This is a genomic window from Chryseobacterium sp. S0630 (genome assembly GCF_024158915.1).
Lineage (GTDB): Bacteria > Bacteroidota > Bacteroidia > Flavobacteriales > Weeksellaceae > Chryseobacterium.
This window is the reverse complement of sequence record NZ_JAMZGF010000007.1, coordinates 57,672-140,627: the sequence shown is the minus strand read 5'-3', so window position 1 is coordinate 140,627 and position 82,956 is coordinate 57,672. Positions and strand designations below refer to the sequence as shown.

The window sequence follows — 82,956 nt, the reverse complement described above, 5'->3', positions numbered from 1 at the left end:
GAAAGCAACGCTAAATTTTTCTTTTTTATACATAAAAAATGCCCCTAAAAAGTGTCTAACTTTTTGGGGGCAGTCCATTTCGGGGGATTTTTTATTATATAAGATTTCTTCGCTACAGAAAGTCTCCACACTTTGAACTAGTTAAAAACACGCTTCAAAGTCGGAAGACTTCGGAGAGCTAAGGTCTTTATGATAAAAATAAAATTCATATCATTGAAAATAAAAATTACTCAATATCAAAAAGGGCACATATGAAAAACAATCACTTTTTTATCACCTTTTATTTGCTGATTATCATTAGCCTGATATCATGTGATAAGCAAAATACAATAAACCAGAATTCATCATTCATTTATAAAGATTTGACTGATACCTATAACCATATCCAGACACAACTGGTAAAACCATAATCTATGAAAACACTTACTTATTTATTTTGGAGCTTGAAAAAATATTATGAAAAAGTTTGGTTAACAAAGGGACAGTATAATTGGACGATATTAGTTTTTAGTCTCCCCTATAATATTCCTATAATGCTTTTTTCGGGAGCCTTTGTTCAGGTATTTATTAACCCCTATTTAGAAATGGAGATATTGCGAATAATAATATTTTCATTATTTACTTTATTAATTTTCTTTTTATTAGCGCAGCCTCTGAAGTTAATTTTCCCAAGGAAAAAGATAGAAAGCTTATCTTATACAAAAGAGGAGGTAAAAAGATATCGATTAAATATTTTATACTTTTTCCTGGGTCTCATACTCTTAATTGCTTTATTAGTAATCTATAAAAAGTATGTTAGCTAATCGAGAACAAAGGTAGTGTGAACTATTGTATTCGGAGCTATTTATGGAAGTGTAAGCTTCCCCAAAAATAGGAAACTACATGGGATTTATATCTTTAATTATAGGGTTATTAAAGATATAAACATTATTCCCTTAATAACAGATAGATAAATTTGGCTTTTAAGTATAAATTCTCCAATATTAAAAAAACATAAACCACTCTTTAATAAGGATGGTTTTTTATTATTTATACTTAAACTACCTTTATTATTAATATTAAAAACCACCGCAAAAGCAGTGGCTCAAAAAATCAATCTAATTATGGACTATATCTTATAAATTCGGGTTATTCTCAAACTCTCTCTGAGGAATACTGAATAAGTAATAGTTACTATTGGGTGTAAAAGCAGATTTATCCGGAAAATCAAGAACAGAATGCCCTTTACCGTCTACGGTTTTCACAGTTCCGTCCGGTGTAGTTACCTGAACTTTTACGGGTTTACCGTCAGCATCTACAAACGGTTTTCTTACTACTATACCCTGCGTTCTGATGATATCTGAAAGAGAGAATCCTTCTCCGAATAATTCTTTTCTTCTTTCAATCAAAACCGCATCTACTACTGCATTTTGTGCTAATGAACCATTATAAATATTAGCATTTCTGGCAGATTTCAACTGGTTCAATACTGCTACCGCTTGAGAAACATTTCCACTTCTTGCTTCGGCTTCAGCTTCAATCAGATACATTTCTGCAGCTCTCATGTACACAATATCTGCAATAAGGGTTGGTTTAAACTTAAACTTAGCATACCTCAGCAATCCTTCTCTTCCTTTCTGTCCGTCCCATGAAAACAATTGAGATCTGACATCATTAGTATCAAAAAGGTCTTTGAAATAAGGATCCGCCATAAAGCTGTAATAATAACTTCCTGATGAAGATACATCCAGATAGTGGAAGGCATAGCTCGCATCTGATTGTTCTTGCGTCTGCCCGTGTCCCCAGATCCATTCTGCATTGTTGATATCATTGAATCCATCCTTATATTTTTCCGGAGCCATCAAAGGGAAACCTTCTCTTGCAATTTTCGCAGATGCTGAAGCTTTGCTCCATTCACCGGTATTCAGATAGGTTCTTGCTAAAAGCCCGTTCACTACAGCACGGTTGATCTTATCCTTATTATTTCTTGTATAACTTTTCAACAGGTTATCAGCATCCGTAAGATCACTTTTAATCAATGTATAGATTTCTTCAAGACTTGCTCTTTTCTTCCCTACCGTGCTTGTTGTGGAAGGTTCAGTGTAAATGGGAGCTGTCAAAACTGATTTGTCTTTCAGGTAACTGAACTGATAAAAACTTGCCAGATTCAGATAACAGAAAGCACGTAATGCTTTTGCCTGCCCTTTCACCTGATTCTTTTTCTCCTGGCTTCCTTCTGTCCCATCAATTCTTGTAATCACATTATTCATATTATTGATGGTAGAATACAACATAGACCAGATAAACAATGGACGGCTTGCTGTATTGTTAACCATTTCAGTGAAAGCGTAAGTAGAGGCAAAACCATATTTATTAGTCAGCACTGCCACATCACTTCCCATGGCATCACTGGCTCTTAGAACAGTGGAATAACCGATATTGGCGTACGTTGTCCCGTCATTATTAAATTTTGCCCAGGTACCGTTTACCACAGTTTCAGCACTTTCAGCAGTTTTAAAAACCTCTACGCTGTTGGCCTGATCAGTAGGTGCGGTATCCAAATCATTTTCACAGCTTGTCAACGACAAAAACCCAATAAGTGCTAATGATATGTATTTTAATTTTTTCATTGTTTCAATTTTAAAAGGTTAAAGAGTTGCCTGAAGACCAAAAGTAATGGTTCTCATTGCCGGATATCTGTAATATGTTGTTCCATCCAAAGCCTGTTCAGGATCCATTCCCTTATGTTTATAGAAGGTCAGAAGGTTTTCTGCCTGAATATAAATTCTAAACTTTTTCAATCCTATTTTCTCAAAATAATCCTCAGGAAGCGTGTATCCTAAACTTACGTTTTTAAGTCTTGCATACGTTCCGGAGTAAAGGAATCTTGATGAGGTTGATGTCCAGTTATTTGTTGTTGTACTTAATCCGGGAACATCCGTGTTAGGATTATCCGGAGTCCATCTGTTGAGCATTTCTGCGCTCCATGCACGTCCTCCCGCACTTCCGTTATGCATGATGGAAGTATAGTCATTGTCAAGAATTTTACCTCCAATTTTAAATGTCAACAACCCTGAGAAATCAAAATTCTTATAATTGATACTTGTACTGATTCCTCCTGTCAGTTTCGGCAATGCAGAACCTTGTAACAGTTTTGTCGCTTTTGAATATTCTGAAGTCGTTCCTTCCACTGAGTTTCCGCCGGCATCTGTAGAAACTGTTTTCCACAAAGGTTTTCCATTGCTTGGATCTACCCCAGCCCATTCAGGAATAAAGAAATCATATACAGAACCTCCTACAGTTAATAGCTTTGTTCCTACCACAAGTGAACCTCCAGGCAATTTGGTTACCTTGTTGTTTAAAGTACTTAAGTTCACATCTACATTCCATTGGAAATCATCATTCTTAATAGGTGTTGTGAATAATGAAAATTCAAACCCTGTATTCTGAATGGTTCCGATATTGGCAGGATAGTCACTGATTCCTAATGATGGCGCAACCGGCATGTTAAACAGAAGATCCTGGCTTTGTCTTTTGAAATATTCAATATTACCTTTAATCCTGTTATTGAGAATAGCGAATTCCAATCCTACGTTTAAATTAAGGTTGGTTTCCCATTTCACATTATTGGTAGATGTTTTTTCCAGCGTTGTTCCAGGTTCACCACCAAGGCTGATAAATCTGTATAGTTCCTGATACGCGTAATAAAGTGGTTGTCCGTTGGGTCTAAGCAATTTATCATTCCCCTGACCTCCATAACTGGCACGCAATGTCAATTGGTTGAATACATTCAGGCTTTTAATAAATTCCTCATTAGATATCTTCCATGAACCTCCTACTGACCAGAATCTTCCCCATCTGTTATCTTTTTCAAATCTCGAAGAGCTGTCTGCCCTTCCAGATGCAGATAAGAAGTAAGTATTGTTATAATCATACTCTACTTTTCCCAGAAAACTTAATAAGCTTAATTTATTACTGTTTCCACTGAAACTTCCCAGTAGAGAAGCAGCATCCGGCTCATAGTAGTAAGGCAGGGAGAACTGACTTCTTGTTCCGGAAATCGTCTGATAATCATATTTATAGAATTCATGTCCTGCTAATGCATTAACGTGATGCTTTCCAAACTTTTTATCATATGTCAGAATATTGCTGGTTGTATAGGAAAGTGTTCTGCTATTGGTTTTCGTCACTGAACCTCCAATTTCAGCACCTTGTCCCAACAATGGGTTTGAATAATAATGACCATTATAGTTCACCAAATCAACAGAGAAGCTTGTCTTGAATTTCAGTTCCGGTAAGAAAGTGAATTCCATGAATCCTTTTCCTGAAAAGTTATCTTCTTTATTCTCGTTTTTATCTAATGGCAAAGTTGCAGCAGCATTCTGATTCTGAAGCGCATTCGTTGGTCTGTATTTTCCAAAATCATAAACCGGGTTTCCGTCGGCATCCAAAACATAAGTTCCATCAGCATTTCTTTCGTAATAAGGATAGAACGAAGGAATAAACCGTGCGGCATTGATGATGTTGCTCGCCTTGGAATCTGAAGAAGTTGGTGCCTGCTGAACACTGTTTGTATAATTTAAGTTAACTCCAACATTAAGCCATTTCTTTACCTCTGAATTGATTTTCAGTCGGGTATTGTATCTTTTATATCCTGATTCAATCGCCATACCTTTATCATCCAGATACCCTAGTGAAAAAAAGTAATTGCTTTTATCACTTCCTCCACTGATATCAAGATCCACCTGGTTTCTTGAGGCCACTCTCTGTAAAATATCTCTCCAGTCATCATTCCAAAGTGGTGACGCACCTGGTAATAGTTTTCCATCTGTTCCTACCGGCTTAGGGTAAGCAGTTCCATAGGGATTAATACCAAGTGTGGAAACAAGATTATCCGTCGCCATTTGTGCAGCCTGCTGAGAAGAAACTTTTCCGGACTGATATCCGTTTCTCAAAGCTTCCCAGTATAATTGAAAGTACTGATCTGTGCTTACCTGTTCATAGTCTTTTACAGCTCTTCCGGAGAATCCCTGACTGATATTAAAATTAACCCTGGCTTCTCCTTTCTTACCTGATTTTGTAGTAATGATAATAATTCCGTTTGCTCCTCTTGAACCATACAAAGCACTTGCTGTAGCATCTTTCAAAACACTGATGGATTCAATATCGCTTGGACTGATGGAGTTCAGATTTCCATCGAAAGGAATTCCGTCTACAACGTATAAAGGATCACTGGAAGCACTGATTGAGCCAATTCCCCTGATTCTGATAGTAGAAACAGCACCTGGCTGCCCTGATGCACTGGTTGTCTGGATCCCTGCTACCTGCCCTTCTAATGCTTTGGTAATATTCGTTACGGGTCTGTTATTAATCTTATCACTGGAAATGGTAGCTACAGAACCGGTATAGCTATTTCTTTTAGCTTTTCCATAGGCTACCACTACTACTTCATCAATCTCCTTTTCATGAAGGCTATCTTTTTTCGGCTTGGAATTCTGCGCATTAACGCTGGTTATTCCCAGGAAAAATGCAGCCACCGGAGGTATCCAAGCTTTAGAATTGAATAAATTTTTGCTAATCATAATCAATTTTATTTATCATATATTAAAATTTAGCCCTTTGCAGAAAAGTCAGCAAAGGGCATCGATAAATGCGATAAACCAAATGCTTATTTTTCCTTAAAAGGCTGAACGTAACACCTTGCCCCACGGGTAGGTTGTTAAGATTTCACAGGGTCAGTTCCCTCCATCTTTCTTTATAAGCCGATCGAAATATGACTGCAAAGCTAGAAACTTTTAGTCTACAAAACAAGTAGACTTATTTATTTTTCATGATAAATTTTCAAAAATTAACTTAATTTTTTAATAAAATCCATTACAGTAAAGAGTTACAAGCTTTACCACTTTCTTAAACATGATAAATATCATTATCAATAATTCAATGGCACGAAAGTTAATCTCAACTGAAATTTTTGACGGTTAATTAAAAAAAGTTTTTAATTTTATGGTATGAAAGTTTTGATCATCAATGGCCCTAACCTCAATCTGTTAGGCACAAGAGAACCGGAAATCTATGGAAATGTTTCTATGGAAAACTATTTGGAAAATTTAAGATCCGAGTTTCAGACTCATGAATTAAAATATTACCAGTCTAATATTGAAGGAGAGCTTATCAACAGGCTTCAGGAGGATGATTTTGATGCCGTAGTAATTAACCCGGGAGCTTTTACCCATTATTCTTATGCTATTGCTGATTGCCTGAAGAATATTCGTAAGCAAAAAGTAGAAGTTCATATCAGCAATATTTATAAAAGAGAAGAATTCCGACAAAAATCTGTAACGGCAGCTAATACGGATGCGGTTTTATCTGGCTTTGGAATGGATGGATATAGATTGGCTTTATTGAGCTTGAAGTAATTTTGTTGCTTATACTTTTCCCACGAATTGCACAGATTTTCACAGATAATTATGGATAGTAAGAGCGTAATTTATGAAGATAAATGATAAGGTTTACTGTAAAGACATTGGAATATATTCCGGGCAATTGACGAAAAGAAAATCCTATATCATTGAAGAAATAAATATTGAAAATATAAGAATCTGGAATGACGAAGGAAGACTGAGGTGGTATTCTGATTTTTATTTTAGTGTAAACAATGAACCGGAAATAACTTCTATTCATATTGATGATGAAATCGGAAATATTGAATCTGATGCTATAGAAGTAACCATTGAATTTTCCGACAAAACAAAATATTGGATGACCTTCACTACCCCACAGTATTTAGATAAAATATTGGATGGAGAGCCTTACTTTTCTTCAAAACACTTTATGATTATAAAATATCTCACAGAAGAATCGATCAAATCAACTATCCTAAAATTGGATGAACAAAACAAGCTGATTGAGAACTGTAAAAAATATGAATAAAAAAAAGCCTCATCGATGATGAGGCTTTTTGTATGTTAATTGGTAACTATTAGATAGTTTGTTCCTGTAATTGAGGTCCTGAAGCTACTAATTTCTTACCTTCTTCAGTATCACAGTACTGTTCAAAGTTCTTGATGTATCTTGAAGCAAGATCTTTTGCTTTTTCTTCCCATTCTGAAGCATTCTCATAAGTATCTCTAGGATCTAAAATACCTGTAGAAACGTTTGGCAATTCAGTAGGAATCTCAAGGTTCATAATTGGAACCTGAGTTTTAGGAGCATTGTCAATAGAACCGTCAATGATGGCATCAATGATTGCTCTTGTATCTTTCAGAGAAATTCTCTTTCCAGTACCGTTCCATCCTGTATTTACCAAATATGCTTTAGCTCCGTGCTCCTGCATTTTACCGATCAATGTTTTAGAATACATTGTTGGGTGTAATGTAAGGAACGCTTCACCAAATGCAGGTGAGAAAGATGGTTGTGGTTCTGTAATTCCTCTTTCAGTTCCGGCTAATTTTGAAGTATAACCGCAAAGGAAGTGGTATTGAGCCTGATCTTCATTCAGGATAGAAACCGGAGGAAGTACTCCGAATGCATCCGCAGAAAGATAAACAATCTTCTTAGCATGACCTGCTTTAGAAGGCAATACAATTTTGTTGATATGATAGATTGGATAAGAAACTCTTGTATTTTCTGTGATAGATCCGTCAGTATAATCTGCTACTCCATTGTTCACGACAACGTTTTCAAGAAGTGCATCTCTTTTGATAGCTCTGAAAATATCCGGTTCTTTTTCTTCTGATAAGTCAATTACTTTAGCGTAGCATCCTCCTTCATAGTTAAATACTCCGTTATTATCCCATCCGTGCTCATCGTCTCCGATAAGGTATCTTTTAGGATCTGCTGATAAAGTAGTTTTACCTGTTCCTGAAAGACCAAAGAACAAAGCAACATCACCTTTTTCACCTACGTTTGCAGAACAGTGCATAGAAGCCATACCTTTTAATGGAAGGTAATAGTTCATCATAGCAAACATCCCTTTCTTCATCTCACCTCCGTACCAGGTACCTCCGATGATCTGTAGTTTTTCAGTAAGGTTGAACATGATAAAGTTTTCAGAGTGTAATCCCTGAGCTTCCCAGTTCGGGTTGGTTGTTTTTGATCCGTTGATTACAGTGAAATCCGGCTCACCGAAGTTTTCAAGTTCGTAGTGAGAAGGACGGATAAACATATTGGTCACGAAATGTGCCTGCCATGCTACTTCAACGATAAATCTTACTTTAAGTCTTGTATCTGCATTTGTACCACAAAATGCATCTACTACATAGATTTTCTTAGCTTCAGAAAGCTGATTCATCACTAGTTCTTTACAAGAACCGAAAATTTCTGCAGTTGTAGGTAAGTTTACTTTACCATCCCAGAAAATTGTATCTCTTGTAACATCATCCTGAACAATATATCTGTCTTTAGGTGAACGACCTGTGAAAATTCCTGTTTTTACTGATACTGCGCCAGATTCCGTAAGCTCAGCTTGCTCAAACCCCTGATTTTCAGGAGAAACTTCAGCCTGATATAATTCTTCGTAAGAAGGATTATACACTACTTCATAGTTTCCTTTAATCCCTAATTTCTCTAAATCCTGGATGATTTTAGTGTTTTTCATTTTACTTATATTTTCTATTTCTTTATTGACTTCAACAAAAATAATATTAATTATTTGTTAAAGGTGGTTTAAATATACTGATATAAGTCAGAATGGCAAATAAAAAAACAGGATCACAACTATTTGATTACGAATCAATTATATTTTCCCATTCTAAAACAGTGGGAAAACCTTTCTCCCAAAAATAGTTCTTATAGTCCCCAAATTTGGCACTCATTACAAAATCTCCGCCCCATGCGCCCAAACTTTTGACAAATGAAGGGCAATCTGAGAATAACTTTTCCTTAACTGTGAGAATTTCAAGAAAATCGGCAATTTTATGTTCATGAATCATCATTAATTCGGAAAAATTTTCCAATTCATTACATAACAATATTTTTTTTGTAAGATCGGAAAATTCATTCACCAATTCCGGAGACTTCTTTTTAGACTTGTAAAAATTGATTCCTTCTCTGCTATCCTGCTTCTGATTTAAATGAATAAAAATCAGTTCATTTTTAAAAGATGGATTAAAATTTACCCTTTCATATTTTATTTCAGGTTTACTCTGAAAAAGCACTGCAGATTTTTCTTTCGCCACTGCAATGTCATATCCACTTCCTCCCAAGCTGATGGAGTTAAGATGAAAAGGATCAATCTCTGCCCATTCTGCAAGATTGTTCATCAGAGTAGAGCTGCTTCCAAGTCCGTAATCTGCCGGAAACTGAAGATTGGTTTTTAAATGATAAGTAAGATCAGTTTTGAATTTACTATTAGAAAGCTGCTGAACATTTTGCAATGTTTTGGTAATGAATTCAGCGCTTGATGGAATATTAGTTTCCAGGATCTGCCAGGTTTTATAATCAATGACAGCCTGCAACCATAGTGTATTCTGATGATAGGCTTCCCAAAGAATAAGGGATTTTCCATCTTCTTTTTCTTCAAAGAAAAACTCTTGTCCCAGCTTGGTAGGTACCGCTAAGACAAGAGCTCCATCTATTGCGAAATATTCTGAAGTAAGCATAAGCTTGCCCGGTGAAAATATCGCGCTCATATTTTTTGTTTAGATTGCAGAAGTAGCTTCTACTGATCCGTCAATTTTTTTGATCAATCCCTGAAGGGTTTTTCCTGGTCCTACTTCTACGAAGTTAGATGCACCATCTTTAATCATATTCTGAACGGATTGTGTCCATTTTACCGGACCGGTAAGCTGAGCGATCAGGTTTTGTTTGATCTCATCAGGATTGGTTACCGCTGTTGTCGTGATATTCTGGTATACAGGAATGGTCGCTTTTCTGAATTTTGTTTTTTCGATAGCTGCAGCCAGTCTTTCCTGTGCAGGCTGCATCAATGGTGAGTGGAAAGCTCCGTTTACTGGCAATAGCAATGCTCTTTTAGCACCTGCTTCTTTCAGTTTTGCGCAAGCTTCTTCTACTGCAGAAGTTTCTCCTGAGATAACCAATTGCCCTGGACAGTTATAGTTAGCAGGAACAACAATACCGCTGATCTGCGCACAAATTTCTTCAACCTTAGCATCGTCTAATCCTAAGATAGCTGCCATAGAACTTGGATTGGCATCACAAGCTTCCTGCATAGCCTTTGCTCTTTCAGAAACTAATTTCAAACCGTCATCAAAGGATAATACTCCGTTGGCAACTAAAGCTGAAAACTCTCCTAAAGAGTGTCCTGCTACCATTTCAGCACCAAGACCATTTACGGCTTTTAATGCTGCTACTGAATGTATAAATATTGAAGGCTGGGTAACCTCTGTTTTCTTAAGATCCGCATCCGTACCGTTAAACATAATGGAAAGAATGTCGAAACCTAAAATTTCATTGGCAGATTCCATCAGATCTTTAATATCTTTTCTAGAATCATACAATTCTTTTCCCATTCCTACGAACTGAGAACCCTGCCCTGGAAATACAAGTGCTTTCATGTATTGAATTAAATATTATGCAAATATAACTATAATGTTAACAATATTCTTTTAAACAGCTATAAATCATTTAAGGTACTAACCTGATTACTCTATAACCGGTATTTACATAAGCACCATTAGCTTTAGATTTTACAAACTCAAATTTGGTAGCAAGCTGAGTCTGAACTTTATTCATCTGTTTAAAGATCTCTCCTTTTTTGTTTTCTCTGGTTAGCATGTCATTGACAACATCAAAACCTACGATCGCATATTTTGGTGGAGTTTTGCAGTATTTGTTTTTATAAGCAGCCAGAATTTCTTTTTCAAAATTACCGTCTGTATTAATCTTTCTATCCATCAGATAGACCAGGCTTGCCTGGCTCAGTTCGTCTACTCTCTTCTCAAAAACCGGAGAATAGAACATACTGAAGGCTTTTATTCCCTGAACTTCTTTAGACATCGCAATCATTCTGTTAGCAAAAGCATCTCCTGCAGCATTATCATCATTCGCTAAAATAGCAATAACCGGTGCAGACTGCCCTGTCATCATATTCTGATCCGGCTGAATATCTGCCGGGGAATTAACAATAATAATATTAGGATTTTTCACCGCTTTTTCAAGGCCGGCTTTGATATAATTGGCATCTTCTTTTTTAGCATCTGCCACTATATATATTTTCTGATCAGAATAAATTCCTTTTACTTCTTCTACAATCTTATCAGCATAGGTTTGATTGTTGGTTTCAACAATAATAAGATTGCTGTAGTTATAGAGTTCAGGAGAGTTGGCGAATGGTGCTACAACCGGAATTTTCTGATTTTTAGTAAAATCAAGAACATCAATTACATTGGATTTAAAGAAAGGTCCGATAATAAGATCTGTATTATCAGGATTAATCTGCGTCAATGAATTTTTGAACGAAGCTTCATTTCCTGAATCTACAACTTTGATATCCAGTTTCTGTCCTCCTCTTGCATTTCTTTCAATAGCCAATTTAGCTCCTGTCAAAAAGTCAAGTGCCATTGCTCTGTACTGAGTTTCGTTAGTACTGTACCCGAAAGGAAGCATTAAGATAACACTTAAAGCATCACCGTTTTTCTTCACGTATGCTGCATCCTGCTTTTTGATTTTTAGAACCATTCCGGTCTTCAAACCATGTGAAAGATCCGGGTTAAGAGCAATAAGCTCATCAATAGAAACACCGAATTTATTAACGATAGAGAATACTGTATCTCCCTGCTGAACTGTATAGGTTACATAATCATCACCTAATGCAACATTGGAAGCAGCGGTTGATTTTTCGTTCCCGGAATCCATTTTTGCTTTTGGATTTGCAGTTTCTGCAACGGTATCAGTATTGGCAGTCGTATTTGTTCTTTTTATTTTAATGGTATCCCCAGGTTTCAGTCCTTTTTCTTCCAATCCTGGATTTAAAGCATAAAGATCCTGCTGGCTGATGCCAAACTGTTTTGTAATTCTGTAATAATTATCTTTAGCCTGGATTACATAAGATTCTCCTTCTGCTGCTGTAGTAACTGCTGTAGGTGTAGTAGTTGTTATTGTTTTTTCAACTGGAGTTTCAGTATGTTTTTCTGTGGTAACTGCCTGTTGAGCACCACCGTATTTTTTTATGCTGGCAAGAGGTAAGGTAATCTCGTCTCCTATCTTCAAGTGAGAATCCAATTCAGGATTCAGTTTTCTCAGATCTGTTTCAGAAATTCGGTATTGCTTTGTAATGCCATAGATTGTTTGTTTTGGCAGTAAAACAATTTTACCCAGAGAAGAAGCGCTTGTTGTTGAAGTTGCTTTTTCTGTTAGAACTGCTTTTGTCACCACCGGAGTGGCTGCTTTATCTGATTTTATAGTTAAAACATCACCGATCGCCAATTTGCCATCTTTATGTTTTGGGTTTAGCTTCAGCAATTCATCTACAGTCATTCCATACTTTTTGGCAATGTTGTAAGGATTATCACCTTGCACAACCGTATGTGATTTCTGGGCTGAAACTCCCAAAACCATACATAAACTGGATAGAATAAAAAACCTCTTTATCATATTCGATAATTATAATTTACAAAAATACTTCTTTAAAATTAAATGGCAACAATTATTAATTTTGAATCTTGAACCACCATTTCTTCCAAACAATTTTCAAGCCACGAATAGCCATAATCTGAAAAGAATACACTAAAGTTATATACTCTCTCCTGCCATGTTTTTGCAGGATGAACATCTAAAAACAGATTTTCAAGTCGTTCCAGCAATTCATTCTGTTTTATTTTTTCAGCATGAAGCAGACGTTTTTTCATTCTTTTAAATGATTTTAATTGTCGTACTTCTTCTGCCTTCACCATATTACCGAAAGATTTCTCAGTGGTTTCTGCTGAAGCTCTCAAATCAGAAAAATTACTGATCAGCAATTCTTCTTTCTCATCAAGCAATTTCAAAATCGGATTATCTTTTAAAATTTTCTGATTGGTAAGTACAGTAAAGTTCTGGAAAAAATCTTCAATTTTAAGATCAAGTTTCTCAATTTTACCCAATGTCTTTTCTTTCAGAAAAAGCATAGAGTTTCTCGGAATGAGAATAGGGAAAGGGATATTAGTTTTTGAGAAATAATCTTTCAATTCCAGCCAGTACATGATTTCGGCATTTCCTCCGATATAAGCCAGATTCGGCAATACATTTTCCTGATACACCGGACGCATTAGCGCGTTCGGGCTGAATTTTTCAGGATGGTTTTCCAGTTCATCCAGTATTTCCTCTTCAGTAAACTGGATAGGTTTATCAACAATGATATATTTTTGTCCGTTAAATTCTATTCTGTCTCTGGTTTCAGACAGGTAAAAAAGATTAATTTCCCGAGGGTTTACCTGAACCTTCCCATACTTTTCTGTCAGAAATTTCACTTTATTTTCAGAATTTCTCTGTAAGCTGAAATGAAGAAGCTCATCTTTAAAAATCTCTTTCATTTGATTTTTAAGTTTCTTAGAATCTCCATCCAGAATCAAAAGTCCAAACTCTGAAAAAAGACGGTTGACAAGGATCTTAATAGCATCCGTCAAAGTATTTCCTGCTTTATAAGCCTCCTTCATCATCAAGATGAGTTCTGTCCCAAAAATAGAATCTTTGAATTCTTTTTCAAATTCCGAAATGAAATAGGTATCACTTATTTCAATTCTCCCTACAGGACCTCCGGATTTCTCATTGGTCTCGTAATAATTATTTTCGGTTTTAAAATGATTGATCTCCGCAAAGTCATGATCTTCCGAAGCCATCCAATACACCGGAACAAAATTAAAATCCGGAAAATTTTCTTTCAGATAAGTACATGTCTTTATGGTCTGAAGAATTTTATATACAAAGAAAACAGGTCCTGAAAACAGGTTCAACTGATGTCCTGTTGTTATCGTAAACGTATTGGGCTGTTTAAGATTCTCAAGATTTTCTTTCTGTTTTGAAGATAGAGAAAGAGTTTCTAACTGTCCTTCAAATACATCAGCTAAAATGTTTCTTTTTTCAGAGGTGAAAGAATCTTTTTTCAGATGAATCTGCTGCCTGAAATGATCTAAGGAAAATGTATTATTTTCAAACCCCTCAATCTTCTGATTTAAAAAATCCTTTACCAGCTGAGGAATGCTTTCTATATCGTTAAATGATATTTTATTAATTGTTTTCAACCTGTATAGTTTTTAGTTGAACAAATACCACACGATTCCGATATTCAATCTGAAATCATACACCGGATAATGTGGAAATGCATATGCTTTGTTATTGGAAATAACAGTTCCTATCTGCTGCCCTTCTATGAAAAAGAACATTTTTTTAACCTTCATATTAATATAAATATCGGCGATAGGCTGTCCTCCAATTGAAAATGAATCTGCTCTTGGAAGAATATATTCATTAAGAACAGGAAAATAGTCTCTTGATGCAAACTTAGAAAAATAATATACTTTAACACCTGCCTGAATTTCTGCTGCTTTTTTGAAAGCCTGGGTCTGGTAGAAGAAATTGGCTCTACCGATGAAACCTGGCATTGGAAGCAGATCTTTGTTCGTTAAGGTATTCTGGAAATGCACTCTTGTATTAAGGTGGAATTTGTTGAAGCTGAAAGTAGCATCTCCTCCAATCTGAGAGATATTCACTGAATTGTCACTTTGTTTCGGACTTCCATTACTATCAAAGTAAGTATAGTTTTCGATTCTGAAATAATTGGCGAAAATTTCAGTTTTAAACCATTTCAGATTGATGCTTCCTCCCACTTCCATTACAGACTGGTTTTTCGCATTTTCAAGATAATAATTGAAGTTACTATAAACTGAAGTATTCAATAAGTAATTGAATGATGGATATGCACTCTGGAAGTTTACCTTAGCATTAACGAAATAGTCTTTGATAGGCTCAAACTTTAGATTATTGGTTGTCTTCAGGTAACTTTTAAACTGGCTTCCGTTTGAAAACTCCAGAAATGAATTTAGCTGAATTTTATCCCAAAGTTTTACCTGCAGGTTTCCTACAGCCCCGATTCTGTTTTCTTTCAGCTCGCCAGGAAAAGGCACGTTGTTGAGTGCAACAACATCTCTTATCCCGAATTTAATGATCTGATAACGTACTCCAGCATCCAATTTGAATTTTTCATTATTAAAAATCAAGCTCACGGTATTACTGAAATTCTCAGAATATTTTTTGGTTGTCAATGGAAAGCCATTTACTAAATCTGTAGGAGCGTCATACCAATAAGGCTCCAAAGCAGTTTGGTTATAGTAATATTTGTTTCCCTGATGAGAAAGAATATGTCTTATACTGAAAGGAAATTTCTCAGAATTAAATGGAGTAAACTGATGGCTCAGATAATATCTTCTGTAAGAAAACTGTGAACTTGAAGAGGCCAGATTTACCTGTGCGTTTTGTCTGTTACTATAATTGCTGTCTCCACTCTGAAACAGGTTATCTTCAGTAATCCCACCACTTTCCTGATTATTTACATTCTGGTGAAGATAATGGGCAAAAAGCTCATAGTTTCCATTTTTTGAAACATAGTGCCCTGAAAATAACGTATTGTTATTAGCTGACAAGGAGTTTCTGTAAAGCCCTTGTGAACGAAGCCCCATATATTCAAGCGCAAAATTGAATCTTTTTCCGATATTCTGAGTATAGGTAGATTTTAGAGCCGCTCCGTTTCTCATCGCATTATGATATAAAAATGTAGCTGTAGGTGTTTTGACATCATAATATTTCACATCATTTGCTCCAATGATCATGTAAGATTTGTTGGATGGCAATAAAGAAAGATTTTGTTCATCATTAACTTCAAATACAAGAGGATTAAATCCTGAACCAATGTTGGCAGGTTGTACTCTTCCGAAGTTATCTTTATTATTTTGTTGTGAAAAGATATAGGTTTTATCAAAAGTCATTACCGTATCAAAAACTTTCTTTTCAGAAAACTGGGTCTGATATTGGTAATCATTAATAGTAGGTTTGAAAATTTTCAGGGAATCTTTTTTCCCGGAATCTATTACAAGGGTGTCTTCTTTTTTAAGTTGAGGCTTAGTCTCTGCTTTATTAACGACCTGAGCCTTGGCTACAAAACCTAAAGAGAAGAGTATGAAAAGGATGTACTTCATTATTCATTATTGTACAGCAAAAATAAGAAATAAAAGGACATAAAAAACCCCACAAATGTGGGGTTAATTTTATATCAATATAGTAATTAAATTAATTACCTGTAAATACTTCGTCATAATCTCCATAACTTCCTAGTGAAGCACCAGTAGTAGGGTTTTTAACAAAATAATTAACACGAAGTTTTAATACTCTTGTACAAGCATTGAACGTAGACTTACTTCCGTCAGCAGCATCCTTCATATAATTTATACCACCATTAGCAGCAGATCCTAAACTCTGTTCAGGAGTTGTAACAATATAAGTATCTGGATTGTACTTTAATGTCAAATCCGTACCATCATCCATAAATCCGATAACTTTGAATGTACCAACACCATTTACAACACCTAAATCTTGGATACTAAATACAGTACCTGGATTTCCCCAAGACGCTACATTATTAGTAAACAATCCATTTCCAACAAATGAAGAAGCTGGACAAGCTTTAGTATATGTCAAAGTATAAGTCTGATCAAACGTAGCATTAGCAACTGATGAAGACTGTAGTTTAAACACTATTACTTTTGGATTTACAGTAGCACCAGCTTCAAGAAGCTTTACCTGGAATTGTCCTTCGATTTTACCAGCATCAACAGTTTGATTTTGATTTACAATTTGAAAATCAGTCCCTTCCACTGCTGTTGACACACTAGTATCAACTACAAGTTTCACTTGCGCTGCTCCAGGAAGTGCATGAGCTGTACCAAAATTAATTCCTACAGTAGTAGGTCCAGACCCTATCTTCACAACAGCTTCACTCCTTGTACCTTTATTAAAGTGTAAATATGATTCGCCGTCATAAACCTGAGCTTCATCTTTACAACTATTGAAAAAGAAAACAACGAATGCCAATATTAAAAATGCAATTTTTTTCATAAATTCTAAATTATTAAATTAATACCCAGAGTTTTGTTGAATATTAGGGTTTGCATTAATTTCATCCAATGGAATCGGTAATGTAAATCTATAATCACTAGCAGGTAATGTAAGTGGTAACGTTTTATTATCGTCATCATAAACATCTCTGTCAACACCTACTCCAGCAGCTACACCCATTCTTTTTAAATCTAAGTAACGGTGTCCTTCAAAACACAATTCTCTTCTTCTTTCCAAAAGGATATCAGCATATGCTTGTTGAGCACCCGTATACACAGGTAAAGCAGCAGCACCATTTTTGGATCTAGCTTTTCTTACTTTGTTAATATTATCTGCAGCAACAACCCAGTTACCCTGGTTAGCAGCTACTTCAGCTAAGATAAAATACATTTCTGATAATCTAAACATTTTGATATCATTTCTCAATTGCATAGTAGCACTTGCAAGAGGAGCTGTTTTACCAGGATATTTATTGATTACAATCACATCATCTTCTCTGGCATTTGCTCCATTAGGATAAAATCCATCAAATATACTTGAAGCATCAACAAAAACATCACGACGAACATCTCCAGCTGAAGATATTTGATTATTAATTACAGAAAATAATCTTCTACCCATATCATAGTTTACAGATCCATTAAGATCAGTAGAATTGGTAGTCCAAAGACCTGCAATATTAGACCAAGATCCTGTTGCGCTATTAGGTCTGTATAAAGACCAAAGGATTTCACCTCTTGCAGTATCTGCCCATATTGTAGAATATGATGTACCTGTACCAGGAGTTAATGCTAAACCACTTGTATTAATAACTGCATCAGCATTAAGTTTTGCATTAGTATCATCTCCTCTGTAGTTATAATATCTAGCTGCAATTGCGTTAATTGAAGCTTTCTTATCAAAATAATGCTGAGCAGACACTCCTGTTGAAACTACACTTGCATTAAAGTTTGTAAGTGCGTACTGTAAATCTGCATCAATTAAAGCAAAAACTTCAGAGTTTTTAACTCTTGGTAATTTTGTAGTAAAAATATCCGCTGGCTCAGTACTAAGCATTACCCCTAAAGCATTCGGATCCTTCATATTTGGAGAGAAATAGGCTTCAAGTGTAATATAAGCATATGCTCTTACTGCTCTAGCATTAACCAATATACCAGTATATAATGCTTTGTTCGCAGTAGACAATGAGTTATAATCAATTAAAGAACTTCCTTTTAAAAGGATATTTACTTTATTAATAATGTTATAATTACTTGCCCAAATACCTGAAACCTGGCTTGTTGTAGAATTAAGTACAAATCTGTGTGTTAAGATATCTGATGTACTTACGCTACTTGGACCAAATCCCACCTCATCCGTAAACAGTGAAGTAAAAAAGATCTCATTAGTTGGGTTCACAGCTGGATAAACACTTCCATTAAGAAACTTCTGCATATCATCCACCGACTGAAAAGCAACATTTGCATCATTAATCTCTCCATCCTGGACAATTTCTAGTGCATCATTACATGACGTCAGCACTAAAAAAAACGATAATATATAAAATACTTTTTTCATTTTAATAATTTTTTAGAAATCAATTTTCACCCCTACTGTATACATTCTCGGGTTAGGATATACACTTAAATTTGATCCTGTAAGTGGCTCAGGGTCGAAACCTCTCCATTTTGTCCATGTATAAAGGTTCTCTCCTTGTACATAAATTCTAAGTCCGGTAATTGGAAGATTCTGTAACTGTTCTTTTCTAAGCTGATATCCTATTGTAACAGATCTCAATTTTAAGAAAGAAGCATCTTTGATGAAATAATCAGAATCAGCAGTGTATCCCCAGTTTGTAGCTCTTAAGCTTGGAGTATCAGAATTTGAATTCTGAGGAGTCCATGCATTTAATAGATCTGTTGACATGTTTGAAGACCCTACAGCAGTTGATCCTAACCCTTCAGGATTTGCTAACCAATAAAGAGCGTTATCAAATTTCTTAACACCCTTTTGGAATGTGAATAATCCATCCATGAAGAATCCTTTATAATTGGTTTCGAAACCAAAACTTCCTGCATATTTAGGAATTGGACTCACATCAAGGAATTGAGCATCTTCCACTTTTGGAGCTTCTGTAACCCCACCATCTTTAGTATAGAATAATAAATTACCATTACTCTTATTAACCCCTGCATATTTGTAAACATACCATTCACTTAGTGTATGTCCAGCCATATTAACCGTTGTCCCTGGTTCCGGATCACCAAAAATGGTATAGTCATTAACTTTATTATTGTTATAAGAACCATTAGCAAAAAGACTAAAAGTAAGATCATTAGTCTTGATAACATTATAACGTAATCCAAGTTCAATACCTTTATTAGTCATTGATCCATTATTACCGCTTACGCTGTAAGAACCTGAAACTCCTGAAATAGGTATTGTACTGAATAGGTTAGTTGTTTTCTTCTGATACACATCAAGAGTACCTTCTAACTTATTGTTAAGTAATGTAAAGTCTAATCCAATGTTTGCCTGAGCAACATCTTCCCATTGTACTAGTGGGTTTCCATAAGCAAAACCTAGCCCAAGAGCATTACCATATCCTGTTGGAGAAGTATATAAATCTCTTACAACCTGGCTAGCTGTTAATAATGGGTTTGAACCTGGAGTAGCTGCAATGATATTTTGGTTACCATTTGTTCCATAAGAAGCTCTTAGCTTAAGAGTATTAAACGTAGACCCTTCCATGAAGCTCTCTTTATCAATATTCCATCTACCAGCTACTGACCAATATGTTGCCCATCTGTTTTCTCCAACGAATCGGTATGATGCATCTCTTCTCAATGTTCCCTGGAACCCAAATCTTCCTGCGTAGTCATAACTTACCGTTCCAAAAATACCTAAAGTACCTGCTGTAACTCTTGAAGCACTTACAGAAGGGATATAAGGAGATGTTGCTGAGTTATCAAATGGCACATATCCTGTACCTGAACCTGGCACATAAGTTCTTGGGTCTAATCCGTTTTGTCTTCTTGTTGTAGATCTATAATATACTTTATTATATTCCATATTTACGGAAGCGTCCACAGAATGCTCATCTAATTTACCGCTATATAATGCTGAAACAACATTGTTAATAGTCAAATCCCTAGTTGTGATCTGATCTTCAAAACCTGTATATTTAGCAGTTCCCTGAGTTGCTAAAGCTAAGTAAGCCCAAGGAGCTCTACCTGTGATTCTATCACTTTGTCTGTAATCAATACCAAGTTTATTACTAACAGTAAAGTTTTTGTTAATAGAATAAGCAGCACCTAAGTTTGCACCGATAGATACCTGATCTACCATATTTGGAAGATTCCCTCTTGTTAGAAGGTTTTGCAATACATAGATATTATTACCATTATTAAAGTTAGTTCCGATGGAGTTAAATAACTGCTGTCCATTCGCATATTTGGTCGGAGATAAGTATGGTAAACCAAGAAGAACCCCAAGAAGTGGGTTTTGTACAGAGTTATTTCTGATACCTGTATTAGTTTCTTCGTTTAATTCGTTTCTTCTTGAGAATGCAAGAGCAATCTGTGAATTAACGTTTAATTTATTATCTTTAGATTTAGCTTGAATGTTTGATCTAACAGTAAATCTTTTAAAGTCTGTAGTTGGTACGGCTCCTCCTTGCTCCATATAACCGAAAGAGTTATAAGAAGATATATTGGCTCCACCTGTAGAAAGTGCCACATCATGAGACTGGAACATCTCTGGCTTGAAGAAAAGTTTTTTCCAATCTGTATTAATACCTTGAGCTAATGCATCTTTAGCCGTAAGATAATTTGGATTAGTATCGGATAAACCATATAATTTCATAATCCCCATATACTGCTCAGTATTGGCAAGATTATATTTATCAAGTGGTCTTAGTGACATCCCTGTCATCCCTGTATAGGAAAGCTTAAATCCACTGTTATATTTCCCTCTTTTTGTTCTGATAACAACTACACCATTTGCTCCACGGTTACCGTAGATAGCTGTTGCAGCTGCATCTTTCAGAATAGTTGTAGACTCGATATCATTAGGGTTCAAGTTTCTATATTCTGAAGCATTTGATGGAATATCATCAATAACGATTAAGGCATCTGTGTTACCATTAATAGAGCTCGTACCACGGATCAATAAGCTAAACTTTGCAGAACCCGGGCTACCAGAACCACCATTCATAATTACCCCTGGTGCTGACCCTTGTAAAGAAGTTAACATATTGACATTTGGTCTGTTCTCGAAGAATACCTCCCCAACAGTATTAGAAGCAACAGTTGACTTAGGTTTTGTAATACTCTTTGAGTACCCTAACAAAACTACTTCATCAATTGATGTTTCTTTTTTTACCGTGTCCTTTTTCTTAGTTGTTGTCTGCTGCTGCGCAATTACCATTCCTCCAAAGAAAAATAGCGCCCCAGCACTCAATACACGTAATTTAACATTCATATTAACAAATTTTAATATATTTAATGGGCAAATATGTTAATAAATATTAACATCCACAAATTAAACCAGTGTTTAAACATCCGTTTTTTTTACTATTTCATTTAAAATTTACACAAAACAAATAAGATTCAATAATAATAGACAGTTTTTATTCAATAAAAGATAATTTTTTTACAGGTCAAATTAGTTTTAACAAATTATTAATAATTCAAAAAATATTATTTAGAATCATTATAAATTGAGAGAGTATAAAAAATAAAAAAACCACTTTATAAAAAAGTGGTTTTCACATATTTAGGATATATTTATTTTAGTTTTTTCTTGACAGCTACTTCTTCGTAAACTTCAAGGATATCTCCGATTTCGATGTCATTGTAACCTTTCAGATTCAGACCACATTCGTAACCTTTCGTTACTTCTTTAACATCATCTTTGAAACGTTTCAAACTTTCAAGCTCTCCGTCGAATTTAACAATTCCGTCTCTTAATAAACGTACTTTAGACTGTCTTGTTACTTTTCCGGTAAGAACCATACAACCTGCAATTGTTCCTACTTTAGAAATCTTGAATACCTCACGGATTTCAACATTACCAATCACCTGCTCTTGAATTTCCGGAGAAAGCATTCCCTCCATCGCTTCTTTTACCTCATCAATTGCTTTATAGATTACAGAATATGTTCTGATCTCAATTTCCTCACGATCTGCAAGTTCTTTAGCATTAGCACCTGCTCTCACATTAAATCCAATGATAATAGCATCGGATGCTGCTGCTAAGTTGATATCAGATTCAGTGATTTGTCCAACACCTGAGTGAAGAATTTTAACACTGATTTCTTCTGTTGATAATCTTTGTAACTGATCAGAAAGAGCTTCTACAGAACCATCCACGTCACCTTTAAGGATAATATTCAATTCTTTGAATTCTCCTAGAGCAATACGTCTACCCAATTCTTCAAGCGTCGTATGCTTCTTCGTTCTGATTGATAATTCTCTCTGTAATTGTTCTCTCTTATTGGCAATAGCTTTACCTTCACTTTCGTCAGCATAAACACGGAATTTATCACCAGCTGTAGGCGCTCCGTCCAAACCTAAGATTGTTGCAGGAATTGATGGTCCCGCTTCGTTAAGGTTTTTCCCTCTTTCATCAAGCAAAGCTTTTACTTTACCGTGATTTTTACCAGCAACTACATAATCTCCTACTCTTAAAGTTCCGGTCTGTACCAGCATTGTTGCTACATACCCTCTACCTTTATCTAAAGACGCTTCAATAACTACTCCGTTTGCTGCACGTTCAGGGTTTGCTTTTAATTCAAGCATTTCAGCCTGTAGTAAAACTTTCTCCAACAATACATCTACGTTGTTACCGAATTTAGCCGAGATTTCTTGTGCCTGAACATTTCCACCCCATTCTTCCACTAAAACCGGAGGGTTTAAGCCAGAAAGTTGTTGACGGATATTATCAGGGTTTGCATTAGGTTTATCAACTTTATTGATTGCAATAATCATTGGAACCTGTGCAGCCTGTGCGTGAGCAATAGCTTCTTTTGTTTGTGGCATCACATCATCATCGGCAGCAATTACGATAATTGCAATATCCGTAATCTGTGCACCTCTTGCTCTCATCGCAGTAAAGGCTTCGTGACCTGGTGTATCTAAGAAGGTAATTCTCTGACCACTCTCCAGTTTCACGTTATAAGCACCAATGTGCTGAGTAATTCCTCCCGATTCACCGGCAATTACGTTAGTTTTTCTAATGTAGTCCAATAATGAAGTCTTACCGTGGTCAACGTGTCCCATTACAGTAACTACAGGAGCTCTTTGTAATAGACTTTCTTCAGTGTCTACTTCATCTTCTGAATCTGTATCTTCAAGATCAGCATCTGAGAATTCAATTTTATAACCGAATTCATCTGCTACTAATAATAAGGTATCAGCTTCAAGTCTTTGGTTCATGGTAACCATTACACCTAATGAGAAACAAGCAGAAATTACTTCAGTTGGAGAAACATTCATTAAACTTGCCAATTCACCTACTGTGATGAATTCTGTTACTTTAAGAGTTCTGTCTTGTGCTTCAAGCTCCTGCTGACGCTCATCCTGCTCTCTACGGAAAGTTCTCTTGTCTTTTCTGTGTTTTGCAGATTTAGATTTACCTCCTTTATTAGTAAGTTTTTCTAATGTTTCTTTGATCTGGTTTTTAACTTGCTCATCAGTTAGCTCAACTGGCATAACTCTTTGTCCAGGTCTGTTGTTCTGACCTCCTTTTTTGAAGCCACCACCTTGACCTTGACGATTTCCACCGCCCTGGTTATTTCCAAAACGATTTCCACCTTGGCCACCTTGACCTTGAGGACGGTTTCCTTGTCCTCCCTGACCACCTTGGCGGTTTCCACCTTGACCTTGGCCACCGTTGTTATTATGTGGACGGTTACCTTGGCCTTGGCCACCTTGGTTATTGTTGTTATTTCCTGAGTTTTGATTATTCCCCTGACCTTGTTGGTTATTCTGGCCACCAGGTTTTTCAATTCTCTTTCTTTTCTTTTTTGCTCCAGCACCTGGCTTCGGCGCAAACTGAGTTAAGTCAATCTTCTCCCCAACGATCTTAGGACCGTCAAGCTTCTGATATACCGTCTCAATTTTTTGTGGTTCCTGAGATTCAGGTTCAGCTTCTACTTTTGGAGTTTCTACTTTTTTCTCCTCTGCAACCACTGGTTTTGGAGTTTCTTTTACTGTTTCCACAGGTTTAACTTCTTCTTTTTTCTCCTCCATTTTTGGCTTGTCTTTTTTCACAGGTCTGTTTCTAGATTCTATTTGAGACAAATCAATTTTATCCAAAACTTTAAATTCCTGCTTCTCAGGCGCTGCTTTAACTTCCGGCTGTTGTTCTTCTTTCACGATTTCTTCTTTCTTTTCTTCAACCGGTGTCGCAACAGGAGCCACAGGAGCTTCAGGAGCTTCCTCAACTTCAGGCTTCTTAGGTTCTAAGTCTATTTTACCTAAAATTCTAGTTTCTGGTTTATTTGCTTTAGCTCTTATCACTTCAGGGGTTTTCTTTTCTTCAATTTCCAGTTTTTCTTCCGGAACTTTAGTGATCACCACCTCATGGGAAGCCTTTCTTTGTTCGCCGTCTTTAGCAAACTCAGCCTCCAATGCAGAATATGCCGCTTCTTCCAATTGAGCGTTAGGATTGCTTTCAACTTCGAAACCCCTTGATTGTAAAAACTCTACTAATCTGGACATCGAAATGTTGAATTCCTTAACCGCTTTATTTAATCTAATTTTTGGCATTTATATTATTTACTGTTTTTAATTTTTAAAATTAAAGTATTTCCTTTTTACTGTTTATTAAAATTTATTTAAAATCTTAATCTTCAAATTCTTCTCTCAGAATACGTTTAACCTCTTCGATGGTTTCTTCTTCAAGGTCTACCATATTTAAAAGACTCTCAGTTTCTTTATCCAATACTGATTTTGCAGTTGTAAGTCCTACTTTCTTAAACTCATCCAAAATCCACTGCTCGATATCATCGTTAAATTCTCTCAATTCAACATCGTCATCCTCGCTGGACTCTCTGTATACATCAATTTCATATCCTGACAACCAAGAAGCCAGTCTAATATTCTGTCCTTGTTTTCCAATTACTTTAGAAATCTCTTCAACAGGAGTATATACTAATGCATAGTTTTGATCCTCATTGATGTCAATTTTATTGACAGTAACGTTTCCTAAAGCTCTCTTCACCAAAATCTCAGGGTTTTTAGACCACTGAATAACATCGATGTTCTCATTTCTCAACTCTCTTACAACCCCATGAATTCTGGATCCTTTAACACCTACACAAGCTCCTACCGGATCAATTCTGTCATCATAAGCATCTACTGCAATCTTCGCCTTTTCACCAGGAATTCTCACTACCTTTTTAAGGATAATTGTTCCGTCCTGGATTTCAGGAATTTCCAGCTCTAATAACTTCTCAAGGAACTTAGGTGCAGTTCTGGAAATAATAATCTGTGGTTTAGAACCTTTAAAATCTACTGTCTCAACAATAGCTCTGATATTCTCACCCTTTTTAAAGAAATCGGATGGGATCTGGTTTTCTTTTGGTAAAATAAATTCATTTCCTTCATCATCCAGCAAAATCACATGCTTGTGACGGATATGGTGGATTTCTCCAACAACGATTTCACCAATTTTATCTCTAAACTGTTCGTACAGCATTGCATTATTGTGTTCCTGAAGTTTTGTAGCAAGGATTTGCTTAAGGGTAAGAATATTTCTTCTTCCCAATTGTGCAACAGGAATTTCCATTGTAAAGTCCTCACCTACTTCGAAGGTAGGGTCAATCTTCTTTGCTTCAGAGATTTCAATCTCCAAATCATCATCTTCAGACATTTCGTCCTCTACAATTGTTTTATTCAAAAATATCTGAAAATCTCCTTTATCCGGGTTTACAATCACATCAAAATGATCATCTGAATCAAATCTCTTTCTTAAAAGAGTCTTCAGTGAATCTTCAATAATTGCCATAAGATCAATCTTACTGATCCCCTTTTCGTCTTTAAAATCACCAAAGGATTCAATCAACGCTATATTATCCATCTATTCTTTTTTCTTTTTAAAATTTAATTACTACTAATGCTTTTTTGATCTCAGGATAAGAAATCTCTTTCTCCTCCTCCACATCTACTTTTCCTTTCCCGATATCTTTCGGCTTTCGGTAACGTAAAACAAGTGTGATCTTCTCATCGTCTACTTTTGACAATTCTCCTTCAATTTTAGAAGAATCCTCCAGCATCACCTCAATCTCTCTTCCAATGTTTTTACTGAACTGTCTTGGTGTGGATAATGGCTCGCTCAGTCCTGCAGACATCACCTGAAGGCTGAAGTCATGCTCTTCACGATCCATATTAAATTCAATTGCGCGGCTTGCATCAAGACAGTCCTGCAAAGAAACTCCGTTATCACCATCCAAAATCACTGTAATATCATCCCCTGCAGAAATTTTAAGATCAATAAGAAACAGATCTTTTCTGGTCTCAAGGAATTCATTTAATAATTCTTCAATTCTTTTTCTAAACTCCATATATTTTTATCTTGATTTACAGTACGAAAAAAGGCTTTCTTCCGAAGCCTTCCCATTTTTTCCGTAAATCCATTGCAAATATAAGCTTTTTTTCTAAAAATGCAAAATTATCTTAAGTATCAAGCAAATAGCGCAAGATTCATTTACAATAAATTAAAAGAGTATGTCACAGGATTTTTATTACTTTTGTCTTTAGAATTTTAAAACAAACATTTTGAATATAACGATTGTAGGAACAGGTTATGTAGGATTAGTTACAGGAACTACTCTGGCAGAACTTGGCAATTCAGTATACTGTGTTGATATTGATGAAAAAAAAGTAGAAGGTATGAAAAACGGCATTGTTCCCATCTATGAGCCGAACCTTGAAGAAATGTTTTTAAGAAACATCCAGTCTGAAAGATTATTTTTCACTACCAACCTTAAAGAAGCTTTAGACAAAAGCGAAGTTATATATCTGGCATTGCCTACTCCTCCGGGAGAAGACGGATCTGCAGATCTGTCTTATGTACTTCAGGTGGCTAATAATATTGGCGAAATGATGACTGAATACAAAGTCATTGTTAATAAAAGTACCGTTCCTGTAGGCACAGCAGATAGGGTAAGAGAAACAATCTCTTCCAAAACAGACATTCCTTTTGATGTAGTTTCAAATCCTGAATTCTTAAGAGAAGGGTTTGCTGTTGAAGACTCTATGAATCCTTCAAGAGTCGTTGTAGGGGCAAGTTCGGAAAAAGCTAAAGACATTATGTCTAAAATATACCAGCCTTTTACCAATACCGGAATTCCAATCATTTTTATGGATGAGAAGTCTTCAGAACTTACCAAATATGCAGCGAATTCATTTTTAGCGGTAAAAATCACCTTCATGAATGAAATTGCCAACTATTGTGAAAAGGTAGGTGCAGATGTGGATAAGGTAAGACTGGGAATGGGAAGTGATGACAGAATCGGGCACAGATTTTTATTCCCGGGAATCGGATATGGAGGAAGCTGTTTCCCTAAAGACGTAAAAGCGCTTATAAAATCTGGGAAACAGGAAGATTTTAATTTCCAGATCCTGGAAGCTACTGAGAATGTAAATACCACCCAGAAAGTTATTTTAGTCTCTGAGATTGAAAAATATTTCGGAGGAAATATCGAAGGAAAGAAAATTGCCATGTGGGGGCTTGCCTTTAAAGCCAACACAGATGACATCAGAGAAGCTTCCTCATTAGACAATATTGCCCTTTTATTGGAAAAAGGCGCAGAAATTGTAGCATATGATGCTGTTGCTGAAAGTAATGTTCAGAAACTTTTAGGTGATAAAATACAATACGCTAAAGGAATGTATGATGCACTTGAAGATGCAGATGCGCTATTTATTGCTACAGAATGGCCGGAATTCAAAAATCCAAACTTTGAACTGATGGCTAAAAAAATGAAAAACAAAGTCATTTTTGACGGCAGAAATATGTATCCCTTGGAAGTCCCTGAACAAAACGGATTTCATTATAAAAGTATAGGAAGAAAGACCATCTCAAAATAAACAAATGAAAAACATTATCATTACAGGAGGTGCCGGCTTCATCGGTTCCCATGTTGTAAGGGAATTTGTAAAAAACAATCCGGATACAACGATCATCAATCTTGATGCCCTTACTTACGCCGGAAATCTGGAAAACTTAAAGGACATTGAAAATGAACCCAATTATGTTTTCGAAAAAGCAGACATCACTAATCCTGAAGAACTTAGAAAAGTTTTCGAAAAATACAATCCGGATGCGGTTGTACATCTAGCAGCAGAAAGTCATGTAGACAGAAGTATTACAGATCCAATGGCATTTATCAACACGAATGTAAACGGGACCGCTAATCTTCTGAATCTTTGCAAAGAGTTCTGGACGTTAAACCCTGATCATACTCACGGCAGATTCCCGGATGAAAAAAGAAATAATCTTTTTTATCACATTTCTACTGATGAAGTGTATGGAAGTTTAGGGGAAACAGGATTCTTTTTAGAAACCACATCATACGACCCTCAATCTCCGTATTCAGCTTCGAAAGCAGCTTCGGACCATTTGGTAAGAGCTTACGGAAATACCTATGGAATGCCTTTCATCGTTTCCAACTGTTCTAATAACTACGGACCGAATCATTTTCCTGAAAAACTGATTCCGCTTTGTATTTCAAATATCATCAATGAGAGACCTCTTCCCATTTATGGTGACGGAAAATACACCAGAGACTGGTTATTTGTTATTGATCATGCCAAGGCTATTCATCAGATTTTTAAGGAAGCAAAAACCGGGGAGACTTATAATATCGGAGGATTCAATGAATGGCAGAATATTGATCTTGTAAAAGAACTGATCAAGCAAATGGATGCCAAGCTGGAAAGACCGGAAGGTTATTCTGAAAAACTGATCACTTTTGTTAAAGACAGACCGGGTCACGATAAACGTTACGCCATTGATGCCACAAAACTGAATAAAGATTTAGGCTGGAAACCTTCAGTTACCTTTGAAGAAGGATTAGCAAAAACCATTGACTGGTATCTGGAAAACAAGGAATGGCTGGAGAATGTAACCAGCGGAGATTACCAAAAGTATTATAACCAACAGTATCAACCTTAGGAAATATGTATGAAAAAAATTTTTTTCACGTTTATATTTTCACTGTTTTCTATTAGTTCTTTATATTCTCAAGAAGTTTTCTTTGGTATGCATCCTCCTCCCAAAATTGAGGAAAGTAGAAAAAAATTACTCAATGATTTTTTTGCCGCCAGCAATTATGAAAATAGTATCAAAAATCTAATTGCTGAGAAAATTTCATGGAATATAGATAATCAAAATTATGACATTACATTATTACAAAAAATAGTTGATAATTTTAATTTAGAAAAGTACAATCAACGTTGGAATTCTTTCTATGTACTTTTTTATGAAATTCCAGATGATCAAATTATAGAAATCACAAAAAAATATAAAAACAACGAGTATAAACCCAACTCACAAACATTTTTCATCTCACCAAATATCATACACACCATTGATATTTATATAAATGATGAGATCAGAAAAATTACACAAAACCACACCAAATGAAAGGAATAATATTAGCCGGAGGATCCGGAACAAGACTGTACCCTCTTACCATTGCAGTAAGCAAGCAACTGATGCCTGTTTACGACAAACCCATGATCTATTATCCGCTTTCCACACTACTTTTAGCAGGAATCAAGGATATTCTGATCATCACAACTCCACATGACCAGGCAGGTTTCATCAAACTTTTGGGCGACGGCTCGCAAATTGGCTGTAATATAGAATATGTTGTTCAGCCAAGCCCGGACGGCTTAGCACAAGCTTTTATCCTGGGTGAAGATTTTATAGGTAATGATCCCGCAGCACTGGTATTGGGAGACAATATTTTCTATGGTTCCGAAATGGGAACTTTATTGAAAAACAAAACCAATCCGGAAGGAGGAGTTGTTTTCGCTTATCACGTTGCAGACCCTGAAAGATATGGTGTAGTGGAATTTGATGAAAATCTGAAAGCCGTTTCTATTGAAGAAAAACCTTTAAATCCCAAATCAAACTATGCAGTTCCCGGACTTTATTTCTATGATAATAATGTAGTGGAAATTGCAAAAAATATCAAACCTTCTGCAAGAGGTGAACTGGAAATCACAGATATCAACAATGTTTACCTAAACACTGGAAAGCTTGAAGTAGCAGTACTGAACAGAGGAACTGCATGGCTGGATACAGGAACATTTGACTCTCTTCATGACGCTTCAGAATTTGTAAGCGTTATTGAAAAAAGACAAGGATTTAAAATTGGCTGTATCGAAGAAATTGCCTTCAGAAATAAATTTATTGATGAAGAAAAACTTCTTGAAACCGCTACTAAATACGGTAAAAGCGGATACGGCCAATACCTGAAACAACTTATCGGAAAATAACAAATATAATTTATAAAATCCACAGACTATTGGCTTTATGGCCAATAGTTTTTGTTCATACCGTCAAATATCAATATATTAGTTGTTGATTTTTAGTTTTATTGACTATGAAAATTCATAAACTAAGAGATACGGTAAGAATTAATTATTATAAATTTGCAAAAACTTACACAGATGAATGAACCACAACAGAAGTGGACGGAGACGATTGATGCAGATCATTCGTTATTTGACTTGAAGCTAAAAGAAGTCTGGAGATACAAAGATCTTGTTTATATGTTTGTAAAAAGAGATTTTGTGTCCAGCTTTAAGCAGACTATTTTAGGGCCAATCTGGTTTTTTATTAATCCCATTCTAACTACTATCGTCTATCTGGTGATTTTTGGAAGAATTGCCAAATTACCTACAGATGGAGCTCCACCCCTTCTTTTCTATCTGGCAGGGGTTACTCTCTGGAATTACTTTTCGGCATCATTACTTGCTACCTCATCTACTTTTACAGGGAATGCGGGAATCTTCGGAAAAGTTTATTTCCCAAGACTGGTTACTCCATTGTCTATTGTTATCTCTAACCTGATGCGATTTGGAGTACAGCTTATTTTATTTATTCTTGCATGGGCATATTATTATAGTAAAGGAGAGGCTCATCCTAATATCTGGATTCTTGCAACGCCATTCCTTATATTCCTAATGGCCCTTTTTGCATTAGGAGTTGGAATGATCTTTTCTTCACTTACTACAAAATATAAAGACCTGAGTATGCTTCTGGGTTTTGGAGTAAGTTTATATATGTATGCAACTCCAGTGATATATCCTGTTTCATCACTACCAGGATTCTTTAAAAAGTTGGCTTATTATAATCCTTTAACCGGTATTTTTGAATGTTTTAAATATGCTTGGATAGGCGTTGGAGACTTTTCTCCTGCCATGTTGGGAATTAGTACTGCTATTATTCTTATCCTTTTAATGATAGGAATTGTTGTTTTCAATAAGGTTGAAAAAACCTTTATGGATACTGTATAACCTTTGTTGGTAAACTTTTTTATTAATTTAAAATCTTTTAAGAATATGCTGTCTTTAAAAGCAGAAAATATATCCAAACAATATCGCCTGGGACAAGTCGGAACAGGCACTCTCTCTCATGACCTTAACAGGTTCTGGCATAAAGTGAGAGGAAAGGAAGATCCTTATCTTAAAATTGGTGAGGCCAATGACAGAACCACAAAAGGATTATCAGACTATGTATGGTCTCTTCGTGATATTGATTTTGAAATCGGACAAGGCGATGCGGTTGGAATTATCGGAAGAAATGGTGCTGGGAAATCAACACTACTTAAGGTTTTAAGTAAAGTCACAAAACCTACAACAGGAAAGATCTATACAAACGGAAGAATAGCATCTCTCCTCGAGGTAGGAACAGGATTCCATCCTGAAATGACAGGAAGAGAAAACGTTTTCCTTAATGGTGCTATTTTAGGAATGACAAGAAAGGAAATCAAAAGGAAGTTTGATGAGATTGTAGATTTTTCCGGTGTTGAGAGATATATAGATACTCCTGTGAAAAGATATTCTTCAGGAATGTATGTCCGTCTGGCATTTGCCGTAGCAGCTCATTTAGAATCTGAAATCCTTATCGTAGATGAAGTTTTAGCAGTAGGAGATGCAGAATTTCAAAAAAAATGTCTTGGTAAAATGAATGATGTAACGAGAGAAGAGGGACGAACCATTCTTTTTGTCAGTCACAACATGACAGCTATTAAAGAGCTATGCACAAAAGGTATTCTTTTAAATCAAGGACAAATTAGCTATCAAGGAGACATTCTCAATACAATCATAGAATATCAAAAAAGCAGCGCAAGAGAAAGCTCTTACCAGTATAATGGTAATCTGAACGAAGCTATAGGTAACGAAAATATCAGAATAAAAGAATTTTCAGTCTCTCCTATTAATGGGGATTTACTAGATATTGATTCTGGAGTACATGTAAAACTTATTTTTCATAATTTCTGTCCGGATATTACTCTTGACACAACTTTTGAACTCAAAAATTATGAAGAATTGGTCATCTTTCATGTTGGGAAAGCTGTTGCAGAGAACAACAACTCAAAAATAGGCGAATATACTGTAGAATTTGATATTCCTGCTGGGCTTTTGAATGCCGGAAACTATTATTTCAAGCTTTACTTTGGGAAAGATCAAAAAATACTTTTATACGGAATTGATGAATTTATTGGATTTGAAGTAGAAAATGTAAAAGTTGGAACAATGATGCATATTTACCCAGGCGTTACAAGACCATTTTTTGAATACAAAGTACAAACACCATGATCCCGAAAATAATAGAACTCCCAAAAATATATGATAAAAGAGGAAATTTATCATTTTTCGAATATCCCAATCAACTTCCTTTTGAGATACAAAGGACATATTGGGTATATGATGTCCCTGGAGGAGAAGTCAGAGGAAGCCACGCTTTCAAAGAGCAGCAAGAATTTATTATTGCCCTTTCAGGAAGTTTTGATGTGGTCCTTCATAATGGAAAAGAAGAACAAAGGTTTTCTTTAAACAGATCATATTACGGATTATATATTCCTAAAATGTTCTGGCGAAGATTGGAAAATTTTTCAACCAATTCATTAGCACTTATTGTCTCTGACAGGAAGTATGATGAAAATGATTATATAAGAGATTTCGAAGAATTTAAAATACTGACTGATGAAAAATAATATTTCTGTATTTGATTGTAGTGTTATTGATTTAGGTAAGATCAGTTTTGACGAAGGCAACCTTACAGTGGTTGAAAATAATTCATCATTTCCGTTTAATGTAAAAAGAGTTTTCTATTTATATGATATTGCGGGAGGAGAAAGCAGAGGCTCACACTCCCACAAAGAATGTCATCAGTTCCTGATTGCAACAAGCGGTAGCTTTGAAGTTTCTCTGGATGATGGGAAGTTCAAAAGGCAAGTCTTTTTGAACCGTCCTGATTTAGGATTACATATTCCTCCCGGCATCTGGGCTTCAGAAATTAATTTCTCTTCAGGAGCTATTTGCCTTGTACTAGCTTCACATACTTATAATGAAAAAGATTATATCAGAAATTATGAGGACTTCTTAAGTTTTCATCAGCTTACCCTTGTAGAATATACTCCGGAAATACTTAGTAAATCCTGGGATTGGCTCAATGAGCCGGAAATTAAACATTTAACAAGCACTCCTGATTTTTCAAAAGATGACCAGCAAAAATGGTTTTCTTCACTCAATCAAAATCCTACATATTGGGTTAAAGGTATCCGGTACAACAATAATATTATCGGAGTTGCCGGTCTTAAAAATATAAATATTGATGAAGGATCTGCCGAATATTTCGGATATATTGGAGAAAAGGAATATTGGGGAAAAGGATTAAGCGCTGAAATTTTCAAACACATTTTTAAATTTGCTAAAGAAAAGCTCAATTTAAAAAGCCTTTATCTAAAGGTTATAACGGAAAACACAAGAGCTATAAAAGCTTATGAGAATGCAGGTTTTGTAAAACAGAATTCTACAGATTCTAATATAATCATGTCCATAAACTTATAAGATGGCTATTGAAATAAAAAAGTACAGAAAAGAGTATTATGATGAATGGAATCAATTCATCATAGAAAGTAAAAACGGACTTTTCTTTTTTGCCAGAGATTTTATGGAATACCATTCGGATCGTTTCAAAGATCATTCACTTCTTATTTTTAAAAATAATAAGATCACAGCTGTACTTCCTGCCAACGAATCTGAAAAACAGATTATTTCTCATGGCGGATTAACTTTTGGATCTTTAATTATATCCCATACGGTAAAAACCAGTGAAGTTCTGGAAATTTTTAATGAAATAAAGAAATACTATTCTGAGCTTTCTTTCAATGAAATACTATACAAAGCGATTCCCCATATTTTTCATAAATATCCTGCAGAAGAAGATTTGTATGCACTTTTCCGTAGTGATGCCACTCTCTACAGAAGAGATATTTCATCGGTTATCGATCTTTCACATCCTATCCGATTTTCAGAGACCAAAAGACAATTGGTAAGAAAATGTAAAGAAAATAATGTAATTATTACAGAAAATACAAATTTTGAAGAATACTGGAGCTTACTTTCCTCTGTTCTTCAGAAATTTGATACAAAACCAGTACATACAATAGAGGAAATCACTATTTTAAAAGAAAAATTCCCAGAAAACATAAGACTTTTCGAGGCCAAGCAGGATGGCAGGATTTTGGCTGGCATTGTTATTTTTGATTTTGGAAATACCATTCATACTCAGTATATGGCAGCCTCATCAGAAGGAAGAAAAGCAGGAGCATTGGATTTTATCAATCATTTTCTTTTGGAAAAATTCAAAGACAGAAAATATTACAGTTTTGGAATTTCTACAGAAAACCAGGGCAAATATTTAAATGAAGGGCTAATTCAGCAGAAAGAAAACATGGGAGCAAGAGGAATTGCTTTAGATTTTTATTCAATTAAACTTTAAACTATGATTAAATTTCTTGATTTACAAATGGTAAACTTACAATATAAAAACGAAATAGAAGCTAAACTTTTAGAAGTCTTCCGCTCCGGATGGTATCTTATGGGCAGTCAGCTTGCTAACTTCGAAAAAAATCTTTCAGATTATATCGGAGCCAAACATGCTATTGGGGTTGCCAATGGCCTGGATGCTTTAAGACTTATTTTAAGAGCTTATATAGAACTAGGAGTAATGGATATCGGAGATGAAATTATTGTTCCCTCCAATACGTATATTGCATCTATTTTAGCTATTTCAGATAATGGTTTAATTCCTGTTTTGGTAGAACCGGAAATTAACACGTATAATATTGACATATCGAAAATTGAAGAAAAAATAACTTCAAAAACAAAAGGAATGCTGATTGTACACTTATATGGACAAATTGTTTTTTCTAATCAGCTTAAAGATTTAGCTGAAAAACATCAATTGAAAATTATAGAGGACAATGCTCAGGCAATAGGTGCAGAATGGAAAGGAATAAAATCAGGAAATCTTGGTGATGCAGCTGGTTTCAGTTTTTATCCAGGCAAAAATCTTGGTGCTTTGGGAGATGCAGGAGCCGTAACTACCAATGATGATGAATTAATGAAAGCCATCAGAGCTTTAGCCAATTATGGTTCCAATCAAAAATATGTAAATATATATAAAGGATTAAATTCCAGACTTGATGAAATTCAGGCAGCAGTTTTGGATATTAAATTAAAGTATATTGACAACGAAAACAAAATAAGAAGAGAGGTTTCAAAGCGTTTTATTGACGAAATAAAAAATCCGGCAGTCATTCTGCCAGAATATCCAGCTGATGAAAATGAACATGTCTGGCATGTATTTGTTATTCGCTCCGAAAGAAGGGATGAGCTACAGTCTTATCTTACAGAAAATGGTGTGCAGACTTTAATTCACTATCCTATTCCACCCCATAAGCAAGAAGCCTACAAAGATTGGAATGACCTGTCCTTCCCAATAAGTGAAAAGATACATCAGGAGGTTTTAAGCCTACCGATAAGCCCTGTAATGACCAACGAAGATATAGAAAAAATAATCTCAGAATTAAATGATTTCAAATAAAAAGCTTATTAATATTGATAAGATTCTGAAAAAGAATTTAAAGCAAGCTATAATCAAAAAAAATTATGACTTTGCTTTACGATTAATAGAGTTATCCACACATCTAAAATATAATTATGCATTTAATGATACTCTATATGATCAAGAATTAGAAGACTCTTTGAAACAAATTTCCAATTCTCTTTTTAAATCAGAAAAAATAATTCCCAACGAAAATGTTGTTTTATTCTATGATTACTTTGGCTATGATAACAGAGGATTAACTCAGCAATATCTAAGGGCATTACTAAGACTTAATAAACGAATTATTCTTGTCTTTGAAAATAAAAACAGACATTATAAAAACGAAGCAATTCTAGCCGAGATTGAGAACTATGATAATAAAGAAATTTATTATTTAGAAGGTAATAACAGAATAGAGCTGTGTGCAAACCTCATCAAAATTATCTTAGCAGAAAAGCCTGAACATATTTTAATGCATTTAATTCCCTGGGATACCATTGCTTATATGGCTTTCTATAAGGTACAAGGGATTAAGAGATACCAAATAAATTTAACGGATCATGCATTCTGGCTTGGAGTAGGCATTACCGACATCAATATTGAATTCCGTTCATTTGGACAAAATTTATCTGAACAATTAAGAAATATTCCTAGTCATAAAAACAGAATACTACCGTATTATCCTATTTTGTCAGAAACTCCATTTCAAGGTTTTGATTTTGATACTAAAAACAAAAAAATAATATTTTCTGGAAGTACATTTTATAAAATTCTGGGAAATAACTTAGAATTTCTTGAAACAATACATAAGATTTTACAATTAGATGAAAATCTAATTTTCGTTTTTGCCGGAAGTGGAAATGGTACAGCCATTCATAAATTTATTGATGACAATAAATTAAACAACAGAATATTCTTAGTTGGCGACCGCTATGATTTATATGAAATTATGAAAAATGTAGATTATTATATTTCTACTTTTCCCTATATAGGCGCCTTAATGACACAAATTGCTGTTGCTTCAGGATTACCTGTTTTTGCTTATGTACATCCAAAAAATCTGGTAAGTGATATAAAAGATTTATTTTACAAATCTGATAGATTTAAAAACTTTGATAATTTAGATACATTAGTAAAGGAATTTTCTATTGAATACAAAAAAAACACTCCAAAATCATTTCATAACAATCTGATGATCACTGAAGAAGAGTTTTCTGAGAATTTACAAAAAATATTTAATGGAGAAAATCCGATGTCATTTTTAGAAAAGAAGTATGATGCATTTGAATCCTATCAAACATTTAATACCCTAATGATTGAAGCCGAAAATCTATATAATCCTGTTTTTGAAAATACCATTACTAAATTTTTAACGGGTAGCGAAAGATTTAAAATGTTTCAGGATTATAAATTAAGTTATTATAAAAAAGTTTTTAAAGAAAACAAAATAACATTTTTAAAAACAATATACTATCAAATAACAGGAAAAATATGAATTTTTTAAAGAAATATATTGTCAATTTTTTATTCGATGTACTGAATTCACAGGCTTATAAAGCTCACACTCAAAATAAAATTAGTGAGTGGGCTAAGAAAAGTTTCAAAAGCTTTGGATCTAATTCTATATTACCTGAAGAACACTGGATAAAAAATCCTAAATATATTTCAATAGGGAAAAACTTCAGTTCTTTATTTCATTTACGATTAGAGGCCTGGGATCGTTTCCAAGGACAAGAATTTCATCCTGAAATTGTAATAGGAGATAATGTGGTATGCAATTCCGATGTTCACATTGGAGCAGTCAATAAAATTGTCATAGGAAATAATGTCCTTATGGCCAGCAGAATATATATTTCTGACCATTCCCATGGTAATATAACAATTGATGATCTGGAAAATACTCCTGCTACAAGACCTTTATATTCAAAAGGTCCTGTTATTATTGAAGATAACGTTTGGATTGGTGAAGGAGTATGTATACTTCCTGGGGTTACCATTGGTGAGAATTCCATTATAGGCGCCAACTCTGTAGTAAATAAGAGTTTCCCAAAAAACTCAGTCATTGCAGGAATTCCCGCCAGATTAATAAAAACATTAGAAAACTGATTATGAAAAAAATAAAACCCCTTGCATTTTATCTCCCTCAATATCATCCCGTTCCGGAAAATGACGAATGGTGGGGAAAAGGTTTTACAGAATGGACCAATGTAAGCAAAGCCAAGCCTTTATTCGAAGGACATGAACAGCCTATATTCCCTGCAGATCTCGGATATTATGATCTGCGTGTTCCTGAAGTAAGAGAACAGCAGGCCCAAATGGCAAAAGATTATGGAGTACATGGGTTTATCTTTTATCATTATTGGTTTGGCAGCGGCAAACAATTGCTGGAACGTGTTGCAAATGATGTACTGAAATCAGGAAAACCGGATTTCCCTTTCTGTTTCTGTTGGGCCAATGAAACATGGTCAGGAATATGGCACGGATTGTCAGAGAAAATACTGGCAGAACAGACCTATCCTGATGAGCAGGATTTAATTGCTCATTTCGAATATCTGCTTCCTTTCTTCAAGGACGAAAGGTATATCAAAGTGGATAATAAGCCTCTTTTCATCATCTATGATCCTAATCATTTAAATGAAGGAGATCCACACTATATCTCAAAATTCAGAGAGCTTGCCAGAGAAAACGGATTTGACGGATTGTACGTGATGGCTTCCAATAAACTTTCTGATGCCATTGATTTTCAATCTATGGGGTATGACAGTAAAATTTCCAATGCCTTTCAGAAAGCCTGGGTACCGCATATTAATAAAAAGGAGTACATCTCGCATTCTCAATATTATAAAAATAGAATAAAAGGATTAATCGGATTTAAGAAAAAAGAACAGCCGAAAGTCAGAATTCAGGATGCCCAAGAGGTCGTAAATGACTTGAAGTTTGAAGAAAGCAATGTTCCTACCTATCCATGTATACTGCCTAATTGGGACAACACCCCAAGAAGCGGCTACAGGGGAATTATACTGGCCAACAATTCACCGGAACTGTTTGAACAGCAGGTAGAAAAAGCGGCAAAATATCTTGAAGATAAAAAAGAGTATCCGGAACAGTTCCTCATTGTTAAATCCTGGAATGAGTGGGCAGAAGGAAACATCCTGGAACCTGATAGAAAAAATGGTTTCGGATATTTGAATGCATTAAAAAAAATCTTGAATAAACACAGTAGAAATGAGTAAATTCAGTGTACTTATTGCCAATTATAATAATGGTCACTTTTTTGAAAAATGTTACCAGAGTTTAGTTGCCCAGACTGAAACAGACTGGGAAGCAGTAATTTTGGATGATGGCTCTACTGATGATTCTCTTGATGTCATCAAAAAAATGACTGGCAATGACCAGCGGGTTAAAATTAATCAGAATGATCAGAACCGGGGAATCGGATATACAAAAAGGAAGTTAATACAGCTTGCTGAATCGGAAATATGTGGTTTTTTAGATCCTGATGATGCGTTGACACAACACGCCCTTGAATCTGTTGTAAAAACCCATGCTGAATATCCTGAAGCAGGCATGGTCTATTCTAATCTCGTATTTTGTGATGAACATCTCAACCCGAAGTCAGTACATAAAGCAAAGCAGATTACGGAGCTGGATCACTCTTACTATAATTTTAATGGAGAAATTTCACATTTTGCTACTTTTAAAAAAAAGATATACGAAAAGACTTCCGGAATTGATCCGTTTTTAAAAATTGCTGAAGATAAAGACTGGTACATGAAAATGTGCGAAGTAGCTCCCGTAAAATATATTGATGAAGATTTGTACCTGTACAGAATTCATCAAAATGGAATATCTACCACAAAAAATACAGAAAAAGCCCTTTTCTGGCATTGGGTAGCTCTTATTAAAATGGCGGAAAGAAGAAACATCAATATTGAAGATCTTTTTCTGGAAAATTATATCCCGAAAAACAAATACAAATATACCCTTGATAAGCTGGATCGTGTGAAGAATTCACGATGGGCAAAACTGGGAAATAAACTTGGACTATTTAAAATCTTCAGATACCTGTAAGATTTTTTAAACCGTTTAGATAAAAACATATGATTATTGGCAATGGAATTTTGGCAGCAGCCGTAAGACCTTATGACAGAGAAGATATACTTTTTTTTGCATCCGGGGTTTCTAATTCTCTGGAAAAGAATCCGGCAGAATTCGAAAGAGAAATCGCTCTGTTAACAAAAGTGGCAGAAGAATTTCCGGATAAAAAACTGGTTTATTTTTCAACCTGCAGTATTTATGATCCTACAAAAAAAGACAGTCCATACGTTAATCATAAACTTAATGCTGAAAAACTCATTACGGAACACTGCAAAAACTTTATCATTTTCAGAATTGGAAATGCGGTAGGCCGTGGAGGAAATCCAAACACATTGATTAACTTTCTTAAGAACTCAATTGTATCCGGAACTCAATTTACGATACACAACAATGCAAAGAGAATTCTCATTGGCACTGATGATATTGCTTTATTTACAAAACAGTATATTGATGTACTGAACAATGAAATCATTAATCTCACCTACCCATATCAGTACTCTCTACCTGAAATCCTGTTTCAGCTGGAAGAGCATTTGGGAAAAAAAGCAGTGTTTGAAAATATTGATGAAGGTTCTTATTATAATATAGAATTCAACCCCCGTACAGAATCTTTTTTCACAGGAATTTCTTCTGAGGATTATTTAAAAAAATTATTTTCAGCATATTTATAAAGTAAAACATATTGAATGACAAATAAAGTTTCCATTATTGTTCCCTGTTTTAATCACGCAAAATATCTGGAAGAATGCATACAGTCTGTGATGAACCAGTCTTATCCCCATTGGGAATGCATTATTGTAGATGACGGTTCTACTGATAATACAGCAGCCGTATCCAGAAAGCTTGAAAATGATAAAATACGCTATGTTTATCAGGAAAACAAAGGCCTTTCCGGTGCCAGAAATACGGGGATAAGAAATGCTTCAGGAGACTATATTCTGCCCCTGGATGCAGATGATACCCTTAATCCGCAGGCTTTAGAAAAGATGATGGCTGTTATTGATCAAAACCCTGATACATTGATCGTTTTTTCAGATACCGTTACTTTTGGTCATACCAGCAAAAAATCCAATTTACAGGAAAAATTCACCCTTAAGGAATTGCTTTTGGGAAATAAATTATACTGTACTTCCCTATTTGCGAAAAAATATTTTGATGAAGGAATTATTTATGACGAAAAATTAAGGCACGGATTTGAAGACTGGGAATTTTGGATACAGCTTATATCTTCGCACAGAAACCAGCCCATCACAAAGATTGATTATGTTGTTTTCAATTACAGGTCTCATCCGGAGACTTCCATGATAAAAGATATTACCGGCAACAATGATAAAAAAGAGTTTATTTATCATGCCGTATATGAAAAACACAAAGCACTGTTTCATGAATTTTTCCCCAGTTATATAGCCCTTTTGAACAGAAAAACATTTTATGAAAAAAAACTGGAGAATATATACAACAGTAAACCTTACAGAATATTTAACTTTTTAAAAAATTTATTTAGATGAGTCAGTTTGTACACGTGATCATGACAAGATTCAATGTTCCTACAAAAGGTTGGAACGAAACACGTTCAGGATATAAACCTCTAACGGAAGAATGGCTGGATGACCGATTCAGGTTATTCAGAACTTACGTACTTCCTTCCTATAAAAACCAAACCAATCAAAACTATATCTGGCTAACTTTTTTTGATGTAAATACGTCCGAGAAATTCAGAAAAATCATCAAAGAAATCGAAGCAGAATATCCTGTTTTCAGAGCCGTTTTTGTAGAGGATTTTGATGTAATGAAAACCAAAGCAGTAGAAGTAATTCCTCAATTTTTCACTCCTGATACAAAATTTGTAATCACCAGTGAACTTGATAATGATGACATGCTTCATCAGGACTATGTAAAAACTGTTCAGGAACATTTTAAACCGATTCATGATCTTGTGATTGACTTAAGAAGAGGATATCAGCTGACAATGCTTCCGGGTCGTAAAGCGGTCGTAAATGTATATAATGCGGTCGTAAACCCATTTGTAAGTCTCGCAGAAAGTGTAGATAACTTCAAAACCATGTTAAAAGAAAGAGCTCACAATAGTTATCGTCATTATCCGGATTTCTCTGTGGAAGACAGCAAGGAAATGTACATACAGATCATCCATCAGTACAACTTGATGAATGTCACTTTTAAACATAAAGCTGTTCCTGAGGTTGATTTTTCAGAATATGGAATGACTGAAGACACAAAATTTACAATTGACGGTTTCAAAACATTTCAGCATAATATTGCCAGAGTACCTTTTGTAATGGGACTTATTCTGAAAAAAGTTTTTAAAAGATAAGATCCGGCAGACGTAATGAAGCTTAATAATCTCCAGATATTAAGAGGAATTTCAGCACTATTGGTATGCTGCTTTCACTTTCGTGAAACCATCAACTTACCTGGGCTGAATCTTGGCGATATTCTTTTTAAAAAAGGAAGTATCGGTGTTCCCGTATTTTTTATTATCAGTGGATTTATCATGGCTTTTACCACTCAAAAAATAAATTTCAGTAAGAACTCTTTTCAGCAGATCACTTTATTTTACAAAAGAAGGGTGATCAGAATTGTTCCCCTGTATTATCTTTTGACATTTGCGGCAATAATACCGGCAGGTGGTTTATTCATATACTTCCATGGGGAGGGACTTTATGAGCTTATTCATTCACTATTATTCCTCCCTACTCAAAAAGAATTCCCAGTACTTTTCCTGGGCTGGTCTTTAAATTTTGAGATGTTCTTTTATCTCCTATTTGGGCTCTCATTATTTTTTAAAGAAAAAAGGTATTATTTCATTGTAGCATTTTTCATTCTGACTACCATTTTGGGTTATTGTATACATTTTGACAGCCCTTATATGAAAATGGTAACCCACTCTCTGAACCTTTATTTTGTTGTAGGAATTCTCTTTGCTCTCTTACTGAACCAATATAAAGTACCAAAGAAATGGGCAGCAATAGTTTCTGTAATAGGAATAACATCGTTTATACTTGTTTTGCTTAGTGTCATTCCAATAGATAATGATTGGGTAAAACTGGCCATCATCTCCGCATTTGTCTTTTCTTTCCTCACTTTTGATTATATATTCCATTGTAAAGGAAACAAATTCTTAATATTTCTGGGAGATATTTCCTATTCATTATACCTGTCACATCCTTTCGTAGGAATTATTTTAAAAAGATTTAAAGTTGAAGGCTATTTAAACATTCCTTTTTTTCTTCTTAAAATTGTTTTAGTTATTATTGTAGCCTCACTTCTATACTATTTAGTAGAGAAAAGAGTTACCAATTATTTGAAAATTAAATTAAAAGCATAATCCGAAAAAAATGAAAATTTCAGTCATTATTCCCGTTTACAATGCCGAAAAATATGTTGCTCAGGCTGTAGAATCCGCTCTCCGGTTTGAAGATGTATATGAAGTGGTATTGGTAGAAGATAAATCACCTGACAATGCCTTGCAGGTATGCCGGGAACTCGCTGAAAAAAATGGCAGGGTAAAACTCTTTCAACATCCGGACAAAGGAAATCATGGAGCAGGTGCCAGCAGAAATTTAGGAATGGAAAAAGCTGAAGGAGATTTTATTGCTTTCCTTGATGCTGATGATTACTACCTTCCCAACCGTTTTGATGCAGAAAAAAAGCTGTTCACGAATCATGAAGTAGATGGAGTGTACGGAGCCATAGGAGTTCATTATTATTCTGAAAAAGCAAAAGAACAGTATTATAAAGTGTTTGGAGACCGCCTGACTACGGTTTACAGGGAACATCCGCCCAAAGATGTATTTCCGGGACAGCTTAATATGAGAGGAACTTTCGGACTTTTCAGTATTGATGCTCTTACGATCCGTAAAAGTTCTCTACAGAATATGGAGTATTTTTTCAAAACCCATTTAAAGCTTCACCAGGACACAGAATTTCTGTTCAGGCTCTCCTACTATCTGAATCTGTATCCGGGAATTCTTGATAAAGCAGTAGCAGTAAGAGGTGTTCATGAAAACAACAGAATTACCAAAGTAGATTCCGGAGAAGTGAAACCTGCTTCAACACGAGTAGTATTATGGAAGGAGGTCAACCACTGGGCCGAAAATGAAAACACCATTCCTGAAGATATTAAGCTCCACATCAAAAGGGTATACAGAAGTTTTCAGATTGCCAATGCTCCCCTTCTGAAAAAATGGGGAATGATCACAAAGTATTTGTTGACAGACTATAAAAGCATACGCTCAGGGTTGTACAATATCAACTTCAGAAATGAGTTACTCTAACGATAAACTAAACATTTAGTTCTAAAAAAACATCTACATATCAACGTTTTACAAAATGAATCTTTCTTAAAAGATTTCGCATCGGCTTTTCAATAAACTGGTAAAAAACGGCAGAACTCAACAGCATAACGATAATATAAATCAAAAATACAATATCTATGCTGAATGTACACTCCTGCCATTTCAAAAACTCTCTTACAAGGTAAAGCACAGGAATATGGGTGATGTATATACCATAGCTTATTTCCCCCAGATACTCCAGAGGCTTCAATGAAAAGATCTTACTTACTTTTCCGTTGTTAGCCGAAATCAGAAGAATTGCAGGTACAAAAAGTAAAGCCATCAGGCCGTTGTGGTAAAAAAGCGGAACAAATATCAGAGACAGAAGGATCAGTAAGAACACGATAATAACATGACGGTCATAATTTTTCTGTCTGTAATTTCTCACAAAAAATATCCCCGCAAGATTTCCGATAAGGAATTCATTAAGATGCCAGAAAGGGAAATAGTAGAGAAACTCATGGCTTTTCGTATGAGGTCCTTCATAAGCTCCATACACCGGATAAAGATTAGAAAACACCTGCGTAACCAGCCAGAGACCAATGGCAAACACCCAGATCATTTTGTTTTTCCTTGCATAAAAATAATTATACAAAAATGGAAAAAGCAGGTAGAAGAAGAACTCTACGGAAATTGACCATCCGGGAAAATTCAGAATCATTGCTTCTCCCGGTATCCAGCTCTGAATGCCCAACCCGTATAAAACCAGTTTATACCAGTCAAACATCTCATATCTTGTCATAAAATACAACAAAAGACCAAGCATATAGAGCGGATAGATCCTGGCAAACCTGTTTTTGTAAAACTCCAGATAATCAATTTTATCTTTCTTATGGTAAGCAATAATCATGATAAATCCTGAAAGAATAAAGAAATAACTTACGCCTACGTTAGCCCTCAGAAAAAGATTGGAAATATAATCTATCTTATACAAAAACAGATCTTTATTGAAATGGGAAATCACAATTGCCATTGCGGCAACAAATCGGGTAAACGTAATCTGACTTATCTTCACAGAAACACAGGATGCTTTACTTTATCAAAACCCGGCAACCTCAACACTGAAGGCTGTTTTTATTTGATATAAAGTGTTAATTTTAAGGCACAAAAATAAGATTTATTATTATAATTATATAAAACAAATTATATTTGTAAACTACAAATGTGAAAATAAATTCAGTTATGCTTGATGAAATTTTAGCAAAAATTCAACGGAAAGGCCAGATATCTCGTCTCAAAAAACACCCTAATGTTTCTTTTAAAGGGATAAAACTTGGGATCAGTAATCATTTTGTTCTGCACGAAAATTTAAAACATGTGACCCTCGGGAATTCCATGAGCTTCCGAAATTATGTACATATTCTTGTGCAGCAGAATGCCACTTTAGAAATCGGGGATCATTTTTTCATGAATAATTTCTGCTCTATCAATTGTCTCGACAGAATTTCAATAGGAAACAATACATTATTCGGGGAAGGGGTAAAACTGTATGACCACAACCACGCTTACCAGACTCAGCCGGAATTTAAGCTGTTCTCCTCCGAGTTCACTACAGCTCCCATCAAAATAGGAAGTAACTGCTGGCTTGGAAGTAATGTGACCGTCTTAAAAGGAGTTACTATTGGGGACAACTGTATCATCGGAGCAGGATGTGTCATTCATAAAGATATTCCGTCTAATACTACCGTTATCAATCATCAGGATTTAATATTCAAGGAACGTTCATGAAGTTTTCTATCCTTATCGCCCATTACAACAACGCCATCTTTTTTAAGGATTGCTTTGAAAGTATTCTTCAACAGACCTATACAAACTGGGAAGCTGTAATTTTAGATGATGCCTCTTCTGAAAACGAGAAGAAAATGATACAGGAAATGATTTCAAAGGACAAAAGATTTAAGTTTTTTGAAAATGAAAAAAATTCCGGTGTAGGAGTTACAAAAAGCAAACTGATTGAACTGGCCGAAGGAGAAATCTGTGGTTTTCTGGATCCGGATGATGCTATTTCCCCTACCGCTATTCAAAAATGTATGGAGATTTTTCAGGCTAAAAAAAACACAGTTCTTACCTATTCAAGGTTTATGACATGTGATCAGAACCTGAAACCAATAGCTCCGTTCAGATCAGCTATGCAGGTACCGAACAGAGATCCTTATTTTTTTAATTTTCCGATTCAGATTGCTCATTTTGTAACCTTCAGAAAAGCAGTTTATGAACAGACCGAAAAAATGAACCCTAATCTGAAAATAGGAGAAGATCAGGATTTATATCTTAAAATGTATGAAAAAGGGAATGTTCAGTTTATCAACGAAACTAACTATCTTTATAGAACCCATCAGGGCGGAATTTCCCAGAATGACAATAAAAAGAAATCCCACGAATATTTTGCCCAGGTGATTTTCAATACCATAAAGCGCAGAGGACTTACGACCATCAATGGAGAAAAAGTTCCTGAACAGTATACAGGTGCAGATGAAATATTCGGGCTCCTGCAGTATCAGCATCAGCTGCCTTTCCGGATCAAGAAAAAAATAAAAATTACGTTACAATCAATCTTCGGATAATGTTAGAAAAAAAAATAAAAATTTTGTTCAGGCACCGTTCCATGGAAATGGGAGGCGTGGAAAAAGTATTACTGGGACTTCTCAACAACCTTAACCCAGACAAATTTGAAATGACGGTATGCCTTACGCTTAACCAGGGGAAACTGCGTGATGAACTTCCGAAGCACATCAGAAAAATATACCTTACTGACGGAAAAGAAGATTTTTCCAACAATTCTATTTTACAGAAACTTCAGCTCGTTAAAAGAAGAATAAAGCTGAGAAAACTAAAAAATACTCCGGCCATTGCAGACCGTCTTATCAATGATACGTTTGATATTGAAATCGGAATGGATTACAGAGACTATGATGCTATTCTGAATTCAACCAATAAGAATTCAAAAAAAATCGGATGGTTTCACTCTGAAATTAATGTTCCGAAATTTCAGCCTTTAGTGCCGGATATATTAAAGAGCTTTCCGCAATTTGACCACATGGTATACTGTTCCCACAAGATCAAAGATATGATGCACCAGCATTACCCTAATCTTAATTATCCGGCTGAGAGCGTTATCATCAATCCTATTCCTATCGAAGAAATTAAACGTAAGGCAGAAGGAAAGCTTGAAAATTTCCCTGAAGGACCTGTTTTCGCATCTATAGGAAGACTTCATTCAAGAAAAGGATATCATAAGCTTATTGACGCTCATACAAAGCTTATCAACGAAGGATTTCATCACAGCATCATTGTTATTGGTGAGGGTGATGAAATGAACAACCTCAAGGCACAGGCAGCTAAAAATAATGTTGAAAAAACATTTATTCTGGTTGGTAACCAAATGAATCCTTATCCTTATATCAAAAAAGCGGATTATTTTGTTCTTCCTTCGGAGTCTGAAGCATGGCCATTGGTCATTGCTGAAGCTTTAATTCTTCAGAAACCTATTATTGCAACAGAGGTAGGAGATGTAGGATTGATGATCAAAGACCGGGAAACAGGATACCTTATCAGTTATGAAGTAGATGAAATGTATGCAGCCATGAAAACATTCCTTACCGATCCTGACCTTGTTCTCCACATCAGAGAGAATCTTAAATCAATTGAAAGTCAGTTTGACAATAAGAAAATATTTGACAGCGTAGAAAATATTATAGAAACGCTGCACAAAAAATAAGTTACTGTGCTGAATACCCTCCGTCAATCACAAGGTTGCTACCCGTAACCCATCTTGAGGCATCAGACAACAGGAAAATACAGGCATTCGCTACATCTTTAGGTTCACCTATTCCCAGCGGATGCTTTTTTATGATTTCTGATGAAGCTTCTTCTCCGATATTTTCAAACATTTTCTCTAAAATAGGAGTATTTACCATTGCCGGACTTATACTGTTGACCCGAATATTACTTCTTGAAAGCTCCATGGCCAAAGAACGGGCTCCGGAAATTACAGCACCTTTACTGGCAGAATAAGCAGCCTTCCCGGCCTCTCCTATCATCCCTGCAACAGAAGAAATAAACACAAAACTGGAGTTTTCGTCTTTGTATTTTTTTAAAGATAAAATTTTTGCAATTTCAAGTCCTGCAATGACATTCACTGCAAATATGTCCTGATATAACTGAGGATTGTGCTTTTTTAATGGTAACGTTTTTTCGATACCCGCACAGTGAATAAATCCTGATATTTTACCTAAAACTGAAACTTTATCGGCAATAATTGCTTCAAGGTTTTCAGATTGGGTAATATCTTCCGTGATGGTTTCAACTTTTGTTTCAGGATTAAGCATAGAAACGGTTTTCATCAGCTCTTCCTGGTTTCTTCCTACAAGAATCAGATCAGCACCGCTATTGCTGCATTCTACAGAACAGCTTCTCCCGATTCCGGAAGAAGCGCCTGTAATGAGAATAATTTTATTTTTTAATGAGAAAGCATCCATTAATCTTCAAAATTTTCTTGTCCTATAACATTCATCAGATCTGAAACGGTTTCAATATCTTTAAAATGCTTGGTATCAATTTTTTTGCTGAAATTTTCGTCTACAAACGCAATAACAGAAAGTAAGCTGATAGAATCGTAGCTTTCTAAAGATTTCAAGTTCGTTTCAGTAGTCAATGTTTCATCTTCTTCCAATTCCTCCTGTAGTTTTTCTAAAAAAACGGATGTTTTCATATTTTATAATTTTAAATGTTTATTTTTTTAAATTTCCATAATGGTGGCTCCCCATGAGTACCCTACCCCAAATCCGGCCATTAAAACCTTATCTCCTTCTTTAAGCAATCCTTTATCCATCATATTTTTAATCGCAATAGGAATAGTTGCCGAAACAGTATTCCCGGTCTTTTCCATATCAATATAGAATTTCTCTGCCGGTATTTTTGTTTTCTTTCTCAAATAATTCAGCATAAAAGAATTGGCCTGGTGAAAAACAAAATGATCGATATCATCCATCGTCATTCCGTTCACTTCCAATGTTTCTTTTACCAGTCCCGGGATATTTTCAATGGTGAAATTAAAAATTTCAGGGCCGTTCATATAAATATTTTCAGGGCTGAATTCGTGCTCAGGGTTCAGTTCAAAGTTTGTTTTGAATGCTCCTTTCTTCACGATAAGGTTTTCTGCACCGCTTCCGTCTGTTCCCAGACAGAACTGATAATCGTTACCTTCAGCTTTTTCAATAATAGTAGAGGCAGAGGCGTCTCCGAATATACTTCGGTTTCCTTTATCATCCGGATGAATATGTTTGGTATATGTTTCTGAAGTAACCAAAAGAATACTCTTGGCAATTCCACCGGCAATCAATCCTTTTGCAAAAGCCAATCCATAAACAAATCCTGAGCAGCCAAGGTTAAAATCCATAGCGCCTATATTTTTCCTAAGCCCCAATCTGTCCTGCAAAATACAGGCCGTTGTAGGGAGGAAATACTCCGGACTCTGGGTACAGAACAAAATAAAGTCTACCTTGTTTCTGTCATAGTTTTCGAAAATTTTTTCTGAAGACTGTACCGCCATATCCAGTACAGTTTCGCTGTCAGAAGAAATATGACGTTGAGAAATACCTACTTTCTCCTGAATACGTTCAGAACTCCATTCAGGAAACTGCTTTTCAAGATCATCGTTAGTTAACACCTGCTGAGGCAGATAATATTCTATTTTTGAAATTTTCATCATATTAATAAATTCTCTTTCTTTGCAAAAGTAACAAAACAAATTTACACTTGTGATGATTTTTATATTCAGAATCCTACTAAAAATGGACTCCCTCTATCATAATTTCTTGAACAGGGGCAGCCTTGAAGTGGCTAAATATAGAGGGATGAAAGTTGGAAAAAACTTTAACATGCCTGATAAAGTGTATTTCGGAACAGAGCCTTACCTTATCGAAATTGGTGATAATGTGAACATTGCGGGAGATGTACGGTTTGTCAACCACGGCGGAACGACAACTCTGCTCAGAAAACTTCCAGGTTATGAAGATGCCAGAATCCTGGGGAGAATAAAAATTGGGAATAACTGTACCATTGGTCTCAATGCTGTGATCATGCAGGATGTCCAGATTGGAAACAACTGTATTCTGGGCGCCAACTCCGTCCTGTCACAGTCTATGCCAGACAACACAGTCTTTATCGGAAATCCGGCACAATTTCTGTGTACTATTGAAGACTATGGAGATATTGTTCTTAAAAACAATCCGGAATATCCCCGTGAATTGGAGAAAGACAGAAAAAAACTGGATGCTTATATCAAAGAAAATCTTCCTCACAAGTATAAAAAAGCAAGAAAAATTAAATAAATTTAATCTTGTAAAATCATAAAAAGTAAAAAACAAATTGAAAAAGAAAAAACTCCTCATTCGTATAGGTTCATTACGTCATGGTGGTGCTGAGAAAGTATTAATCAACTTTTTGAAGAACCTGCCTGCTGACAAATATGAAGTTGACCTTCTGGTAAATCTCTATTCAGGATTATACATTAAAGAGGTTCCGTCATGGGTAACGCTGTACTATTTGACAAAAGGAGAAATGATAACGACCAACAGACCGCAGGATATTCCTGTGAAAGCTTACAGGGTTCTCTATCAGAAAATGTTTCTCTGGTTCCCTTCCCTACTTTATAAATTTATTTTAAAGAATAAAAAATACGATGTAGAGATTGCTGCCATCCATGCGATGCATCAGGAAATTCTCTCCAGCCCTCAAAAAGATTCGAAAAAGATCATTTGGGTACAGAATGATATTTTCAATTTAAAAGAATATACTCCGGAAGTCATCCGACAGTTTTTCAGGTTCGACAGAATTCTGGTAATCTCTAATAAACTTCAGGAAGGAATGCATGATTTGGCTAAAAATGAAGCTGAAAAAGCATCTGTGATTAAGATTTTCAATCCGATTGACAAAAATGATACGTTAAGAAAGGCGGATATTGAAGTAGATGACTATCCTTTCAACAGTGATCTTCCCACTTTTGTAACAGTAGGAACAGTATATCCTCAGAAAGGATATGACAGATTGCTTAATGTGCATAAAAAACTTATTGATGAAGGGTTCAAACATCAGCTTTTGATTATTGGTGACGGGTATGATTTTAATAATATTCAGGATCAGCTCAATACACTTGGTCTTCAGGATACGGCAAAAATGCTTGGTTTCAGCAGTAATCCTTATCCTTATATGAAAAAGGCGGATTTCTACATTATGTCTTCACGACATGAAGGATTTCCTACCATTATTGCCGAAGCGCTTATTCTGAATAAACCTATTTCTGCAACGGATATTTCCGGCATCAGAGATCTTCTGCAGAATGGAAAACTGGGAAATATTACTCCAAATTCCGAAGAAGGGATTTATGAAGGAATGAAAAAGTTCCTTACGGATAAAAATATCACCGAAGAATACAAAAAACAGATTTCGGAAACGGAGCTTCCGTTTGTATTGGAAAAATCTGTAGAACACCTTCAGAAAATAATTGACGAAGTATAAATATATTGACGATGGCTGATTATTCTATCATTCAAAAAGACTTTTACCGGGAAAGTGGAAAGTGGCTTTCCACTTTTCAGATCTGGAAAAAATGCATTAATCCTAATCTTCATTTTGTATACATTCTGAGAATGGCTCAGAAATATCAGAAAAATCCTTTTTTAAATCCTTTCTGGAGAATTGTATTAAGACATTATCAGATCAAATACGGGTTTCAGATTTATCCTGAGACTCAGATTGGCGAAGGTTTTTATTTAGGTCATTTTGGAAGCCTGGTGATCAATCCGAAAACAGTAATCGGGAAAAATTGCAACATCGCCCATGGCGTTACAATAGGGCAACAAAACCGTGGAAAAAATGAAGGATATCCGGTGATTGGCGATGAAGTATGGATTGGTACTAATGCCGTTATTGTAGGAGGAATCACTATTGGAAATAATGTACTGATTGTTCCCAATTCTTATGTCAACTTTGATGTTCCCTCTGATTCTGTTGTCATAGGAAACCCTGCAAAAATTATCCCTACAGCAGATGCAACAAAGGATTATATCAACCGTAAAGTATAGTAAATCCAACAGTTATCATAAAAATTCTACTTGTATTTATCGGTAATTTCGTGTACATTTGAAAAAATTGTATTGTTTGATTAAAAAATAGCATCACAATCATCCCATTTTATATAAAAATATTACATTTTATTATCCGGATGGTATCTATCATTTAGTACAGCTTGTTCTGAAAAAAATCACTTAATATTAAAAACACAACTCCAGTTTATTACTAATTAAAAAAATAATTTTTGATGAAAAAAATACAAATCCAACTATCCCCATTCCCACCTACACAATAAGCTCTATAAAGCAGAAAAACAACAACTTAACTTCAAAAGTTTCTTTTTGAGTTGACAATATCTGCAATATATAAGAATTATTAACTGATATTAATTCTTTTCATGCACCCCATGATTCTGATATTCTGTAGGCTCTTATTCAGAAAAAAATTAAAGAAGTTGATATAAAAATTTATTTTAACAGCACAGAAACATATACAACCATGTTTAAAAAAATAGTTCCCATTCTTCTCATTATAATATATCTAACAGGTTTTTTGATTTCATTCCCTTATATCTTTGATAATCTGTTTGGGGCAGAAAAACTGGACAGTATCCGGAATATTTTTGAGTATGGAATTATGTTTTGTTCGTTTCTGGTATTCAACGCACTGCTTTTTAAGAATAAGTATACATCTGTAATAGCTGTTATTCTCTGTTTATTATTAAGTATTAACTTTCTGATCTCGGTATCCTGTTTTCTTATTTATCATTCCGGATTTAATGTAGGAATGGCTATCAGTATTCTTGAGTCTAACCCTGATGAGGCAATGAGCATGTCTTATATGTTTATTCTTCCGGGCATTTTATTTTTCGTTTTTCTGGGAATGGTGCTGTACTCTGTGAATTACCTTAAAGAAAATATAGTTAAAGTTGATGCTAAATTTATCATTATCGCATTACTGTGGCTTATTTTACCATTCGGATATCACCTTAAACACACCTATGTAAGTAATAAAGGAGGAGGCAGGATGATTAAGAATGTGTATTATCATTTATCTGATTTTAATACCGCGTTGAATATACAGAGAGACATCAACGCAATAAAAAAGAATATTCCGGTTTTCAATATCAAAAAAATACAACCTGGAATAGAAAACGTGATTCTCATCATTGGAGAGTCTGAGAGAAAACAAAATATGTCATTATACGGCTATAACAAGAAGACAACGCCTTATACAGATGAGCAGGCAGGAAATATGATGATTTTTGATCATGCTGTTTCTCCTGCAGGTATTACCAACCTGAGTGTTCCGCTGATGCTGTCCAGTATTCATCCGGATGAATTCAGATATCGTTATGATAAACTATCCTATAATATCATCAACATGGCGAATCAAAGCGGATATAATTCTTTCTGGCTGAGTACACAGGCTAGCGCAAGAGGAATTACAGCCATCGCTTCAATGTCTAAAAACAAAAAGTGGGTAAACGGCTATGATGAAGTAATTGTTCCTGAGCTTCAAAAAGTTATTCAGCAGAAGGAAGATAAATTTGTAGTTCTTCATATTATGGGAAGCCACCCTAATCCATGTAACAGACTTCCTCCTAACTGGAATTCCGGTGATCTGAATTGCTATGACAGCTCTATCAAATACACGGATTACGTTTTCAAAAATATTTTCAGTACGCTGAAGAACACCAACTCCGTAGTCATCTATGCTTCAGATCATGGTCTTAAAATACAAGGTGACAAATTATTGCACGTAGACTCTAAAGAATCTACTCAGGTACCGTTTTTTGTATGGTTTGGTGATAAAGTGCCCGCAAACTATAGAATTACAGGGCATGAAACCAAGCAGACCCAAACCACTTATATCTACCCTCTGATCATGAAATATATGGGTCTTGAAGCTCCCCTACATTATAAGAATGAAGGAAATAAATACCTGAATCTGGAGATGAAAAGTATGGAATATGATCAATTGGACGAATAAGCAGGCATTTAAACTTTTATCTGTATTATTTTTCTGTTAATCCAATAAGCAAATAATAAATTAGGAATCCAACACAGCCATGCTACAATAATATAAGACTGAATAGGGTCTCCAGTAATACTTTTTAGTAAAGGGAGCCATAATCTTAATGTGACTGCAGCAAAGGTACAGGCGTAGCTATAGGTCATAAGCTGCTGATGCCTGATCATATTTCCTTTTCTGATTTCTACTAAAGCAGTGAGAGTGGTTAGTAACCAGATCAACCCTAAACAGATAAAACCCATCGCTGAAACCAGCCCTCCATTGGCATAAAATCCCATATAAATAGCTGAAACAGAACTTAGCATCACAGCAATTACATACAACATTCCGATATTCCGATGGATTCTCATATATCGAGTCCGAAATGAACGGCCAAACTGACGCCAGCCTATAAAAAGAGCCAGCCCTCCAAAAGTAATATGGGTGAAAAATGCTGTTTTCCAGATCATGTTGTGGAGTAATTCGGGAGATTTTGAACCCAGAAAAGTATATTTGGATTCAACGAAGGCATAAATAAGAGGATAAGCTCCGATCAGTAATGCCAGTACTCCCATCATTACAAATAATATTTTTTTCATAATACCTGATTATTTTTCTGTAAAAATGAGGATTATAAAAGCTTCAATTGTTCCAAAATGAAAGGTGGAACATGTTTATAAACCATTATGAATAAACACTTTGATCAATTCACCAGCAAATCATTCCATAGTAATCTCTATACTTTGGCTTTTTAGAAATTCTCTGGGTGAGCAGTCCATATATTTTTTAAAATTCCGGTTAAATGATGTTTTAGAATTAAAGCCACTCTCAAAAGCTAATGAAAGAATAGTATACTTTCCGTTTTCAGGAAGTACTGCAATCCTTTTAAACTCTTCAATCCTGTGACGATTGATATAATCATAAAAATTTTTATTCTCAATGGAGTTAATTGCCTGAGAGAGAATATTTGGATGAACTTCCAGTAAGGCAGCGGTATGATTCAGATTCAGTTCGGGATCTTTATAAAGTTTTTCTTTCTCCATCTTCACCACAAGCTTTTCGTAAACAGCCATGATAACATCTTCTCCGGGAGAATTCTTCTGATATTTTACCGTTTCTTCGTTTGTTTCTTTTTCATTTACAACACCTTCCGCTGCAGGCAAGTTCAGAATTCCGACACGACTGATGCCAAAATACGCAGCAGCTACAATAAACAGAACAACTATGAAAAAAATAAGAATGTCATTTCTAATAATCACTGCAATCCATATCAAAGCTAATCCAGCAATAAGATAATACAGCCAGCTGAGATTTATTTTCTCCGTATTTGAATATTGGTCAGAAATCTCCTGTGTATATTTTCTGACAGCAAAAAAACTTAATGTAATATATAATACTCCTGAAAGTATCATCATGTATTTGATAATATTGCTGATTAATTGGTATTGATTGCCTCCGCTTTGATAAATGGCAAGTCTTTCCCAGGGAGACAACATCAATAGTTTAAATAGCATCAAAAAGACAATCAGAACAGGAACAAAATGTAGAAGCCAGATCTTTTTTCCCGGTACTTTTCCTGTAACACAGAGAACATAAATATATAACATTGGCCCGTGGATAAAGGGAAAAATAACTTCATAGCCCAGAAAATAAGGAAACTTTATATAGCCTCCGGAAAAAAACAAGATAAATAAGATAAGATGTATTCCTATCACCAGAAACCATGCTGCCAGAATATAATCAGCTGTAATCTTTCTACGTTTTCCCACAATCAGAAATGAAGAGAAACAGGCGATAAAGACTCCTGCCAGATAGAATACCGATGGTAAAGATTGCAGACCAAAATCAGGCATCAGATAGATAGATTAATAAGAGGTTTAAATTATTCATTTTTTGACAGACACAAAGTCTTTTTATTAACTATTTTAAAAGAAACAATCGAGGTTACCTAAATAATTAAGAATATTTTAATTCACAAATCACAAATTTTAATTTATACTTCGTAATTTTATCCTAGTTTTTTAAACGTTTGGATTAGTATAGAGAATCTGATACTTGTAAAGCATAGCATATCGGAATATTAGATATGATTTTAAGCATATTTTAATATTAAACTTTGTTAAAAGTGATTGAGTTTTTAACAAAAAGTATATTTTTGCACAATTATTGATTTAGTCTATTGATTTTGAAAATAATTTAAACGAAATAAATAATTATAAACTTTTAAAATTTAAAATTATGTCACAATCGTACGAGGTTATTTTCGAAAACAATAAAAAATGGGTAGAGTCCAAACTAGGTGAAGATCCCAATTTCTTCCATGAACTTGCTAAAACTCAGCATCCGGATTATCTTTATATAGGATGTTCAGATAGCAGAGCTACCGCAGAAGAGTTGATGGGAGCAAAACCTGGAGAGGTGTTTGTTTACAGAAACATTGCCAATGTGGTTAATACTTTAGATATGAGTTCCACAGCAGTTATTCAATACGCTGTAGAACATCTGAAAGTAAAACACATTATTGTTTGCGGACATTACAACTGTGGTGGTGTAAAAGCAGCAATGACTCCTCAGGATCTGGGATTATTGAATCCATGGTTGAGAACCATCCGTGATGTTTACAGATTACATCAGGCAGAACTGGATTCTATTCAGGACGAAAACAAGCGTTATGACAGACTTGTAGAACTTAATGTTCAGGAGCAGTGCATCAACGTAATTAAAATGGCCTGTGTACAGGAAAGATACATTTTAGAAGAGTATCCTATTGTTCATGGCTGGGTATTTGACCTTAGAACAGGTAAAATCATTGATCTGGAGATTGATTTTGAGAAAATCTTAAAAGATATCCAAAAGATCTATAATCTTACAGGTTCAGATTGGGTAATGAGCAGAAAGACTAAATAGTTTTTCTAAAAAGAAGGTAAAATGAAATTCTGGAGTATTATTGTATTAACGTTTTTTCTGAATTTTACAGCGCTGCCAAGCATAGCTGCAGTTGCGGGCTGGGATATTGCGAGAACGAATATAATAATCAATGAAGAAGAGCCTCATTCTCACCCATCCTCATTCATTGTTTACGAAAAGACGATTCCGAAACCTTTAGATGTATTCGATTATCTGAAGTTTTCCGAACCTGATGTTCAGGGCGTGTCTTTTGTTCTGATTGATGATACTTTTCATCTTTCCCCTTTACTTACTATATTTTCCCCTCCTCCGGAAGCGTAAACTCCTATAGTTAGATTTTTTTGATACCATTTCCATATCATTTTGTGATATCGGATACACATGTACTTTAAAAATTATTTTTTCTCAACTTTTTATAATTGACTTATTTAAAATAAATAAGCCGGTTATACTTTACAGCTTCACATTATGAAAAAGACATCATTAATAGGAGGAATCAAGGAAAATTTTCCTTCAGGACTCGTGGTATTTTTAGTAGCACTTCCGTTGTGTTTAGGAATTGCTTTAGCATCAGGTGCTCCACCATTATCCGGTATTATTTCCGGTATCGTGGGCGGCCTGGTAGTAGGAATCATCAGTAATTCAAATATTTCAGTTTCAGGGCCTGCTGCAGGTCTTACAGCTATCGTTTTAACAGCAATAACAGATCTAGGTGCATTTGAACTTTTCCTTTGCGCAGGGATTATTGCAGGACTTATTCAATTGGTTTTAGGGTTTGTAAGAGCCGGAAGTATTTCCAACTATTTCCCGAATAACGTCATTGAAGGAATGCTGGCTGCCATAGGAATCATTATTATTTTAAAACAGATTCCGCATGCATTAGGTTTCGACAAAGATTATGAAGGTCATGAATCTATTTTTGATAATGGCCTGAACTTCGGATATTTTAATGAATTATTTGGAGCCATCCATCCGGGTGCCATTGTTATTACTTTAACTTCTGTAGCAATCCTTATCGCATGGGACAAAATCCACGTACTGAAAAGGATGAAAATGCTTCCGGGAGCATTGGTTGCCGTAATTGTAAGTATTCTTTTAAATCAGCTCTTTAAGATGTCCGGAAGTTCTCTGGCTATCGAAACCCAGCATTTGGTTTCTTTACCGGTTCCACAGTCTTTTGATGATTTTAAAAATCTGATTACAACGCCTGACTTTAATGGTTTTACCAATCCAAAAGTATGGATCGTGGGAGCAACCATTGCGATTGTAGCATCTATTGAAACTTTACTCTGTATTGAGGCTTCAGACCGATTAGACAGACAAAGAAGAATTACAGATACCAATCTTGAGCTTAAAGCTCAGGGAATCGGAAACCTTATAAGTTCTTTTATTGGTGGTCTTCCTATGACTTCCGTTGTAGTAAGAAGTTCTGCGAATGCCAATGCGGGAGCTACCTCTAAAATGTCAACTATTATTCATGGTGTATTCTTGCTGATTTGCGTACTTTCTATTCCTGTTATTTTAAATTTAATTCCATTGGCGACATTAGCAGCGGTATTAATTTTAGTAGGATATAAATTAGCAAAGCCGGCAACATTCAAACATTTCTGGCATTTAGGAAAGTTCCAGTTTATTCCATTTGTGGCAACTGTTGTAGCAGTAGTAGCAACAGACCTGTTAAAAGGTGTAGGAATTGGTCTTATGATCTCCGTTTTCTACATTCTGCAGGGAAATATGAAAAGAGCCTATTATTTAAGCAGAGAAAGACTGGATGATGCTGATGGAATCAATATTAAACTGGCTGAAGAAGTATCATTTTTAAATAAGGCAGCCATCAAAAAAACACTTAAAAACATAAAACCCAACTCTACAGTCATTATTGATGCGAAGAGCACTTCCTACATTGCAACCGATGTACTGGAAATGATTCAGGATTTTGCCAATATCCGTGCAAAGGAACAGGATATCAATGTAGAGCTTATAGGCTTTAAAACTTCATACAGAGATTACGAAAGAAGTGAGGATTCCCATATTTTAGTTACTCACAAAAGAGCCATGTAATCCCAATAATTAATTAATTTTTTTAACTTTAAATTCGAAAACAATAAAAATATGAAAGCACATACATACGAAACACAGTCAACTATTACTCCTGAGAAAGCATTAGAATTCTTAAAAGAAGGAAACCAGAGATTTGTAAACAACCTTAAGGCAAACAGAGACCTTCTTGAACAAGTGAATGCAACACGTGAAGGACAATGGCCTTTTGCAGTAGTTTTAAGCTGTATAGACAGCCGTACTTCAGCTGAACTTATCTTTGATCAGGGATTAGGAGATGTTTTCAGTATCAGAATTGCCGGTAACTTTGTAAACCAGGACATTCTTGGATCTATGGAATTTGGCTGTAATGTTGCAGGTTCTAAGCTTATTGTAGTTTTAGGACACACGAAATGTGGGGCTTTAAAAGGAGGTCTTGACGCTGCACAAATTGAAGGACTGGGAATGGATAACCTGAACCACCTGATCAATCACTTCAACCCTATCATCAATGAGATCATTGAAGAAAATGAAGAGCGTTCATCAAAAAACAGCTCCCTTCTTGAAAGACTTAATCACCAAAACGTAAAAAGTGCGATTGAAGATATCCGTAAGCAAAGTTCAACACTTAAAAACCTTGAAGCCGAGGGTAAAATTAAAATCGTTGGAGCCAACTATGACGTTGAAACAGGTGCAGTAACCTGGTTATAAGAAGTAAAACTCTTTATATTTCAATTATAATTTACAGAAAATGCCATCGGAATCCGGTGGCATTTATGTTTTATTATATATCATCATAAAATAAGATAATTATAAACCTATCTTGTCAATAAACTGGCTTAAACAGCAATAAATTTCATTTCAAAGAGATTTGATTTTAATTATTGAAAAATAATTATAAATTCACATCCTCATAAACAGCTTGAACATAAAAACACATGATTTTCCCAGAAGCAAAAAAAGTTTACTTTTTTAACATTTCCGACACGAGCCCGGTAAGCAGTCCTGGATACAAAATTGTATCTGTAGCAACCGGTTTCCTTACCTAAGAAAAAATATTAAACATTAGCTTCACAAGGGTACTGTGAACAGCAATATGTGATTATAATACTATATATTTTTTAAAACACAATTATGAAAAAAAAATTATTAAGCTTATGCATCGTTTTAGGAACTATGGCATTTGCGCAATCTACAGACAAACCTAAATTTGGTATTAAAGCCGGAGGTAACCTTTCTGATATATCCGGAAGTGATACCCAATCTAAAGTAGGATTTTATGCCGGAGCATTTATTACTATCCCAATTTCTAATGCACTCAGTCTTCAGCCGGAGATAGTTTACAGCAAGCAGGGGGCAAAAATAAAAGGTGATTATGAAATGGCCACCTATACAATAAAGAATATGAGGCAAAACCTTAGTTATGTGAATGTTCCTGTAATGCTTCAATATAACGCCACTCCTGAATTCTATCTGGAAGCCGGTCCGGAGTTTGGATTTCTTGTCAATGCACAGGCGAAAGGGGATATTAATGGACAGACTTATAAAGGTAATAATAAAGAATCATTCAGAACCTTTAATTTTGGAGCCGGAATTGGGTTGGGATACAGGTTTACCCCGAATATAGGAGTCAATATCCGTTATATTGCCGGTTTTACTGACACCTTACAGTCTGGATTTGGAGAAGCTTCAAAAAATACCAATTTCCAAGTAGGTCTGAATTATAGTTTTAAGTAGCAGAAGAATATTTTTAAATAGCCTGAGTTCGGGTTAAGCAAACTAAGATTGAAGGCGGGAAGCCGGAAGAAAGAGGATGGAGGTTATTATTTTTAGTTATAAGTAAATACTCTTAAAAAAGAGAAGATAGCCATTGATGATGATCTTCACACCTTCCTTCTTCCTTCTCCCAGCTTCAAGATCATCTAAATCAGGAATTCTTATCCCGAAATCAGGTTAAATACATCAAATAAATGACTGCCTTATTGTAAGGCAGTCATTCAATTTTATAAACTCTATTGTAATTTCAGTTCTATTTTATCCCTTTCTGGAATTATTTCCCGTTAAAAGCAGACATTGTATTGTTCAATCCTGCAAATACGAATGAAAGACTAGCCTTAGCAGAAGTTTCAATTCTTTCTTGAAGCTTTTCAGATTCTTCTTCATTCCATGTTCCCAGAACATAATCAACCTGTCTTCCGGCAGAAAAATCCGCAGAGATTCCGAAGCGAAGTCTTGCATAGTTTTGAGTCTGCAATACTTCATTGATATTTTTAAGTCCGTTGTGTCCTGCATCAGACCCTTTTCCTTTCATTCTTAAAGTCCCGAAAGGTAAAGCCAGATCATCAGTAACAATCAATACATTTTCTAAAGGAATATTTTCTTTCTGCATCCAGTACTTCACTGCATTACCGGAAAGATTCATATAAGTATCCGGTTTAAGGACAAAAACTTTTCTGCCTTTGTGCTTTCCTTCTGCCAACCAGCCAAAATTAGAGGTATTGAATGATACGTCAAGAGTTTCCGCTATTTTCTCAGCTACTTTAAAGCCTATATTATGTCTTGTATTTTCATATTCCGAACCTTTATTACCAAGCCCGACAATTAAATATTTCATCAGAAATTTTTTGCAAAATTAAGGTATAAAAAATAAAAAACTCAATCTTAGGAAAGATTGAGTTTGAATATTGTTAAAAATTTTTCTATTGTGGTTTATAGATATAATTAACGCCATATCCTTTTGTCATGTAAGTCTGAGGATCGTAAACGTAATTGGTACTCTTCACAATCGGAGTTGGAATGGGTGGTGTAAGATCTGTTACCGACCATCTCTTAGGGTTGTTTGGAGATAAGATAAGACTTTCTTTGTCATTGATGATTGTAGATAATAATCTTGAAATTTTATATACATGTGGCAACAATGTGAATGGGCTTACCTGCTCATCATAAGCATAGTATTCGTAGCTATATTTTCCAGTAACAGGACCAAACGATCCACCGGTCATTGTTCCGTAGTTTCTTACTACTTTAGAGACATTGTCTCCTACATAAGTATAACCTGTTTTTGAATAATCTGTAAAATTAAGTGGAGCTCCTGGTACATCTGGTCCGTTTCTCATAATGATTGAATCCAGTTTTCCTGTAGCAGTACTGTATTTAACCTGATAAGCAGTTTTCTCTTTTTTCAGTAATGTCTGTGGTCCCACAGGCCCTCCAGGTATTACAGGCGGAGTTCTTCTGAAGGTCGAACGGTTTTCAGAAATAAGCTGCAGTTTGTTATTGTTTGCATAAGTGAATAATTGAGTGTATGATACACTGTCTTTATCCAGTTTTCCGTTTCCGTCTAGATCAAGGAAACCATTGAAATTAATCTGGCTGATTTTATCACCACTGTACATAATATCAGTGATAGAAGCACTGTCTGTGATTACTTTAGTCACAAGAAGTCCGCTGTACTGATATTCTGCGATAGTATCTTTATCTGTAATTTCTCTGTATAATGCTCTGGGGCCGCTTAAGCCTCCTGTATTGTTAAGATCCAATAATGGATTTCCATCCTCATCCAGCATGTCCTTGCAGGAATGTATTGAGGAAAAACCTGCGATTAGTAAAATAAAATAGAAAATTTGCTTCATTTCCTTGTAATTGATTATTTTTTTGACAAATATAATTTTTTTTTGCCTAAAAATTAGATTATTATTTATATTCTGGTAAGATTAATAACTCTATTTCTTCTATAAGTTTTTATAGGTAAAAGTTACATTCTGATTTTTTTCAACAACCACATACCCTTGATTATCATAAGAATAACTTTGAGAGGTATTAACAGGAGTAGCTGGTGATGGCAATTCTATAAACATAGAAGTAGGATTGTTCGGAGATATTTTATAGAATTGAACAGGGTCGATCAGACTTCGCGTGATGAAATACACTGATGGCAGTGTAGAATATGGGCTTTTCTGAGCATCATAGTTTTGAAAACTAAACTTGCTTATTACCGCAGTACTCATATTCGGGTTTCCGTTGATATCCAACAGACCTTTGGAGCGAACGACCTGAATCACATTTTCTCCATTATACACAAAAGAATAATCAATAAATTTGTTATAAGCACTGATTCCTCCTTCTTTTCTCTTCTCAAGAATTTTAGTAAGTCTGCTGTTAACCGGATCATAGGTAAATGTATAGTCGCTTACAACAGAAGCAGATGGAGTTGCCCCCGTAGCGGTAGAAGTAGCGTTATAAATCTTTTTACCTGTAGCATCAGGAACGATATTAAATTCATAAGTAAGGCTGGATGCCGCTGAACTTACATATTTAATTTTAGTGATATTTTTATCGGTATACGTTACGGTTCCTGTATAATAAGCAGTTCCGGCAAAAGATTCATCTTTAGAGACAGCAGTCTGCAGATTTCCGGTTACAGCGGTTGTAGTATAATCTTCCTGAGAAACATTATTCGAATTTACCTTCGTTAAAATCTTTTTAGGAGGAGTTCCGTCATCCGGATTTGGGATGGATTCTGTGGGATCTGAGGTAGTATTACATGCTGTCAGCAGCCCAAGAAAAGCAATACCGGCAAATATTTTAAAAAAATAGTTTTTTACCATATAGAATTTTTTTAGCTTGTCCAAATATAATTCAATTTTCGATAATACACTTTACTTTATCTGAACAAATTCACAAGAAATAGACTTAATAAACAAAAAAAATCTAAAAACATAACGTTTTTAGATTTCCTATTATTGTATTATGATGAAAATTAATAAGGTTGCAATATGGATGTTGTCAAAACAGACTGTGACATATCGCTGTTGAGGAAGGTCGTATCCACTGCTCTTCCTATTCCAAGAGTTGTTCCTGAAATAGCTCTTTTTATACAGGCAACTTTAACAGAATACTGATTCTTAGGAGTAAGATTAGTAAGAGTAGCATTAAGGTTAAAAATCTTATAAGCACCGCTGTCTCCCAATAACACATCCGTTCTCACTGCTCTAAGGGCATTATCAACAAAAACTCCACAGGCAAAACTTGCAGAATTTGTTCCTGTTTTCTGAATCGTCGTCTGAAATGAGAAAGTAGCTTTATTCGTACCATTGGTTACAGAGAATGTATCCACAGTTCCAGGAATTACCGTCCACCCTCCAGTCAGGGCTTCCCCATCAGTATAAGGGTTAGTTGCCCCGCTACTTCCAGAAAAACTTACTCCGGTTTTATCCGAAACGGTGTTGATGGAAAACACAGACATACTTCCCTGTCCGTCGGCAATTTTAATGGATTTCCAGTCATTGGCGTCTAAATCCGTATTATTGTGAAATATGTCACCTGCTTCTCCGGCAGACCCTTTTAATACATCAGTACCTCCTGTTCTTAATTCTTTTCTGATATTGAGATCTCCGTTTACATCCAGCATATTAGTCGGATTAGGAGTATTAATACCCACTTGGGCATTTGTTGCAACAGCTACTAAAAGTGATGTTACAAATAATATTTTTTTCATAATCCGTCTTAGTTTATAATCGTGTTAAATACTTCAGGAACTTCATATACGTCAACTTTAAGAGAAGACTGTGAAATAAAGCTATTGATATTGCTATACACATTAGTTCCTATAGTAAGGGTATTTCCTGCACCTGAAGCTCCATAAGAGCCTAATCTTGTACAGGCAACACTAACGGTATGATTACCCTGAGATAAATTATCTACAATCCCGATTTGAGTATGGGTAAGGAAAGGATATGAAGTGGTAATTGCCTTTAGATTTCTCTGTCTCAGGTTTACCAGTTTATTATCCACAAAAATACCACATGCATAATCTATGGAGTTATCTGTACTTCCTGCCGCCGTAAAATCTGCCTGTACAACCGTTTCAAACTGAAAATACGCCTTACTTTGAGTACTGTAAACGTTGATGGTTTGTGAAAGTCCGTTTATTATCTTAAAATTGGTAAGGGTACTATACTCTTTTCCTTTCGTAAAAGTTCCTCCTCTTGAAGCCATGCTTACCGAAGAGTTCTCTGAAGAAGAGAAAGTAATTCCTACTTTATCTGAAAAGGAATTATTGTATATAAGATAAAATTTATTAGGTTCATATTCAGGAATACGAAGTGACTTCCAGATCGGAGCAAAGCCTTCTCCCTGAGACACAAGAAGCTGATCATTGTTCCCTTGAAAGATTGAGTTATCAGCAGCGTTCTGGACAGCAATTTTCTTTCTGAAATTCGCATCTCCGTTTACATCAAGTTTTGCCTGTGGAGCGTCTGTTTTTATTCCTATTTGAGCTGTTGCCAAAAGACCTATGCTAAGAAGCAGCGTTGATAATAGTTTTTTCATCATTAGTTGTTTTTATAGCTCACGTATTCGATAACATCCATTTTCATTGTAGATTCCAATGTAAAAGCACTGGAAGCACCATTTGAAGAATCTACATTTCGTCCAATAGTAAATTGTGAAGTAGAGCTTGATGTATCAATCTTTCTGCATGCAATTTCAATATTGTGAACTCCCACAGGAACGTTCTGCTCCGTATAATTAAGAGTAAAGATATAATCCTGAAGACCCGCTTTTCCGCTGTTGTTATTGGAAGCAATTCTATCCGGACGTACAGCTACCAATGCTCCGTTTCTGAAAACACCGCAGGCAAATCTGACGCTCTGTATCGTGGTAGATGTAGATGCTTTCATTTCAATTCCTGTCTGGAACTGATAGGTAAGTCTGTTCTTTCCATTTTTGATGGTAAAAGTATTGTCGAGCCCGCCTATTTTTTTCCAATTACCTTTCGTGTTATCAGTAATGTTATCTCCCACGTTGTTCGTGTAGATACCATCACCAGCGATACCGTCCGTAAGTGAATTAATACCCGTTTGATCCGATGACAGATAAGAATTAATCAGCTTATACTGTCCCTCTTCCATAAAGGAAACATTCAAAGATTTCCACACAGGAGGCAAACCCTCACCCTGAGAAACCAAAACCTGGCCATTCAATCCGGCATCTCCAGCCTGAGTTGAACTACCGCCTACTCTAAGTTCTTTTCTTAAGGTGGTTTTTCCGTTCACATCAAGAACAGATTTGGGTTTTGCAGTACCTATTCCCACCTGTGCGTTAGCATAGAACGAAAAAAGTCCAGCCACGCAGCAATGTATAATTGTTTTCATAATTAAGGACTGCAAAGTTACACAACGAAGTCCAAAAAATTCCAGTTATACATCTATAAGCCTATAGAAATAAACATATTAGAGCATAGAATTAATAATACTAAAAAGTAGAATTATTACTACATAACTCTACTTTCCATGTATAAAAACAATAAGATAAGATCTCAAACCCTTACTGTACGGGACTTTGCGGGATTTCTTTTATCATTAAAAAGTGATTTTAACCCCTTAAAAAGCGCCTTAATTCTCTTCAACAGGAATATTACAAAAGAAAAACATGATAACAATCACAAAAAAAACGTATAAAAATTAATTTTTTTACACGTTTCTAATAATTTTTATGATATTATTTTCAGCAAATGGAAAATAAATTTAATCATGTTCAATAATTGCTTTCAACAACAGATTGACCTCATCTACATTTTTCACTCTTTCTTTCCTCATCATCAATTGATTACCTTCTTTTCCTGACTTCTCTTTAAGCTGGGCTTCAGCCGGATTTCGGGTCAGATAATTAATAATATGTCGGAATCTGTCTGTCTGATAAAACTTATCCTGAGGATTCCCCGGGAAGTATCCTAAAAACACTCCGTTTTTCATGACAATCTTTTCAAAACCGATATCAGAAGCAAGCCACTTCAAGGAAACACTCTTCAAAAGGTTGACAGCTTCTTTCGGCAATGCTCCGAAACGGTCAATCAGCTCCAGCTCAAACTGATGAAGGTCGGCTTCATTAGTAATTTCCGCAATTTTCTGATACAGCAACAGCCTTTCTTCTGTATTAGAAATATATGAATCCGGTAACATCAACTCTAAATCGGTATCAATATTGACATCCTTCACAGATTTGAAAAGTTTTTGTCTGTCTTCTTCATTTTCAAACAGGCTTTCAAAATCAGCATCGTCTTTTAATTCTTCTAAAGCTTCCTGCATTAGTTTCTGATACGTTTCAAACCCCATTTCATTGATAAACCCACTTTGTTCAGCACCCAAAAGATCACCGGCACCACGAATCTCCAGATCTTTCATCGCAATCTGGAAACCACTTCCCAGATCTGAAAACTGTTCAATAGCTTCCAAACGTTTTCTGGCATCCGAAGTCATCATATCATATGGCGGAGTAATCAGATAACAGAATGCTTTTCTGTTACTACGTCCTACCCTTCCTCTCATCTGATGCAGATCTGCCATTCCAAATCTTTGCGCATCATTGATGAAAATAGTATTGGCATTCGGAACATCTACCCCACTTTCTACGATGGTAGTGGACACAAGAACGTCATATTTCCCTTCCATAAAATCCAGAACATTCTTTTCAAGCTGCTTCCCTTCCATTTGCCCATGTCCTGTAATCACTCTTGCATCCGGAACCAGCCTCTGAATAAGTCCTGCAATATCTTTCAGGTTTTCAATTCTGTTATTGATAAAGTAAACCTGCCCGTCCCTCTGAAGCTCGTAAGAAACAGCATCACGAAGCGTTTCTTCATTGAATCCGATTAATTGAGTATCTACAGGCTGTCTGTTTGGTGGTGGTGTTTTGATAACGGATAAATCCCTTGCTGCCATTAACGAGAACTGTAAAGTCCTCGGAATAGGAGTTGCCGTAAGCGTCAGGGTATCCACATTATTTTTCAGAGTTTTCAGTTTATCTTTTACTGAAACCCCGAACTTATGTTCTTCATCAATAATTAATAAACCCAGATCTTTAAACTTCACCGAACTGCTTACCAATTGATGCGTTCCGATGATAATGTCTACTTTTCCGTTCTTTAAAGCCTCTAAAGTTTCCGATTTCTGCTTAGCTGTTCTGAATCTATTGACATAAGCAACGTTGACAGGAAAATCTTTAAGTCTTTCTTTAAAACTTCGGTAATGCTGAAAAGCAAGGATAGTAGTAGGAACCAATACCGCAACCTGCTTACCATCTGTTGCCGCTTTAAACGCTGCTCTGATCGCAACTTCCGTTTTACCGAAACCTACGTCACCACAAACAAGTCTGTCCATTACCGTATCCGCTTCCATATCTCTCTTTACATCTACGGTAGCTTTTTCCTGGTCCGGAGTATCTTCATAAATAAAGCTGGCCTCCAATTCGTTCTGCAGATAAGAATCCGGAGTATAAGCAAAACCTTTTGCCGTTTTCCTCTGGGCATATAATTGAATAAGGTCAAAAGCAATCTGTTTTACCTTCGCTTTTGTTTTCTGTTTTAAAGATTTCCAGGTTGGAGATCCAAGTTTACTCAGAACGATCTCTCTTCCATCCGGTCCGTTGTATTTCGATATTTTATGTAAAGAGTGAATACTTACATATAATAAGTCTCCATTTTTATAGGTCAGTTTGAAACATTCCTGAATCTTTCCGTCATTATTCACTTTCACCAATCCCATAAATTTCCCGATTCCATGATCAATGTGAGCAATATAATCTCCAATTTTCAGAGACATCAGGTCTTTCAGGGTAAGCTGCTCAGATTTTGCAAAAGTATTTTTCGCTTTATATCTCTGATAACGGTCAAAGATCTGATGATCCGTATAGACCAGCAGTTTGTGTCCATTATCTACAAATCCTTCATGAAGTTCAGATTTAAAACTTTTAAATGGAAGCTCGTGTTCAAGCTCTTCAAAGATAGATTCCAGTCTTTCTTTCTGTTTTTCTGTTGAAAAAGAAATCCAGGTATCAAATCCTCCATTCTGCTTTTCTTCAATATCTTCAATCAGTAGTTCAAAGTTTTTATGAAAAGAAGGCTGTGGAAGCTGTTCCATTTTAACTTCGGTTACTTCTTTTAACCCTTCAATGATTACTCCTCCAAAATCAACCGTTTTGAATTTTTTATAATCGAAGAGAAATTCCTGATCAGAAATAAAAAGTTCCTGCGGGGTTCTGTGGGCAATATCTTTACTTAATGTATCGTACTTTTCCAAAGACTTTTCGTAGAATGTTCTGATCTTCTGCATTCCCACCATTCCGTTTTTAGAAACTACAAAACTTTCTTTAGGCAATAGCTGCAAGAGAGAAACCCTTGTTCCCGTTACTGAAAAATTCATGTTGGAAACCAACTGGAAATCCTTTACTTTATCTACCGAAAGCTGTGTTTCGATATCAAAAGTTTTAATGCTTTCCACTTCATTCCCGAAGAAGGTAATCCTGTACGGCTTTTCATATGAATAGGAAAACACATCTACAATTCCTCCTCTCACTGAAAATTCTCCCGGTTCAGAAACGAAATCAGCCTGCTGGAAATGATAATGATTAAGCAGTTCGTCCACAAAATCAAAATCCAGCTGATCTCCCACTTTAATATGATGAGAAATTGCTTTGAAATCTTCTTTTTTCAAAACCTTTTCAGATAAAGCACCAGCATAAGCCACAATCACTTTCGGAGATCTTCCGGAATTGATTTTATTAAGAACCTCAGTTCTTAACACCAGATTGGCATTTTGAGTCTTTTCTACCTGATAAGGTTCAAGATGGGTTGCCGGAAAATATAGCACTTTATCCTTACCCAGAAGATCTTCCATCTCTGTATTGGCATACAATGCATCTTCCTTATCATCTACCAGATAAAGAATATTCTTCTTCTGAACCAAAAAGAGCTCAGCTACAAAAATAGAAACTGAAGATCCTGCACTTCCTTTTACAGCAATATGCTGACTGTTTTCTAACTGGGTAAAAATTTCTTTCCCAAACTCTTTCTGCATAAGGTCTGGAAGGAACTTTTCATTGATGGATTTTAACTGCATAAATAGTAATGGTATAAACGACAAAAGCGATTTCGGGAGTTTTCCGAAACCGTTTATTGCTATACAAAGGTACGGATATTTTTTTCTTTGTTTCAAAAACAGAGCAACTTTCAGATTTAAAATGAAGCACTTAGGCAATAAATCTTAATTTTTTACAATTTTATCTAATAACCTGTTAAAAAAATTCAAGTATTCGCCCATGGCATAGTGTTTGGGACTTCCTGCCTAACCAAACATTAAGAATAGTATTATGAAAAAAGCAATTAAAATCTTAGGAGTGATGATGCTGTTGGTATTTACCGCAGTATCTTTTTCGTCGTGCAGTAAAGATGACGACCCTGTAAACAATGAATTTTTTGCAGGAACCTATAAAGGAAGTGTTTCTTATAAAGATGGAGGCTCTACCAATATCAGCACAGATAACGGAAGTGTATTTGTAACGAAGATCGCCAGCGGCACCAAGTATAATTTCGCTTTCTCAAACAGCATTCCGGATCTTAACGGAATAGAGTTTAATCAGGAAGGAGATCATACGCTGGTGATGATTGGTTCTACAGCAACCTCTTATATCAGAATTGATAACAATGTTTTAAAAATTCTGTACGTCAAGGATGGCAAAACGTGGACAGCCAATTGTACGCGCTAGCCATGTCTATTTATATATTATTCAAGCCTGTCTTTATTTTTGAAGACAGGCTTTTTCATTGTAAATGAAGTGTTTTAATTTTTTTTTAAGCTGTAATAAACTTTAGTTAAGTTTGAAAATCTCAATTTTCTAGCCTGCTTTTTGTATATCTTTATTCAACAAAAAACAAACAATAATTCTTATGAAAAAATTCTTATCTGCAATGTCTTTGATCCTTGGATTAGGACTTGCCACTGCTCAGCAGACTGCTCCCGCTACAGGTGCTACGGCACACCCACCTGTAAAAGCAACTACAGCAAAAGCTGTTAAACCAGCTGAAGTAAAAGCTGCAAAACCGGCAATGGATGCAAAAGCGGCGAAGCCTGCACAACCGGCTGCTAAAATGAAAAAAGACGGCACTCCGGATAAGAGATATAAAGAAAACAAACACCTGAAAAAAGACGGTACTCCCGATAAAAGGTACAAAGCAAACAAATAAGCATAACATTAACATATAGTTGTTATTTTCATAATCAAATTTCGAAAAGCCGGTGGAACTTGTTCCATCGGTTTTTTTATGTGAAGCTTCGTAAAAAATGATTCCAGATTCTCTACTTATTTATAAATTTGACCCATGTTAAACTTCTTCAAGAAAAATGCAGCGCTGATCTGGGCAAAGAAACATGTTCAAAAAGCGGAGGATTTCAAAAAAAATGCTGAGAAAAACCAGGAGGACTTACTACTTTCTCTAGTGAACACAGCTCAAAAAACTCTTTTTGGGCGGGAACATGATTTTGAAAACATTCATTCTGTAAAAGAATTTCAGGACAGAGTTCCTGTAGCCGACTATGAAGATCTGAAACCTTATATTGAAAGAGTAAAAAAAGGTCAGGCTAATATTTTATGGACAGAAACTCCTGAATATTTTGCCAAAACTTCGGGAACAACTTCCGGATCTAAATATATTCCGATTTCCAAGGAAGGAATGCCTTTTCAGATAGCCGGAGCTCAAAGTGCTTTATTTCATTATATCAGTAAAAAGAATAACGCTGATTTTGTGAATGGAAAAATGATTTTCCTTCAGGGCAGTCCGGAACTGGAAGAAGTATTTGGGATAAAAACAGGAAGACTTTCCGGTATTGTAGCCCATCATATTCCTAATTATCTTCAGAAAAACCGTCTGCCAAGTTGGGAAACCAATATTATGGAAGACTGGGAAACCAAAGTAGATAAAATCATTGAAGAAACGGAACATGAAAACATGACACTGATCTCAGGAATTCCGCCATGGCTGATCATGTATTTTGAGAAGTTGACAGAAAAACATGGTAAAAAGATCAAACAGCTTTTCCCCAATCTGCAGCTTATTGTAACCGGAGGAGTCAACTATGAACCCTATCGTGATAAAATGGAAGAGTTATTGGGAGGTAAAGTAGACATTGTTCAGACTTTCCCTGCTTCTGAAGGTTTTTTTGCTTTTCAGGATGATTACACCAAAGAAGGACTACTGCTATTGACCAATCATGGAATTTTCTACGAATTCATTCCTTTGGAAGAATATGGTAAGCCTGGCGCAAGGAGATTAACATTAAAAGAAATCGAACTTCATAAAGATTATGCATTAATTCTTACGACTAATTCCGGGTTATGGGCCTATTCTATCGGAGATGTTGTAAGATTCATCAGTAAAGATCCGTACAGGGTTTTGGTAAGCGGGAGAACCAAACATTTCACCTCCGCTTTTGGAGAACATGTGATAGCATTCGAGGTAGAAGAAGCTTTGAAAGCGACTCTTGAAAAATATCCTGCGCAGATTACGGAATTCCATCTGGCACCACAGGTAAATCCCGCAGAAGGGCTTCCTTACCACGAATGGCTGATTGAATTTGAAAAAGAGCCTGAGCATTTAGAAGCATTCAGAGATGAACTGGATCAACAGCTTCGGGCAAGAAATACATATTACGATGATTTGATTTCAGGAAATATTTTACAGAAATTACAGATTACGAGGCTTAAAAAAAATGCTTTTCATGAATATACCAAGTCCCAGGGAAAATTAGGCGGTCAAAACAAGACTCCGAGATTGGCTAACGACAGAAAGATTGCAAATCTGTTAGAAATTTACAAACTTTAATCATTTTTTTTCAATTCCAAAAACGTATATTCGAAAAAAATTATAAATTTGAAAAACTAAAAGAAAATAATGAAAGCATCTGTACTGTTGAAATCGTCTTTACTAACATCTTTATTTGTTATTACATCTTGTGCTACTACAAAATACAGCGAAGATATTTCAAAAAACAACTACTCTAATCTTGAAGCCGGAAAAGTATATAAAGTAACTATGAGAGACGGCTCTCCGAAGCAGACCATCTTATTCAGAAACGTCGTTGGTGAAAATCTTGTAGGTACAGCCGGTAAAAAAGACAGTACAGAAGTAATTATTCCTAAATCCAATGTAGCCGCTGTAAAAGACAGAAGAAAGGCAAGAATTGCCGCAGGAGCTACGATCATTGGAGCAGCAGGTGTTGCAGCCATCGTATTGAGTTCATCAAGAGCTGACTAAAATAGATTTTATCTTTTGAGATATATTTAATATATCTTTCAAAAATTGTCATATGGATAGCCCTAAATAAATTTTTAGGGCTATTTTTGTTCATGATTTCCTTTACCCCGTTACAAACATTACAAAATGTTGAGTTCAGAAATCTTCTCACCGGGAGATTTTTTATTGTTTTAGCTTTCAGAATGCTTGCCACTTTACTTGGATGGTGGGTGTATCAATTAACAAAAGATCCTTTTTCAATAGGTCTTATCGGACTTTCAGAAGTGATTCCTGCGGTAAGCTGTGCGCTGTATGCAGGACATGTTATTGATATGAATGAAAAGAAGAGACTGCTTCTCATCTGCAATTATGCTTATATTTTCCTGATCGGGCTTCTGCTGATCCCAGCCTTCCTGGATGTAGAAATGCACTTTACAGGCCATCAGATTACTTATTATATTTATGGAGTTATCTTTTTTACGGGAATAGCAAGGGCATTTATCGGTCCTATTGTTCCTTCCATGATTCCTAAAATTGTAAAGAAGGAAAATCTTCCGAATGCCGTGACTCTAAACCAGGCTACTTTTCTGATCTCTTCTGTTTGCGGACATGCTATTGGTGGTGTTCTTATTGGATTTATCGGTGTAAAATGGACTCTGGTTGCTATTTTAGCACTCATATTTGTTGCTTCATTATTTTTCTGGCAACTTCAAAAACAGTATTCGGAATACAAAAAGGAAACAGTAAATGTAGTAGAAAGCATGCGCGAAGGAATTTCTTATATTTTTAAAACCAAGGAGATTCTGGGAGCTTTATGTCTTGATATGTTTGCAGTACTTTTTGGCGGAGCAGTTGCTATGATCCCTGTATTTGCTACAGACATCCTGAATTCAGGAGCTGAAGGTTTCGGCTTACTGAATGCAGCTTCGGATATCGGTTCTATGTGTATTATTACTATTTTATCTATTGTTCCTCTTCGCAAAAATCAGGGAAAAATACTTCTTGTAGTGGTTACCGGATTCGGGCTATGCATTATTGGATTCGGGCTCTCAAAATTATACTGGCTATCTTTTATGTTCCTGGTGATGAGCGGAATGCTGGATGGAATTTCCGTGGTTATCCGAGGAACCATTGTACAGTTAAAAACACCGGATCACATCAGAGGACGTGTTCTAAGTGTGAATTCAATTTTCATCATGTCCAGCAATGAAATGGGACAATTCGAAAGTGGACTTATGGCCAAACTACTGGGAGTTGTACGCTCTGTGGTATTTGGTGGCTGCATGACTGTTTTAGTGGCCCTTGTTGTAGGAAGCACCAATCCTAAACTGAGAAAGATGCAATATTAACTAATTGTTTATCAGCCTATTTAAAATCTGATACAAAAAAAATCAGAATTCGAAATACTTAAAATCAGAATAGAACGTTTTCTATTCTGATTTTTGTTTTATAGCTGTTTTTTAAAAATTTATAAAAGAATTAAACCTTAAATATTCATCAAAAGCACCAATATCTTTACGATCTCTACATAATCTAACCAAAATAAGAAAATACAATATTTAAAACCAATACGTTACTTTCATTAAATATATCTCAAAATCTTTAATTTAACGTTAATAATTTTTTATATTTGCTTCATAAAATATCCCCCTATGACTAAACTTTTACTAATTTTGAGCTTTCTCGTGACAGGTTCTCTGATGAATGCTCAATTTTTTTCAGACCAAACCTTACAACAATCTGTTTTGCAGCTCAATGAAGCTAAAACAGAAAACGACTATGATACACTTTTCTCTAAGTTTTCAGAGGCTAAAACTTCAGAAAAATGGAAAGCCAATTATTATGCAGCTGCAACATTGTATCTTAAAACCAATTTCCTTTTAAAGAACAGTCCGAACAACCCTCTTGGAGAGCCTAATGAGACTGCAAGAAAACTGGCTATGCAGGTACTTGCTTCCGAAAAGAACAACGGAGAAGTAAACCTTCTGCTTGCTCTTATTCATTTTCAGAAAATCAGAATAAAAACAGCTACAGATCCACAAAAAGAATTAAAGACAGTTACCAGCTACATGAATAAAGCTGAAACCACTTTAAAAAGCAGCCCAAGATTATCCTTCTTAAAAGCTGAAATGGCAGAAAAACAAGGAAATAAGACTGAAGCTATAAAATTATATCAAAAAGCAGCCAAAGAATTTGAAACATCAGACCCTTCATCCAGTTCACCTATCTGGGGAAAACAGCTGATCGGAACAAATTAACAGCAAAAAAATGTATGATCTCCCGAATAGATTGGGATGATCAATTTTTTTTTTGATAGGAAAGACTTAGAAATTCATTTGTATCAGATAAAGAATAGCATTTTTTAGTAATTAAACACTTTTACTATTTGTTTTAAAATTAATTCTCATGAAAAAAACATTACTTGTTTTATTAATCATATTTTCACATATTTTATTTGCACAATCAGATTGTGGCACTGCAATGGCAGTCTGCGGTAACTCTGACATTTCATATACACCAGGCGGGCACGGAGACATTGCAGAAGACCTGGGTGGATGTTTAACTTCTGACGAAAAGTACTCCGTATGGTATTCTTTTACCATAGCTACAGGAGGAACTCTTACTTTCGAAATTATCCCTAACGACCAGGGAGATGATTATGACTTTGGAGTATATGGACCTAACAAGTCTTGCGGAAACCTGGGAGCTCCCATCCGTTGTTCTTATTCCGGACAAAGTGGAAACACAGGTCTTAATATGACCGCTACTGACCTTAGTGAGGATGCAACAGGAGACAAATGGGTAAAATACATGGATGTATTGCCTGGTCAGACTTACTATATCATTGTAAACAACCACAGAGAAACAGCTAACGGATTCAAATTATCATGGGGTGGAACAGCTACTCTATCATCTCCATTTACAGATCCGAATATACAACCTCACCCATTTATCCCACCGGGAATTCCAGGAGCTAATCCTGCTGACCCAAGAGAAGTAGTAATCTGTTCAAATCCGGCGACTTTTGATTTCGCATCATTATCCGCAGGTATTCTTAATGGTAACCCTAACTTCAACATTAGCTACCACACAAGTCAGAACGATGCTTTAACAGGTAACAACCCTCTTGTTGGCCCTCAAACAGTTACCCCTGTTGGTGTTTATTTCTACAGTATCAACTATACTGACCCGACTAACCCCAACAGCCCTATTAATAAATGTAGACAGACTGGTAAATTTAAATTTAAAGATGGAACGATCACCGCTACCGATGTAACGCTGACAAGTTGTAATAATAACAATGCAGGTACGGCAATGTATGATCTTACCACTGCAGCAGTTTTTGCTGATCCAACGGCAACTAAAAAATATTATTACACGTTATATGATCTGAACAACTCAATCAATGAGATCACCAATATCTATCAGTTTGTTTCTGCTGAAGGTAAAATATATGTAAAAGTAACTTCTGTATTTGGATGTAGTGATATTGCAGAAATCACCCTTAAGTTCTATCCGCAAATCATTGCAAAAGATGCAGAATTAAGATCATGCTTTATTGAAGCCAATCCTTCTACAGCATTATTCAACTTAGATAACGCTGCTGTAATTACACCACAGGCAGGGATCACGAAAAAATATTTCCCTTCATTGACAGATGCAATAGATGAAACCAACCAAATTTTAAATGCTAATTATATTGCACCAAGCGGCTTAGTATACGTAAGAGTATCTGACACCAGAGGATGTTATGTAGTGGTAAAAATTGGTTTAACAGTAATTGCTCCAGTAACATCTAGTGTATTGAAAGATAAAATTATCTGTATAGAAGACACTACCACTTTAGATGCAGGACCTGGATTCAAAAGCTATGAATGGAGTACAGGAGCGACAACACAGTCTATCAAAGACGTAGGAGTAGGCGTTTACTGGGTAAAATTAAAAACAGGTGAATGCGTTGCCACTCAAAAGGTAACCGTTTATCCTTCTGAGCAACCAGTTGTAACAAATATTGATATTAACAATACTACTTTGACAATCAACGTTATTGGAGGAACACCGGATTATCAGTATTCTATGGATAAGATTCTATGGCAGCCTTCTAATGTATTCTCCAATGTAGCAAGAGGAACTTACAAAGTATATGTAAAAGATGCTTATGACTGCGAACCAATTGAAGTTGCAGTAGTGGTTCCTAACCTTATCAATATGATTACTCCAAACGGAGATGGTGTGAATGATGTAGTGGATTATTCTGCTATGGCTGATAAACAGAATCTTATTTTGAGTATCTTTGACAGATATGGAACAAAAATCCATCAGGGAGACAAATCCAATGGTTACAAATGGGATGGTAGAATTGGTGGCAAGAACATTCCAACAGGTACCTACTGGTATTCTGTAACATGGAATGAGAACGACAAGAAGAACACTCCTTTCAAGTTTTCAGGTTGGATTGTTGTAAAAAACAGAGAATAAAAACACCACAATATAAAAAGCCGCTTTGGCGGCTTTTTCTTTTACAAATAATGATAAAAATTTATTGATTTCAAGTTTGTTTAACAAAAAAAGTTTTAACAATGAAAAAAATATTACTTCTTTTTATTTTATTGATAGCGCAAATGGCCTATTCACAGTCAGACTGTGTCACAGCAATTCCCATCTGTGGTAATTCTGACATCTCATACACCCCTTCAGGCCCGGGGAATATTATAGAAATTCTTAACCAAAACGGAGGATGCCTCAGCACCAATGAAAGATATACAGTTTGGTACACTTTCACAGTATCCACACCAGGAACGCTGGCATTTAAAATAAAACCTAACGATCAGGATGATGATTATGATTTTGCAGTTTACGGACCAACAGCAAACGGTTGTGCTTCATTACAAAATGCAGATCACGTCTTCATACAGCCCATAAGATGTAACTATAGTGGTACTTCAGGAGATACAGGTCTTGATCTGACTCTCGCTCCACCTGCAGTATTCCCTACCAATCCTCCGGGTGTAACATCCAGTATGAACAATGGAAAATGGAGCCCTTATATGGATGTATTGGTAGGCCAAACCTATTATTTGGTGATTGACAACTTCAGTAGATCCGTTAATGGTTTCTCTTTAGAATGGTCAGGAACGGCAAGTTTAAGTTCTGCATTTAATGATCCTATTCTTTCTCCTAATCCATTTATTGCACCAGGTATTCCGGGAGCTACTCCTACTGATCCTAATCAGGTGATGGTTTGTGCGTTGCCTACCCAGTTTGATTTTACAACGCTATCTGCGGCTATTATTAATGGTAACAGCCCGAATTTCAAAGTTACTTATCATAAAACAACCAACGATGCCCTTACAGGACAGAATCCACTTACGGTAGCCACTGTAGACGGAACAACAACATATTATTACAGAGTTGTATACCAAGACCCAAGCAATCCGGACAACCCTATCAACGGATGTTTCATAACAGGGAAGTTCAAGTTTGTGAATGTAGGAATCTCAGCCAATACAGCCACATTATACTCTTGTAATAATAATGGAGCTGGTACTGCAAAATATAATTTAACAACAGCCAATGTATTTGGAGGCACCGGAGCAACCATTAAATATTATGCTACGGTCGCAGATATGAATGCTGAAATTAATGAAATTACAGATCCTACCAACTACGTTTCTGCTGAATCAACTGTATATGTAAAAGTAGTTTCTAATTTTGGTTGTATTGCAACCACGACGATCAGACTATTATTCTATCCAACGGTGGTACTGAAAGATGCTGTACTTCAAAACTGTTATATTGATAATGATGTTACCCGCTCTACATTTGATCTTTCTAAAGCAGATATCGGAGTAGCTGTTCCAACACCTACCGGAACGATTATTAAATATTACACAACTATAGCTGATGCTAAAGCACAGACAAACCCTATTATAGCAGCATTAAACTATCTTTCAGAAAGCAAAACAGTATATGCAAGAGTAGATAATGACAAACAGTGTTATTCAATTGCTAAAATAGAACTGATTGTATTACCTCCGGTAAAATCAGCAGTATTAAAAGATAAAACAATTTGTGCTGAAGCCAAAACCTCTTTGGATGCAGGACCTGGATTTGTAAGCTACGAATGGAGCACGGGTGAAACTACACAATCTATCAACAACGTAGGAGTTGGGGTTTATTGGGTAAAACTTCAGACCGGAAAATGTTTCACACTTCAGGAAGTACGCGTACACCCAAGCCTTCAACCAGTGGTTTCAGGAATCGAAATTACCAACAACAACATCACAGTAACTGCTTCAGGAGGAGTTCCTCCTTACAAATATTCTATTGACGGTGTTAACTGGCAGGATTCTAACGTATTCACAGGACTTCCTAGAGGAGAGAATACGATATATGTAAAAGATACTTACAACTGTACTCCTATTCAGGTAACCGTTACTGTTCCTAACCTTATCAACGCGATTACTCCGAATGGAGATAACGTAAATGATGTTATTGATTACTCAGCATTAGCTTACAAGAAAAACCTTATCTTCATTGTATATGACAGATATGGAAACAAGCTTCATGAAGCTAACAAAATGAATAACTTCACTTGGGACGGAACAGCCTTTGGTAAGAAAATCCTAACCGGAACTTACTGGTACACGATCTCATGGAACGAAAACAATAAAGACAATACCGAAACCAAATATTCAGGATGGGTATTGGTAAAAAATAAAGAATAAGTTTTTACTTCATCTTTTTGAAAATCACCTCAGACTGAGGTGATTTTTTTTATCAACAAGTCCAACCTCCTGTTTACAGCATTTTACGAATGACTGCTAATAATTTGTTGAATACTATTTTTTTATTATTTTTTAAATAAACTATCTTTGCACCATGGCGCAGAAAGAAACATTATCATCCCTGACACACGGAAACTTTGCAAAAGAATTGTCTATTGCGGATGGAAAAATGCCTCCCAATGCAGTGGATTTTGAAAGATTGGTTATCGGAACTTTTTTGATTGACAAAAAAGGTCTTGACCATTCCATTGACCTTCTTACCCCAGAAGTGTTTTATGATCCCAGACATCAGGTCATCTTTTCTACTATCCTAAAATTGTATGAAGGCAACCACCCGGTAGACTTAATGACGATTATTCAGAATTTAAAAAAAGAAGACAAACTGAGTCAGGCTGGTGGTGATCATTACATCATTGATCTTACAATGGGAGTAAGCTCATCTGCCCATATTGAATATCACGTACGTGTTATTCTTGAAAAGTATATTTTAAGAAGCCTTATTAATGTTTCTGCTAATGTTATTGATTCTTCCTACAAGGAATCAACAGATGTTTTTGAACTTCTGGATAAAGCAGAACAATCTTTCTTTGAGATCACCAACGGAACGATTAAGAAAGGATTCGATACTGCCAACTCATTGGTAAAGCAGGCTATTGATACCATTAAATCTTTAAAAGATAAAGAGGGACTTTCCGGAGTTCCTTCAGGATTCAGAGATGTGGATAAGGAAACCGGTGGATGGCAGAATTCTGACCTTATTATTATTGCAGCCCGTCCCGCGATGGGAAAAACGGCATTCCTTCTTTCCATGGCAAGAAATATTGCAGTGGGACATAAAGTTCCTATGGCATTATTCTCTCTCGAGATGGCCTCGGTACAGCTGATCACCAGAATGATTGCTTCCGAAACAAGAATCTCATCAGAAAAATTAAGAAAAGGAACCCTGGATGATGAAGAATGGCAAAGACTATTCTCCAATGTATCCGAATTGGAAAACGCTCCTTTATATATTGACGAAACCCCTTCCCTTTCCATATTCGATTTCCGTGCAAAATGCCGAAGACTGGTAATGCAGCATGGGGTAAGAATTATCATGGTTGACTACCTTCAGCTGATGACCGCAGGAAGCAGTGGTGGAAAAGGAGTCGGAAACCGTGAACAGGAGATTTCCATGATTTCACGTTCATTAAAAGCCATTGCAAAAGAACTTAACGTACCGGTAATTGCCCTGTCACAGCTTTCAAGAAGTGTGGAAGCCCGACCTGGAAAAAGACCTCAGCTTTCAGATCTGAGGGAATCCGGAGCAATTGAGCAGGATGCGGATATCGTATCTTTCATCTTCAGACCAGAGTATTATAAAATTACGGTTTGGGATAATGATGAGGAAGGACAGGAAACTTCTACAGAAAACCAGGCCGAACTGATTATTGCAAAACACAGAAATGGTGCTACGGCAGATGTAAGATTATCATTCCTGAAACATTTTGCAAAATTCGGTGATATTGAAGCTGCACTTGACGGTGGTGCCGGAGGAGGATATCCTTCCAACTTCGGAGAGCCGAGCGGATTTGACAAGATCAAAACAACAATTCAGCCAGGAGCAGCATTTGATCTTCCGGACAGTTCAAAACTTTCAGGGTCTTCAATGAATGACTTTGATGATGATGATGACTTCCCTTTTTAAGCAAAAACTAAAATTCAGTTCAATTTTTACAGTCAATACATCAATTATTAAAAAGCAGATTTGAGAATCGAAATTTATACGGACGGAGCTTGCAGTGGAAACCCGGGAAAAGGCGGATATGGAATTCTTATGCGCGTTCCTGAAAAAAATTACCAGAAAACATTTTCAAAAGGATTTCGAAAAACCACCAATAACAGAATGGAACTTCTGGCGGTCATCACTGCATTGGAAAAACTGAAATCTACAGAAAATGACATCCATGTGTACACCGACAGCAAGTACGTATCTGATGCCATCAACCAAAACTGGATTGCAGGATGGATCAAGAGAGGTTGGAAAAATGTAAAAAACCCTGATCTCTGGAAAAAATTCATTGAACTCTACAACAAACACAACCCGAAAATGCATTGGGTAAAAGGTCATGCCGGACATTTTGAAAACGAACTTTGCGACAAATTAGCCGTAGCAGCAGCCAGTTCTCCAGATCTTGAAATTGATACTTATTTTGAGGGTTTGGATAACAATTCCTTATTTTAATTTAATTAATGTAAATACGTAATTGCTACTACACCATTCACCATTATATCATAATAAGCAGTATTTTTTTAAAATATTATTAAAATTTAAGCAATATTAACATTAAATACATATTATTTAATTGGGATTTAATATCTTTACATATTAATCTAAGTCCCATTATAAATGAATAAAAATCTATTATTGTATTTATCTGTTTTTTTACTCTGTATAGCTGGGAAGTCCTTTGCTCAGACTTATCAGCTTATCGGAAACCCA

71 protein-coding genes and 1 riboswitch (1 of these 72 cut by a window edge) are annotated in these 82,956 nt (G+C 35.6%); of the genes, 44 read left to right on the top strand and 27 right to left on the bottom strand.

Annotated elements, in window-relative coordinates; genetic code table 11:
- Positions 1 to 1,115 precede the first annotated feature (1,115 nt).
- Both NK356_RS05400 and NK356_RS05395 read right to left on the bottom strand, forming a co-directional pair.
- Positions 1,116 to 2,609 (bottom strand): RagB/SusD family nutrient uptake outer membrane protein, encoded by a 1,494-nt coding sequence (locus NK356_RS05400; protein WP_253316398.1) that lies wholly within the window; start codon positions 2,607 to 2,609, stop codon positions 1,116 to 1,118.
- An 18-nt stretch (positions 2,610 to 2,627) separates the two neighbouring features.
- Positions 2,628 to 5,561 (bottom strand): TonB-dependent receptor, encoded by a 2,934-nt coding sequence (locus tag NK356_RS05395; protein WP_253316397.1) that lies wholly within the window; start codon positions 5,559 to 5,561, stop codon positions 2,628 to 2,630.
- Positions 5,562 to 5,644: 83 nt separating this feature from the next.
- A riboswitch (SAM riboswitch) is annotated at positions 5,645 to 5,743 on the bottom strand.
- Positions 5,744 to 5,987: 244 nt separating this feature from the next.
- Here NK356_RS05395 and NK356_RS05390 point away from each other — a divergent pair.
- Both NK356_RS05390 and NK356_RS05385 read left to right on the top strand, forming a co-directional pair.
- Complete coding sequence (locus NK356_RS05390) at positions 5,988 to 6,395, top strand: type II 3-dehydroquinate dehydratase (RefSeq protein ID WP_253316396.1); 408 nt, start codon at positions 5,988 to 5,990, stop codon at positions 6,393 to 6,395.
- 73 nt (positions 6,396 to 6,468) lie between these two features.
- The gene (locus NK356_RS05385; RefSeq protein WP_253316395.1) at positions 6,469 to 6,909 is read left to right on the top strand and encodes a hypothetical protein; all 441 of its coding nucleotides are present in this window, start codon (positions 6,469 to 6,471) and stop codon (positions 6,907 to 6,909) included.
- Positions 6,910 to 6,958: 49 nt separating this feature from the next.
- Here the strand turns inward: NK356_RS05385 and pckA are convergent, their stop codons facing one another.
- The 12 genes from pckA to rimP all read right to left on the bottom strand — a co-directional run bounded on the left by pckA (position 6,959) and on the right by rimP (position 26,569).
- A complete protein-coding gene (pckA, locus tag NK356_RS05380) occupies positions 6,959 to 8,575 on the bottom strand; it encodes a phosphoenolpyruvate carboxykinase (ATP) (RefSeq protein ID WP_034691414.1) in 1,617 nt (538 codons plus the stop codon).
- A 127-nt stretch (positions 8,576 to 8,702) separates the two neighbouring features.
- On the bottom strand, positions 8,703 to 9,608 hold the full coding sequence (locus NK356_RS05375; RefSeq protein WP_253316394.1) for a GYDIA family GHMP kinase: 906 nt from the start codon (positions 9,606 to 9,608) through the stop codon (positions 8,703 to 8,705).
- 9 nt (positions 9,609 to 9,617) lie between these two features.
- On the bottom strand, positions 9,618 to 10,493 hold the full coding sequence (gene fabD / locus NK356_RS05370) for an ACP S-malonyltransferase (protein ID WP_034691418.1): 876 nt from the start codon (positions 10,491 to 10,493) through the stop codon (positions 9,618 to 9,620).
- A 70-nt stretch (positions 10,494 to 10,563) separates the two neighbouring features.
- Complete coding sequence (locus NK356_RS05365) at positions 10,564 to 12,531, bottom strand: LysM peptidoglycan-binding domain-containing protein (RefSeq protein ID WP_253316393.1); 1,968 nt, start codon at positions 12,529 to 12,531, stop codon at positions 10,564 to 10,566.
- 38 nt (positions 12,532 to 12,569) lie between these two features.
- Entirely contained in the window at positions 12,570 to 14,156 is a 1,587-nt protein-coding gene (gene bshC, locus NK356_RS05360; RefSeq protein WP_253316392.1) for a bacillithiol biosynthesis cysteine-adding enzyme BshC, read from the bottom strand.
- A 12-nt stretch (positions 14,157 to 14,168) separates the two neighbouring features.
- Positions 14,169 to 16,106, bottom strand: a complete 1,938-nt coding sequence (locus NK356_RS05355; protein ID WP_253316391.1) for a putative porin — start codon at positions 16,104 to 16,106, stop codon at positions 14,169 to 14,171.
- A gap of 91 nt (positions 16,107 to 16,197) precedes the next feature.
- Positions 16,198 to 17,022 carry a DUF4843 domain-containing protein gene (locus NK356_RS05350; protein ID WP_034691429.1) on the bottom strand — a complete coding sequence of 275 codons (825 nt, stop codon included), beginning with the start codon at positions 17,020 to 17,022 and terminating at the stop codon, positions 16,198 to 16,200.
- Positions 17,023 to 17,040: 18 nt separating this feature from the next.
- A complete protein-coding gene (locus NK356_RS05345; RefSeq protein WP_253316390.1) occupies positions 17,041 to 18,543 on the bottom strand; it encodes a RagB/SusD family nutrient uptake outer membrane protein in 1,503 nt (500 codons plus the stop codon).
- A gap of 48 nt (positions 18,544 to 18,591) precedes the next feature.
- Complete coding sequence (locus NK356_RS05340; protein ID WP_034691435.1) at positions 18,592 to 21,483, bottom strand: SusC/RagA family TonB-linked outer membrane protein; 2,892 nt, start codon at positions 21,481 to 21,483, stop codon at positions 18,592 to 18,594.
- 305 nt (positions 21,484 to 21,788) lie between these two features.
- The gene (gene infB / locus NK356_RS05335) at positions 21,789 to 24,773 is read right to left on the bottom strand and encodes a translation initiation factor IF-2 (RefSeq protein ID WP_253316389.1); all 2,985 of its coding nucleotides are present in this window, start codon (positions 24,771 to 24,773) and stop codon (positions 21,789 to 21,791) included.
- A gap of 76 nt (positions 24,774 to 24,849) precedes the next feature.
- A complete protein-coding gene (nusA, locus tag NK356_RS05330; protein WP_034691439.1) occupies positions 24,850 to 26,085 on the bottom strand; it encodes a transcription termination factor NusA in 1,236 nt (411 codons plus the stop codon).
- Between the two features lie 16 nt (positions 26,086 to 26,101).
- Entirely contained in the window at positions 26,102 to 26,569 is a 468-nt protein-coding gene (gene rimP / locus NK356_RS05325; RefSeq protein ID WP_034691441.1) for a ribosome assembly cofactor RimP, read from the bottom strand.
- Between the two features lie 214 nt (positions 26,570 to 26,783).
- Here rimP and NK356_RS05320 point away from each other — a divergent pair, with 214 nt between their 5' ends.
- The 19 genes from NK356_RS05320 to NK356_RS05225 all read left to right on the top strand — a co-directional run bounded on the left by NK356_RS05320 (position 26,784) and on the right by NK356_RS05225 (position 44,534).
- Positions 26,784 to 28,097: a UDP-glucose/GDP-mannose dehydrogenase family protein gene (locus tag NK356_RS05320; RefSeq protein WP_253316388.1), complete on the top strand. Its 1,314-nt coding sequence runs from the start codon at positions 26,784 to 26,786 to the stop codon at positions 28,095 to 28,097.
- A gap of 4 nt (positions 28,098 to 28,101) precedes the next feature.
- Positions 28,102 to 29,184, top strand: a complete 1,083-nt coding sequence (gene rfbB / locus NK356_RS05315) for a dTDP-glucose 4,6-dehydratase (protein ID WP_034691443.1) — start codon at positions 28,102 to 28,104, stop codon at positions 29,182 to 29,184.
- Between the two features lie 9 nt (positions 29,185 to 29,193).
- Positions 29,194 to 29,655: a hypothetical protein gene (locus NK356_RS05310; protein WP_253316387.1), complete on the top strand. Its 462-nt coding sequence runs from the start codon at positions 29,194 to 29,196 to the stop codon at positions 29,653 to 29,655.
- Positions 29,652 to 30,515: a glucose-1-phosphate thymidylyltransferase RfbA gene (rfbA, locus tag NK356_RS05305; protein WP_034691446.1), complete on the top strand. Its 864-nt coding sequence runs from the start codon at positions 29,652 to 29,654 to the stop codon at positions 30,513 to 30,515. Before NK356_RS05310 ends, rfbA begins: the two co-directional genes overlap by 4 nt.
- Positions 30,516 to 30,689: 174 nt before the next feature.
- Positions 30,690 to 31,538, top strand: coding sequence for an ABC transporter permease (locus NK356_RS05300; RefSeq protein ID WP_034691447.1), 849 nt, complete (start codon positions 30,690 to 30,692; stop codon positions 31,536 to 31,538).
- A gap of 45 nt (positions 31,539 to 31,583) precedes the next feature.
- Positions 31,584 to 32,843: a polysaccharide ABC transporter ATP-binding protein gene (locus NK356_RS05295; RefSeq protein WP_253316386.1), complete on the top strand. Its 1,260-nt coding sequence runs from the start codon at positions 31,584 to 31,586 to the stop codon at positions 32,841 to 32,843.
- A complete protein-coding gene (locus NK356_RS05290; protein WP_079240166.1) occupies positions 32,840 to 33,241 on the top strand; it encodes an FdtA/QdtA family cupin domain-containing protein in 402 nt (133 codons plus the stop codon). The genes NK356_RS05295 and NK356_RS05290 overlap by 4 nt, the downstream gene beginning before the upstream one ends.
- Positions 33,231 to 34,097, top strand: a complete 867-nt coding sequence (locus NK356_RS24240) for a GNAT family N-acetyltransferase (RefSeq protein ID WP_367399294.1) — start codon at positions 33,231 to 33,233, stop codon at positions 34,095 to 34,097. Before NK356_RS05290 ends, NK356_RS24240 begins: the two co-directional genes overlap by 11 nt.
- A 1-nt stretch (position 34,098) precedes the next feature.
- A complete protein-coding gene (locus NK356_RS05275; protein ID WP_253316385.1) occupies positions 34,099 to 35,031 on the top strand; it encodes a GNAT family N-acetyltransferase in 933 nt (310 codons plus the stop codon).
- A 3-nt stretch (positions 35,032 to 35,034) separates the two neighbouring features.
- A complete protein-coding gene (locus NK356_RS05270) occupies positions 35,035 to 36,138 on the top strand; it encodes a DegT/DnrJ/EryC1/StrS aminotransferase family protein (RefSeq protein ID WP_253316384.1) in 1,104 nt (367 codons plus the stop codon).
- On the top strand, positions 36,125 to 37,636 hold the full coding sequence (locus NK356_RS05265) for a glycosyltransferase family 4 protein (RefSeq protein ID WP_253316383.1): 1,512 nt from the start codon (positions 36,125 to 36,127) through the stop codon (positions 37,634 to 37,636). The genes NK356_RS05270 and NK356_RS05265 overlap by 14 nt, the downstream gene beginning before the upstream one ends.
- Positions 37,633 to 38,247 carry a DapH/DapD/GlmU-related protein gene (locus NK356_RS24140; protein WP_301287932.1) on the top strand — a complete coding sequence of 205 codons (615 nt, stop codon included), beginning with the start codon at positions 37,633 to 37,635 and terminating at the stop codon, positions 38,245 to 38,247. The genes NK356_RS05265 and NK356_RS24140 overlap by 4 nt, the downstream gene beginning before the upstream one ends.
- Before the next feature lie 2 nt (positions 38,248 to 38,249).
- The gene (locus NK356_RS05255) at positions 38,250 to 39,374 is read left to right on the top strand and encodes a glycoside hydrolase family 99-like domain-containing protein (RefSeq protein WP_253316382.1); all 1,125 of its coding nucleotides are present in this window, start codon (positions 38,250 to 38,252) and stop codon (positions 39,372 to 39,374) included.
- Positions 39,367 to 40,212, top strand: a complete 846-nt coding sequence (locus NK356_RS05250; RefSeq protein WP_253316381.1) for a glycosyltransferase — start codon at positions 39,367 to 39,369, stop codon at positions 40,210 to 40,212. The genes NK356_RS05255 and NK356_RS05250 overlap by 8 nt, the downstream gene beginning before the upstream one ends.
- A gap of 29 nt (positions 40,213 to 40,241) precedes the next feature.
- Positions 40,242 to 40,910, top strand: coding sequence for an NAD-dependent epimerase/dehydratase family protein (locus NK356_RS05245; protein WP_034691459.1), 669 nt, complete (start codon positions 40,242 to 40,244; stop codon positions 40,908 to 40,910).
- 15 nt (positions 40,911 to 40,925) lie between these two features.
- On the top strand, positions 40,926 to 41,747 hold the full coding sequence (locus NK356_RS05240) for a glycosyltransferase (RefSeq protein ID WP_253316380.1): 822 nt from the start codon (positions 40,926 to 40,928) through the stop codon (positions 41,745 to 41,747).
- Positions 41,744 to 42,571 carry a glycosyltransferase gene (locus tag NK356_RS05235; protein ID WP_253316379.1) on the top strand — a complete coding sequence of 276 codons (828 nt, stop codon included), beginning with the start codon at positions 41,744 to 41,746 and terminating at the stop codon, positions 42,569 to 42,571. Before NK356_RS05240 ends, NK356_RS05235 begins: the two co-directional genes overlap by 4 nt.
- Positions 42,572 to 42,586: 15 nt before the next feature.
- On the top strand, positions 42,587 to 43,585 hold the full coding sequence (locus NK356_RS05230; protein WP_253316378.1) for an acyltransferase: 999 nt from the start codon (positions 42,587 to 42,589) through the stop codon (positions 43,583 to 43,585).
- Between the two features lie 10 nt (positions 43,586 to 43,595).
- Positions 43,596 to 44,534 (top strand): glycosyltransferase family 2 protein, encoded by a 939-nt coding sequence (locus tag NK356_RS05225; RefSeq protein ID WP_253316377.1) that lies wholly within the window; start codon positions 43,596 to 43,598, stop codon positions 44,532 to 44,534.
- A 40-nt stretch (positions 44,535 to 44,574) separates the two neighbouring features.
- Here the strand turns inward: NK356_RS05225 and NK356_RS05220 are convergent, their stop codons facing one another.
- Entirely contained in the window at positions 44,575 to 45,609 is a 1,035-nt protein-coding gene (locus NK356_RS05220; RefSeq protein ID WP_253316376.1) for an acyltransferase, read from the bottom strand.
- 167 nt (positions 45,610 to 45,776) lie between these two features.
- On the opposite strand from NK356_RS05220, the gene NK356_RS05215 reads away from it, so the two are divergent.
- From NK356_RS05215 to NK356_RS05205, 3 genes are read left to right on the top strand one after another with little or no spacing between them, the layout of a single operon-like run.
- Positions 45,777 to 46,322, top strand: a complete 546-nt coding sequence (locus NK356_RS05215) for an acyltransferase (RefSeq protein ID WP_034691466.1) — start codon at positions 45,777 to 45,779, stop codon at positions 46,320 to 46,322.
- A complete protein-coding gene (locus NK356_RS05210) occupies positions 46,319 to 47,158 on the top strand; it encodes a glycosyltransferase (RefSeq protein WP_034691467.1) in 840 nt (279 codons plus the stop codon). The genes NK356_RS05215 and NK356_RS05210 overlap by 4 nt, the downstream gene beginning before the upstream one ends.
- Positions 47,158 to 48,312: a glycosyltransferase gene (locus NK356_RS05205; protein WP_253316375.1), complete on the top strand. Its 1,155-nt coding sequence runs from the start codon at positions 47,158 to 47,160 to the stop codon at positions 48,310 to 48,312. The genes NK356_RS05210 and NK356_RS05205 overlap by 1 nt, the downstream gene beginning before the upstream one ends.
- Position 48,313: 1 nt before the next feature.
- Here the strand turns inward: NK356_RS05205 and NK356_RS05200 are convergent, their stop codons facing one another.
- The 3 genes from NK356_RS05200 to NK356_RS05190 are packed head-to-tail and all read right to left on the bottom strand — an operon-like array spanning position 48,314 to position 50,304.
- Entirely contained in the window at positions 48,314 to 49,072 is a 759-nt protein-coding gene (locus tag NK356_RS05200; protein WP_034691470.1) for an SDR family NAD(P)-dependent oxidoreductase, read from the bottom strand.
- On the bottom strand, positions 49,072 to 49,305 hold the full coding sequence (locus NK356_RS05195; protein WP_034691472.1) for a phosphopantetheine-binding protein: 234 nt from the start codon (positions 49,303 to 49,305) through the stop codon (positions 49,072 to 49,074). The genes NK356_RS05200 and NK356_RS05195 overlap by 1 nt, the downstream gene beginning before the upstream one ends.
- A 27-nt stretch (positions 49,306 to 49,332) precedes the next feature.
- Entirely contained in the window at positions 49,333 to 50,304 is a 972-nt protein-coding gene (locus tag NK356_RS05190) for a 3-oxoacyl-ACP synthase III family protein (protein WP_253316374.1), read from the bottom strand.
- Positions 50,305 to 50,449: 145 nt separating this feature from the next.
- Here NK356_RS05190 and NK356_RS05185 point away from each other — a divergent pair, with 145 nt between their 5' ends.
- The 4 genes from NK356_RS05185 (at position 50,450) to NK356_RS05170 (ending at position 54,659) form a co-directional block, all read left to right on the top strand.
- Complete coding sequence (locus tag NK356_RS05185; protein ID WP_227941083.1) at positions 50,450 to 50,926, top strand: DapH/DapD/GlmU-related protein; 477 nt, start codon at positions 50,450 to 50,452, stop codon at positions 50,924 to 50,926.
- A gap of 37 nt (positions 50,927 to 50,963) precedes the next feature.
- Complete coding sequence (locus tag NK356_RS05180; protein WP_034691475.1) at positions 50,964 to 52,112, top strand: glycosyltransferase; 1,149 nt, start codon at positions 50,964 to 50,966, stop codon at positions 52,110 to 52,112.
- Between the two features lie 11 nt (positions 52,113 to 52,123).
- Positions 52,124 to 52,678: a serine O-acetyltransferase gene (locus NK356_RS05175; RefSeq protein ID WP_034691477.1), complete on the top strand. Its 555-nt coding sequence runs from the start codon at positions 52,124 to 52,126 to the stop codon at positions 52,676 to 52,678.
- Positions 52,679 to 53,165: 487 nt separating this feature from the next.
- Positions 53,166 to 54,659 carry a phosphoethanolamine transferase gene (locus NK356_RS05170; protein WP_034691478.1) on the top strand — a complete coding sequence of 498 codons (1,494 nt, stop codon included), beginning with the start codon at positions 53,166 to 53,168 and terminating at the stop codon, positions 54,657 to 54,659.
- A gap of 8 nt (positions 54,660 to 54,667) precedes the next feature.
- Here NK356_RS05170 and NK356_RS05165 read toward each other — a convergent pair whose 3' ends face one another.
- Entirely contained in the window at positions 54,668 to 55,279 is a 612-nt protein-coding gene (locus NK356_RS05165) for a DUF2306 domain-containing protein (RefSeq protein ID WP_253316373.1), read from the bottom strand.
- A 120-nt stretch (positions 55,280 to 55,399) separates the two neighbouring features.
- Positions 55,400 to 56,533, bottom strand: coding sequence for a helix-turn-helix domain-containing protein (locus NK356_RS05160; RefSeq protein ID WP_034691480.1), 1,134 nt, complete (start codon positions 56,531 to 56,533; stop codon positions 55,400 to 55,402).
- Between the two features lie 385 nt (positions 56,534 to 56,918).
- Between NK356_RS05160 and NK356_RS05155 the strand changes: the two genes are divergently transcribed.
- The 5 genes from NK356_RS05155 to NK356_RS05135 all read left to right on the top strand — a co-directional run bounded on the left by NK356_RS05155 (position 56,919) and on the right by NK356_RS05135 (position 61,361).
- A complete protein-coding gene (locus NK356_RS05155; protein ID WP_034691481.1) occupies positions 56,919 to 57,587 on the top strand; it encodes a carbonic anhydrase in 669 nt (222 codons plus the stop codon).
- A gap of 21 nt (positions 57,588 to 57,608) precedes the next feature.
- Entirely contained in the window at positions 57,609 to 57,908 is a 300-nt protein-coding gene (locus NK356_RS05150; protein ID WP_034691482.1) for a hypothetical protein, read from the top strand.
- 147 nt (positions 57,909 to 58,055) lie between these two features.
- Positions 58,056 to 59,648, top strand: a complete 1,593-nt coding sequence (locus NK356_RS05145; RefSeq protein WP_034691485.1) for a SulP family inorganic anion transporter — start codon at positions 58,056 to 58,058, stop codon at positions 59,646 to 59,648.
- A gap of 51 nt (positions 59,649 to 59,699) precedes the next feature.
- Positions 59,700 to 60,335 carry a carbonic anhydrase gene (locus NK356_RS05140; RefSeq protein ID WP_034691487.1) on the top strand — a complete coding sequence of 212 codons (636 nt, stop codon included), beginning with the start codon at positions 59,700 to 59,702 and terminating at the stop codon, positions 60,333 to 60,335.
- A 423-nt stretch (positions 60,336 to 60,758) separates the two neighbouring features.
- The gene (locus NK356_RS05135) at positions 60,759 to 61,361 is read left to right on the top strand and encodes a porin family protein (RefSeq protein WP_253316372.1); all 603 of its coding nucleotides are present in this window, start codon (positions 60,759 to 60,761) and stop codon (positions 61,359 to 61,361) included.
- Between the two features lie 313 nt (positions 61,362 to 61,674).
- Here the strand turns inward: NK356_RS05135 and pth are convergent, their stop codons facing one another.
- From pth to mfd, 7 genes are all read right to left on the bottom strand, one after another.
- Positions 61,675 to 62,238 carry an aminoacyl-tRNA hydrolase gene (gene pth / locus NK356_RS05130; RefSeq protein ID WP_034691492.1) on the bottom strand — a complete coding sequence of 188 codons (564 nt, stop codon included), beginning with the start codon at positions 62,236 to 62,238 and terminating at the stop codon, positions 61,675 to 61,677.
- A gap of 85 nt (positions 62,239 to 62,323) precedes the next feature.
- Positions 62,324 to 63,256: a hypothetical protein gene (locus NK356_RS05125; RefSeq protein WP_034691494.1), complete on the bottom strand. Its 933-nt coding sequence runs from the start codon at positions 63,254 to 63,256 to the stop codon at positions 62,324 to 62,326.
- A gap of 99 nt (positions 63,257 to 63,355) precedes the next feature.
- Positions 63,356 to 64,231 (bottom strand): hypothetical protein, encoded by an 876-nt coding sequence (locus NK356_RS05120; protein ID WP_034691496.1) that lies wholly within the window; start codon positions 64,229 to 64,231, stop codon positions 63,356 to 63,358.
- A 152-nt stretch (positions 64,232 to 64,383) separates the two neighbouring features.
- Positions 64,384 to 65,121, bottom strand: coding sequence for a hypothetical protein (locus NK356_RS05115; RefSeq protein WP_034691498.1), 738 nt, complete (start codon positions 65,119 to 65,121; stop codon positions 64,384 to 64,386).
- Positions 65,122 to 65,129: 8 nt separating this feature from the next.
- The gene (locus NK356_RS05110; RefSeq protein WP_034691499.1) at positions 65,130 to 65,957 is read right to left on the bottom strand and encodes a hypothetical protein; all 828 of its coding nucleotides are present in this window, start codon (positions 65,955 to 65,957) and stop codon (positions 65,130 to 65,132) included.
- Complete coding sequence (locus NK356_RS05105; RefSeq protein ID WP_034691501.1) at positions 65,957 to 66,778, bottom strand: hypothetical protein; 822 nt, start codon at positions 66,776 to 66,778, stop codon at positions 65,957 to 65,959. Before NK356_RS05105 ends, NK356_RS05110 begins: the two co-directional genes overlap by 1 nt.
- 372 nt (positions 66,779 to 67,150) lie before the next feature.
- The gene (gene mfd / locus NK356_RS05100) at positions 67,151 to 70,519 is read right to left on the bottom strand and encodes a transcription-repair coupling factor (RefSeq protein WP_253316371.1); all 3,369 of its coding nucleotides are present in this window, start codon (positions 70,517 to 70,519) and stop codon (positions 67,151 to 67,153) included.
- A gap of 250 nt (positions 70,520 to 70,769) precedes the next feature.
- Between mfd and NK356_RS05095 the strand changes: the two genes are divergently transcribed.
- The 11 genes from NK356_RS05095 to NK356_RS05045 form a co-directional block, all read left to right on the top strand.
- Positions 70,770 to 71,165 (top strand): hypothetical protein, encoded by a 396-nt coding sequence (locus NK356_RS05095; RefSeq protein WP_089692803.1) that lies wholly within the window; start codon positions 70,770 to 70,772, stop codon positions 71,163 to 71,165.
- Positions 71,166 to 71,346: 181 nt separating this feature from the next.
- Positions 71,347 to 71,643 carry a hypothetical protein gene (locus NK356_RS05090; RefSeq protein ID WP_034691510.1) on the top strand — a complete coding sequence of 99 codons (297 nt, stop codon included), beginning with the start codon at positions 71,347 to 71,349 and terminating at the stop codon, positions 71,641 to 71,643.
- A gap of 135 nt (positions 71,644 to 71,778) precedes the next feature.
- Positions 71,779 to 73,278, top strand: coding sequence for a GH3 auxin-responsive promoter family protein (locus tag NK356_RS05085; protein WP_253316370.1), 1,500 nt, complete (start codon positions 71,779 to 71,781; stop codon positions 73,276 to 73,278).
- Between the two features lie 69 nt (positions 73,279 to 73,347).
- A complete protein-coding gene (locus NK356_RS05080; protein WP_034691515.1) occupies positions 73,348 to 73,710 on the top strand; it encodes a hypothetical protein in 363 nt (120 codons plus the stop codon).
- A 92-nt stretch (positions 73,711 to 73,802) separates the two neighbouring features.
- Positions 73,803 to 75,038 (top strand): MFS transporter, encoded by a 1,236-nt coding sequence (locus NK356_RS05075; protein WP_253316369.1) that lies wholly within the window; start codon positions 73,803 to 73,805, stop codon positions 75,036 to 75,038.
- Between the two features lie 303 nt (positions 75,039 to 75,341).
- On the top strand, positions 75,342 to 75,947 hold the full coding sequence (locus NK356_RS05070; RefSeq protein WP_034691518.1) for a lipopolysaccharide assembly protein LapB: 606 nt from the start codon (positions 75,342 to 75,344) through the stop codon (positions 75,945 to 75,947).
- Between the two features lie 148 nt (positions 75,948 to 76,095).
- Positions 76,096 to 78,168: a T9SS type B sorting domain-containing protein gene (locus NK356_RS05065; RefSeq protein WP_034691519.1), complete on the top strand. Its 2,073-nt coding sequence runs from the start codon at positions 76,096 to 76,098 to the stop codon at positions 78,166 to 78,168.
- Positions 78,169 to 78,269: 101 nt separating this feature from the next.
- Positions 78,270 to 80,417, top strand: coding sequence for a T9SS type B sorting domain-containing protein (locus NK356_RS05060; RefSeq protein ID WP_253316368.1), 2,148 nt, complete (start codon positions 78,270 to 78,272; stop codon positions 80,415 to 80,417).
- Positions 80,418 to 80,571: 154 nt separating this feature from the next.
- Positions 80,572 to 82,161: a replicative DNA helicase gene (dnaB, locus tag NK356_RS05055; RefSeq protein ID WP_079240125.1), complete on the top strand. Its 1,590-nt coding sequence runs from the start codon at positions 80,572 to 80,574 to the stop codon at positions 82,159 to 82,161.
- A 60-nt stretch (positions 82,162 to 82,221) separates the two neighbouring features.
- A complete protein-coding gene (rnhA, locus tag NK356_RS05050; protein ID WP_034691523.1) occupies positions 82,222 to 82,698 on the top strand; it encodes a ribonuclease HI in 477 nt (158 codons plus the stop codon).
- Positions 82,699 to 82,863: 165 nt separating this feature from the next.
- Positions 82,864 to 82,956: the 5' end (the start) of a T9SS type B sorting domain-containing protein gene (locus NK356_RS05045; RefSeq protein ID WP_051934161.1), read on the top strand. Its footprint extends 2,166 nt past the window's final position; the window shows 93 of its 2,259 coding nt (coding positions 1-93); its start codon is at positions 82,864 to 82,866; the stop codon falls past the right edge of the window.

Coding starts and splice junctions, on each gene's coding strand:
- NK356_RS05400 (WP_253316398.1), bottom strand. CDS start 2,609: ATGAAAAAATTAAAATACATATCATTAGCACTTATTGGGTTTTTGTCG.
- NK356_RS05395 (WP_253316397.1), bottom strand. CDS start 5,561: ATGATTAGCAAAAATTTATTCAATTCTAAAGCTTGGATACCTCCGGTG.
- NK356_RS05390 (WP_253316396.1), top strand. CDS start 5,988: ATGAAAGTTTTGATCATCAATGGCCCTAACCTCAATCTGTTAGGCACA.
- NK356_RS05385 (WP_253316395.1), top strand. CDS start 6,469: ATGAAGATAAATGATAAGGTTTACTGTAAAGACATTGGAATATATTCC.
- pckA (WP_034691414.1), bottom strand. CDS start 8,575: ATGAAAAACACTAAAATCATCCAGGATTTAGAGAAATTAGGGATTAAA.
- NK356_RS05375 (WP_253316394.1), bottom strand. CDS start 9,608: ATGAGCGCGATATTTTCACCGGGCAAGCTTATGCTTACTTCAGAATAT.
- fabD (WP_034691418.1), bottom strand. CDS start 10,493: ATGAAAGCACTTGTATTTCCAGGGCAGGGTTCTCAGTTCGTAGGAATG.
- NK356_RS05365 (WP_253316393.1), bottom strand. CDS start 12,531: ATGATAAAGAGGTTTTTTATTCTATCCAGTTTATGTATGGTTTTGGGA.
- NK356_RS05355 (WP_253316391.1), bottom strand. CDS start 16,106: ATGAAGTACATCCTTTTCATACTCTTCTCTTTAGGTTTTGTAGCCAAG.
- NK356_RS05350 (WP_034691429.1), bottom strand. CDS start 17,022: ATGAAAAAAATTGCATTTTTAATATTGGCATTCGTTGTTTTCTTTTTC.
- NK356_RS05340 (WP_034691435.1), bottom strand. CDS start 21,483: ATGAATGTTAAATTACGTGTATTGAGTGCTGGGGCGCTATTTTTCTTT.
- infB (WP_253316389.1), bottom strand. CDS start 24,773: ATGCCAAAAATTAGATTAAATAAAGCGGTTAAGGAATTCAACATTTCG.
- nusA (WP_034691439.1), bottom strand. CDS start 26,085: ATGGATAATATAGCGTTGATTGAATCCTTTGGTGATTTTAAAGACGAA.
- rimP (WP_034691441.1), bottom strand. CDS start 26,569: ATGGAGTTTAGAAAAAGAATTGAAGAATTATTAAATGAATTCCTTGAG.
- rfbB (WP_034691443.1), top strand. CDS start 28,102: ATGAAAAACATTATCATTACAGGAGGTGCCGGCTTCATCGGTTCCCAT.
- NK356_RS05310 (WP_253316387.1), top strand. CDS start 29,194: ATGAAAAAAATTTTTTTCACGTTTATATTTTCACTGTTTTCTATTAGT.
- rfbA (WP_034691446.1), top strand. CDS start 29,652: ATGAAAGGAATAATATTAGCCGGAGGATCCGGAACAAGACTGTACCCT.
- NK356_RS05300 (WP_034691447.1), top strand. CDS start 30,690: ATGAATGAACCACAACAGAAGTGGACGGAGACGATTGATGCAGATCAT.
- NK356_RS05295 (WP_253316386.1), top strand. CDS start 31,584: ATGCTGTCTTTAAAAGCAGAAAATATATCCAAACAATATCGCCTGGGA.
- NK356_RS05290 (WP_079240166.1), top strand. CDS start 32,840: ATGATCCCGAAAATAATAGAACTCCCAAAAATATATGATAAAAGAGGA.
- NK356_RS24240 (WP_367399294.1), top strand. CDS start 33,231: ATGAAAAATAATATTTCTGTATTTGATTGTAGTGTTATTGATTTAGGT.
- NK356_RS05275 (WP_253316385.1), top strand. CDS start 34,099: ATGGCTATTGAAATAAAAAAGTACAGAAAAGAGTATTATGATGAATGG.
- NK356_RS05270 (WP_253316384.1), top strand. CDS start 35,035: ATGATTAAATTTCTTGATTTACAAATGGTAAACTTACAATATAAAAAC.
- NK356_RS05265 (WP_253316383.1), top strand. CDS start 36,125: ATGATTTCAAATAAAAAGCTTATTAATATTGATAAGATTCTGAAAAAG.
- NK356_RS24140 (WP_301287932.1), top strand. CDS start 37,633: ATGAATTTTTTAAAGAAATATATTGTCAATTTTTTATTCGATGTACTG.
- NK356_RS05255 (WP_253316382.1), top strand. CDS start 38,250: ATGAAAAAAATAAAACCCCTTGCATTTTATCTCCCTCAATATCATCCC.
- NK356_RS05250 (WP_253316381.1), top strand. CDS start 39,367: ATGAGTAAATTCAGTGTACTTATTGCCAATTATAATAATGGTCACTTT.
- NK356_RS05245 (WP_034691459.1), top strand. CDS start 40,242: ATGATTATTGGCAATGGAATTTTGGCAGCAGCCGTAAGACCTTATGAC.
- NK356_RS05240 (WP_253316380.1), top strand. CDS start 40,926: ATGACAAATAAAGTTTCCATTATTGTTCCCTGTTTTAATCACGCAAAA.
- NK356_RS05235 (WP_253316379.1), top strand. CDS start 41,744: ATGAGTCAGTTTGTACACGTGATCATGACAAGATTCAATGTTCCTACA.
- NK356_RS05230 (WP_253316378.1), top strand. CDS start 42,587: ATGAAGCTTAATAATCTCCAGATATTAAGAGGAATTTCAGCACTATTG.
- NK356_RS05225 (WP_253316377.1), top strand. CDS start 43,596: ATGAAAATTTCAGTCATTATTCCCGTTTACAATGCCGAAAAATATGTT.
- NK356_RS05215 (WP_034691466.1), top strand. CDS start 45,777: ATGCTTGATGAAATTTTAGCAAAAATTCAACGGAAAGGCCAGATATCT.
- NK356_RS05210 (WP_034691467.1), top strand. CDS start 46,319: ATGAAGTTTTCTATCCTTATCGCCCATTACAACAACGCCATCTTTTTT.
- NK356_RS05205 (WP_253316375.1), top strand. CDS start 47,158: ATGTTAGAAAAAAAAATAAAAATTTTGTTCAGGCACCGTTCCATGGAA.
- NK356_RS05200 (WP_034691470.1), bottom strand. CDS start 49,072: ATGGATGCTTTCTCATTAAAAAATAAAATTATTCTCATTACAGGCGCT.
- NK356_RS05195 (WP_034691472.1), bottom strand. CDS start 49,305: ATGAAAACATCCGTTTTTTTAGAAAAACTACAGGAGGAATTGGAAGAA.
- NK356_RS05190 (WP_253316374.1), bottom strand. CDS start 50,304: ATGATGAAAATTTCAAAAATAGAATATTATCTGCCTCAGCAGGTGTTA.
- NK356_RS05185 (WP_227941083.1), top strand. CDS start 50,450: ATGAAAGTTGGAAAAAACTTTAACATGCCTGATAAAGTGTATTTCGGA.
- NK356_RS05175 (WP_034691477.1), top strand. CDS start 52,124: ATGGCTGATTATTCTATCATTCAAAAAGACTTTTACCGGGAAAGTGGA.
- NK356_RS05170 (WP_034691478.1), top strand. CDS start 53,166: ATGTTTAAAAAAATAGTTCCCATTCTTCTCATTATAATATATCTAACA.
- NK356_RS05165 (WP_253316373.1), bottom strand. CDS start 55,279: ATGAAAAAAATATTATTTGTAATGATGGGAGTACTGGCATTACTGATC.
- NK356_RS05160 (WP_034691480.1), bottom strand. CDS start 56,533: ATGCCTGATTTTGGTCTGCAATCTTTACCATCGGTATTCTATCTGGCA.
- NK356_RS05155 (WP_034691481.1), top strand. CDS start 56,919: ATGTCACAATCGTACGAGGTTATTTTCGAAAACAATAAAAAATGGGTA.
- NK356_RS05150 (WP_034691482.1), top strand. CDS start 57,609: ATGAAATTCTGGAGTATTATTGTATTAACGTTTTTTCTGAATTTTACA.
- NK356_RS05145 (WP_034691485.1), top strand. CDS start 58,056: ATGAAAAAGACATCATTAATAGGAGGAATCAAGGAAAATTTTCCTTCA.
- NK356_RS05140 (WP_034691487.1), top strand. CDS start 59,700: ATGAAAGCACATACATACGAAACACAGTCAACTATTACTCCTGAGAAA.
- NK356_RS05135 (WP_253316372.1), top strand. CDS start 60,759: ATGAAAAAAAAATTATTAAGCTTATGCATCGTTTTAGGAACTATGGCA.
- pth (WP_034691492.1), bottom strand. CDS start 62,238: ATGAAATATTTAATTGTCGGGCTTGGTAATAAAGGTTCGGAATATGAA.
- NK356_RS05125 (WP_034691494.1), bottom strand. CDS start 63,256: ATGAAGCAAATTTTCTATTTTATTTTACTAATCGCAGGTTTTTCCTCA.
- NK356_RS05120 (WP_034691496.1), bottom strand. CDS start 64,231: ATGGTAAAAAACTATTTTTTTAAAATATTTGCCGGTATTGCTTTTCTT.
- NK356_RS05115 (WP_034691498.1), bottom strand. CDS start 65,121: ATGAAAAAAATATTATTTGTAACATCACTTTTAGTAGCTGTTGCAACA.
- NK356_RS05110 (WP_034691499.1), bottom strand. CDS start 65,957: ATGATGAAAAAACTATTATCAACGCTGCTTCTTAGCATAGGTCTTTTG.
- NK356_RS05105 (WP_034691501.1), bottom strand. CDS start 66,778: ATGAAAACAATTATACATTGCTGCGTGGCTGGACTTTTTTCGTTCTAT.
- mfd (WP_253316371.1), bottom strand. CDS start 70,519: ATGCAGTTAAAATCCATCAATGAAAAGTTCCTTCCAGACCTTATGCAG.
- NK356_RS05095 (WP_089692803.1), top strand. CDS start 70,770: ATGAAAAAAGCAATTAAAATCTTAGGAGTGATGATGCTGTTGGTATTT.
- NK356_RS05090 (WP_034691510.1), top strand. CDS start 71,347: ATGAAAAAATTCTTATCTGCAATGTCTTTGATCCTTGGATTAGGACTT.
- NK356_RS05085 (WP_253316370.1), top strand. CDS start 71,779: ATGTTAAACTTCTTCAAGAAAAATGCAGCGCTGATCTGGGCAAAGAAA.
- NK356_RS05080 (WP_034691515.1), top strand. CDS start 73,348: ATGAAAGCATCTGTACTGTTGAAATCGTCTTTACTAACATCTTTATTT.
- NK356_RS05075 (WP_253316369.1), top strand. CDS start 73,803: ATGATTTCCTTTACCCCGTTACAAACATTACAAAATGTTGAGTTCAGA.
- NK356_RS05070 (WP_034691518.1), top strand. CDS start 75,342: ATGACTAAACTTTTACTAATTTTGAGCTTTCTCGTGACAGGTTCTCTG.
- NK356_RS05065 (WP_034691519.1), top strand. CDS start 76,096: ATGAAAAAAACATTACTTGTTTTATTAATCATATTTTCACATATTTTA.
- NK356_RS05060 (WP_253316368.1), top strand. CDS start 78,270: ATGAAAAAAATATTACTTCTTTTTATTTTATTGATAGCGCAAATGGCC.
- dnaB (WP_079240125.1), top strand. CDS start 80,572: ATGGCGCAGAAAGAAACATTATCATCCCTGACACACGGAAACTTTGCA.